The sequence below is a fragment of the Clostridium brassicae genome (assembly GCF_026738875.1).
Lineage (GTDB): Bacteria > Bacillota > Clostridia > Clostridiales > Clostridiaceae > Clostridium_H > Clostridium_H brassicae.
The window spans coordinates 57,672-171,679 of record NZ_JAPQFJ010000008.1 but is presented as its reverse complement, the minus strand read 5'-3'; the positions used below and the strand labels follow the sequence as shown (position 1 = coordinate 171,679).

The window sequence follows — 114,008 nt, the reverse complement described above, 5'->3', positions numbered from 1 at the left end:
AGATACTTTTCAATAACTTCTATCTTTTCTGATCCTGATATTTTTGCTTTGTGAGACATAAAAAAACTCCTCCTTACAGTAAACAGTTTTTATTATTTAAACTGTCTACCATAAGGGGAGCATATCAAAATTCTAAGGCTTTCTTAGTATTCAACTCTATTTTTGCATTTATATAGCTTGTATACGTAATTAGTATCCCGTGGCACCAATTTGTAAGCAAAATAATTACCCTAAATTAATACAGTGCTCTTATACAGCTATAGTGTTGTAAGACATACTTGAGGATAATCCCAAAACTATTACATCTCTACTAAATTACATAAGATATCTTTGGTTAACGCCTCATATAAAATTTACTTACAACCTCCGCATGGATCTGGGTCTGGATCTGGGTCTGGATTTATATTTGGATCTATACTTACTTGTTGATTTTGTAATACTTTTAATCTTAAATAAATAACCATTTTTTCAATAATCTTATTGTAAGGAGCACCTGGAATTTTATCAAATCTATCCTTATGGATATCTGCTTCATAAATTCTTGCTTCTTCTAATTCACAATAAGGTTTTTCTGTATAACAAATAGTATCTATAAAATTTTGTTCACATGGTAATGCTCCTAATGTTTCTTCTCCACATTTACAGCCACATCCGCCTCCACAGCCTTTATTGCAAATTAATTCTATTGACTGTGCAGGTGTTCTAGTACAGAATACTGGTGGTGTACTGTATACAACTTCAGTTGCACATCTAAAAGGAACATCTACTGTTGTATGCTGCACTCTTCCACTAACTACATCACAGTCTACACAATCAGCTGTTGTGTATTCAATGTTCTTTCTAACATATCCTTCTAAAAATAGTTTTCCTGTATTAGTACCTTCTGTTGTTAATATTAATTTACATTGAGTTAAAAATACATCTTTTTTGATTCTTTTTATATCATAGAAAGGATATTGTAAGCATATATCAGCTTCTACATCTATTTGAATAGTCCTCTCAGCTAAAACAACAGGTATTTTAGCTACTACATCACTCGTTCCACTTGGTACTATATTAGTTCCTGAACATAATGTCAATGTCTCAGCATCTACATTACCACAAAATGGTTTATTAGATCTGTGTTCCATTATATATTCCCCCTTAAAATTCAGGCTTCTTAAGATATATTATTCTAAGTAGGTATGGCTATATTTATCTCATACCTACTACATACTATGCATAATTTATATCCACGGTGATTATATTTGTCTCTATCTTGTAAAAACCTTATTTCTCAATAAAGTTTATCAATTATTCATTAAATTTATCTTGCTAATCATAGAGCGATTCGTGTCCACTATATTTAAATGAAGGATAATACACAAAAATTATGTATTAACTTTCTTTACAAAAATAATCTCTAATACAACTAGTGAATAATCTCTGAAACTTTGTCAATAATTTAGATAACCTACTAAAGATTAAAAAATTATTTGCAAATGATGCTAATTTATATACGCCCGAATTATGCAATTATTTTAAAGGGGGAATTATAATGAAGCATCTAACAGTAGGTATTTTTGCACTATCCATACTTACACTTTCTATACATTATAAAGTAATCAAAATAGATACAACAATTATTCACAAAAATGTATGGAATATTGTTGTATGGATAGTTAGTCTAACACTAGGAGTGATAATATCCTCTTGGCTTAAGTAGACTAGAGGGCAACTTCTAATAATAGGAGTTGCCTTTTGCCTTTCTGCTTTCACTGGATTTCCAAATAACACCTTATGCTTTTCAAGAAATCAATTGTACCACTAGTATATTGAATATCCTTTTTTATTGTAATCATATTTTTACCATATCCTTTTGATATATATTTCTACATTAGAGATCAATTTTCTTCTTTATGTATTTTACTTAGCTAATTATGTACTTTGTACTCCTGTGCCAATATTCTTGATACTTTTAATTCAACCAGCACCTATTAGAATAAAATAATCTAAAGCTCGGTAAAATATTTTTAAAAGCAATAATCAAAAATAAGCCTCCTAAATTAATAGGACGCTTATTTTAAAGGTTCTGAAAATTTTTATAAAAAAATAGTGATTTAACTATGTGTTTTTAATTAGACAACCCAAAGGCAACCAAAACACTAACATCACTAATAAAAAAATACATTATAAAAGCCTGTGAATTATTCATTTCACAGGCTTTACATCTGGCAGGGGCACCAGGACTCGAACCCGGAACCAATGGTTTTGGAGGTCTATTTAATACGTTTATAATTGTCTTTTATTTTTTGAAAACATAGATATAACGCCATGTAAAGCGATTATATACACTCATATTTTCAATATATTTATATATCTTTATAAAATTTAGACAACCAAAAGACAACCAAAATAATTAATCCTTTAAGGAACTAATTAGTGTATTTTTAATTTCTTTTATTAACTTTTTTAGCTTTATATTCTCCTCTTTTAAAATTTCATTTTCTTTCCTTAATATTATCAATTTTTCTTTTGTCTCATTCATTTAAACTCCCCCATATAGTCAAAGATTTTTTATTTTTAAGTATTCTTGTAATTTACTTTACTACTAAATTATACCTCTGATAGGCCTAAATTTCAAGAACATATGTTCGAGTAAACAACGTTGTTTATATATGTATTAAAGTAAACATATCTCCCTATGTCCTTAATTATAACTCAGAAAAGTATTCCCTCCAGGAATATTTCGACATAATTTCCCATTGTAAAAAATTACTTCTTTTATTTCTTTGTAAATTATGTGAAAATTAAATTATTCTTAAAATAAACTAAGTTTGAAGGATTATAACAAATATAATGTTGAAAACTGCAAGAATTTTAAAAAGGATGTCACAAAAAACTTTAGGTGAAAGACTTGGAATAAGCCAATCCTATGTAAGTAGATTAGAAAATGAAGAAAAATATAATGAAAATATAACTGTTGACTTAATAAGAAGACTCTCTATAGAATTAGATTTAGATCCCATTGATTTGTTTTTGTATTTCTATCGCTAAAGTAAAGCTTAGCTTTACTATATGATATAATAATAAATTCTATCTTTATTTATTGCTTATGTTAAGAACTTGTATTTTAAACTTAATCTATAAAATACAAGTTTGGGGGAATAAATTTGTTTGGAGATATATTGAAAGATTTAAGAGAAGATAGAGAAATGACACAGGAAGAGCTTGGAAAATTATTATGTGTAACAAAACAGGCTGTCTATACATATGAAAAAGGTGAAAACGAGCCCACTATGGATGCATTAATTAAAATTGCTGATATATTTGATGTAAGTTTAGATTATTTATTGGGAAGAACTAAACAGAAGGAAAATTTTCATATTAATAATGAGTTATTTTTGCGAGTATTAAATGATAGACATAAGAAAAAATTCTTATTAGATATATGTAAAAATTTAAATGACTATAACTTAACTACAAAGTAGAAAGAGTATGTTGCATTAATAGCAGCATACCCTTTTATCTATTACCTTAATCTCCAATAAACTTATTTAATTCCTCTAATTCATTTAATTCTAACTCACTTTCAGATTCTTGTTGTAATTTGTCTTCACTGTTACTCACTTTATTATCTATACTATTACTATAGTTGCTCACTTGTGGTGACTTTGTGTAACTTTGAGGTATTTTAATATTACTTATTTGTGGTAACTGTATTTCACAGTTACTCACTATATAGTTAAAAATTATTTCCTTAATAGCTGCTTTAGGATCAACGCAGCCATTAAGAAATTTTATAATTTCTCTCTCTTTATCTTTAGAACTATTGAGAGTAAATTGCACTCTTGTACTATCCTTACTTATTGCCAATATTCCACACCTTCTTACTAGCCTCTAGTGCTCCATTTACATTACTGGCTAATGCATTTGGATGTATTCTAAACTTAGTTAATGGAAGCTTAGATATATAATCTTTTAACATTAAACTTGTACCACCTGTGAATATTGTATTATATGTTTTTAAATTCACATATGGCTTAACCGCATTTAATATATCTCCTAAGAATTCTATATATTGTTTAGGTTCTACTTTAATTAATCCATTATGTATTAGCCTTTGTACATCTTCCTCAGTAAAATCTTCACCTTTAGCATTTTCTAAACTCTTTATTTTAGAATAAAAATCAAATGAACCTAATTTAATTGTATTAGTTTTTACTATCTTAGCATTTTCTAATACACATATATTAACAGTTCTAGAGCCTAAATCTAATATACAAATGTCACCTTTCCTATCTTTTATATCTAAACTATAGTAACTAGCATAAGCTTCTGGAAGTACCAATAGATCATTTATCTTTATCTCTCTATCCATACCATTAAATTTAAAATTAAATATTTTTCCTTTAAGATTTTCCACTAACTTCTTTTTATTTTTCATCTGTATTATAGGTAGTAATAATGTAAGATTAGTTTCCTTCGTTCCTTCATTATTAGCCTTTCCTAACGCATATAATAATTGAGCCATATAATCCCTATTAGCTTTATTAAATTCTCTAGAAAGTTCCCCTACACCTATATATGTTTTTATACCATTATATTCTACTCTTTGAAATCCTTCCTCATAACTTTGATAATCATTAGTTATTTTGCTGCTAAAAATTCCTTCATTATCCCCAATATATTTAATATTAATATTCCCCAAATCAACCACTGTTATTTTACTCATTATTAATTCTCTCCTTCTATAATTTTAAATGTATAAAAATAATTTGAGTCATAAAACACTAATTTGCTATCCTTAAAATCAAATATAAAATCTTTAGCAATCAATTCGCCTAAATGATTGCGTATAGATATGGCAACTTTTTCTTTATTAGTTATTTTAGATTTAGAATATTCTAAATCTATTGAACCCACATTTAATATTATAAATCCACCATCTACACTCATTACTTCATTGTATCGTTCATCAAGTTTTATAGTATGTTTTATCATATCTTTAGTAAAAGTATATATTGGATTTTCCCCCATAAAATCAACCTCCTTTATATTGGCAACTCATATGATTCTCCGTAGAGCAGTGCCATTTCTAATTTTTCATAGTCGTAGATTCTTTGATGATAATTATTAAAGCTGTCTACTTTTGGTCCATTTATATTTGGTCCACTGCTTATACTAAGTACATTATTATTTTTAATTATCCATCTACTATAAGCATATATATTCTTTATACCCTTTTTATGAATTGTGTATTTATAAGCTTTTATTACTTTAGTAACATCATTTCTAGCCACCTTTAAAAGTTCTTTAGCTTGTACATCATTAAATTCTGTTTCTTGTACTACTTTTTTAACATCTTCATGTGTTACAATCATATCTTCTTCCTTGTTTTGTAAAACATCATCTACGCTCATTTGCCCCTTTAATGGAACATTGCCATCATTATCAACATGTTCTTTTACTGTAGCTGCTATTTTTTCTATTTTTGGATTAATACTCTCTAGGCTTTTATTCTTTAAAGTGTACTCATATTGAAATTTTCCATTAACACTCTTTTTCTTTTGTATTAATATCTTGTTTTCCTTAAGTTCCTTCCATGCTCTATTGAATCTAATTTCACCTAATCCAGTAACGGATTTAACATGCATTTTATTTATTTTGAAGTTTGGTATTGAAATAAATCTAGCTAAAGTCATATAAACTCCTTTCGCTTCAAAAGATAAACTTTCACTTTCTATTATTTCATTATCTATTTTAGTAAATCCGTTACTCATACATTTACTACCTCCTTTTACCATAAACTTATTTAAGTTTACTTAAGTTATGTATTAATAATATCATCTTAATTAAACTTACGCAAGTATTTTTTTAATTAAACTTATATAAGTTTTAATAAGCTTATGATATAATAAAAATATAAATTAATTTGGAGGTAATTATGAATACTCAAAAAGACAAAGATTTGAGAACTAGAGAAAGATATACAAATTCATTCGACATAGATTTACTAGCAGCTTTAAAGAAGTTGTCTAAAGAAACTATGATTCCTGTTTCTAGATTATTAGATAAATCAATTGAACTTTTATTAAAAGAATATGATAAAAGATAACCAATATTAAAATCGGTTATCTTTTTTATTTAAAACTTATCCTTGTCAAACTAACTACTAACCATTATTTTATAATATATCTTTAGATATATGTTTATATAGTTAGTTGTTTATATAATATTATTTATAAATTCTTGTTTATAAAATCTTTTTTAATATAGTCTTGTTATAGGTGGGTGATTTCTGCCCTGTGGTAAACTGTACTATTATTTATAGGGTATCCGTTTTCTATATGTTTATTTTTCAAAATATAAAAACACCCCAAGCTTTATGCTTAGGGATAAATATATTATTTTCTACACATATTAATAAAAACTTGATATACTACACTCTTGCTAAACACTTAATTAATTCAAGAAAGATAACTCTTATTGTTATAACTAAAAAGTAATTTTGATTAATTTCAGAGTTATTTTTAATTTTTATATAATAACATATGAATTACCTATTTTTTTTATAGTTTAAGCTTGCCATATCTATATATTTATCATGTTGTAATCTAGCAACTAGTATTCCAGGCAATATTCTGTTTTTAGCCGAAAATAACTCTATAGATTTACTTGAAAAATCCCCCTTTTCTATAAATTCATTGTAACTTTTTTTAGATATAAAAAATTCTCTAGCAAACTCATTAGCTTCCATTTCTTTGTTATTAATTTGTTCTTCCTCTAATGATATTAATACTTCATTAATATTATAATGTTTAAGTAAATGTCCTAATTCATGCGCTATAGCAAACCAAACATGGTCATGAGATTTAAACCTACGACTAATGAAAATAGCAGGATGATCATTATATGTTAGTAAGGCTCCTCTTACCTTACTGTTTGAAATAGCCTCTAATTCTACAAAATAAATTCCTAGTTGATTACATAACTTTCTACAACTTATTAAGGTACTATTTAAATTAGTATTATATGCAATATTTTTAAATAATCCTAACTTTTGTTGTAATTTTTCATGTGAATACTCTATTCCATTTATATCCTCTGTTTGCAACTCCGCTTCCTCTTTACATAAATTTAACCAAATTGCAATAGCTTCTTTTTCGCCACCATCTTCAAAAAAATCTACTTGTAAATTTGAATAAACATCATTAAAATCATCAAAACTGTTAAGTTTCAATATTTTAAGCATTTCATTAGCCTGCTTTAATAAATCCCAATTTAATCCCTTAAATACTTCTTTGAATTTAAACTTCTTTGCTATTTCTTCGAGATTAAACTTTTCTAAATTATTTTTATCACATTCATTAGCCAAATATTCTCTATACTTATTTTCAAGATTTAACCAATAAGAAGCGGGAATTTCAGGCAGCACTTTTTCTAAATTAACTGCTATATCTTCAGTTAATTTATTCTTTCCACTTAGCAATTCTGATATATATAGTTTACTGACACCTAATATTTTTGATAGCTCTTCTTCATTAATATTTTTTTCTTCAAGATATTCTTTTATTATGACTCCTGTTGCTACCCTATAATTAATACCCATAGCTTTCACTCCTTTCTCTAATGTTAATGATAGTCTTCTAACGTTAGAATTTTTATTTCCGTGATTGTAGTTAAATCAGTAATATCGTATGTTCCATAAGGTTGTATAACTATTCTAAAATTAGGTGAATAATCTATTCCCCAACAGTCTTTAAAATCACCATTTAATTTATGTCGTCTTGGAGGAGGAACTTGTGGAATTTCACCTAAATTATTTGCACTTTGTAGCTCCGTTAATCTAGATTTAATACGTGTCGCATGTGCCTTGTTATAATGTCTATTAAGTAATCTTTCATTACATAAAACTTTTTTATCCTTTGAAGAATTAAAATGTAATATCATTATTGACCCCCTTCCCAGCATTGTTAAATTATAACAAAACTTCCCTTAGAGGTCAATTTTTTCTTCTTTATACATATAAGCTTTGTATATAATCTTTATATTGATATAATATAAGTATGTAAGGAGGTGATAATTGTGAATATAAATAATCAAAATACCGCTTATTTTAACTTTGCAAAGAAATTATTTTCTAATTATAATATTTTACAAATACCTAATGAACTATCAAACAATTTTTTTAAATTATCACTTGAATATGGTTTGGAAATTCCAATTAATAAAGATATTAGAACTCTGTATAATGAAGTAATTAATAAATATTATCATAATGAAATAACAATAAAATCGAACTTTATAAATAATGTTCTATTAAAATCGAAAAATCATATAACAATTTTTGAATTTAACTTAGAAACTAGTCGCGCTGATTTATGTAAAATTAATGGGAAAAGTATTGCATTTGAAATTAAGACAGATTTAGATAATTTATCAAGATTAGAAAAACAAATTAATGACTATTCTAAAGTTTTCGAAGAAGTGTATGTTATATGTTCAAAACCTAATATAAGTAATGTACTTAATATAATACCTTACTTCTGCGGAATCTATAGTTATAGTATTTCCAAAAATGGTGATTATATATTTAAAAAAGAAAAAAAATCTATTCCTTGTAATAATATAAATTCATTAAACCAATTAAAATTATTAACAAAAAAGGAATTGAAAGATATTTTCACAAAATTTAATTACATTAGTGGTAAAGAACTTATGATTGAAACTATAAGTAATACTTATTCATCTTCATATATTAATTCTAAATTCAAAAAAATAATTAAGCAAAGATATTGTTCACAATGGGAGTTTTTAAAAGATCATCATAATGAAATTTATGAAATTGATTATCAATGGTTTTTTAAAAATAATATTAGTCCTAATATTATATATCAATAATAAAAAAAGAATCTTAAAGATTCTTTTTTTAATTCTTAGTTTTTAAATAAATTTGATGAATATACCTAGTCAAAGCAATATTATTCCATGTAGCCCAATTTCCGGTCTTACCATGTGAATCCATAGATTTTATTTTTATATACGCAACACAATTATTATCTTGATCTAATATATTTTCATAATTTAAAATATTAGTAATAACATCCTTATATCCTCTTAACCCTAAAGAAGTATCTGAGTTACAAAATGAGTAGAACGAATTATCTTTGTAATTGTATAACAATGCTAGGGCAGCACCTTTACCATTACTTCCACTATCTTTAACAGGCAACTGATCCTTTAATCCGCCATAATCTCCAAATCCATCTAGATCATATAGCATATATTCATTAGCAGTAGCATTATCAATCAAACTGGTTTTACAACAATTTTCATAATCCTTATTTGCACCTTTTAATCGCCTTGGAGAATTTAAAAGTATCTTTTTTGCCCTCGTTTTACATAATCTTAAATCCTCAAGCTCCATTATTTTTGAATAAAAATTTTGTTCATTAATATCATATAATAAATAATCACTTTCTCTTAGATATTTCTCAATAATATTCTTATAAGCTTCATAAATGTCGTCTTCTATACGAAATGCAATAGATAAATTTAAACTTTGAAGTTCATTTATAATTTCTATAGTCTGTCTTTTAGAGAAAGTAAATGTCTTTTTTAAAGATAACACAGGAATCATATTTTTATATTTTGTAATCCCCTTTAGTTTTTTAATATATTCATCGCTATTATTATTTAACATATATGCTAAAGTCATTTTCCCTATATCTAATTGTCTATCATATTTGTCTACATCAAATCTAAAATAATCAATAAAAACCTTTGATTCATTCACTACTTCATTTATCTTATCTAGAGTTATTATGTCATCAGGCGTTTTTGCTTTTAATATAGGCGTTTTTCTTTTATTCCCTGGCTTTAATTCCATTAAGTGTTTCCCATTATCATCAACTTCATACTTTTTCTCATATACTTCATTTAAAATTTCGAAAAGAGGAATAATTTTATCTGAAAAACAATAATTCAACTTCTTTGATACTTGTAGTTCTTCTCGTCTTGTTTTCATCATAGGAATATACATTAATCCACCCCCAGCTATTATAAATATATCATTTTATACTATATTTAACATATCAAATTTATTTTACCAATTATATCTTAATGTGTAAACAACTTATCTGGTTACATTATATATTATTTAACTTATCTCTACGCTAAAAAGTAAAACATCATTTACTTGTAGCAATATTCACATAATCTTAATTAAATAATTAATTTATGATATTTACAAGTAGCTAGACAATATTTTCAAAAAATAAAAAAGCACCCTGGAATATCTTCCAGGGTTAAATTAAAACTCTCTTATTATATTAGCAATTGTTTGAAGTGCCTTTTCTGTAGCTGATCCGTAAATATTATCTTCTCTTAACGGTGCTTTAGTTTGAGTTATGTTGTTATACCACTTTTGAAATTCAAGACAGTAATCTACTGTATATTTATCTTTACTATTTGGTTTTGTAGCTTTAATGGTAGAGGTAGAAAGAGCTTGCCCTACTATTCCTTTAGCTATTGCACTAGCTAAGTCTTCTGAATTATATCTATTCATGTCTTCACTACTATCTATAAAGCTACATTCTATTAGCATTGCTTTTGCTTTACTGTGTCTTATTACACATAAGTTACTCCCATTTTTTATACCTCTATTTCTATATCCTAATGAACATATACTATTTAACACCTCTTTTGCTTCTTTAAATTCTTTTCCGCTCCATGTAAATACTTCTGTTCCATGTCCTCCACCAGAATTAAAATGTATAGAAACAAATAGATCTAGATGTTGGGCATTGGCTAGCTTTATTCTATCTTTAAGTCCTTGCGCTTGTGTTTCTGCATAATCTGTAGTACAGTTTATAACTGTATGTCCTGCTGCTTGTAACTTAGCAATAACCTTTTTACCAACTTCTCTATTACAATCAGTTTCTTTTCTAATACCTACTGCTCCAGTACCTCCACCTCTTAGTGGATGTCCCATATCTATACCTATAATCATATTAACTACCTCCATTTTTTATAAAAATTAAAGAGCAGCAATTACTGCTGCTCTTTCTTAATCTCTTTCTTATTTCCTTCTTTTAGTTGTGCAAGAGTATCTGTAATTTGCTTTGGTACAGGAACTCCTAAACATGCACAATTCTCTAAAATAGAAATACCCTCATTTGCTATGTAAAAATAACAAACAAGGGTACGAAAAACCCAACTTCCTGTATTAAGTAACTTATCTAAACTAACGGCCACTATAAGAACTGCAAATATAACAGACTTTTTAAGAAGCCCTTTAAATCCTGTTTTACTAGATAATTTCTTGTTAAGCCATGCTATTACTACACCCATTACATAATCTAACATCATAAATATTATTAAAATCTGTAATGCTAAATCCCAACTTCCAAACAATCCTGTAAATACTGTACCTACTCCTGCAATAATTGTATTAAATATATTTTGTTTATCCATTTTACACCTCCAAGTATAAAAATTTAAAATCTAGTTAAACTATTTGTATAACTTCTTGAGCTTGAATTTAAATAAGAGTAATTGACCACGCAGGGATTACTCTTATTTTTTTACAATAAAAAAAGACCTTATTGGTCTTAATATTTTTAATTTGTAAAACCAAAAGAGCTTGAACTAATCCAAGCTCTTTTAATATTTATATTACATTTAAAAAATTATCTATATATTGTTTCTATACCTAAGAGATCATCATCAGCGTACAAATATACGTGAGCTTGTGTCCAATCTGTATAACTAGAAAACCAATGTCTATATGCTACGCATCTTGTTGTATCTTCAATTCTATCTAGCCTTCTATTATTATTATCACAAAAGCGGATATCAGCTCTATAAGAGTGGCTTTCGTAATCCTCTGGGTATATAGTTACACCTAAACTATCATACCCATCTTTAGTTACATTGAAGTCATAACCCTTATTACTAATGTAATTACTTCTAACTTTTTGTGACAAATTAGTTGTATTAGTGGTTTGTACGCCATTTTTTATAGTAGTTGCTTTAGCAGTTCCACCAAATATTAAACTACTTGTCCCCACAATTGATAATGCCATCAAGCATGATATTATTTTTTTAGATTTCATAATACTACCTCTTTTCTGTATTTTATTTATAATGCTCTATATATAGTCTTCTACACAAATTGTAATTTTCCTTCCATATTTTCAAAATATTTGAAATAATCTTTTTAATTTTTTTATTAGAATACATAAACTAAAATTTTACTGTCATCATGCTTGTATAAAAATAGGCAAAATAAAAAGACTACATATTATAATAGTCATTACTTTGCCTTTAATAATTATTTAGTTTCTTTTACTATATATTTATAGTATTTATTTATTTAAAATTACCGTTTTTTATAAGCTCAAATCCCTCTTTTAAAACTAATTCTCCATTAATGTCTATTTCTCCAACTAAAAATTCTCTTCCTTGAAAATCCTTAGCAAAGTATTCTTCTGTTCTTTTAAATAAATTTGCAACATATTCCCCACTTTCTACATCAGCAAAAAGCTCTTTTCCTCCATTAGTATACAACTTGAATCCCTCTATACATTTAACTTTTATACTATTTTTCATTATATATCCTCCTAAATATATTTCGTGTATAAACCAACAAAAGACTGTTTTTTATTTGTTTTATATATATTGTTATTAAATTCACTTACTACACCATTTGCAAATCGTTTTTAAATAAAAAAACCAACTGTATAGTTGGCTTTTTTATTTCTATTTTTTACTGTATAACATATCATCTAGCTCTTCGTCTCTTAAGATATATTGTCCTAATTTTGATTTTCGTTTAATCTCATCCCTATATTCTACTATTAACTCAATATTATCAATAGTATAATCCCTTGCATAATCTTTACTTGGTGTATCACCAATGTCCCTTTCCCTAACAACTTTTTTTGATGGTTTATCTATTATTATTTCCCCATCCTTATTAGTTCTATGGACTGCCAATGACGTATCATATACCTATAACCAAAAATATCCATAAACAGGTATTTATAAGTATTTATTTACACTTATAATTATTTATAGATATAAAAAAGGCACTCAATAGAGTGTCCTTAGATTAGCTTTCAGTATATGTTTGCTTAAGTCTATAATAAGCGTATATCGTTGATAAATAGTAATGAAACATCCATTCATACCAAATAGATTTATCATATTCTTTGTTTTGATTTTTATTAGGCTTGTCTTCATGCCTTATTTCAAAATTATTTACTATATTAAAAATTAATTTATCATGCTTATTCTTATTGAAATTCCATTCACTATTAAATATTTCTTTCATATCTTCCCTTAGTGGTTCCATAACATCAGCAAGCACAGCTATAGCTTTTTGCTTTTCTACTAATGTTGAAGAAAAACTAAAATACATTTTTATTGCACTTCTTATTTTTTCAACAATGTTATCTGTTATATTCTTAGGACATTCTTTTTGTATTAAATCTAATAGACCATCATTTGGCAAAACTATTACATGTCCCTTATTATCTAAAAAATATCCATCTTCATAAAACCTAAGAAAACTATTTATATGTTCTCTAAATTCTTTTTGTGCTTCATCCTTTATTAAGTCATCATATTCATAAGGACTTAATGCGTCAGAATCTATTTTACCAATATGTTCATACAATATTTCTATAACTGAAAATAAGTCTCCTTTACTATATCTATTGTAATGTTCATCTATTGGATAAACTTTATTGTTATGAAGATGTTTTAACAAATATATTTCTGGGCTTGGTTTCATAGTTGGGGCTAGTACTAATTTATTATTTTTATATAATCCTCTAAATGCAATTTCGAAGTAGTCCTTCTTTAAAAAATAAATATATGTTTGTATAAAATATTCTTTTAAATCACTAAGGCTAATTTTAAAATTTTTATTCCAAAGACCTTGTCTTTCAGTATAAAATGTCATAGGCTCCCTCCATTGTAAATTTATCTTAGATAAATTTCTTATTTGTTGTGTTTGTTTAATTCCTCCTCTTGGTCTACAAAATTTTTAAGTTGTAAATTAATCCAAGTAGAAAATTTAATACCTTTTTTTTCTGCAATTGCTATAAACTTTTCATAGACCTTTTCATCTACTGTTATATTCTTTTTTATTGTAGCCATGTACCATCTCCCCCTTTTAGGAAGATTATACAATACATACTAAAATTTATAAATACACACTAGTGGTTATTAATAACTACAAATATACATAATCTATACCTATTGTGCAGCTGTTTCTTCTTTAACCTCTTCTGTTTTATTTTCCTCTAATCTTGGATTTACTTTTTGCATAAGCTCTGTATATTCTTCTAAAGTAATTTGATTAAAAGTATAAAATACATTTAACTTCTTTGTCATATCTTCCTTTTCAAATCTTTTATGATCGATTAAATTTTTTAATATATCATATAGTTTCATCTTTTAATCCTCCTACTAATTCTTTATATTTTTGATTTATTATAATTTCTTGTGTATCTAATAATTGTTTTTCTAATTCTTTATTTACATCTGGATATAATTCATCAAAAACTATTTTTCCATTCTCAACATGCATTTTTTTAACTCTGTCAAACTTGTACTTATACTGTTCATAGTCTAAATCTAAATACTTCAATTCTATATTTTCTAATTTATCTGCAATTTCTATGCAAATAATTTCTGTTTCTCTTGTTAATTTATTTTCTTTATAGATTATTCTTCTTTTCATGTTATCACCTCTAATAGTTCTACTTCTTTTAAATTAAGTGTAAATGAAATTGCTTTAATCCTTTCAGTACTATATCCTAAAAATTTTTTCATTTGTATACTTATAATATCATTTTTATTTAATGTTATGTCTCTATCAAAAGTATATATAACTCCATTACTAGTTGTCACAGGATAAGATACTGCAACTACAGCATTATTATTTTTAAATAATATTAGAGATAATGCTCTTTCATTAGCAGTATTTGTTGTCATATCAACTTTTAATAAAATATTAAAAGTTCCGTCTACAGAAACTTTTAATTTATAAAATGTCTCATAATTACTAGATATAGTTTTAATTGTATTGTCATCCAAAATCGTAGCAGTATTTACACCTTTATTTAAAACAATCGCGTTCCCCTGAACTCCAAAAACACTAGTTCCATTTCTAATGTTTTCTGGTTTCAAATTAGAATCCCCATTTACTTTAATAAGATCATAATAACCATTCCTAAAAGTTTGAGTATAAGTTGTGGGAGTTATTATTTTACTTCCCATATTAGGCATAGTTCCAACTAAGTCAGTACCATCATTACTGCTAAATGTTTTGTCTTGTAATACTTCATTAGTCTTTGCATTGCCACTTCTACCAATAGGAATTAAATCTCCTACATTCATACAGCCACCACCTTCAAATATGGTCTACCATTTTTTACAACTAATTCATACTTTGCGGTTATAGTTTCATCTTTTAATATTTTATCTTGCTTATTTGTCGCCATATCAGACAATGATGACTCAACAGATTTCTTAAAATCATTCAAATTATTGCTCAAAAGTTGTATGTCTTTTTGAGTAGCTAATATAACTGTAGGATCTATTTTAAGAGTTACCGAAGATGTATTGCTTACTTCTAAAATCATTTTTATAACTAAATCTTTTGTACTTCCATCTTGGGCTTGAGGCTTATATGTTTCTGGATATTTTCCTATGGCTATCATGTTATTTTCATCATCAAAAATTCCAGCTTCACGTATCATAAACCCGCCAATGGAACTTGGTATTATAACTTCTATAACTACCCAGTTAGGATTATCCTCATCTACCCTAATAGAATTTATATTCCCCTGCCATACTTCATTAACTAAATCTTCTTGTTCTTCTGTTGGATTATAATATTTCCCTTTACCATCTCCAACTTTAAGAGTTGCAAAATTAACTTTGTTTCCTAATGCAGTTGCATTAGCTATTTTCGCTTTACCTATTTTAGTTAGTAGTGTGTAAAATTGCTCTGCCATTAATTAAGCCTCCTTCCTAGGATATACTGTTATATTTTCTACTCCTATATTACCGCCCATAGCTATATTAACTTTACCTCTAGATGTTATATCTTTAGGCATCCATGGATATACAGTTATTTCTTCACCACTTGTTATTACACTAACGTAATAAATATTAGAATTTATTTTTTGTACTAATGAAGAATTAAGCAGCATATTACAAGGTATAATATTTCTAAAGTTATCCACTATCTCATTAAACATACTCCAATCAAAAGTGTTTATTTCTACTTTTAATACATATTCATCATTAAGTACTTCAACTTTGTAATTACCTTCACCAAATAAGTTTTTTAACTTTAATTCAAGCGCTTTCTGTGTTATAGGCATCTTATCCATTTTTCTATTTTTAATTCTTAGCTTTCTAAATTCTAATGTATCATTTACTAAATCAGCTTTAATTTTAAATAACTTTTCCTGATGTTTTATACCGTATTCTGTTGCAGTATCTATAAAATTTTCTTTTAGAATTCTTTGTTGTACTTTTTCAATTAATTCTATCTCTATATTTTCAGTATCCATTATTTCTTTAAAATCTCTTATATTAGCAATCTCTGGTGGTAAAAAATCAATTAATTTCTTTTTCATTTAATATCACCTCTTTTAGAGAAGGAACTTCTACACTTTCTAAAGATAAATTCTCTTCTTTACCATTTATCTTAGTATTAAATAGATCTGCAACACCCTCTACATTTAAAATTCTTGCTTCAATCTGACTTATTCTAACTATTGTGTTATCCTCTTCATGCCATTGTTTTCTAAGTTGTTTCAAATATTCATTTATAATTTTTTTAATATCTTCTTGAACTTGGCCAATAGTAAGTCCTCTCTTTAAAAGAAGCTTTGTTTCTATAGTTATTTCTATATTTTTAGAACCTAATACAGTAACCACATGTCCTACTGGAGCAATTCCTAATCCTTTACCTTGGTTTGATACTGGATCTAAAGTAGTTTGCACCTTATCTATTAATTCTTTGGTAGGAACACTATAATCACTATCTAAAAATACTATTTTTATAGTTCCTCCACCATTCCATATAGGAAATACCTTTACAGTTCCAACCCCTTCAATGGCTCTAGTATTAATTTTATAATCCGCTATGTTACCACCATAAGGTTTCTCATTAAGATGCTCTATATATCTATTAAATAAACTTAAATTATTCTCTTCATCTTCTCCAGGTATTAATAATTCTCCTAATGTAGCAATAGATAAACCTTCTATATATTCTATTGGTATTAGTTGGCCTGTTATAGAATTAGATTCTACTCCTAAGGATTCACACTTCATTTTAAAAACTCCAGTTGAAATTTTTTCTGTAACTATAAAGTCAAAGTCTTCAATAGAAAACCTACTTCCGATAGGTACATCTATAGACTCATTTTCCTGTCCATAAAAATAAGCTTTCTTTATAGAAGATGTAGCCATCTCTCTTTTAAGCCCTTCTTCTGCAACTCTTAGATCCAAATATTCTTCTGGCATATCAGGGCTTACAAAAGTACATTTTAAAAAATAGTCCATATCTGAATACATCTTTGCAACTTCTTGTGCTGCAGGTGCTAATGCATTATAAATTATAGACCCTTCTCTTTTATCTAGGGTATCAGGTACTCTGTTCATCATTCTTTTAAGGATAGCTTCTTCAGTGTTTTGCTCAAACATCACTTAAACCTCCTTTCTATAGGAAATTCTCCATAAATAGAAAAGATAGTGAACTCTGCAAGAACACTATCTTCTTCATACTCAAATATAAAATTATCTACATTTTTTATTCTATCATCTTGACTTAAAGCTTCCTTAACCCTTCTCTTAAATTCACTCTCTGCTATGCCTTTATCTATAGTTATAAGCCCTTTTAATTCACTTCCATAGTTCCAGCTATATATTAAGTACTCATATCTTTCAATGCATAAAATAAGTTCTATGGATTGTTTTAATGCTTCAAGTTCATCTATGAAGCCTTGTATCCTTCCATCTTTTATTTTATATGTTTTGCTAGGTTGTATTACTGCCTGTTCTATACTTAAATTTGTTCCTAAAGTAGCTCCTTGTGGTAATATACTAACCTCACTCATATTACACCACCTTATCTAAAATAACGTATTGCTGTCCACCTTGGACTCTAAGCAATAAAACTTTATCCCCTTGTTTTAAACCTTCTCTAATTACCAACTTATCTAAAGATGTGTTTAAATTAGTAACAGAATTGTCTTTATAATCATGAGTATGTTTTAAATCTACTTCATACCTAGTTAAGCTTTCAGGAATAATAAAAAAGTCTTTATCTAGCACAAGCTTTTGGTCCACTTTTATTTTAAAATCATCTGTACTTAATACTTTTCCAAATAAAATACTTACTGGATTACTAGCACCTACTGCCCCCATACTTGCTTCTTTTATAATATCTAACATCCCCATCATCACACCGCCTTTAAATCAAAATCCATAACTAAATTACCTTTTTCAAATTTATGCGTAGCTTCTTCAATGACAAAATAATGGCTAACACCTATATCTATAATTTCTACATAAACACCAGATCCACCACGTAGTTTTAAATCTTCAGCTATATCTGTACTCACTACATCCTTAAGGTTCAAAGTCCTAGTTTCTCTGTTTTTAAGTTCTAAAGTAGAATTTACTATTTCTTGTACCTGTGCCTTATTTAATTTTTCATCTACTTTCTTATAGTATTGAAGCCTTCCCCATTTAGCAATATTCTTACTATCTTGTGCAATGTATACATCTCTGCCTTTAGTATCTTTATTATCTCTAACAATTTTAACCCTGTTATAAGTGTCGCTATCTATACTCTTTTTCCAATCATAATCACCAAGATTATTTTCATCAGAAATCATTACTTCCTGCCTCATATTATTTATATTTCTTAAGTTTAAATATCCAAAATCATCATATAAAACATAGCTTTTTTTAGTTGCCATTAGTGTTTTATCTAATGAGCTATAGATTATATCTAAGAGTTTTTTATCATCTTCTAATAGACTTGAAATTGTATATGTTGTATCTTCTATAGTTCCTATTCTTAATCCAACATCTTTAGCAATCTGGCTAATTATTTGGCTCGCTTTTTTATTTTTAAACACATAAGTGTCATTGCTTAACAAATACCTAAGTTGGTCATAAGCTATTATTTTTATATCATGGTTTTTGCTGCCGCCATTTTCAAAAATATATCCATAGAACACTTTATTGTTATCTACTTTGAAGCTTATTACATCACCATTATTTATAGAGATTGATTCATCTTTCAAAACTTTAAATTCTAGGCTAGATGGCTTACCTTTTCTTTGTGTTTTCCAAGTAACTTCACTTACTAATTCAGATATGTCAAATATCTCTCCTTTTTTATTATCCAACAATAGTTGTATTTGCATTTATTTAAACACCTCTCTACGGAAGCCTTAAAACTTGTCCTGTATATATTAAGTTAGGATTCTTAATCTTATCTTTATTCAAATTATAAATTTCTTTCCATCTAGCTCCATTTCCTAAATACCTTTTAGCAATGTGCCACAATGTATCATTGCCGCTAACTGTGTGTGTTTTAGGATAACTTTTAGTATTAGGTCTTGTAGGCTTAGAACTTGCTATCACACTTTTCTTTTTAACTTGAGACTGATTAGCTAAAACAGTTTTCTGTGTTGCTATAACTACTTTTTTAGCAGCATAATTTTTATATCTCTTAAGTTCTATAGAATAGTGTATATCCCCAACCTCTCCACCTTCCTCATAAGGTTTAAAATTTTCTATTGTAAATAAGTCATTAACCTCAAGCGGACTTCCTACAAATATAAATCTTATCTTTTTTTGTTTTTCTCTCCATTCCCTAATTTTATTAATATAAAAACTCGGAGAGAATAACTTCTCCGAGCTTACATAAGGTCCTTTATGTTTAGGAAAGAAACTTTCAAAACTTATTTCCATCAACTTAGGTTTATTGATTATATTTATCTCTCCTAAATTAATAATGTCATATGTTTTGTTGTCTCCATCTTCATTAAATTCGATTTTTTCTGGTAGTACAGGAAGGGTAAATCCCTCTTCACCATCATTAATTCCTAAATATATTTTATAAGCCATTAATTATATACCCCCTCTGCACTATTAACTAATTCATTTTTCATGTAAGTTTCTATTTTAGTTATTATTTTATTTATGTCAGCTTCTTCTTTAATATCTCCAGTTGTAACTTGTACTGTTGGAGTTAAAGTTACAAAGTTTTGTACACTTTCCATTTCTGCAAGATCTCGCATCATTTCTAAATGTTCGTTAGAAATATCTATTTTATCATCTATATTTTTCAAATGCTTATTTGCATTCTTTAACCCTTTATTTTTATTTTTTTTATCTTTTTCTCCAGGCATTGTAAGTTCCCCTGGACCTTGTGCTTTATTCCAAGCTGCTAAATCGGGCATCTTTGAAGCTGTGGGCTTTTTAATATTATTAAATATCTTATTTATATCGAATTTTTCTTCAATATTTTTCCCAACTTTATAACCTGAATTATAGGCTTTCCCATATTCAAATCTATCGAAATGTTGTGCAGCAGCGTCGATTCGTTGAATTTTTATTTTAGGCTCCCCAACTAAATTGTCCACCGCACCCTGTAAGCTGCCTCTCCATCCATTTACTGCATTCGCCAAATTCGAACCAAAGATAGTATCTATCGCAGATGCTATCCCTTGCAAAATTTCTAAAACTGTATCTGCCATTCCTGCAAATAATCTAACTATCGACCCTATAGGATCCACAAATACATTAGCTAAAAACTCTGCAAAATTTGCAAATGTATTATAAGCTAGAGCCACAATATCTAATATTAAGTTGCCAAGTGCTACAAATAAGTTACCTATAAAAGCAAGCCCTGCCATAAATGCTCCACAAATTAAGCCTGTGGCACTTACACTTGTCCCTGCAAAATGGTTTACTGCTGCTACGGCCGCATAAAATAAAGCTATTAATATAATTATTGCAATAATAATCCAAGTAATGGGACATATCGCTAAGGCTGCGTTTAAACCTTCTTGGGCTAATGTTAAAGCAATTACTGCTGCAGTTTGTGACCATGAAGCAATAGTATGCATAATTTTAGCGGTGACATCTTTTATGGTTGTTAACCAGGCAATTCCCATTGTTGCGTTATAAACTATTAAGGACCCTATAATCCCCCAAATAATAGGACTAATTATACTCCAATTGCTTTCTACTACATTTCCAATCCATTGGAATCCATCTATAACATTCATCGTTAGACCAACAATCAGGCTTAATCCTGCCCCTATACCTCCAAAAAAGGTATTAAAACTTCCGTTTTTAAATCCCTGGTTTATTTTAGCAAGCAATGGTTTTACTATTTCTAACCCACTATTGGCAGCTTGTGAAAATGCAGTTTCTACATTAGACTTAAAGTTATTCATTTGTGCTACTGCTGATTGGTTAAATTCCTGGAGGGCTTTATCAGTTGCACCTTTTTTAGCAAGCAATTTATTAAACTTATTTATGAATTCATCCATACTTTTAGAAGCTTTAAGAATTTCTGCATCAACCTTACCAAATCCAAATCTGCTTCGTAAAGACATAAAATCTCCACTCATGGCTTCTTTAAGTGCAAATCCTGCACCTTCTAATCCTTGAGTTGGATCTAAGAAAGCTAATTTTTCAGCAGTTTTATTTAGTTTCATAAGACTATCTGTATTTTTGGTAAATTGTATAAATGACCTTGTTATAGCATTAAATTCTTTTAATCCATAAACACTTATATTAGCATATTTATTTAATTCTTCAAAAAAAGCTCGCCCTACATCCTTATTTCCCAACATACCACTTATAACAATAAGTTGCTGTTCTAGTCTGGCAGCGCCACCTATAGTTAAATCTATTCCTTTCTTAACAGCTTGGAATCCTAAATAAGCACCTACAAGTCCCTTTACTTTACCTATTAACACATTAGACTCATTTGAACCTCTATTAAATGCATTATTTAGCTGATTTTGACTATTTGTTGCACTGTTCTGCGCAGTTGATAATCTTTGTAATTCAGCAGCAGCTCTTTGTGTAGCTGTCTGAGCAGCATTTAAGCTATTAGTTAATCGTATGTCTCTATTGCCCGCCGCATTCATATCATTCATTGCTCTTATTGTTAGATTTAATGCATTCGTAACCTGTTGCAAAGGTCTTGTCATTTGGTCAAACATTTGCAAACTAGTTGATACTGTTGTCACGCCCTCACCTCTCTTCCAAGGCATAATAAAAAGCACCTACATAAGTAAGTGCTTAATTCTATTTATTTAATATTTTATTTTTCTCATTAGCAAATTCTTCTTGCGTTAATAATCCATCTTCTACTAACTTACTTAACTTTCTAATTTCATCTGCTACAGATATAGTGTCTTCTTGTTTATGTAATTTCACTTTCTCATTTTTAGTTATTACTGACAACATTGAAAGAATTTCTTGAGCTTGAGAGTATGCTATCTTATATAAAGTTGAGTTTGATTTTGTTTTCGTTTTTATCAATTCTACATAAATAGCTGGATTACTAGTATAATTAACAGTTATTTTAATTCTTAAACTGTTAATTATAGATTTAGTCTTCTTTTTGCCAGTTACTCCACCAACTACTGCCCCAACTCCTCCCAATAACACACCGCCAGCAACTGCTCTTCCAAGTCCACCTTTTGTTATACTTTCACCATCTTCTAAAAGCTCAAATTCTAAAATATCTTCAAATTTATATACTTTAGGATTGAGTTTTTTACCTAAAACTCCATCAGGTATAAGCCATAATTTATTCTGTTTATCAAATTCTATATATGGCTTTATTTTTTTTGTTGCTGTAAACTGACTTAACAATTTTTTATTGTTTTTATTATCCTCTATTTCATTTAATATCACTTCTTTTGTCATATTTTTATTTATTTTTACTTGGAAAGGAATACTACATAAATGTAAACAATCTTTACAAATAAATCCGTTAGCTATTTTCTTTTTCCCTTCTTCATTACCACAAATACAACAATTTTCTTTATTTTTAAAAAATAATCCCATTTTGTATACCCCCAATATTTGCTACCATTTAGTTAATTAAATAGTAACAAATATTGGATTTCAATTCAATGTTATCTTTTTCTTTTAGCTTTATCCATTTGTTTCTTTTCATTCTCTATATGCAAATCTATGCTCGCATATATAAAAGCTTTTTCTCTCCTATCTATTGGGGCTAATGGAGATTTTCCAGCTAATACTCCTGGTCTGATTTTTAATCTGTGGAGGGCATAGTGAGCGTAATTAGCTTCACCGTCACCCTCCTTTATTAGTTTTTTGCTTCTTCTACTAGCTCCTGTATACCTTTATCATATCCGTTTATTTCTATAACAGTACTTGACCAGTCTGCATACTCACCATCAGTCATTCTTGACTTCATTGCACTTAAAAGCTCCTCTGCTCCCATTACTCCCCAAGCCTTTTGTAGTTCTGCATTTTTTAAATCAGGATATGTTGTAGTCTCTATTATCTGATTAGCTATAAACTTGTCTTGGTCAGTTTCAATCATTTTCTGACCCTTAACTAATGTTACCTTTTTACATTTCTTTCTAAGTTCGTCCCCTTTGTCAGCGTTTATAGGCTTAAACTTCATCTTTCTTTTCCTTCCGCCCATTACTATCTCTCTTTCTATTTCTTCCACTTCCTCAAAGCTATCCATTAAAAAATCTTCAAAATTATTCATTATATTATTCTCCTTTCATTTTATCCCAATACTGGTTTATTAAATTTATCTAATAGATCCACATCATCGTATGTGAATGGTATGTCTTCTTCTAATGAATCTGAATCCACATCAAGTAATGCCATTGGACACTCATCTAAGTTACAGTCTTTAAGTACTATTGTTTGTTTTCCGATAGTACTTGTAGGATCCTCATTTACTACAGTAAGATCAAAATAAGTATCTATACCCTCTTTCATGTATTTAATCATCATTTCTCTAAATAAAGAAGTTACATAATAAATTGTTAATGTACCTGTTCCCTTATATCCTTTTGCTTTACTTTGTGTTCCTCTTTTACCTAAAGTTTTGCCCTCACTTTTTTCTTTTTCAACCTTTGACTCGATTTTTTTAGCATAAAATAATTCTTCATTTCGACCATTTATTGTCGCGTATGCTCTCCCTTCTTGTCCACTTATCGTATCTTTAAACTTTAAAAAAGACATATACTATTCCACCTCCACATCCATATAAAGTTTTTCCATAGCATCTATAGGTTGTACACCTACTCTTGCTAATACAGAATCTTTATCATTCCCTTTTCTAATCTCAACATCTTCGGGAACTACATTTTCTAAAGCCCCAATTCCTTGTAACCCCTCTAAGAACTTAATTACATCTTTCTTAAATAAATTTCTGCCATCTTCACTATTGTCACCTTTGCCAATATAATTGACTTCCCAGAGTAGCCTACTTCCATTGTTCACTTCAAAAAGTGTCCTAATAACTCTATTCTTTCTATAATCTTTCCCTTTATCTTTAGTAAAACTTTTAAATGTGTTAATATCCTGTTCTATAACTACTCTTCTATTGCTAATAGTAAATACTATTTCTCCATTTAATAGAGCTTCTTGTATTTCCCTATCTGTATATTTAACATCTACATCAATAGCACCAGGATATTCTAAATATGTGTTTGATTGATTCACACTTGCTCCTGCTGTAGCTCCAGTTACAAATGCGACCGCCTTATCAGATTTTATTATTGTGCCATCATTTAAAATAACACCATTTTTAACGCTAATAACATTTTCACTATCTGCTTCTGGATAATTTTCTAATACTAATTGAACTTGTCTACCTTCTTCTTTTAATCTTTTAATAAATGTGGTCGCAACTGTTTTTATGCTAAGGTCCTTCGTTGGAATACCTATGGTATGAAACTCATAGGGCTCAATTGTAGCTAGGTAATCGGTGTAACTTTGATTAGTAACAGTTCCATCTTCACCACCCTTAAGAGTAAGACCTGCAGTAGCTTTTAATTCTCCAGTACCTTTAAACTCAACATAATTGTTAGGTTTTAATTCTTCAATGTTCTTAACTAATTGCTTATCTACTTTATTTCCTTCAAACATAGTTATAACTTCAAAACTTCCTATATTATCAATATTGTTTTGAATTACTAGGGTAATACCATTCCCTTTAGTTCCACTATATTTAGCATTGCAAGTCAAAGTATCTAATGTAGCAGTAGCCCTAGTACCTTCGTTTAATCTATACAATAGTAATGTCTTTGCCTTTTTAAAGACTTCTCTAATAAGTAATGCACTTTCATCAGCTATATTAATGCCTAAAGTCTTAGATAAATCATCATCTGCCTGTATAGTAATAACTTCTTTTTCAGGTCCCCATGGCAACACTAAAGGCATTGTAGCAATACCTCGTTCTCCTATTGGTGTTTGCTCATTTTTCTTGGATCCAAAATTTATATAAGCACCTGGTCTAATCTTATTTTCTTTGGTCCATGTTCCTCCTGCCATCTATTTCACCTCTTTCTTATTAAAATCAACTATAATTTTTTTAACTTCTTTCAAACTATAGTCCTTATCTTCTAGTAATGCTTTTAATATGTCTTTTTCTATAACTGTAAATTGCTTAGAAGATACTATTTGTTCTTTAGTAAATTTAACTTCTTGTTCTTTATCTAGCATTTAAATACACCTCCTGTTTCAATTTATTCATTTTAGGAGCTTTTTCAATTTCCTTAATAACTTTATAGTTAAATTGTAGGAAGAAATGTAGAACCCCATCTATAACCTCATGTGTCATGTTAGTAGCTCTATATAAATTGTCATTTACCTGTACATATTCAAGCAGGTCATAGAACTTATCAGCCATGTTTAAACAATCTGAATTAATATCTTCCTTGTCTGAAAAATAATGAATATCAAAGAATACATTCTTTTTATATCTAATATTTAATTCTTTATCCTGTTCTGAACTCAAAATCTTAACAAAAAAACAAGGCTCCTCAAAGTCTTGTTCTATCTTTTCATTGTATATAGTTATGTTAGGAAATTCTTTATCTAAAACATTATTAATTCCTATTCTTAAATCATTTATAGTAGCTATATTATCACCTTCTTATTTAATGTTATATTAACAGAATATGATATTGATTATATTAGCGATAATTAATACCTCAATTTTCTCTTTGCTTTTCTAATTATTATTTCCATCAGATAACGTATTCTTCCAAAAATATTAGGTCGGGTGGAAATAACTTTTATTTCTTTTTCTCCGCCACCCATAGAACCTTTTTCGCCTTCTGCATATTCTATATCCTTAATATTTCCAATCAAATCAGTCTTAAAACTTATTATATGTTGCTTTCCATCAGTTTCAAAAATTATATATTGTATTCCAAAATCAATTCCAAAGAACTTCATATTATCACATCCTTTATATAGCTTAAGTGTATACGCCCTGTATATTTTCAAGTTCTTTTGATAAATATGATTCAATCTGAGAAATAATTTTCTCAATGTCTACTGGTTATGTTTGATTGGAACTTATTGAAACCTGTGGAGTTAAAGTAATAACATTTTGTACTGGCTGGACTTTTCCTTCAAGCTCAGTCACTCTTTTCTTTAAATCATTAATTTCTTTTTTTAACTCTTCCACCCTTATCACCTACCATTCAGTATTTGATTCAACAACTCTACTTGTTTTCGTTCTAAAAATCGTGGGAGCTCTCTTTCTATTTCATTCATAGATATTTCAACCATAAAGCGCCCTTCAACCCATTCTTCGTGGTTTCGTGTTCTATGTCCATTATTGACATATGAAGCATATTCAACATTGTTAAATATCTCTATTACATAGCTATCTCCATGTTTCTCTATACTTCCTACTTGCCAGTTACGTCTTAAATGCCCACTATCTACTGGAGTTCTTTTTTTAATCTTTCTTTCAGCTCTAAAAGCCATTTCAAGTAAAAATTCTTTTATCCATCTTTCAATTACTCTTTCATCTAAAGCTTTCTGGAAATTTTTAGCCATATTCCTAAACTCAGAGTAATCAAAGCTTCCTAACCTAGCCATTAAGCTTTACCTTCTTTACTTAATATAACTTCTTGGTGTGTATTATAGGAGAATCCTTCTCCAGCTTTATACTTAGTTATTATTCCAAATTGGTTAGTAACTTCTATTTCATCACCTTGATTTATTGCTAACTCAGGAGATATAAAAAGCTTAAGTTCATAAACAATCTGATTAACTGTATCAGTTTGATTATTTTTACTTAAGCTTTGTTTAGATACTTTACAAGGCTTATTTTCATATTTTATTTTTGGTACTATTTTAGTTTCTTTAGTTTTAGGATCTTTAATCTTTTCTTTACCTCCACTTATATTACAAGTACAATCATATAAACTTTCAATAGCTTTTCGTGCTTGTTTAAATGCTTTACTTAGCATCACCACACCAACTCCTAATACATTTTTATATAAGGTTGAGGGAGCAATGCCTTAATTTCACAATCAACAATTAAATTATCTATTGTATCATCATAGCTAATAGATGTATCTCCCTCCACAATAGACTTTATTCCAGTAGGTTTAGCCTCTTGAGTTTCTTTAGCTTTACAAATCATTCTTTTAACTGCTAACCCATAATTCTTTTTAATATAATCATTAGACATATCCTTGTTTAAATAATTTCTTATAGATGTACAAGCGATTTCCTCATATTCTTCATCTGTAAATTTATTTTCAGAATTTAAATCCATAATTTCAACTCCAATACTAAGCTAATGTTATAGTACCAATTCCAACCTCTAAGCCATGTGGCATAGATGGTAATGCAGTAGCAGCCGCTTTAGTATATTCTCCTACTGGATCTATGGATGTGTAAGTTCCCACAAATATATTACCTACCATCGAAGCCATATCCATTTTACCATCCCCTATAAGTTTTATTTCTTCAGCAGTTAAACCGTATATAGTTTCACCTAAAGTTTCATCCCCAAACATACTTATAACATTATCAGGGAAATATCTCTTAGTATCAAAACCTGTAGAAGTTTCTATTTTATATTTTCCTTCATATACTGCTATTTGTGGCAAATCCATTTGAGATAACAAATCGTTAAGTTGTGCTAAAGTAACAACTTTATCTGAATTTACTCCAAAAACAGCCTTTCTTACACTTGTATTATTGCATATAGCCTTCATAATCTTTCTCGATGTCAAAGCTCTCGTTGGCCTAGCACCACTTGAAGTTTCTATTGCAGTAGCTAAAGTATCTAAATCATCAAGTGGTTTAGACTTAGCGGTATCACTCCAATCAAATGATTTTTTATTTTCATCAGGTACACCATAATCTAAAGTTACCTTGACACCATTCTCTTCAATTTTAAGCTTACCTGAAGAAAGAACCTCCATCCTCATAGCTTCAACTCTTACTTTAACTGATTCAACCATTTTTTCAGAATCATTATAAAGTTGCCCCAGTACAAAAGCTAACTCTGCATCAGTACGTGGATTTTGAACTTTAATTATATCTTTTTCAGTAAGCTTAATTTGCCTCTTAATTAAAGCAAGCTCAGCAGCTCCCTTCTCAATAGCTTGTCTAGAAGCTAATTGAGTTTTTGTATCTAGAGCATGAACCGAAGCACTTACAGGCAATCCTCCAGCACCTAAGATCATATCAAATTCAATATCTTGAATCTTTCTTTCTGGGAATAAAGCTTCACCTAGCATTGGCTTAGCTGTTCTTTCCTTAAAATAATTAATTAATTCTTTAGTATTAAAAACTTCTTCTATTCTTGGCATGTATAACATCTCCTATCTAAATTTTATATTTGGTAAAGCTGTTTTAATTGCTGTTATAGCTTTATTTGCAAATCCATTTAAAACCCTATCAACTCTTAAATATCCTTCTACCACTAAACTACATGGCATATCTCCATTAGTTACATCCACAGTCTTATAAAGAACACCTACAGGAGTAGTAGTTAATGTTTCTGAACCACTGGCTCCAGTTTGCTTAACCACATTGCCATCAGCATCTATTAAGCTACCAGCTAATACATATTTCCTACCACGTTCGTCTACAGTTGCTCCAGATGCCAATACTGTGCCACTAAAAGTTACTAAATTAGATGGAGTTACTAAAATCTCCATATCTGAATTATAAATTTCTCTTTTAAAATACATAATATTCCCTCCTTATTTATCATTGCCCCATGGATTAGGAGCACCTTCTACTTTATTTCCATTTGCTTGTGCTGCTATTGCTGCACCTATTGATATTGGTTTTCCATCAGAACCTTTACCTGGTATATAACTATTAGATTTCATTTTTTCTGTAGTAAGTGATTCTAAACCTTTAGACCAATCTTCAGCTATTGAATCAATAACTTCTTTAGTTTTATCAAAGTCCTCATCTAAGCATTTTTCAACTATACTAGATGGTAACTTTTTATCAGCAGCATATTTAATAGCTTCAGCTAATAAATCTTTTCTAGCATTAGCAGCTCTTTCAGCTTCTAATTGTTTTTCTAATTCTAACAATTTCTTTTGAGTAGGATCAGTAACTAAATCAGGATATTTTTCTTTGATGAATGGTTCTAGCTCCTTTTCTAAGTTGTTTTTCTTCCAAGTATCTAATGCTTTATCAAAGTGTTTGTCGTTTTCACTTTCTAAAAAAGCCTTAAAATCCTTATCAGTTTTAATTTTGTTCTTTACCGCGTCTAAAGTTAAACCAGAAGTTTTAAATTCTTCCTCAACATCAGTTCCAGCTAATAAAGAATTTATATCCTCATCATCTTTCGCATCTTTAATTTTTTCTAACAAATCTTTCTTTAACATATTTCCTCCTATCCCCTAAACCTCTTTGTGGGCCTTAGGACATCCTTAAAATTTTGATTACACCTTCGCACACTTATATAAGCATATAAGACGTTTAAAGCAGTTTGAGCTATACTTTAGGGTAAAATAAAAAAGCCTTATTTCTAAGACTTAATTTTTCTTTCATTCATACGATTAACTTCTTTTGTAATATCCATAATAAGTGAAACTTTAGCAGGATCTATAAATATCATTCTTGGTTTTTCATATGAGTTATCTTCAATAAGTGTGTTTCTTACGCTATGATTATTCACAATAAACTCTTGTATCGATTCTTCTGTATCTTTTGAAGCAATACAAACTTCTTTACCATCACACACAATACAAATATAATTCATTCTAACTCCTCCTATTCGTAAACGCCTTTAACATCTCTAATCAATTCTCCCCGCATGTAGTTTTCAATTTTTTTAATTATTTCACCAGCATCTATGTTTACTGAAGTAGTTAATTTATTAGAAATAGTTGCATCTTTAGTAAATATATCTGGATTATCTTTTATAAATCCATGAAGTGCATTGCTTAATCTAATGACAATTGCTTCATCTTGTTCAAAACCAATATATTCAAACAGCCCATGAATAACTTCATGCAAAAAGATATTCTTTTTATATTCTTCAGACATATCATTTTTAAGTCTTATTTCTTGTTTATGATATAATATTTGCCCATCTACTTGAGGACCTTCTTCTGATGGATTATTGTATTCAATAACACTATAAGTGACTCCACCAATCTTAACTTTATTTGGTATATTCATTTAACATCACCTCGCTTTCAAATCAGATAATAATAAACATAATTAAAACCCATATTAGCTCATAAATAGCATTTAACGTGTTGCCTTTTCCCTTTTCTTTCATAGCTTTATTCATTTTATATACAGCGAAAATGTGTGCTAAGATTAGAAAAATAATCTTCATATAAATCATTTGAAAAACCTCACTTTTAGACATAATAAAAGCACTTACTATTTTTACTTAGTAAGTGCTTAATTAATTTGTTTGCCTATAGATTTCATCATAAATTGCTTGAAGATTACGTCCATCTTCATTTAAATAATTTTCATTTATAAAACCAATTTCTACTTGTTTATCTTCTACATATTCCATTAAATCTAATTTAGTATCTATATCTAAATCAAAATAAGTAATACTATGTTGTCTATATTTATTTCCTAAAATTTTATTTTTTAGCTTCTTATCATCCAATACTTTAATTAAATAATCAAACAATGAGTTATTCAATTCTATTCTATACACCCTTTAACCTCCTTACTAAATCACTATCTGTAGGATTACATTGGATTAAATTACCTGTCTTTGGATTAATAGAAACTGTTACTTTTTCTCCTATAATCTTATGACTTTCTTTTCTAGGTTCTTCTTTTATTTTTAATGGTTTTTCTAATGCATTTTTAATACCTTCAACTTCTACTCCATCTCTTGGTGCATTAGTCTTAGGATCATTGCTTGTGCCTAATACTCTATCAATAAAATGTTTTGAGTAACTTTCAATCTTAACTCCATTAGGAGTTGTTATTCCTATTAAATTATTTTGTATCTTATTCTTACACAACTTATAATCTCCCAAAGTTGAAAATGCTGAAATATCTCCTTCAACTCTAGATTTATAATAATCCTTCATTGTATCCCATTCATTAACATTATTATACTTGAATTCTTGGAATTTATCAAAAGATGTAGGCATTTCTTTTTCTAAAACCTCTTTATATTTCCAAAACTGCTGCTTATCACTAGATTTATTTTGTATTTTCTTTTCTTCTACAAATGCTTTACGATTATTAGTAACATTTTCTTTGTACCAATCTTCGTATTTCATATTACCAGGTACATATTTATTCTTACTTGTCACAGGATCTCTAGCGATTCTTTCTTCGTCTACTGCATCTGGGAAATATGCAATAGTAGTGGTTCTACAATTAGGATGAAATGGTGGAGCATTAATTCCTATTTCTTTTTCATCCACTTTAAATATTTTTCCATCCATGAACCTACATATTTTACTAGTACGCAAGTCTAACGTAGCAAGTATTTCATATTGTTTAACAACTCCACTTTTACTATAACTATCAAAAGTGGCTTTACTAGCTATGTAGGCACTCTCTGTATTAACTAGTCTTCTAGCTCTGCCAATTCCTACGTTCATTTTATTAGCTATTATTTTAGATGTTTTGTCTATACTAATTCCAAGCGTAAAAGCTTTAAGAAGATTAGCTTGCAATTCCTTAATTAATATTTCTTTATTATTCCATATTCTACTACTGTAATTCCCTTTATACCAAGGTTCTCTAATTGCCTTACTTATTGTATTAGTGTCTAGTTTTACAAAATTAATATTAATACCCACTCCTTTGTACATTTCAAAGATATTTCTATAATAATTATCTTCATGTATTTCACTTAAAAGGCCTGTGGTATTATTTTGCTGTTTTGTATACAAACTCTCTATTTGATTTCTTATCTGTGTTTGTAGGGCTTGTAACCGTGTTACTCTAACCTTGTAAGATACATTATTAAGTTCTTTTTCCCACTGTAGATTCTTATTGTCTTTAGCTTTTTTAGTAAACTCCCTTAAATCCATTTTAAACTCTCTTAATTCATTTGAATTTAATAATTTTTTAGCTTCTATTAATGATATCTCATTATTTTTTGCAAACTTTCTATAAAAATTTTCGACATCATCCTGAATACTTTTGAAAGTTTGTCTATATTCTCTTTCCATCTTCAATTTATAATTATCAACCTTTTGAAATTCATAATCTGAGATATTTTCAGCTCTTTTTTTCCAATAAGCCTTACTTTTCATTATTCAACTCCAACTCTAGATATATCATCATAACCATTTCCTAAGTCAATTTCTTCCTCTAATTCTTTTTTAACTTTTTCTGCTTCAGCAACTTTATTATTTACAAAACTGAATAAGCTTCTTGCAGTATCTTTGGATATAGTTCCTTCTGGAACCTGTGAAAGCATTTGAGCAGTTGCTAAATCATCTGAAGGAATATTTGGTGTATAAAGAGCTTTAATATCTTTATAATCATAAAACTTATTTTTCTTTAAATCTAAATATTTAAATAAAAATCTAAGTCTATTTTTTACGATGTTCTTATGAGATTTAATCTCTAAATTACATTTATTCCCTAGCACTATTAATCTAGATTGTAATGTTACTCCACTTAAATTACTTTGTAATTTTTCATTATGATTTATATGACAAGCTAATTGATACATTGTATCCTCATATCTATCTAGAGTATTTTGAATAAATGTATCATTTATATCTTTAATCAACCATGCGGCATCTCCACCACTCTGCGGAAATTGAATAACACCTAATTTTTTCATATTTGGTATGTCTTTTTCATCAACTTGTGCATTCTTAAATAATAAATAAGCATTTCTAAAATCACTTATTTCATTTCCAACATCACTAAGATTAGTTTCAAAAGCATCCTGAAGTCCCTTAATATCTTTATATAAACTATCATCTGTTCCCTCTTCTGTTAACTTTCCTATAGTAACAGGTACTTCTCCAAAAATATTGTTCGTTGGTAATGCTATTTGATTAAATTTATTGTCAAAATGATATATTTTATCAGCTGTATAAACATCGATATAACTATTTGTAGTTTCAAAGTCATTTTTAAAAGAATGTATAAAAAATAAAACCTTACCTGAAGCATTATCCATATAGGCATAACCATCAGTAGGTTTTATAATTTTACTGCAAAAGTCAGCATTATCATCTATATAATATAACTCATACACTTGAGTAAAAATAAGCAAATATTTCATTAAATCAGTATCATGCAACTCATCCCAATGTGCTGTATAATACTCAATATCCTTTATAATATTAGAATCATTATTTCTAGACTCATAAGTTATATCATTTCCAAGCGTATAAGCGACTTCTTCCTTAATAAATTTTTTAATATAATTAGCACTTATTTTTAAATTAGATCTTTCAGTAACAAATAAGTATTTTCTTATTGCATCTGTATCACCTTTGTAGTACCTATACATTTTGTCATAAATATTTTTGAAAATATAGTAGCTACCATAAGCCTTTTTAACTAAATTTAAATGTTCAGGGTTTTTTAAGTCTAACCCTATTTCTTTTCTAAATAATTTCTTCACTAAATCGCTTAAATTCAAATTCTCACCTTCTACAATCCAAATGATTTCTTATCTAATAGCTTTATTTTATTAACTACTTGTATATTTTCAACTCTTATAGAAAATTCAGCAGTTATATCTGGAGCATCATCATGTACACTAAATTTTTGGCTTCTAAAATCTAAAATTTGGTTTATAAATTCTTCATCCTCTTCAGCGAAAATAATTTGACCTTTATTTATATAAGGTATTAAAGTACTTATTTTATCATCTTTATTTTTCTTTTGATGCTCATTAATTATAGTTATATTTCTATTCCTTAATATTGGATCATCTTTAATTTTATTTTCAATACTAAAAGCATCAGCTCCGTTGAATGTATTCTTTTCAATATAAAGATGTGTTATATCTGGATATTTTTTCAATAATTCAATTGCATGATCTACATACTTATCAAAATCAGTTCTGGCGTTAATTTTTGCAAGTTCCGCAAGTCTACAATATTTAAGGTTATTATCTGCTAATGAACCAACTAAAAAGGCGCTATAGTCGTTTTGTTTTCCTCCACCAGAAGCGGGGTCCATACAAAGCATTGTCTTTACAAAAATATGAGTTTCAATTTCAGCACGTTTTTCAGTACGTACTCCTTTAAACCACTTTTCACCGATTGCATTAACATCCCCTTGAACTTCTTGCTTAAAAGATGATGGATTTTCATAATAACTAAGAGCCATATCCAAACAATCCCAAAATTCATTCCAAAGCATATTAAACTTCATTTTTCCTTGATGATTCCAATAAAATTCTTTAGCATCTTCTAATCTACTATCATTTTTGAAATCAAAAAGGATGTCTTTGAATTGCTTCCATAAACCAGTGTTAAAATACTCGTCTATATCATCAATCAAGACACCCTTTTTATGCTTAAATTTCCATGTAGGTAAATTTTTCAACCTGCTATAGAAACATTCTTTATGCTGCAATGTTCCAAGAGCAATAAAAGTTGTTCCTTTCTTTATTACTTTACCATTTCTAACAACTGCTTTTTGTGCTGCATACTTAACATCATCACTATATCTTTTCCATTTATTTTCCCTGGCCTGTTCAGTTCTAGTATCATCTTCACTTTGATAATCATCTAAAACGATCAAATCAGGTCTACAGTTATCATATTTTCTACCTCTCATGGGGGAAGCTGAAGAAATAGCTTCTATAAAAGTTTTATTCGTAAATTCTAATTGAGTACTATTACATTTATACCTTTTATCTTTATCATTTAAGATAACTCCAAAAGCATTTTTAACATATTCATTCTCTAATAAAGTATTTCTTATATCTCCAATAAACTTTTCTGCTGTAGAACCTATATCAGAGCAAATAAGAGTATATTTTTTATGATTATAACAATGTGCCCATATAGATGTTGCAAATGTACCAAAAGCAGATTTCCCTGTTCCTCTTGGAAGTATCCTTCCTATTTGGTCCGTTCCATCACCGATAACACTTTCTTGAATATCATGCCATATCTCTTTATGTACCTCCGCTATAGGAGCAGCAGTATTGTTTTCTTTTGGGAAAAATGTATCTTGAAGAAAGTACATACAGAAAAATTCCAAATTAACTTTTCCAAGCTCCCAAGCCAAACCATGATAACCAAATAGATTTGAGGATTTACTTAACATTAATTCTTGAGCCTTATTTTCAGCTTCATTAATATCAGCTCCAGCAGCAACAAAAGTTTCAGTTAAATATTTAAAAAGCAAATATCTATTCAGTTGTTCTCCTTGCATGTACTCACCTCACTTTATTATGAATTTTCCTCATTATAAATTTTCACATATTTATAAAATGTACTTCTCCCAATACCCAACATTTTAGCAAATCCAGCAGCAGTCATTTTGCCATATTTCCCAGCCTCAAAATTTTCATATTCTTTTTTAAAATTATCTGGCAATTCTGCTTTTGGTCTACCTAATTTCGTACCGTTAGCTTTAGCAACTGCAAGCCCTTGATTTATTCTAGAAACTGTTTTTTCTCTTTCTTGTTGAGCCATATGAGCTTTAATTGTAATTACAATATCAATAACCATTTCATAAATACTATTATCATTGGCTTTATTCCAATCACTCATGTAAGGCATGTCAAGAGCAACAACTCTTATTCCTTTTGCCTTTAACTTTTTAAGTTCCATAATAACATCATCAGCATTTCTTCCTAATCTATCTAAATCAGTTATTACTAATACATCATCTTTTCTCAATTTATCTTTAAGATTAGAATATTCTTCTCTATTCTCAGCCTTAATAGTTCCTGAGATTCTTTCTTCAACTATTTCATCAAATTCAAAACTGTTTTCTTTAGCATAATTCTTAAGGGTTAACTTTTGTCTATCAGTAGTTTGACTTTCTTTTTTAGTTGAAATTCTCATGTATCCAAATATCATAACAAGCACTCCTTGACTTTTTAAAATTTCATAGAAAATGTGGAATCGACAAACACTTAATTTAAAACCTTCTTATTTAGAAGGTAGTGGGTATCTTTTCCTTACACTTAAATTATATATGTCTACGAAATCATATTCAAATATCATAAACACTTTTTAAAGTTAATTATGCTTGTTTTGATATATTATCCTTTAGTTTTCTAATGTTTTTATATGTCTATTAAATCAAATGATTTGTAGACACTATTATTTTACAGCTTTCAAACCTTTAAACTTATTTATTTCAGCTTGTAGTGTATCGTTGTCTACATTATTATTATTGTTTTCAGCGTTATCTTCCACTACATTAGTAGGATTACCATAAATTCTATTGATTAAGTATTGGTTAGCAGCCAAACATACACGCTTATCACTATTGTCATTGGCTAATTCTTTTATATTTCCAATATAAGTAGTCAAGTCTTTAAGTATCATTTGATTTCCTTGGTTAGCCAACTCTCGTTTACGCCTGTCAAGCTCAGCCTTAACATTATCCTTACTCATCCAACTATAAACAGTATTTCTAGTAACACTTAATTTCTTAGCTATATCCGTTATATTCTCGCCCTCTATAAGCATAGTAACCATATCACTTTGTTTTACTGTCAATACATCATAAGCCATCTAATCACCTCCTACACACATACACATAAAAAAGACACCTATCCTATTTAATAGATGTCTTAATTGATTCTTCATTGTTTATATAATATCACATACTTACTTTACTTGTGTTAAGTTAAAGCTAAGTATTTTCAAAGTCTTTATAAAGTTATTATTAAGTTATTTCTTTGTAGTATTCTTTTACACATATTAAAGGTATCATCTTTTCTATAGATTTCCTTTTAAGCTCACAAGCATAGTCTTTATTTATACTTAGTTTTTGTTCAATATATTTGTACTGGAGTCCTTCAAAACATTTTAGTTCTATAACCTTTTTTTCTGTTTCATTAAGAACATTATTTATAGCATTGTCCACTTTTTTAACTATTGATTCTTTTTTATTTAATTCTCTTTTTAGTTTTGATATTATATATTCTTTCTCAGTGACTTCATTTTCTACACTTGAGTTAAATTTATTTGTAGGACCTGTTTTTTCTTCATAACTTATACCACTGACTCCTTCATACTGTGATTCAATATCTTTTATTTCAATTTTTATGCTTTCAATTTCTGCTTTCATTTTTTTATAATTGTATAATATACCTTCTACTTTTTTATGTAAGTTCATATTATCACCTACTTTCTATTATTTGTGTATCTTCTATTTTTATAAACCCATGTTTAGTTATGAAAAAACTATCATTTTTTTCTATAACAGAGAAAACTTTTCCTATTTTTTTAGAGTACCAACTATCTTTTTCAGCTTTCATAACTATTATTTTCATAAAAACCTCCTAAATTTCACTTAAAATTTGCTCTAATTTCTTTTTTTCTGCCTTCACTTCATAGTATTTTGACCATTTTTTCTTTAAAATTAGTTGTTTTTGCTGTTTTTCTATTTCTTCTATACGTTCTTTATAAACCCTTAATATATCTATCTTAGGCATGTTTTTATCTCCTTTGGGTTACATTTTAGGTTACATCTATTTGTAACCCCTCAACCTTTGATTTTTCTAAGGCTAAGAGGTTTTTTGTTACGGTTACATTTTTGTAAAAACTATATGTGTATATAATATATATTTATAAAACATTATAATTCTCTCATGTACGTAGATTATATTTATATTAATGTAACTTTGTAACCTATATATATATAAGTAAGTAATATCAATACTTTCAGTGGTTACAAAACAGGTTACAAGTGGTTACATTTTTCATTTTTTTGTAACCTCTAATTATTAAATGGAATTACATTGTCCTCATCTGTCACATCCATAATCTCTGGTGGTATTATCGCATTAACTTTTAATTCTCTGAGCATGTCTCTGTTGTAAGTATCAAACCTAACTGTCTTACTATTAATTTTTATGGTCTTGTTGGATAATCCCTCTAAATATCCGGCCTTTTGTGCCTGTTTCCTAAAATCTTTTAACTTTAATGGAATCAAATCTGCTCCTACACGATTTACATGCTCATGGATCTGGTTAATCATTTCAGATGTTTTTATAAATATTCCATCTCCTCTATATTTAACTACATTTTCATTTCCAAAGGCTCGGCCATCTTCAATCATGTCGTTATAAAGAATTAACATTCTTTCAACCAGTGAATAAGTTTCTCCAGCTCCATCAAGGACTTCCTCTTTTATGTTTTCTACTATTAAATCTTCATAACCATGTGGTATTTCTTTAAGGTCATGTTTGTTTAATAACAGATTGAAAATTGAAATTCCTGAACAAATATTTATTGCTGTAGTTAATGCTCTGTTATTTAATCCCTTAATATATTTTGCAGCTTCATTTCTTATGTTTTTATAATTTCCAGAAGTTAAACCCAAAACAATTTCTATTAAGCTCCTCCCAAATTTTCTCAAAATATCCTCATTTTCTATTATCCATTTCATCGATTTTGTACTTTTCCCTGTTCTTTCTTTCCTTGCTAAATAGACTATACATGAACGCTCTATCAATGCTTTTTCTTGGTTAGGATAACTTTCTTCACCTGCCATTATTAGTGGTCTAGTTAAAGTAAAATCTCTAGTCTTTAAACTCTTATTACCTTTACTGATTGTTGCTCTATCATATAAATTTCTTAAAGTTTCTGATAAACTTAATACTTTATATCTATCCAAAGAAGAGGGTTTGAACTCATCGAATAGTACTGGATAATTTCCGTCTGCTAAAGTTTTTATAAGTGCAAATGTAGTAATAAGTCCTATGGACCTAATATCACTTTTAGGATAATTGAATATCGGAGCAATAACATTCTCTAATATTGTAGATTTACCACTCCCTGATTCTCCAACAATCAACAAATGATGAAACTTTTGTTTTAGCTGTTGAGCTTGATATACTGTTAAATTATTTATTGCTGTTCCAATTATACTTAGGGATTTTTCAGAAGCCGAAAATTTAAATATATGTTTTTTTAATTCTTTAAGCTCTTCTTTGGTTATATGTTCAACATCTAAAACATTTGCATTATTTCGACCATCACTTTTTATATTGAAATCTATTTTTTCTTTGTTAATAGCTCCGTTATTTTCTATGAAGGTAAGTTTTCCATTTCTATCTGTAAATTTAACTCCTGAGTGGAGCTCCTGGGTCTCTAATGCAAAATATTTGTTTATCCATTCTTTCAATTCTGTTAAATCATCTGCTCGACCTTTAAATGCTAAGTCTAAAGTCCCTAAAAAATTCTTAAATGTTTTAGTATCATCAAAAACAGTACTTAGTCCCGATTTCTCTATTATTGCTCCAGTAGGTGATTTTAGAATTAATTTTACCCCTTCTTTATCCTCGTCAATTATTTTTATTCTAGCTGCATCTACTATTATAAAATTAGTAAGATATTTATTACGTTCTTCTATATCATCTCCTTTTTCTTTTATTATTGTTTTATAGATTCCATATTTATTTTGCTGTAGTTCAAATTTTGATTTAATGTTTAAAGATCGATCAAAGGCATTTAATAAATCTTTTTTTGTATGGCCAACTTCAATCCAATCTGTAACATCTTTGTTATCCCCCATGCTTCTTATGCCTGGAAGATTAACAAATCTAAAATCTCTACAATTTTGATTAAAATTATTATAAATTTCCCACTTATATTTCTCTCCAGCTTGTCCTGTATCTCCAAGTACAAAAACTTTTTCAGGATGAGTTTTTGTTAAAACATCTAAGTTTTTACAATTTTTTAAACTAGTTGCTACATAATCTTTATTCTTAAATATAGAATTAATTGTATTGGCATCTTTTTCACCTTCAACAACTACTAATACATAATTATTCCCTATTGCTTGTAAGGCATTGTATAGATTATAAGGAACTTCATCTGTTCCCCTTTTAGCAATAACCTTGTCACCTTCTAAATGATAATAAGATAATTGTTTTTTACCATCTGGTAGTTTAAATTTTGCCTTGAAATAAACTATCTCATTTTTATCATTTACAAATTTAAATATTCCTAAAAGTTCTTGGACTTGCCTAAACTTGTCTAGTTCCCAATCTATATATTTTTTTATTTTTTCTTCTTGGAGCTCAGCCTCTGTATATTCAACTTCAAGTCCTAAATATTTTCTAGCTTCTTTATAGCCTAAATTTTTATATTTCATTATAAAGTCGATAGCATCTCCACATTCGCCACATCCAAAACATTTAAAGAAATCCTTATTTGTGTCTGGATTGAACTTTACACTTAAAGAAGGCGTCTTTTCTAAATGAAAAGGGCACTTTATGTACCCTTGTCTATTAAATCTTTCTCCAGTTTCTCTCTCAATAAGTTGTTTTAAATCAATATCTTGTATATCCATATCCAAACAGATCACCTCCTATACAGGTCGCTGCTCCTCTATATATCCCTTATTCTTTAGTATTTCTCTTATATGATAATATAAGGTTTGGTATATCTTAAATCCACTATATTGCTTGTCTATAAATTGTAGATTTAACCCATACCTCGCTATAAATGTTTCCATTGTTCCAATAGCACTTACTGGTCTATATTGACTCCTATATTTACCTTTAAGAATTTTTTCATAACCATTTTTATCTTCTATTAGGAATATGGTTTTAGTTTCATATTTATCTAACCTCAAAAATTCATTTTCTAGTCTATCTCTATCAACAAAATTCCCTATAATTTCATCAACAGATGCTTTCCTTTCAACTACAATTTGGTCTGAAAAATACCAGTTTCTACTTACCCCTAAAGGTTTTGTTTCTTCATTACTTTCTATATAAGCTGAATAATCTCCCTGATCTAACTTTTGAACAATATATTTCTTCTTTTTGTCATCAAAATAATCTAGTATGTGTTGATTGATCTGTTCTCTAGTATCAACAACTATTACTATATTTTTCAGTATTTTTTTAAGTTCTGAATCTGTAAATCTATATTTCATTTTTTCACCTCTCAATTGACTGTCATTTGATAATGAAAGATTACAACAAAGACCAAATAACTCCTTGTTTCTATTTATTTAAGAAATTTTCTTATATTCATGTAGCACATTTTCTTTACTTACTTGAGAATAAATCTCCGTAGTAGCTGGCGTTTCATGTCCCATAAGATACTGCACTATATGGAGCGGCATCCCATTATTTAGTTTATGAGTTGCAAAACTGTGGCGGAATAGGTGAGGAAATACTGACTTTTGAAATCCTGCTTGTAAAGAAATCTTTTTTATTTCTCTTTGTATGCTTCTGCCTCCTAACCTGCTATGAGGTTTCTTTGAAGTGACAAACAATGCTGGGTTATTATCTTTTCTTGTAAGTAAGTACTTTTTTAGAAGTACTTTTGCCTTTGTGCTGAAACATACTTCCCTTTCCTTATTACCTTTTCCGATTACACATAGTGTCATTTCATGCCAGTTTATAGAATTTTTATTTATATTAACTACTTCTGATAATCTGCACCCAGTGCTATATATAAACTCTAATAATGCTTGCTCTCTTTCTGTTATACATGCTTGTCTCAACAACTCAACTTCTTCTTCTGTAAGCGGATGTCTCAACCTTTTAGGCTCTTTAGTCTGTTTTAGCTTTTGAGCTGGATTTTTAGGGATATATTCCTCCATATGAAGCCACCCGAAAAAACTTTTCAAGATAGATATTTGACCATTTGTACTAGTTTGTTTCATGTTCTTACATCTAGCTGTTAAAAACATCCTTAAATCCATAGAATTGATAGAACTCAAAGGTTTTCTTAAGTAATCCGCAAATTTTAAAAGATTGTATTGATAATTTTTTAGCGTTTGAGAACTAAGTCCATCTAGCTTTTTACTTGCTAAATAGATAGCTAATTTTTCTTCTATATCACTTGCTACTAAAGCTGTCTCTTGTGGCAATACATCATATTTGTAAAGCACTTCCTCTGCTATAGTTCTAACTTTCAACTGATCTATCTCTGGGAACTCCAAAGATAACTTACCTACTAGTTTTATTACTACTTCATCTTTACTATTTGTACTGTACATATTTTCCTCCTGTATTGCCACTGAGACACTTTTAATGCTATAATGTCTCTAGTAGTATTTTTCAAGAGAGCTGAGGGTTGTCCAAACTAACAGCTCTCTTTTTATTTACTAATCCTTAGTTTATCCTTTAGTCATATTGCTTTTATATTGTGACTTATTAGATACACATTTTAATTTGATGTTCTTCCCACCAAATCTCCTTATTAAATCTTTCTTCTAATTGCTCTAATGTGTAATCTAACCTAAATTTATTCCAGCTTTGCTTATCCATATCCTTTAACTGTTCCCATAAAGGCCTGTGATACTTGTATAAACTCTTTAATTCCCTTAAGCTTTGTAATGGACAACACCAACAACTAACTCTTTTAAATTGCTTATATAACCCATTCCAATTAAGTCCTTTAAAATAACAATAACTTAGGCAATCCTTCTCGATTAACCCCCACTCTATAAGAGGGTATTTAACATTCTTCTCTTTGTTCTTCTCAGCTCTATGTGCTTCATCTAAAGCTATCCCATGATATTCAGTTACTTTGAAGCTTTGCTTTTCATATTGCCTTAAATATCTCCTGACAACATCTTTCTTTAGATAACTAGTGCACCATCTATTCATCATGCTCGGCCATGCGTAACCTATTTTTCCATTTCTTTTCTTATGTTCTAACATCATGTGTTCAAAGCTTTTTTCAGCCTTTAAAATTGTAATTTTTCTGTTTATCATTTTGCTGACTTTATCCACATGTTCATACATTTCTGGGAACTCCATTCCTGTATCACACATAATTATTTCATCTATTTGCATATTTTTTTCAATCATTTTTAGTAATAAACAAGTTGAATCTTTGCCACCACTAAAACTAACTATATGTTTTTCTTTCACTCATACCCCTTCTAACGTATTGCATTTACGCTAGAAAGGTAATTCCCCATGCTTCCCAAGCTTTGGTTTTAGCATACCTCCACGCAACCTAGGGAAATTTTACATCAATATTTCACACATTTACGGTGCTACTTTCTGTAGGATTGCTAATCTATTGGACCGTATATCCTCACACCTTCTAACCTGCTAAGCAGGAATACGAGTAATTATAATCCTAATCAATATTTTCACTCCTTTTGATGTTGCATAATCTACAAATTTTACGAATTAACATACCAACATTTTTTATTTAGTTTATTTATAATCTGCTCTTCGAAATATTCTTCAGTAAGTATGTTTAAAATTTCTTGTACAGTATGAAAGCTTCCTATATCATCAAATCTAATTTTTTTACCACTATTAACCGCATCTATAAAAAATGTAGGTTCTTGACACTGTGTCCACGTCTCATTTATGTCTAAAGATTCAAATGTACCTTCAAATGTAACTACAACCTTACCTTTTACATTTTCTATAATTCTATTTTTGCTATCCTTATATTTGCTTTTAGGATGTTCTTCTAATAACTTTATAATTTCATAAGTTTTAAACCTATTCATTTTTTCTCACTCCTTTTTTTAAATTACTACTGCAGCTCCACATTTAAAATCGGAAAATTTAAAACTTGTTTTGTAATGTTCCCCTTGTAATACTACAAAGTGCTTGGTTAAGATAACTATCTTGCCCTTAAAGGTTTTAATTCCTTTTCCATTACCAAGCTTAAACCTTATTTTTAATTGCATACCTCTTTTAAACATTCTTTATTTCTCCTTTTTAAAATGGAATATCCCCATCATCAATTTCTGTAATTCCCTCATCATATTCTACAGATGATCCATTGTTAGTGGTCGCAACGCCTCCAGTTTTATCTTGCATAAATTCAAAGTCAGAAATTAATATTTCAGTACTCCATCGATTATTTCCATCTTTATCTACATATTTATTAATTCTTAATGCTCCTTCAACTCCAAACCTATGTCCTTTAAAGACATAGTTTGCTATAGCTTCCGCCCTTTTACCAAAACATGTGCAGTTAATAAAATCAGCTTCTTGCGGTTTACTTTTATCAAATTGTGGTCTATTTACCGCTAATGTAAATTTACATACTGCATTACCGTTTCCGGGTAAAAAATTAAGTTCAGGATCTCTTGTTAGTCTTCCTACAAATACACATCTATTCATTATCTCGCCCCTCTTAATTTAGTTTGATTTTTATTTTCTCCAGGTTCAAAATGCTCCTCTAGGATATAACTAGATTCTAAATCTGCAGTATGAAGTGCCACAGCTGCATTACACATATTCCAAGATAAACTAATATTATTTAAGTTTTCTTTTGGTTCAAATCCACCCATATGCCATCTAATTATAAATATTTCATATTTAGTTAAATTTATAAACTGCAATAATCTTATTACTGATTTTTCACCATGACCTATAGGTAAATCATCTTTAACTCCATAAGCTGGTTGTTTTACCCATTTAGGTTTTTCTCCTGCTCCTGCTATATTCACATTTTTATCATATACGGTATAAAAATTAACTTTACATATATCATGTAGTAATGAACCAATTTTTACAGTATCTTCACTTAATCCAAAGTCATATCTTTCATTTTTTTCTTTAAATAACTCATAAACATTTAGGCTATGCTCTGCTAATCCACCCTGATAATTTCCATGAAATCTAGTAGAGGCAGGAGCGACAAAGAAGTCACTTTCCTCCAGATATTTAATAACTCTATCTATTCCTTTTCTTTCTACACTAGTTAAAAGATTAATTATTTTTTCTTTAACTTCCTTTATATCTCTCATGCTTAAAACCTCCTAACTTATTTCTAACCCTGGCTCTGCAACATAAGTTGGTATACCAGTTAACGATTCTATTTCTTTTTTAAACTCTGCGGGATTCCCATTGTTTTCTGACAAGTGAATCAATGTAATTGTTTTGGTATTAGATAAATCCCAACTTTTTAATGTATCTTTTAATGTTTCTAAACTCATATGTGATTTAAAGGTTCTTATTTGGTATGGCTCCAAGTCCTCCATATATTTTTCTGAATAGTTACATTCAACCAATGCATGGTCCACATTTTTGAATTTATACTTTAAATAATAAGTATCTGTCGCAAATAATATCTTGCCTAGCTGTGGGTGCTGTATTAAATATCCTAGATTTTCACATTCTGCCCCATCTGAATCTGTATGTTGACAATTAAAAGCTAGAATTGTGAAATTACCTATTAAAAATTTATCTTTATTTTGAACTATCCTTACTTTTCTATTTGCTTTACAATTGTATTTCTCTGCTACTTCTAATGGCGCATATATCTTTGTTATACTATCTAAAACTTTTCTAAAGCTTCTGCAATGATCTGAATGTTTATGACTTATCAAACACCCTTTAACTCCTTTAATATTGTAATTTAAACCTTTGAGTATATTTCTCCAATCAATTCCACACTCAAGCAAAAGCTTTTCTTCCCCTGCCTGAATGATGTAACAGTTTCCTTTACTTCCTGAGGCTAATACTTTAATCATTTTAATAAGGCGCCTCCTCTTCATCATCCTTTCCCTCAACAACTTCAACATCTACTGCTTCAATTTCCTCTTGTTCTTCTTTTTTCTCTTCTACTGGAGCTGTATCATCTATATCTATTACTTCTTGATTGGCTTCTTCTTTGATTTCTTCTTTAACCTCATGTTGCACATTAACTATTTTTGTTTCATCAACTCCCAATTCTTCATTACTATACATTGCTCCTATATCACTTGGAAAAGCTTCTCTTAATGCTTGTACTAAAGCTACCTTTCTAATCATTGTGGATGGCATTGCCCTCCATGTGCTTTGTCCTTTGTTATATTCATCAAGACTTACTTTTGCAACTACTGGGTGAGATTTACCTTCAACAAAAACTTCAGCCCAACCACCAAGTAAAATATCTGTCTTAAGTTTGAAGCACCCTTCTAATTCAGTTATTTGTTTTTCTCTCATTACAATTATTCCAGCTCTATGTCCTTTATAGTTTGGACTCTCTTCTGCTTTTCGCATAAAAGCTTCTTTACCAGTAACAATCTGTGCTTCATCTTTAAACTTAACTAAGTAAGCTTCATTCAAGAAAGGATTTAATTTTCTATATTTACATAAATTCATAAATACAACTACTTCTCTATTGGTTATTTGTTTGTTGCCTTTTGCTAAGTAATTTTTAACAATATTTCCTGTTAACCTAACTTCTTCCTCTCCAACGTTATATACCATTTCTTTTTCTAATAATGCTAAAGCACTATTTTTATTTTCTACCATTTACATATCCTCCAATTCTAATATTTTTAATATTTCATCTGAATTACCATTTAAAATACTAATTGCTTGTCTATCAGTAAGATTAAATTTATCTCTTATTTCCCTACCTAATTTTTTAAAATCTTTAGCTTTAAATCCATTAGCTCGTACAATATTTATCCTGTCTTGATATTCTCTAATATCTTTAATTGTTAATTTAGGCATTTTGCATTACCTCCATTTTTAATTTTTTATCTTTACTTACAATAAGATTAATAATTTGAGAATTAGTTTCTATAAGCTGATTAACTGATTCTCTATTATCTATAAAAATGGGAGCTTGTACACCATAATGACTACATAAAGTATTTATAATGTCTAATCCAGCGTTAATTTTAGCAGCTGTATTCAAATTGCTTGTAAATGGCACACCATTAATGCAAGGCTCACAACATTCCTCTAATCCCCCGTTAATTTGATTATTGAACATTTTAAATTTCACATATTTAAACTTACTATTAACTTTTTCTTCTAACAACTCAACTTTAGTTCTAATAAACTCTTCACTTAACATTTCTAACCCTTCTAATTCAGCTATTTTCTCACTTAGTCTGTTTTCTTCTTCTTCAAGTTCTTTAATCCTAGACTTAGCCTTTTCATTTAACTCCTTATAAGTTAATTGTTTATCTAATTGCTGAAGCTGTAATTGCAATTCTTGCTTCTTTTGTTTTAACTCAGATACATCTTCAGCTTTAAAATTTTCAATTTGAGTAATCAAAGATTTGATTTCATTTTTTATTATTTTGATTTCTTTAGGTTCCTCAACTTGTATTGGATTAAATTTATTTAATTTTTCTTTAAGTGCTATAAGTGATTTTTTAGTAGCTTCAAATATTTCTTTTTTATCAGCTATTTTTTTCGCTATTTTTTCGACTAAAGCAGATTTCACTTTTAATTGATTAGCTGTAGCTCTGCCTTCTTCAATATTCTCTTTTAACCTATTCGCTTTATCTTGATTAAAATTGCTTTCTAATTCTGTTCTTTTCACTTCTATATCATTAGCTTCAAATTTTCTTTTACATGTAGGGCATATGCAGCTTTCTTCATCAAATTCAAAAGAAGAATTTTTTATTTTTTTATATTTTTCTAATAATATTTCTCTTCTATCTTTAAGCATTTTAATTAAATTATTTTCTCTTGTTTCTTCTTCTATTAAATTTTCTAAGTCACTTTCTAAATGCCTTATATTTACTTCCACACTTCTAACTTTTGCTTCAAATTCCATTTTAGGTTTATTAACATTAGATTTAATTTCATATTCTAGTTCTGTTAATTTACTTTTTTTCTCCATTAAATCTGTTTTTAATTTAAATAAACCTTCATTAACCTTACTTTTATCCTGAAGCTTATCATCTATATTTTTTATTGCTCCAGAAACTTCTCTTACTTTGAAGTCTATTGCATCAAAATCAAATTCTTGAATACTATTATTTACCTCATCAATCCTACTTGGTATTTGTGCCCTGTCTTTCTTTAATTCATTTATTTTAGATCTATTAGCTTTCATAAAGTCATTCAAAGATTTATCATCTAAATGGCTTCTTAGTGGTTCTAAATTCTTTTTAGAATCAAGAACAACATTATTGTCCAAGTCTCCAACAATCTCCGTTATAATTGCTCTCCTGTCTTTCCATGCCAAGTTTGCAAAATACATTGGATTAGTAATTAATTTGAATAATTGTTCATCCATTAATTGTGATATGAATTCTTTATATTCTGTTACTTTCTTCGGAACTTCATTTACATAGTATTTGCTTTCATATCCCTTAAATTCCGTCTTAGCTGTTCCTCTTACCTTGCTATATTTTTCTTTATATACTCTCTTTAAAACTACTTCTCTGCTATCAATATCCATTGTTGCTTGTATAATCGTTTCTAAATTGTGAATTGGATTATTGTCCTGATCTAATGGCTGAACATCAAATTTTGTGCTATCTTTAGAATCCTTATCGAATAATAAGAAATTGAAAGCATCTTGTATTGTGGTTTTTCCTACTCCATTTTCTCCATATATATTAGTAACTTGTCCAAAATCTATTTCTAAATCTTTTATACCTTTAAAGTTTTTTATTTTTAAAGAACTTAAAACTATTTCTTTTGCCATTTATTTTTCCTCCTTAAGTATCTCACTAATTATTTTTATAGAATCATTGATATAACTATCTCCTGGATTAGGCGAGTCTATTGATCTAAGATTAATTAATACTTCTTCTAATACTTCCTTGTATTTATCTTCCACCTTTACAATCTTCCCACTTTCCTTTAAAATTTAATTGGACTTTAAATTTATTTGGCTGCTTTGGCAGCTCTTTTTTTATCTATTGGATCTTTATCAAAATAACAACTCTGATTTGTTCTATTACAGGCATTTAAACATTCTTTTCTTTTTAAACAATATAAACAACAAATTGTTCTACCTTCTGAACAATTACCAATAGGACATAATATCAAATTACCTTTTCTCCTTTCATCTTTTTTACTATTAGCTTGTCTAACTCTTGACTTACTTCTACTGTCCTTGAATCTAAATTTCCATATAGCTCCATGTATTTATAAAGTTTTTCTTTTAACTGTTCCATTTTTATTACCTCCTAGCTTGTACTACATTAGTACATGACTTGTGCTATGAATGTAACTAAAGCTTAAGTTTGCCCTCTAAATATAGCTTAGCCATATACTGGGTTAACTCTTTATTTAAATCTCTTCCACTCTTATTTATTATTCTTACTTTAATTTCTTGTTTTTTTATTTTTTTACCCATTTAATATTCATACCTCCTAGTGCTTATCACTAGATTAGTATTAGTAATTAAATAATTTTTATCCTATGTTGCAATACAACTTTTGTTGATAGAATAACTAATTTATAATATCTAAATTCTGCGACCTCTTTCTTATGAATTTTAGCAATATCTTTAACTATCATTGTCTTTTTATCCAATTTTTAAGTTAAGTACATAATTTTTAAATTGTTCTATCACCGTTCTAAGTCTTTCATTTTCTCTAATAACTTTTAGATATTCATCCTTGCTTACATGATCACTATTTTTAAATTTGTCCAATTCTTTTGGTGGAATTTTGAAATGTCCACCTTCTGTCTCTAAAGCATTAATCTCTTTAGTTTTACACATTTGCAAAACTTGGTTGTAAGACAATCCACATTCCTTGGCAAATTTCTGTGGAGAAAACATTTAGCACACCCCTTTCATACTTGTATTTCCGTCAAACTTGTTAAAAAATTAAGATCCATGCCTAAAAAATCAACAAGTTTAATGAGCGTATTTACACTTGGCATATATCTTCCATTTTCAATATCTGATATATAATTTCTTGACAAATCTGTTTTTTCAGCTACTTCTAACTGTGTCAGCTTCATTTTTCTTCTTTTGTCTTTTATTGTTTTCCCTATTATTTTTTGTTTATCAAATTTTGTCATATTGTGCCCTCCTTTCATGTTGATTGTATTGTATTTCCGTCAAAAAGTAAAAAAGTATTTAAGAGCATTCTAGAGCATTTAATTAAAACACCTTGTAATTACTTGTTATTCCGTCATATTGCATTTTATTACTTGTATTTCCGTCTTTTAATGTATTGTATTTCCGTACCTGTAACATTATAATAATATATAGTCGGTGAATACGACATTTTGAAAGGAGAATTAAAAAATGTCTATAGGTGAAAATATTAAAACAGTTAGAAAAGATCAAGGGTTAACTCAAAAGGAATTGGCTCAAAAGGCCAACATTTCTCGTTCATATTTAGCTGACATTGAAAATGGAAGATACAATCCAAGTATAGAAGTCTTACAATCAATTGCATCTTCACTAGGTATTTCAGCACAAAAGTTTTTTAAAGATAATTTAACAGAAAATGATAATATTGACCAACTTGAAGATGACCTTAAACTTATACTTAGTAAAATAAAAAAAATTTCTAAAAGTGATAGAGAAAAACTTCTAAAAATGATTGATATTTTTGAAGAAGAAACTCATAAGTAAGAACGAACAATAGACTTGTATATAGACTATTGTATCCCTTGAAAAAAACCAAGAAGAAATCTTGATAGTATATTACTGATGGTATTTCTTCACCTGTTCACCGAACATAAGTTCAATAAGGAGGTAATATTTTGAAAGGCACTGTAAGAAAAGAAGGTTCAACATGGAGTTACTTTGTTTATGTAGGTATTGACGAAAACAACAAGAAAAAATATAAAAGGAAAAGAGGGTTCAAAACTAAAAAGGAATGTGAAGCAGCTCTAGCAGAAACTATCACACAAATTGAAAAAGGCACTATACTAGCAAATGATAAAATGACTACTAAAGAATATATGCAATACTGGATGGAAACTTACCCCAAAAATAATTGTTCGCCAAGTACATATAAAAGATATGAATTTTTTATAAGGGATATAACCAAGTACATTGGGAAATACAAATTATCAAAGTTGAATCCTATGATAATTCAAAAATTTTATGAGAAACTAATATCTGATAGAAAAATTTCTAATAATACAGTAATTAAAACTCATAGAATGTTACATCTATCATTAAAGCATGCACAACAATGGCAATTAATACACACTAATCCTTGCGATTTAGTTACTCCTCCTAAATCAACTAAAAAAGAGATGAAATATTGGCAACCAGATGAAATAAACTTTTATTTGGAAACTATAGATAAAACAGAATTTTTATATGCTCCTATTTTGTTAGCTATTCATACTGGATTGAGAGTTGGAGAATTATGTGCTTTAAAATGGGAAGATATAGACTTTATAAATGGTACTATGAGAGTTAACAAAACATTACAAAGGATAAATGGGAAATTGTCTTTAAAGGAACCTAAAACAAAAAATTCAAGTAGAATAGTAACCCTTTTAAATACTACTATCACTTTTTTAAATGGATTAAAAAAAGAAGCCTTGCAAAGAAAATTAAAATATGGAATAAATTTAGATTATGTTTTATGTTGGGCGGATGGAAGGCCTATAGATCCTCATTATATAAGTCAGCATTTCCCCAAACTTTTAGAAAAATATAATCTTCCTAAAATAAGATTTCATGATTTAAGACATACTCATGCAACTTTATTATTAAAGTTAGGAACTAATCCAAAAGTAATTTCAGAAAGATTAGGTCATAGTACTGTAAGTTTTACCTTAGATACGTATAGTCACGTTAATACAGATATGCAAAGAAATGAAGTTTCTAAAGCCGAAAATTTTTTATAAAAAAATAGTGATTTAATTATGTGTTTTAATTTAGACAACCAAAAGACAACCAAAACACTAAAATCACTAAGAAAAAAATATATTACAAAAGCCTGTGAACCGTTGAATTCACAGGCTTTACATCTGGCAGGGGCACCAGGACTCGAACCCGGAACCAATGGTTTTGGAGACCACTACTCTACCAATTGAGCCATACCCCTTCGACACGAAAATTATTATAGCATGATTCTCCAATATATGCAATAGTTTTTTTTATTTTCTTTAATTATGGCTTTGGAATTCTATTTTTAAATCCCAAAACCATAATTCTAAAACCTTAATTCTAAAATCTTAATTAAATTTCAACATTAAATCCAGCTTCTTTTAATTTTCTTAATATTATATCAAAATTTTCTTCCTCAATTCTCACAACAATTTCTCTTAAATTAAAGGCACTTTTAGGATTAAAAACTACAATACTTATAACATCACCTTTATTCTGTGCTATTATTTTTGTAATTTTTGAAAGCTGTCCTTTGTATTCGTGAGTTATTATGGACATTCTTCTGCCTTGATTTACACCTAATATTTCTGTAAACTCATGAAATATTGCTTTATATGTTATTATACCATGAAACTTATTGTATTTATCAACTACTCCTACAAATGGTATATTACGTTTTGCAAGCAACGGAGTTACATCTTCTAATTCTTCATTAGGTCTTACAATTGGTATGTCTTTTTTCATTAACTCTTTTACTTGCGTATTTAACAGTAACTTTTCTCTATCTTCTAACTTTTCTAATAAAAATTCATATATATTTACTTTTGCTATATAACCATAAAATTTATCTCCAATACATACCGGAATAGACAAAGTCTTATTTTTATTAATTAATTCAAGGGCCTTTTTTGTACACTCATAAGGTGATATAGTAGTTAATTTTTCCTTACTTAATAGCAAATTACTCACTAACATAATAAAACCCCCTCTATCATCTTTAATAATGATATATTTTTATTTCTATATTAATATGTATATATCCTTCTATTTAAAAATATTTTTAAATAGACTATTTATTAGTTACAAAAACTAAATAATTAGAAATTCTAAATGCTACATGCAAGTTTTGGAATTATGTAATTTTCTCAGTTAGCATTATTTTATAATTTAAGATAATGTGTTAGAATTATTTTGGAATAATATGCTTATAATTTCAAAGGAGTATAGAATATGAAAGTAAATTTAGATAAAACAATATTAGCTATGTCTATAGCACTTGATCTTGCAGAAATAAATTCTATAGAAGATACTTATGTTATAGAAAATATATCAAAAATAAATTATTCAGAACATGAATTTTTCCATCACTCTAAAAGAACAGCCTATATCGCTATTAAAATAGCTACCGAACTAAATTTGGATAAAAAAGCTATGCAATGTGTATATATATCTTCTCTTTTACATGATATAGGTGTTACATCTTCAGTTAGTTTAACCAAAAACCATACTTCTGAAAAATTTATAAAACAACACTGTGTTGATGGCGCAAATATATTAAATCCATTTCCTATATTTAACGATATTTCAGATATTATTTTGTATCACCATGAAAATTATAACGGTACAGGGGCTATGGGACTAAAAAAAGATGAAATTCCTATTATAAGCCAAGTTATAAGAATAGCTGACCTTATAGAGTTATCTTATAAAGAAAAAGTTCCTTCTTTTAAACAAAGAGATTATATTACAGAATGGATAAAATCAAAGGAAAATATAATATTCTCAACACAGATAGTAAATGCATTCCTTAATTTATCAAAAAAAGATAGCTTTTGGTTTGATATTGAAAATGTTGCTTTTATAGATTACATCCTTCTATATAATGCCCCTCAATTAGATATTTACTTGAATCTACAGGAATTCGAAAAAATAGCTGAGATTTTTTCACGAATAATAGATTCTAAAAGTAAATTTACTGCTACACACTCAAAAGGAATTGCAGATTTAGCTTACAAAATCTCAAAACATATAGGATACTCAGATGAAAAATGCATAAAAATGAAGATCGCTGGTCTTCTTCATGACATTGGTAAATTAGCTATTCCTTCAAAAATTTTAGATAAAAATGGTCCCTTAACTATGGATGAATTTTCTATAATAAAGAGCCATGTATACTATACAGCAATAATATTAAATAAAATTGAAGATATACCTGAAATAAGTGGGTGGGCTTCTAATCATCATGAAAAATTAGATGGCACTGGATATCCTAATAGGCTTAATGCACATGAACTGTCAGAAGAATCCAGAATTATAGCTATATGTGATATATATCAAGCATTAACTGAAGATAGACCCTATAGGGAAGGATTGAATATAGATAAAACTATATCTATAATGGATGAAATGTCACAAAATAACTATATCTGTAAAAATGCGTTAAAATATTTAAAAGACATTGTGTTAGAATAAGAATATATTTAAAATATTAATAGTAGTAGACATAAAATAAATATTTTAATGGGAGTGAATACTTATGGAATTCATAGTCAATAGCTTAGAAGAAACTATGTCTCTCGGCGTTCAAATAGGCGAAAAAGTAAATAAGGGAGATATAATATGTCTTATTGGTGACTTAGGAACAGGTAAAACTCACATAACTAAAGGCATAGCACAAGGTCTTCAAGTACAAGATTATATAACAAGTCCAACTTTTAATATAGTAAATGAACATAATGGTAGAATTAAACTATATCATTTTGATGTATATAGAGTTAATGATCCAGATGAAATTGAAGCTATAGGATTTGATGAATATATTTTTGGTGATGGGGTAAGTATCATTGAATGGGCAAACTATATAGAAGAATTAATACCTTCTGAGCACCTAAGAATAACTATAGAAAAACTTCCTGATAAGGGAATAAACTGTAGAAAAATTATTCTTAATTATAATGGTGATAGATATAATTATGTAAAGGAGATTAAAATATGAGAATTCTCAGTTTAGATTCATCTACAACAAGTGCCACTTGTGCAATATTAGAAAATAATAACCTACTTGGAGAAATAACTCTTAATGATAAAAAGCAACATTCCATTATTTTAATGCCACAAATAGATTATTTATTGAAAAATTTAAATTTAACCATAAAAGATATAGATGGTTTTGTTGTATCCAAAGGACCTGGTTCTTTTACAGGCTTAAGAATTGGAATTGCTACAATAAAAGGATTGGCTCAAGGAACCAAAAAACCTTTTGTGGGCATCTCAACCTTAGATGCCCTTGCATATAATTTAGCATATACTTCTGGGATTATATGTCCTATAATGGATGCATTAAGAGACAATGTATATACGGCTTTATATAAATTTAATGGAGAAAAATTAGAAAGACTAACAGATTACATGGCCATACATATAGATGAATTAATTTCAATCATTAAAAAATATGAACCATCTAACATTACTTTCATTGGAGATGCCCTTCCAAAATTTAGCGCAAAATTAAGAGAAAGCTTTGAAAAAGTAAATTTAGCTCCTATTCATTTAAATGTTGCAAAGGCATCTTCTTTAGGAGAACTCGGTTTATTATCGCTATTAAATGGTCATAGTGATAACATATTAAGTTTTTCACCTATTTATATCAGAAAACCTCAAGCAGAAAGAGAATACGAAAATAGAACAGGAATGAGTGTAGATGAATGATTTTGAAATATCCTTTATTGAAGAAAAAGATACTTCTGAGGTTTTAAATATAAATAACCTTTGTTTTAATCCTCCATGGAGTTTAGAATCACTTCAAAATGAAATAAAAAATAAATTTTCAAAGTACATAGTGTTGAAGAAAAAAAATAAAGTTATAGGATATGTAGGAATATGGCTTATTATAGATGAAGCACACATAACTAATATAGCTGTACATCCAGATTATAGAAATATTGGTTGTGGAAATATATTAATGAATGAAATAATACACCTATGTAAACAACGTAATGTACCATCTATAACATTAGAAGTACGCTTTAATAATACTCCGGCCATAAATTTATATAAAAAATTTGGATTTATAGAAGAGGGTTTAAGAAAAAATTACTATGAGAACAATATAGATGCAGTAGTTATGTGGAAAAGAAATGTATTGCTAAGTAATGAATAATAATCCTTACATATATCTGTGTAATTTTAAAATTGTGAGCTCTTGTTAACTAGACCATTTTAAATAAAAAAGATTTGGTACAGAAACATAATCAACTTCTGTACCAAATCTTTTTATTTCATTTAATTTTAATAATATTATTTCTCATTAGTTATTCCATGCACTTTTTCCATTATCTTTTAATATTTCCTCGTTATGAAGCATTGGGGAAACATTCTTATATATTGGGAAAGTTATTAATGACACTATAATACCTTTTAATAAGTTAAATGGTAATATTGACAATAACACTAAATCCTTAACGCTTCTTATATTCGAATTTATTGCTGCTCCCATCCCTACAAAAGCTTCTATTGGAGCTTTAAACGCTTTTGCATACAAAGGTAATAAAACTGCATAGTTAAGTACTGATGCACATAATGACATAATAACTGTTCCTGTAAGTAATCCTAAAACAGCTGTTTTTCTAGATTTTTTAATTCTATATAATATACCTGCTGTTACCACAAAGATTGATCCAACTAAAAAGTTTGCGAATTCTCCTACAAATCCAGTCTGTGTTCCTTTAAAAACTATGTGAAGTACATTTTTAAATAATTCAATAAACACACCAGCTACCGGACCCAACGCAAAAGTACCTAAGAGTGCAGGAAGATCACTTAAATCAATCTGTAGGAAGCTTGGAAAAATCGGTAGTGGGAACTCTAAAAACATGAGTATAAATGCCATTACAGATAAAAGCGAAATCTTAATCATTTTGTTTAAATTTGTTTGTTTCATATTATTTCCCCCTTATTATGAATAATCTCCAAGGGTTTGGTAGATATAAATAAAAAACCCTGACAAGATTCGTCAGGGCAAAAAATCACATATATCAAAACCAATATCTTCTACCATCCAGACTATATACTGTCGGTTCTGGAATTTAACCAGATCAACTACATCAACGTAGCTCGCGGACTATACCGCCGGTCGGGAATCACACCCTGCCCTGAAGATACAAACTTATATTATTAAATTTATAACTTTATTATACATAAATATATTTTAAAATACAACTAAATAAATAATTATTCTCTCATAGAAAGAGATATTCTACCTCTTTTTTCATCAATCTCTAATACTCTAACCTCTACTATATCCCCAACCTTTACAACATCTAATGGGTGTTTTACAAAACTATCCGATAATTGACTTATATGAACTAGTCCATCTTGATGAACACCTATATCTACAAAAGCTCCAAAATCAGCTACATTTCTTACAGTCCCAGTTAGAGACATCCCTGGCTTTAATTGATTTATATCAACTATTCCTTTTTTAAATATTGGTTTTGGAAGTTCTTCTCTAGGATCACGTCCTGGTTTTTTAATCTCTTTTATTATGTCCATAAGAGTTGGTACACCTATTTCTAGTTCTGAAGCTAAATTTTCAATTCCTATTGTACTAACTTTAGCATCAATATCGTTTATCTTCCCTGATCTTACTTCTTCATCAGTATATCCTATTTTACTTAAAAGTTTTTTTGCCGCTTTATATGACTCCGGATGAACTGATGTATTATCTAAAACCTCTTCACCTTCTGGCACTCTCAAGAAACCTGCACATTGTTCAAAAGCTTTTGGTCCTAATCTCTTAACTTTTAAAAGTTCTTTTCTACTTTTAAACTTACCATTTTCTTCTCTATAGCTCACTACATTCTGTGCTATAGATGCATTAATTCCTGATACATAGGCTAAAAGGGAAGGTGTTGCAATATTAAGATCTACTCCTACACTATTAACTGAATCTTCTACAACACCTGCTAAAGATTCATCTAATCTTTTTGCCGTTACATCATGTTGGTATTGTCCTACCCCTATTGATTTAGGATCTATCTTTACAAGCTCCGCCATTGGATCTTGTAATCTACGTCCGATAGATATTGCTCCTCTTATAGAAACATTTATATCTGGATACTCTTTAGATGCAAGTTCTGACGCTGAATAAACAGAAGCTCCCGCCTCCGATACAACAACATAGAATAATTCCTTACCCTTTTCCTTTTTGACTTCATCTATAAGTTGTGCTAGTACATCTTCTGATTCACGACTAGCAGTCCCATTTCCAAGAGCGACAACTTCAACATTATGCTTATACACTAATTCCTTAAGTATTTTTATTGAACCTTCTACATCATTTTGTGGAGCTGTAGCATATACTGTAGCTGTATCAAGAAGTTTACCAGTATCATCTAATACAGCTATTTTACATCCTGTTCTAAATCCAGGATCATATCCAAGAACGACTTTACCTTTTATAGGAGACTGCATCAAAAGTGCTTTTAAATTTGCTTTGAAAACTTCTATAGCACCTTCTTCTGCTTTATCTGTAAGCTCTGACCTAATTTCTCTTTCTATAGAAGGATATATTAGTCTCTTTAATGAATCCTCTGTAGCTTGCTTTATGTATTTATCTGTAATGTCATTATTTTTCAAACAAGTTCTATTTAAAAACTCTACTATTTTATCCATATCACAGGTAACTTTAACAGATAAAACTTTCTCTTTTTCTCCTCTATTTATTGCAAGAATTCTATGCGAAGGTATATTTCTTACTGGCTCAGAATATTTGTAATACATTTCATAAGGAGTTGCTTCTTCACTTTCTCCACTACATTCAATAGATCCTTGTCTGCGTACATACTCCCTTATCCATTTTCTAAATTCTGCTTCATCTGAAATTATTTCTGCAATAATATCTTTTGCTCCATTAATAGCATCCTCTATTGAATTTACCCCTTTTTCTTCGTCTATATACTTTTGTGCAAATTCTTCAATACTCTCTTTAAAATTTCCTTCCCATATAGTTTCAGCTAAAGGTTTTAATCCTCTCTCTTCCGCAATAATAGCTCTTGTTCTTTTTTTAGGTTTATATGGTCTATACATATCTTCAACTTCAGTTAAAGTTTCACATTTTTCTATAGCTTTCTTTAATTCATCCGTAAGCTTATCTTGTTCCCCTATTATTCTTATAACATCTGCTTTTCTATCTTCTAGGTTTCTTAAATATGTAAGTCTTTCTGCAAAATTTCTTAAAATTATATCATCTAACCCACCTGTCTTTTCTTTTCTATACCTTGCGATAAACGGCACAGTATTTCCGTCATCTAAAAGCTCAATCACACTATTAACTTGTTTTATACTTATATTAAATTCCTTAACTAATTTTTCATTAATATTACTTGTCATAATATCCTCCATTCCTGAATGTTAAACACTTATAAATTAAATTTGTCTCATAGCTACCATCCGTTATTTTACAATATTACAGACTAAAAGTCCAATATTCCATCATATAACATTTTATCCTTTCATAACTATATATATACTAATTTTTAAGGAGTAGTTTATGAAAAAAGCTCTAAACCAATTTGTCTTATGTTTTTTATTAATAATATTCTGCATTTGTTTTAAAACCTATACTACTGTACATAAGTTTAATGTAAAAAATGTTATGAATAATATTTCATTCTTGTCTTCTGAAGATTTTAAAGGTAGACTTACAGGAAGTCTTGAAAATAAACAAGTAGAAGAATATATAAAGCTTGAATTTATAAACAATAATCTCAAACCATTCATGGGAGATTATGAACAAATTTTTCAGATAGTATATCCTCATAAAATAAAAAAAGATCCCTCTCTAAATATAACCGATAATTCTCAGAATATTGTAAAGGAATTCTCATATGGTAAGGATTATAAAGAAGATATGTTAAATTTTAAAAATAACACTTTTAGCTTTAACAATAAGAATCCATTAATCGTAGAAAATAATTCATCTATACAACTAAAACAAAATTCTGACCATTTTTTATTCTACACACCTAATAACTCTAATCTTGAATTTAGAAGTTCATTTATTAGTACTGACCCTTGGAGTATGTGTATAATGGTGTCTCAACAAACTCTGTTAGACATAAAAAAATATTTATCAAAAGGATACAATATAAATTGTTTTATTCCATTTATAAACAAAAATACTACAGCTAAAAACATAATGGGATATATAGAAGGTAAAGATAAAGATTCTAATCCAATAATAATCTCATCCCATTTTGATCATTTGGGAGCAGATTTGAAAGATACTGTATATAAAGGAGCTCTTGATAATGCTTCCGGAACTGCTTTTATGCTAGAAATGATGAAATACATCAAATCTCTCGGTACACCAGAAAAAAATATATTGTTTGTAGGCTTTAACGCTGAAGAATTTGGATGTCTAGGTTCTGATAACTTTGTGAAAAAATATAAAAATTATATAAAGAATAGTAAAGTTTTCAATTTTGACATGATTGGCAGTGACAAAGGGGTTCCATTATGTATAATGGGTGGTAAAAATGACTCTGTGAAAAACGATTTTATAAGCTCTATTTCTAATACTTGTTCAAGTAAAAAAATATACTTCAACTATCTTTTTCAAGATTCTAGTGACCATAAACCTTTTAGAGATAATAGTATAGATGCAATAACTTTTTGTGATAATGATGTATCTAAAATTCATACTCCTAAAGACACAATAGAATTTATATCTCCTTCTGCTATAAAGCGCTGTTATAATGTTTCATCAAAAGAAATCATCAAATATGCTTTTAACAATAACCCTATTGTTGTTTATCACCAAGAAGGACTAATAGTATCTGCCTTAGGCATAATTTTAATTTTAATTACTAGGCTAAAGGGACTAGGTTCTAGAAAATGTTGATTTTCTCATTGAAAAAATAGAAACTCAAATAAAAAAACTTAATTTTAATACAAAATATTTAGTAGCAGATGCCGGTTACTCTACTAATCCTCTTTGTAAAAAAGTTTCAGATAAGAATTATCAGGGCGTTTTTGGGTTCCATTTAGGCCCTTATATTAAAGGTAAGTATACTAAATATAGATTTCAATATGTTAAAGAGTTAGATGGATGTGTTTGCATCAATAATTGCTTTTTAAAATATAGAACTACTACAAGAGAAGGTTACAAAGAATACGTAAGTAATGCGCTACAATGTGCTTCATGTAAATACAAAAATAATTACTTAACATCTGATAAGATGACTAACAGAACTATATGTCGCCATGTTTGGGAAGACTATAAAGACCAAATTTAAAACTTTACTAAAACTAAAAAAGTAAAAGCCTCTATACAATTGGAGGCTTTTTGAACACTCTGATTGATTTTTCTATAAAAATCAACTTTTTTAATCCGTTTCAACACTTTCAACTTAAAATGAAAAAATAAAATTTTAGTCTATAAAAAGCTTATTATTACTATGAAAAAAAATTAAAATACTCTCTACCTATAAGCAGTATAAGTAGGGATAAGAGTTTTATATTTATACTAAACATAGTTAATTACAAAGATATATTTTTTTCTTCTTCCAAATCAAAAATATGACAATATTCCATATGAATCATAAACTTTTCTATATTACCAACTTTTAATTCTTTTGAATCTTTCATATCAATTTTTGCAATAAATGTATTCCCCCAAAAATCAAAATATACACAAGATTCGTTTCCCATATGTTCAATAACATCAATTGTTGCATCTATAGCAGCTATATTATTTTCTTTTTTTAAATTGATATGTTCCGGCCTAATTCCCAACCAAACTTTTTCTCCTAAATGATTTTTTACTTTAGAAGCTTTATCCCTTGGAAGTGTTAATTCTATTTCTCCTACCTTCATTACTATAGAATCATTATTATTAATTAACTTTCCTTGAAGAAAATTCATAGAAGGCGAACCAATAAAATCTGCTACAAACTTATTTCTAGGATAACTATATAAGTTAAGTGGAGTATCTACTTGCATGATTTTCCCAAAATTCATAACGCATATTCTATCACCCATAGTCATCGCTTCTACCTGATCATGGGTAACATATAGCATAGTAGATTTAAGTCTCTTATGAAGTTTGGAAATTTCCACCCTCATATGTACTCTCAATTTAGCATCTAAATTGGATAATGGTTCATCAAATAGAAATACTTCTGGATCACGAACAATCGCTCGTCCAACTGCTACTCTCTGTCTTTGCCCTCCTGATAATTCCTTGGGTTTTCTATTTAATCCAGCTTCCAGATCTAAAATTTTTGCAGCTTCATGAATTTTCTTACTAATTAGGTCCTTTGGTGTTTTCTTTATTTTCAAAGAAAAAGCCATATTTTCATAAACTGTCATATGAGGATACAATGCATAATTCTGAAAAACCATTGCAATTCCTCTGTCCTTAGGAGGAATACTGTTTACTAACTTATCTCCTATGTAAATCTCCCCCGCTGTAATTTCTTCTAGTCCAGCTACCATTCTTAAAGTAGTAGATTTTGCACAACCTGACGGTCCTACCAATACCATAAATTCTCCATCATTTATTTCTAAATTAATTCCATGAACAGCTTTAAATCCATTTTCATAAATCTTTTGTAATTCTTTTAAAATTATCTTAGCCATTATTCCTCATCTCCCATATCACTTTACAATCTTTTGATAACTTTTCACACACCCCTTGTATTATCAGTAACCCCGTAGTACTGATAGTGTCATCTAAGCTTTTGATTAATTTTCTTAATCCATTCTTTCATTATCTTCACTTTATTTCTATAATTTTCATTGAAAATAGAAATTTATAATTTTTAAATAAGTAACGCATAAATATTCAAAAATACATATCCTTAGTTAATTTGAAAATCAACTACTATTTCTTCACCATTTATTCCCTTAACATTATCCCCTTTTCTTTTTCAATTTTATATCCTACCCCCCAAACAGTATGAATTATCTTTTCTCCATTGAGATAGCATTCAATTTTATCTCTAATATTACTTATGTGAACCGTTACTGTATTATTTGACTGGAAATATTTTTCCTTCCACACATTTTTAAATATTTCTTCCGCACTAAAAACTCTTCCTGGATTATTAGCAAGAAGAAATAGTATCTCAAATTCTCTTGCTGTCAATATAATTGGATTATCATTCACCAAAACTGAATGGGTAGATTTCTTTATAGTCAAAGCTCCTAATTTCAATGTATCAGCATCTTTTTTAGTTTGTGGTATTTTATCAAACAAATATGTTCTTCTAAGCAAAGACTTTACTCTCACAGTAAATTCAAGTTCATCAAAAGGCTTGGTTATATAGTCGTCTGCACCTGTTAAAAGTCCTGTTATTTTATCAGCATTTTGTACCTTTGCACTAAGAATTATAATAGGAATATTCATAGTTCTACGAATTTGTCTACAAACTTCCAAGCCATTTAATCCAGGCATCATAATATCTAAAATCACCAATTTAAAATTACCATTTTTAATAATTTCCAAAGCACTCTTTCCATCAAATGCTTTTGTAACTTCATATCCTTCATTACTTAAATATATTTCTATTAAATTGACAATTTCTCTATCATCATCAACAACTAAAATTTTTTCATCCATTTTATCACCCTCAAGCAAATTTATACATAATTTAGAAATTACAGTTTATAATATCTTAAAAAACATAGCCTTCTCCATTATTCTCTAATTTTATATTTAGTACTTTTCTTAACTATAATTTCTAATATAAAACAATCTCCATCTAAACATAGGAATTACTTGATATTTTAACAAGGAAGAATTACTTTAAATATTGTTTTATTTATATTACTTTCTACATCTATTTTTCCATTATGTAATTCTATAATATTCTTTGTTATAGCCAGTCCCAAGCCCGAACCTCCTGTTTCTTCTGATCGAGACTTGTCTACCCTATAAAACTTGTTAAAAATATAAGGTATATCTAAAGGACATATTGCCTCTCCATAATTTATAAACTCAATAATTGCTTTGTCACCTTCTTTATCTACTAATATGTCCATAAATTCACTAGTTTTGGAATACTTTATGCAATTAAAAATTAAATTTTCAAAAGCTCTAACCAATTTCATACTATCTCCTAAAATGCATATTTTTTCATCTTTAAAATGTAATCTACATTTAATATTTGCCTTACGAAAATTCACCCTATGTTCAATGACAAGTTGATTTATAAGTTCCACAATATCTAACCTTTGCTTAGAAATTTTAAACCCATAATTGTTTAGAGTTGTCACTTCAAAAAGATCATCTATTAAAACTTTTAACCGCTTCGTTTTATTAAGTACAATATTTACATAGCTTCGCAACACAAATTCATCTTTATATTCATCATTATCTATTAATTGTAAATATCCTAGAATAGAAGTCAGAGGTGTACGTAAATCATGAGAAATACTAGTTATAAGATCTATTTTTGTTTGTTCTGCTTTTCTTTCTTTAATAATTGAATTTTTAAACTTATCTACCATACTATTTATATTCTGAGCTAGCTTACTTAACTCATCACTTGAATATACTGGAATAATTATATTAGTATCTCCTTGTAATATTTTCTCCAATCCTTTATTTATATTTACGAAATATCTAATTTTTTTGTGCATTATCAAGTGAAAATATGCAAAAAACAATAATGCTTGAAAAAAATTATTACTACTTAATATACTATGTGGTTCATTTACGCCCATTCTTAATTGTATAGAATGCTCTATAAATTTAATTATTTCAATGGTTGGTTCTTGAAGAACTACTATACATATAAGTACAAACATAATTTTAATTTCTATTTTATAAACATCTTTATCTCTCATAATTCCCCCTCTTCCCATACACTATCGTGTAAACTTTTTCAATGTCAATACTCTTAAATTTCTTTGTCTCTGTTTTTTTGTAGCTCACTTTACGCTATCTATACACTAATACCACATCTTTATTCATTACATCATCACACTTTTATAGAATTATTATAATAATTTTTTTAAAAAATTCCTATCGTTATATTATATATTAAAGATGTTTATCTTTCTATAAACAGAATTCTTGGCTTTAGAGGGCGTTTTTACTCTAACTAAAGCTTAGAGGGACATATCCGCTATTTATTTTTATAATAATTTAATGTAAAATCTAATAAAACAACCTTTCTGCTCCTTAGAAAAATTGTTTCGTTAGATCTCCTTATGGTTTTATATAACAAATATATTGTATTTCTAATTATAAAGTTTTAATTATGCTTAAACACAACTACCTTTTTGGCAATAATAACATCTTCTTTACTTTCTCCCCATACAATAACTATTCCTTTAGTTTTAATATTATTAATTGTTCCTTTGCTGTCCTTTGATTCATTGCCACTATTATAAGTATTTCTCAATATAATATCAGTATCTTTAGTAATCTTAAATTTCTCTACTTTTTGTGCTGGTTTACTTGTATCCCCATTATCATTTTTAATTACTATTAATTTATCAACTGATATTGTTTCTCCACTTATCTCTTTGACATAACCATATAAATCTCCATATTCTTTTGGCATATCCTTTTTATGAGAACTATATCCAATAAACACCGCAAGACAAATCAGAAATACTGCTAATATTGATTTTTTAAAACCACTTTTAGATTTCATTATGATACCCCCAGTTTTTTATTCTCCCTAAATTTTATAAATTATTCTATATTATACAAACAAAAATGAATAACAAAGCTATCTTCTATCTAAAATACTAAAGTAAAACATAAAAAGGTACTTATAATATGTTTACTCATTTATATATAGCTTTACCTTATTCTCTAATACTTTAATGGCACTCTCATAAGAAGATTTATCTTGAAAATATGGCTTTAAACATTCCATCATCAAATCTTCTAGTGTGTTATCTGTAACTTCTGTTTTTTCTATATTTTTTGTTATTTTATTATAATACCTTTCCATACCTTCACTTGGCTTTTCAAAAACTATCTCACTACCTTTATTACTGAATGTAGCCTTTTTTCCCACAAACATTTCTATATATTGTTTTTTTATATCTTCTCTAGCTTTTTTATTTGTTGGGATATAACTAACTGGAACATACTCTATATCGGCATCCTTCACTTCTAATTTAGAATATAGAGCAGTTTTTATAAAAGCATATGCTGCAGATTTGTTCTTTGTACTTGCATTTATTGCCATACATTCCTTTGCTACAGCAATAATCTTGTCTCCTCCAGTATATGTCGGCAAATTGCCTACAATTTCTGTTTCCTTTGACTCCCCTTTTATCCTAGATTCAGACTGAAACATTTCCCTCAATTCGATAAATTCATCATTTGAAAAAAGTGTACTTCCTTCTTTGATTGCTGCATATCCCTCTTCACCAGAAGAACTTTGTCTATCTTCTTTTTTTATAGATGTGTTATAAATTTTCTTATAGTTTTCTATTACTTCTCTAAATTCAGGTTTATCAAAATAAATTTTTTTATTTTCATAATCAACAAATTTAATTCCACTACTTGCTATAAAATTAGTAATACTAACTGGCGAAGCAAAAAGTGTTTTTTTAGTATCTCCTTTTACAGAATTTATATATGCATCTATGGATTTCATAAATTCCTTCTGTGACATATTATCTTTCAATGAAATATTATTATTTTTTAACAATTCTTTTGTTGTTATATAACTATTAACATAGTAGCTCAATGGTATGAATGTAATCTTTCCATTAAATAATCCTGCATTCATTACATTTTTATTATAATCTTCTCCTGTAAGATCTTTATCTTTTTCAATAAAAGGTTTTAAATCTGCGAGCATTCCTGATTTTTGTAGTTTTCTTATATTAACATTTTCTGGATTAAAATATATTATATCAGGTCCATCTCCTGCTAAAGTATCTGATAATAATTTTTTAGCATAAGCATTGCCATCCACACTAATAGGTATCTCTTTAATATTTATTTTAGGATACTTTTTTTTAAATTCATTTATAGTACCTTGAAATATTGGAGAACTTTCGCCACTTACCTGCATAGTATAAATTTTTAAAGTACCTGAATTGCTTCCGAGTTCAACAGTTCTTAAACTTTTCTTACTAAACATTGGATATATGCCAAGTCCAATTAAAGCTATTATAATTATTGCAATAATTATAATTTTATTCTTTTTCAATTCCATTATTCTTTCCTTCTTTCATATTTCTATATAAGGCATCCGAAGTAAAATAACACTATTATGCAAACTGCCTTAATTTCTTAATCTATTCATTTATAACTTTTAATATAATTTTAAAACAAATTGCTTAAGATGCTTTTAATAAAACCTTAAGGAATATAAAGTTTTATTAAAAAAATTAAGACATACTGAAAATCACTTTTCAATATGTCTTAACATTTTTCTTGCCTTAATATTTACAAGAAGTACTATAAAAGTAACTACCTCCATAAAAAGAAGTAGATACTGTATGCTGCTAACATTACTTAAATATCTATTATACACATTACTTACTCCACATTCGTTTGCATTTGCAATCTGAATATCTTTTATTATGGCTTTCCTATAAAACTCAATATCAAACACATTTTCATTAGGTAAATATTTATCTACAAAAACTATATTAAATTTTATTAAATTAAATATGACAATCACAGCAATTAAACAAAAAAGTATCCTTCCTAAAATAACCTTAACTTCCACAGGTTTCTCTTTTATTATCTCCTTTAAGTATTTATCTTTCATACTTTTTTTAAAAAATGCTATCATCTTTTTAATATGTCTTATCATAATCACACCAAGGAAAACAATAGCAACTATACCCATAATAAAATATAATATTCGTATTTGTTCATATATTACTTTCTTTGACACTGTATAATTATATACAGAATACATCCCTAATTTATCACCTACAACCTTAGTTAATTTATTATAAATGCTCTTTTCACCATTAGTACTAGTTTCCTTTGTTGATATTATATCTAAATAATTTTTTCCATCTTTAGTAATACTTTTATAGGATGTATATGGTACATATACTCTTTCATATATATCTTGTGATGCACTGTATAATAACGAATTATTTTTTTTATATACTCCAACAATTTTATACTTTTCATTATTAATATTAATATTATTTCCAATTACATCTATATTTTTAAAAAAAGAAGTTGCTAAAACATCACTTATTATAGCAATATTACTCCCATTTTTTACTGATAAATAGTCAATTTTTCCGCCTCTTATAATTTCATTTGGATATAAAATAAAGTGGTTTTCATCTGTAAGTACCATCTTAGTTTTAATTTCTCTATCTGGTAAAACTCCATATATATTTTGCGTATTTGCAGTAACTTCTTTTAAACCCGTTAATTTAAAATCTTTATTATTTTTTTTTGCCTTTTGAAGCTCCTCAAATGTGATACCATTATCACTTACTTTATTTTTATATTCTATTATATTAGAAACATTTTCACTTACCTTTAAGTTTAGATAATTACTTATTATAATCATAATAAGTAAAATAGTACTACTTACTATAAGTCTGATTGTTGTAAGCTTTTTTACATTCACAATATCACCTCTACTTACCCGTTAACTGAAGCTTAACCTCTGTATTTTCAGTAAGAGGCTTTGATGTATTACTTACAATTCCGTAACTATCTTTTATAGCATCATTACCTGCATATGGCTTAATTGAGCAGTTTTGATCATCATAAGCAACTAACTGAACAAAAACTTTTTCTACATAGAATTCAGACCCTAACGCTCCACCTCTTTGCTTTACTAAAAATATATAGGATTTCCCCTGATCTTCATTTAAACAGCTTTTAGGAATAACATTATTATATCTTTTAGTACTTTCTGCTGTAGTTATTGTAACCTTGTCTCCTTGGTTTATATATACCTTATCCTTGATATCTGCTGAAAATTCATATTCTTCTTTTTGGTCAATGTATTTTTTTTGGTTTATACTAGAACTTAATTTTTTTTCTTTTATATTTCCACTAGAGTCTTTCTTTCCACTAGGTACAAAAGCATTTATTTTGTCTCCTATAGAATATTTTTCCCCTTCTTTAGATGCAACTGTCCATCTAACTGAAAAATTAGTTTTACTGCTTGCAATTTCAAATAATGAAGTTCCCCCTGCACTTACAGCAGCTGATACATCATCATTTTCTAGTAATCTCCCTATACTTACTATTTTTCCATCTATATCTGATAAAATATTTCCATCTTTAGTTAGCCCTTTACGAATTTCTTTGTACTGCATATTTTCGGTTTCTAACTCAAATTGAACTTCTTTAATCCTATTATCATTGCTTTTGGGGTTATCTTTTTTACCTAAGCTAGTTTTTGATTCATCTCCTTCTTTACTTTTACTTGGTTTAGGTGAATTTTTCAAATTTTTAAGTTCATTTTCTAATTTCATTATTTTTACTTTTTGTATTTTTTCGTTTAAAGTAATTTCATCGTTATCTACTGATGCTAATACATCCCCTTTTTTTACATCTTGATTTACTTTTACTTTTATCTCTTTAATACTCCAATTAGGTTTTGAGACAATCTTATGAGTATTCTCATATTGTACTATACCTTTAAATTCAACACCTTCACCTATTGTTCCTGGCTTAATGTAAACTGTATTAACTTCTGGAAGAAGCATATTTTTTATAGTTTTTGAAAAATATGTGCAAAACACCATAATACTAATAAAGACTACAATAAGTATTGTTATAATTTTATTTTTTTTATCCTTTTTAATGTGATTTTCCATATATATCTCTCCACTTCTACACATAAAATTTTCACTTAAGGATTTTAAAATTACTATTTTTCAGTAACTTGCTTAACACGCTAAATATTCTAGTATAATTCTACTTTGCATCCAAGTGCTGTATACCTTCAAGCAGTCTTTTCTCTCCTTTAAGAAATACAAATATAGCGGGAATCATAAACATTACTCCACAAGCAAAAGCTAAGCCTATATCTTGAGAATTAATTTGTGATAAAAAAGTCGAAAGAGGCTGCTTTTTATCTCCAAGCAAAATCAAAGGCTGTTCTATCATGTTCCAATTATCAACGAAACATAATATAGCAAGTGAAACTACAGCACCCTTACACTGAGGAATGATAATTCTAAACAGAATTTGTAAATTGTTTGCTCCATCTATTTTTGCTGCTTCACATTGTTCATCTGGTATAGATTTTAAAAATTGTGTCATCAGGAAAACTCCAAAAGTTGAAAATATTCCTGGTAATATTACTGATGAAAATGACCCTACTAAATTTAATTTTTTCATTATTATATAGATTGGTACAAGAGTTACTTGATATGGCATTATCATTAATAAAATGAACATAAAAAATATATACTGTTTAAAAGGAAATTTCATTTTTGCAAAAGCATATGCTCCTAAAATAGATACCACTATTTGTCCAATAACTATTGGTACAACTAATATTACAGAATTCCAAAACTTGATTAAAAAATCAGGCTTTTTAAGTAAAATGTCATAATACTGAATTAATGTAAAGCAATCTGGTATAATATGAAATTTATAATTTTCAATAGCATCGCTTACTTCACTTATACCCATAAAAGAACTTGATACCATATATACTACAGGCATTATGGCAGTTACTGCAAAAATAGTTAAAACTGCATATTTAATTACTACTGATACTTTATTTTTTTCTTCCACAACTAAAATCCTCCTATGCCTCATATTTCTTTTGAAGCTTAAATAAAGAGTAAACTAGAACTGCCACAAGAATGAATACTATAACTGACGCTGTAGACAATCTTTGATAGTTTAAATTAGTAAAATTATTGTTCATAAAATGCTGAAGCATATATATACTTGGGTCTGGATATTGTCCTGAAAGTAAATAAGCTTCTCTGTATACTCTTAATGAATTTATTATTGAAATTATAAAAACAAAGAATATTGTAGGCAAAATTAAGGGTAAAGTTATTTTAAAAAACATACTTATTTTTCCACATCCATCTATAGAAGCTGCTTCATAGCATTCCTTTGGTACATTGTTTAATCCTGCAAGAAATATTATCATGTTGTATCCACAATTTTTCCATACATATAACAAAAGAAGTATATAAAAAGACCATTTTGTTTTAAGCCAATCCGGACCCATTATACCAAACTTTAAAAGCACACCATTAACTACACCAGTTTGTCTAAAAAATATCTGCCATACTAATACTACTGATGCTAATGGTATTATTAAAGGAAATGTAAGCACTGTCCTAAAAAAAGACCCTTTTTTTATCTTACTATTTAAAATAAGGGTAATGCCTAAAGATATTACCATAACTAATGGTACACTTACTGCATTAAAGATTAATGTGTTTTTAAATGCTAATATAAATGCATCGTTTTGAAATAAATCTACAAAATTCTGAAATCCTACATATTCTATATCTCCTATCCCCTGTGTGAAACAATAAACTAAGCTTATTATAAAAGGAATACAGAAAAATAGAAGAAATCCTATTATAGAAGGCAGTGCAAAAATATATGCTGTTATACTTTCTCTTTTCTTTAGATTCATAAATTTCCTCCTTTTTTTCCTGTTGTGGATTTAAAAAAATAGCGAGTCAAAGATGCGAAGAATATTTTTTACCAAACAATAACATAGGTTCTATTAATAATTATTCTATCAATAGTTTCTGTGGGCGAAGTATGATTATAAATATTCTAGTACCTATTATAAGACACCATAGGAATTATTTGTTTAAGACTTTCTAATTAAATCTTAAGAATTATAAAGTTCTTCTTAGCTTCAAGTGAAATAAATCTTTTAGCCCGTTAGGGCTCCTACGGAGGAAAAATGCTTACTTATAACGATAGAAAACGAAATCAAAAAAATCAAGGCAGAGGAATTTAATTCCTCTGCCTTGATTGATTATGTCAGACTTTTTTTCTATAACTAATTAAACAAATTCAATACTTATCTTTTCAAATCCCATATTTTTAAGAAGTCCTTCTAATAAAATTTTAGTGTTTTCATTAGCTTTGTCTAGAAATCCTTCTTTTACTAACTTATCTACTACTTGTCCTTTATTGTTATTAATCTCATCAAATATTTCTTTTGTTTGTACCTTACTAAAAATAGAGGTAGTTTCATCTAAAACTGTTACACTATTTGTATCTATAACATTATCTAGTATTTTAGATTTTTTTAGCTTTACAGTAATTTTTTTTTCTGACTCATCTAAGTCTATTTGAGCACTTTGTAAATCTACTCCTGCTTTTATATACCCACTATACTTTATTAGTATTGAATTTGTTGTAAATGGTATTGTGAACTCCTTAATCTTTTTACTATCTTTTATAAATAATACATCTGTATATGAATTTTTATATGTTGCAAGTTCAGAAATATTTTTAAATTCATTAGTAACATTAGATCTATCTACTACTTTATCTTGCTTAGTTGAAAAACCAGCTAAAATCCAAGTCAAACCAATGATTATTACTGCTAAAAAAACAAATTTAATATATTTATACCATTTTTTCATTATTCATCCTCCCCCTTATTATGTATACTTTTCATAAGTATTAGCTATGTTGTAAATAAAAAATTATATGAGATCAAAGTTTTCTTAAATATAAGCTAAAATAAAAATGTTTTCTACAAATATTCCTATAAAATTACATATTATAATTATATATTATCATACCTTTATATGAAAATGTAATCATAGACAATAATAAAAAATGTGTTATCATAAAATTAATACTTTATTTTTACTATTTATTTGGAGGTTATATATGTTTGAAATAGATGATTGTGTTAGCTTTGTAACAAGCAAAGCTTCAAAAGAAATTGCTGATGCTTTTAATGAAAAATTAAGTTCTTATAATATAACTAGAGTACAATGGATTGCACTTTATTTTCTAGGAAAATATGAATGTATTAATCAAAGTGAACTTGCAGAAAAAATGAACATAAAAACTTCTACAATGGTTAGACTAATTGATAGGATGGAAAATGAGGGTTATGTATTGAGAACTAAAGATACTAATGACAGAAGAATAACTAACTTATCTTTAACAGAATTAGGTCTAAAAAGAAGAGAAGAAATAATGGAAATAGGGCAACGTTTTAGTGATTTTATAATTAAAGATATCTCTGATGAAGATCTATTAGTTTTTAAAAATGTAATGAATAAAATAGTCGAAAACTCAAAATCAAACTTTTAATTTTCAGAAAATTATTGAAAGGTCACTTCTTTTATGTTATTATTATAACATAAAAGTTGCTATGCTAATTATTAGCTTAGCAATTAATTTAAGGAGGTTTTATTATGGCAAAAAAAGATCCAAGAGAAATGTTAAATGCTTTTACTGGCGGTTTAGAAGAATTAAGTGGTACTAATGAGACTCATGTTGGTGCTTTCATGAATTTATTAGGCTCAGCCTATGAACCAGGTAAACTTGATAGTAAAGTTAAAGAATTAATTAGCGTTGCAATTGCTGTATATAACCGTTGTGAATATTGCATAGTGTTCCATACATATAAAGCTTTAGAAGCAGGTGCTTCTCGTGAAGAAATGCTTGAAGCTGCAATGGTAGCTGTAGCATTTGGCGGAGGTCCTACTATGGCTTACAGTGTTACTTTATTAAAAGATTCTATTGATGAATTTGAAAAGGACTTTAAATAACAATTATCTTAGGCTACTAATGTACAATTTTAAATAAATTATAAATACTATTTTGTAAAAGGCAGACAATATACTGCCTTTTATTTCTTTAAACAGGAGGTAATAATATGTTTGAACTAAAACTAGAAAAATTATCTGGGCACAATACAAGTGGTAAAGTTGGTAAAATTAATGTTAAAAATGGAGATGTAATAAAGCCTGGAGATATACTAATACAAATAGAATCAAAAAAAGGTAATTCATCTGTAAAATCTGATGTAGATGGTAAAATTGAAGAGGTACTAGTAGAAGAAGGACAAAATATAAAAATAGGTGATACTTTATTTAAAATAGAAGGAGAAAAAATACAAACTAGAACTTCTAAACCGTCTGGTGGATTCAATTATTTTAGTACTGTAATGAAACCTATAAAAAAAGAAATTGAAGCAGATATAACTATAATCGGAGGAGGTCCTGGAGGTTACGTTGCTGCCATTCACGCTGCTAAAAAAGGTGCAAAAACTGTTCTAGTAGAAAAAGAGGCTGTTGGTGGAACATGCCTAAACTGGGGATGCATACCTACAAAGGCTTTAGTTCGTTCATCTGAAGTATATAAAAACATAAAAGAGGCTGAAGAGTTTGGTCTTTTTGCTGAAAATTGTTCTGTAAATATGGAAAAAGTAATTAGTCGAAAAGATAAAATAAAAGAGCAATTAGTAGGTGGTATAGACTACCTACTAGACAAAAATAATGTTGAGAAAATTCAAGGGCCTGGAGAAATTTTAGATAATAATACTGTATTTGTAAAATCAAACAAAGCACACACAACAATAAAAACTAAAAATATAATAATTGCTACTGGTTCAAAAACTTCTACTATTCCTATTAAGGGTATAGATTCTAAAAATGTACTAACAAGCAAAGAAGCTCTCGATTTAAAATCGCTTCCAAAAAAATTAGTCGTAATTGGCGGTGGCGTAATTGGAATGGAATTTGCATTTATTTTTGCAAACTTTGGTGTTGAGGTTTTTGTTGTTGAATTTGCAGATAAGATATTAGCTTCTTTAGATGATGATGTATGTGAAGAAATAACAACTATTGCAAAAGATAAAGGAATTAAAATATACACAGATTCTAAAGTAGAATGTATAGAAGAAGATGAAAGTGGCCAATGCATAGTTACCTTTACAAAAAATAACGAAAAAAAATATATAGCTACTGATAATATTTTATCTGCAGTAGGAAGAAAACCTTTTTTTGAAGGTATAGATATAGAAAAATTAAATATAGAAATGAATGAAAATAATAAAGGTATAAAAGTTAATGATAAAATGCAAACAAATATACCAAATATATATGCTATTGGGGATGTGACTAATATTATTCAATTAGCTCATGTTGCTTCTCATCAAGGAATTACCGCAGTAGATAATATTTTAGGTATAGATAAAACTATGGATTATACTTCAGTTCCAAGCGCTATATTTACAGACCCAGAAATAGCTTCAGTAGGAATTTCAGAGAAATTTGCTGAAACTAATAAAATAGCTATAGAAGTTGGAAAATTCCCATTTTCAGCTAATGGTAAAGCTCTTACTTATGGCGAAAGTAGAGGTTTTGTTAAAATCATAAAAGATAAGTCTACTGGTAAAATAGTTGGAAGTACTATAATCGGTCCTCATGCTACTGATTTACTTGCTACAGTAACTTTAGGAATAAAGAATGGCTTAACCACTAAAGAAATAGCTGAAACAATATTTGCCCATCCTACTACATCTGAATCAATACATGAAGCCTCATTAGAAGTTGAAGGCGGTGCAATACATTTTGCCAAATAATACTTTTGACACTAAAATAATTTGTTCTTCATCTAATGATCCGTGGTATAACTTATCTTTAGAAGAACACCTTTTTTCTAATGTAAATAAAAATCAGTTTATTTTATATTTATGGCAAAATGACAATACAATTGTACTGGGAAGAAATCAGAATCCTTGGAAAGAATGTAAGTGTAAATCCTTTGAAAAAGATAATGGTAAAATAGCCCGAAGATTATCTGGAGGTGGAGCAGTATTTCATGATTTAGGAAACTTAAATTTCACATTTATAATGGATAAAAATTTACATAACCTTAATACTCAACTAAAGGTTGTACTAAATGCTGTAAGATATTTAGGAATTGAAACCGAATTTTCTGGAAGAAATGATATACTTGCAAACAATAAAAAATTTTCAGGAAATGCTTTTTACGAAGATGATTTTTCATATTATCATCATGGAACAATACTTATAAATTCTAATATAGACAAATTAACTAAATATTTAAAAGTATCCAAGGAAAAAATATCTTCCAAGGGCATTAATTCTGTGAGTTCACGGGTAATAAATTTAAAAACTCTAAACCCTGATATCTCAGTTCATAGTATGAAAATCAGCTTAATAAAATCTTTTATAGAAATTTATGGAGGTGGAGGTAATCCATCTGTTGAATATGTAAATGAAAAAATATTGCCTTTAGAAAAACTATATAAAAAATATTCTTCTTGGGAATGGATTTATGGTGAAACACCAAGATTTGATATAAACTTTGTAAACAGATTTACTTGGGGTGAAATAGATTTAAATCTTAAATTAAATAATGGCTTAATAGATTCTGCTGTAATATATTCTGATGCTATAGATTCTAAGCTAATTAAAAATATAGCATCTAATCTATCCGCTCTTCCATTTAAAATTATAGAAATTGAAAAAAATTTAAATTCTATAAAAGATGAAAAGAACATTGAAATTATTGATGACATTATTAACTTTTTAAAAACAAAACTTAGCTTTTAAATAAATGAATTCACAAAAAATCTAGTGAAAATGCATACTTCCACTAGATTTTTTTAATTTACATTTAACTAATAGTCACTATCTTTATTCCATTTTAGGAATTCTATTATAAATAAATCTATATCTCCATCCATAACAGAATCTACATTTCCCATTTCTGTATTTGTTCTATGGTCTTTTACCATAGTATACGGCTGAAACACATAAGATCTTATTTGGCTTCCCCATCCATTATCTTTTAATTCTCCACTTAATTCTTCTATTTTCTCTTTATGTGCTCTTTCTTTAAGTTCCGCAAGCTTTGATTTTAACATTTGCATAGCAGTATCTTTGTTTTGAAATTGGCTTCTTTCACTTTGGCACTGAACAACTATACCAGTAGGTATATGTGTTATTCTAATAGCAGAATCTGTTTTATTTACATGTTGGCCTCCTGCTCCACTTGCACGGAAAGTATCAATTTTTAAGTCATCATCTTTTATTTCTATATCTTGGCTTTCTGTAAGTTCAGGAAGAACTTCTATTGCTGCAAAGGAAGTTTGCCTTTTTCCATTAGCATTGAAAGGTGATATCCTTACTAATCTATGTATTCCCTTTTCTGCTTTTAGATATCCATAAGCATATTCTCCTATTATTTTTAAATCCACACTTTTAATTCCAGCTTCATCTCCGGGAAGTAAATTTAAAGTTTCTACTTTGTATCCTTTTTTCTCTGCCCATCTTGTATACATTCTTAAAAGCATCTGAGTCCAATCTTGAGCATCTGTTCCACCTGCTCCAGAGTGCAATGAAACTATAGCATTGTTTTTATCATATTCTCCTGAAAGCAGAATTTGTACTTTAAATTCCTCAATAGTATTCTCTATCTCTTTTATTTCAACTTTTATGTCCTCTATAGAAGTCATATCATCTTCTTCTATACTCATATCTATTAATATTTCCAAATCTTCTAAACTATTTTTTGTTTTATAATATTTATCGAGTTTATCCTTTAAATTTTTTGCTTCTTGTGTAACTTCTTGGGCTTTATTAACATTATCCCAAAAATCTACTTCCTGCATCATATTTTCAAGTTCTGATAATCTTTTTTCTATACCTGAAATGTCAAAGTGAAACCCTCACTTCATCTAAATTTTCACATAATGCAGCTATATTGCTTTTAAATTCCTCTAACTGAATTATCATAAAATCACCCTTTCTTAATCTTATTAAGTAGTTATCATCATTTAGTAACAATTTTAATTTAACATTACTAGTGATAACTTCACTAGTATAAATAGCAATTTAATAATTAAAAAACCCAGCATAGCTGGATTTTTTAATCTATTTCCTTAAAGTTCTTTTCCACAACAATTTTTATATTTCTTTCCGCTACCGCATGGGCAAAGATCATTTCTTCCCACTTTTTCTTCTTTTCTTCTTATTGGTTCTTTCTTTAAAGAAACATCTCCAGGTTGATTTGTTGAAGTTTCTTTAACTACTCTTTCTCTTTCTGGAGCCCTCTCTATTTGTACATGGAATAGATATTTTATTGTATCTATTTTTATATTTTCAATCATAGCATCAAACATATCACTACCCTCAAATTGATAAGCTTGAGTAGGATCTTGCTGTCTATACGCTCTAAGTCCAATACCCTGTTTTAAATGCTCCATATCATCTATATGAGCCATCCACTTAGTATCAACAACTCTTAAAAGAACAACTCTTTCGATTTCTCTAATTTGTTCTGAACCAAAGTGTTCTTCTTTTTCAGCATACATATCTTTAGCTATTTTTACAAGTTTTTCTTTTATTTCATCATCTGATAAAAGTTTTAATTCTTCAACAGTAGTTAATCCTTTTGGAAGATATATTTCTTCTAAATAAGCGATAAGTTTTTGTATATCTTTTTCTAAGTCATCTTCTAATCCTGTCATATGAGCATCTACTGCTGATACTATTACATCTTCTATCATATCTTGAACATACTCTTGTAAGGACTCTCCTTCAAGAACTTGTGCTCTTTGCTTATAAATTACTTCTCTTTGTTGATTCATAACATCGTCATATTTTAATACAGTTTTACGAACGTCAAAGTTATTTCCTTCAACCTTTCTTTGAGCATTTTCTATCGCGCCTGTAACCATCTTACTTTCTATTGCATCTTCATCACTTAAACCTAATTTTTCTACTATCCCTTGAAGTCTCTCTGAACCGAAAATTCTCATTAAATCATCTTCAAGTGAAACATAGAATCTAGAATTTCCTGGGTCTCCTTGACGTCCTGAACGTCCTCTTAGCTGGTTATCTATACGTCTTGATTCGTGTCTTTCTGTACCTATTACTTTAAGTCCACCAACATCTGAAACTCCTTCTCCTAATTTAATATCTGTACCACGACCTGCCATATTTGTAGCAATAGTTACTCTTCCTTTTTCTCCAGCACCAGATACAATTTCAGCTTCTTTTTCATGGTATTTCGCATTAAGTACTTGGTGTGGAACTCCTCTTCTCTTTAACATATCTGAAAGAAGTTCTGATTTTTCTATACTTACAGTACCTACAAGCACTGGTTGACCTTTTTTATTTGTTTCTTCAATTTCATTAACTATAGCTTTAAACTTAGCCTTCTCAGATTTATAGATTAAATCTGAAGAATCTATCCTTGCTATAGGTTTATGAGTAGGAAGAACTATTACATCTAACCCATATATTTCCCTAAATTCATTTTCCTCTGTTTGAGCAGTTCCTGTCATACCAGAAAGTTTAGTATACATTCTAAAATAATTTTGGAATGTAATAGTTGCAAGAGTTTTTGATTCTTTTTGAATCTCAACTCCTTCTTTAGCTTCTATTGCTTGGTGAAGTCCATCACTGTATCTTCTACCTTCCATAAGTCTTCCTGTAAATTCATCAACTATTATAACTTCATTATCCTTTACCATATAGTCCTTATCTCTTTTCATTGTATAATTAGCCTTTAAAGCTTGAACTACATGGTGTTGTACTTGCATATTATCTGCATCAGCATAGTTCTCTATATGGAAAAACTTTTCTGCCTTCTGCACACCTACATCTGTTAATATAACAGAATTAGTTTTTTCATCTACTGTATAGTCATCTTCACTTAAAGATTTTGCAAAGAAATCTGCGACCTTATAAAAATCAGTTGATTTGTCTCCTTCTCCTGAAATAATAAGAGGTGTCCTCGCTTCATCTATTAAAATAGAGTCAACCTCATCAACTATACAGAAATGTAAATCTCTTTGAACTCTCTCTTCTCTATATATAACCATATTGTCTCTTAAATAATCAAACCCGAACTCATTATTTGTTCCATAAGTTATATCAGAATTATATGCTTCACGTCTTTGATCATTATCTAAATCGTGAACTATAACCCCTGTAGTTAACCCCAAAAATCCATATAGTTCTGACATTTGATCTCTATCTCTCTTTGCAAGATAATCATTAACAGTAACTACATGAACTCCATTTCCTTCTAAAGCATTTAAATATGCTGGTAATGTAGCAACAAGAGTCTTTCCTTCACCAGTCTTCATTTCTGCAATTCTTCCTTGGTGAAGAACTATACCTCCCATTAACTGCTCTCTAAAATGTTTCATTCCAAGAACTCTCCATGAAGCTTCTCTACAAACTGCAAAAGCCTCTGGAAGTATGTCATCTAAAGCCTTCCCTTCTTTAATTAATTCTTTAAACTCAAAAGTTTTATTTTTTAATTCCTCATCTGATAAATTCTTAAATTTTTCATCATATGATTCAATTTTATCTACCATAGGAATTATTTTTTTTAGCTCTCTGTCACTATATGTCCCAAATATCTTTTCAAAAAATCCCATTAAAATTCATCCTCGCTAACTTTTATATTTTAATTTTATAATATTTTCAAAATCTGATAATACTTATTGTATTATATCATTTAATTAAAAACCATTCAATAAGTATCATTTTTTAATAGTTTACTCATCTTTTTTAGCGATTTATTAATTTTTCAGTTTACCCAAATTGTATTTATATATATTTTTTTATATACTGTTATTATGAATAAACTAGAATGGACGTGCTAAAGTTATGCTTCCACAACAACCATGTTTTGTGTTTTTTATAGAATCTTTAATAACTCAGACCAATACCTTAGATCCTTATGCATTAAAATTTATCAGTACTCTTCAAAAAAATAATTGCTATTTTCTAACTCATAATTCTAATACAAATAGAGAAACTTTCTATAATGACTTAGTTTCAAAAAATATTCCTTGCATATTTAATAATGTAGTTACTCCCAATGATATACCTTACTCATACAATGCTTTAAGCTTGTTTAAATTTATAAATATATCTCCTAAAAGAATAGTAGTTATAACAAATGTATTAACAGATGATTACTGTGAATATCAAAGGCTTGGTGGAAAACTTATTCTTATTCTAAATAATGGGACTACTTATGATGATTATTTAAAATCACATCATGATCCTGATTTAGTATTAGGTAACTTTCATAATTTAGCAATATTTTTAAATAAAAAAAGGAGGTAATCCTCCTTTTTAATTTTCTGGTTCTATAAGACCATATTGTCCATCTTTTCTTCTATATACAACATTAACCTCATTTGTTTCTCCATTAGTATATACAAAGAAGTTATGTCCTAAAAGTTCCATTTGAAGTAAAGCTTCTTCATTGCTCATAGGCTTTATTGGAAATCTTTTAGTTTTAACTATTTTAGATTCACCCTTTTCATCATTTTTAGGAACGTATTCAGGTATAAATTGAAATTTTAAAGCATCTCCATGCTTTCTTTTTTCAAGCTTAGTTTTTTGTTTTCTAATTTGTCTTTCTAACTTTTCAACAACTAGATCTATGGCTGCATACATATCTTCATTAGATTCTTCGCCTCTTAAAATAACTCCATTAAATGGTATTGTAACTTCTACTATCTGGCTATTTTTCTGTACACTTAGAGTAGTACTTGCCTTTACATGTGGACTGAAGTATTTGTCTAATTTTGACAATTTGTTTTCTACTGCATTTCTTAACCCTTCTGTCACTGGTATGTTTTTACCAACTACTGTTATATTCATAAAGTCAGCCCCTTCCTGGATATATTACATATGTCTTTTAATATTTAATTATCTTTATTACATTTTATAATTTATTTAAATAAATAACAAGACCAATAAGCTGAATTAACAAAATTTTTAAACAATTTATCTCATCATACTATTATTTATCTAGCTATTTTTCTTTCTTATAACCTAATTTATTAGAAGAAATTTTATTAAATTTATGTTAAAATATAAGTTAGTGGGATTTTATATACTACTCTTAGCGGCAGATAAAATCACTACATTTTTCGCTCCATTTTTAATTAAAGTCTTAGCACAATAAAATCCTGTAGCTCCTGTAGTAATAACATCATCAACTATTAAAATATTCTTATTTTGAAAATATTTTAAATTAATAAACTGAAAAGAACCCTTAAGATTATTCCATCTCTCTTCTTTACTTAAACCTATTTGATCTTTTGTTTGTTTACATTTTTTTAATATTCTATAAACTTTTTTATTTGTTTTATCTCCTATAAATTTAGCTAAGTACCTTCCTTGATTATATCCTCTTTTTTTAATAGATTGTTTTGTTAAAGGTACATAAGTTATAATGTCAAATTTCATTTTATTGTTTTCTATAGTTTCTAACATATATTTAGCTAAAACTTCTCCTGCCTTAAAATCTGATTTATATTTTAAATTTAAAATCAATCTCTTTATTATATATGAATAGTATGTAGCACTATAGCACTTAATATTTAAATTTTCTTTATGTATTTCAAAACATCCTCTGCATTTTTTTATTTTCCCTAAGCATACAGTACATAAAATCTTATTTTCACTTACATATTCATTACAAACCACACAACCCCTGTTGTCACTATAAATAACCTCTAATAAACAATTAAATAAATATTTTATATTCTTAATAAATTCATTTCCCATGCTTCTTTGTTGAAATTTCTAGTTATATTTTTTGCCTTATCTATATCTTCAGTTTCACAATTTCCTAAAAATATAACTTCACCCTTAGGTTTTTTTTCACTTTTACCTACCTTTCCACTAATATAAACTAATTTTTTATAATCAAATACTTTATCATCAGCAAAAAATACCATGACACTGCTATTGCTTATATCTGAATACAGATCGTTAGTGATTAATAATCCTTCTTTCATCTTTAAAAAATTGTTTAATATCTTCTTATTACTCTTATTTTTTACAAAAGACAAAATATTCTTATTCATCCTATCACAGTATAGAGCTAGGTATTTATATACTTTATATAGTTTATCTTCACAAGGCACATAAACAACGACCTTCTGTGAATTGATTTTTAAAGACCATTCTAAATATTCATAAATAACATAAGGAATATCTTTATTTATATCTACTCTAGTACTAATAAATTTAGGTTCTATTAAAGGGTATACGTTGTTTCTTACAGGTAAAACTATTTCTCTTTTATTTTGAAAAATTTTTTCTATAAAACAAGTTATTAACTTAGTATCATCATGAGCTCTACGATTCATTATGTCTATAATGTCATATATCTTATATTCTGAGAAATTTTTTATTTCGTCATAAATAATTAAATCAAATTTACAATTAAGCTTATCTGCCATTTCATGTCTAGCTATAATTAACAAGGATTCTTGAAACTTACTATTTTCTTTTAAATAAGTATATCTTCTAAACTTGCTTTCTTTTTTGATTTTTTCAACAATCTCTATCTCTGAATCATTTTCATTAGTAATATATAAAATTTTCTTATTTTGCCTTATAAAACTTAAAATAATTTCAACAAATATATCTGTTGAAATATATGGAGGTGATACAACATTTAAATATCTCTCTTTACTAAAACCCCATTCTAATATCTGGTGACTTATCTTTTTACTCTCCAATCTAAAAATGGAATGCTTCAAACCTCCACTCATCTTTATCCTCTCCAATTAGTTTATTTATTAATCCTATATTTTATATGCAAATTAATCATTGCCTAATATATTAAGTATTCTCCACTTCAATGCTGAATATCTGTCAAAACTTCTATTATTACTTATCATAAAATGAATAGCTTTTGGAAATCCTACTAACGTAACCATTTGTTTAGCTCTAGTAATACCTGTGTAAAATAAATTTTTATTCATAAGAAGAGGTGGTCCCATAAACATAGGCATAATAACTACTGGGAATTCACTTCCCTGACTTTTATGAACTGTCATAGCATAAGCTAGTTCCAATTCGTCTAAATAAACATTATCATATATAATTTTTCTCTCATCATCAAATATTACTGATATTTTATCATCTTCAACTTCTGAAATATATCCTATATCACCATTAAAAACGCCAAGTCCCTCTTCTTCACCATATCCATCTATTTTAGTCCATTTTAAGTTATAGTTATTTTTAGTTTGCATAACCTTATCACCAGTTCTAAAAACTATATCTTTAAATTGTATTTCTTGTTTCTCATTTGTAGGAGGATTTAAAACCTTTTGAAGGCAATTATTTAAATTAACCACACCTAAAGTTCCTTTTCTCATTGGAGAGAGTATCTGAATATCCTTAATTTTATTCCAATTTTTATTAAAGTTAGGCAATCTTTTATTAATAAGTCCGATTAATGTTTCAAGTATTTTATCTGATTCTTTACAATTTATAAAATAAAAATCCTTATCTTTCTTATTTAAAATTGGCATCTCTCCATTATTAATTTTATGAGCATTTACTACTATCATACTCTCTTCTGCCTGCCTAAATATTTCTTTTAGCCTTACAACTTTAACACATTTACTTTCAATTAAATCTCTAAGAACATTTCCTGGGCCTACAGATGGAAGTTGATCTGAATCTCCAACCATTATAAGTCTTGTCCCCATAGGTATAGCCTTTAAAAGATTATTCATTAATAGTATATCAATCATAGAGGCCTCATCTATTATTACTACATCACATTGGAGTGGAGATTCTTCTCCCTTAAAAAAACCCATATCCTCTTCTTCATTTATTCCCATCTCTAGAAGCCTATGTATTGTCTTAGATTCCCTTCCAGTAGCTTCACTCATTCTTTTGGCTGCACGTCCTGTTGGTGCTGCCATAAATACCGTCATTGATGCTTCTTCAAAAATTTCTGTTATACATTTAATGATAGTTGTTTTCCCTGTTCCTGGTCCACCTGTAATAATCTCTATTCCATTTTGAAAAGCTCCCTTGATTGCTTCTTCTTGTATAGGTGCAAATTTTATTTTATTTTCCTGTTCAAAGCATCGTACCTTTTCATCTACATTAATATTAATTTTATCATAGTTACTAGTTGTAAGGGTTAATATTTTACTCGTTACTGATAACTCACAATAATAATAAGGCATAGTAAAAACACATTCTTCCCCTTCAATTAATTCTACTTTAAGTGTACCATTTAATGCTGATTCCTGAAGGTTCTTATTTAGACTCTCCTCATCTACACCAAGGACACTTTTCCCCTCTTTTATAAAATTTCCTAAAGGCATATATGTATTTCCCATTCCGCAAAATTGGTTTACTATATATCTTATTCCAGACTGTATTCTAAAAGGAGAATCCTTATCTATTCCTAAGCTTCTTGCAATTTTATCTGCTGTTTTAAATCCTATTCCTGATATTTCATCAGTAAGTGTATACGGATTTTCTTTTACTACATTTATTGAATTTTCACCAAATCTCTTGTGTATTTTTATACATTGCTTTACTGTAACTCCGTAAGTTTGTAAAAAAACCATTATATTTCTAAGTTCTCTATGTTTAGAGTACGAATTGGCTATAGTCTCTATCTTCTTTTCTCCAATTCCATCTATCTCTTTTAATCTTTCCATATTATTATCCAGCACATCTAAAGTATCCATTCCAAAATGCGCTACTATTTTTTGGGCTGTAACAGGCCCTATTCCAGATATCATGCCAGAAGATAAATATTTTTCTATTCCTTCTAATGAATTTGGCACAAGTTCCTCACAAGCCTTTACATTGAATTGTTGCCCAAATTGTGGATGAGTAACCCATTCACCTAATAGTTTTAGATTTTGACCTTCACTAATATATGGTATACATCCTGTAATAGTTACTCTATCTTTTTTATTCTTTATATGTGCAACTACATATCCATTTTCATCATTTTGAAAAATAATATCTTCTACCAATCCCTGAATCTCATTCATAAAATCTCTCCTAAAATTCATTTACTTCTTTTAATTATAATGTAAACAGTATACATTTCTCAACTATGGGTCTGTATTTTATTTTTGACATAATAATATGTTAATAAACAAAGGCTAGTATCCATTAGTGAATACTAGCCTTTAATTAATAACTATTTATAAAAGATTTTTAATTTGTTCAACTTTATCTAATTTTTCCCATGGAAGTTCTACATCAACTCTTCCAAAATGGCCATACGCTGCTGTCTGTCTATATATAGGCCTTCTTAAATCTAATTCCTTGATAATAGCTGCTGGTCTTAAATCAAATACTTTATTAACGATTTCAATTATCTTATCATCACTAATTTTTCCTGTATCAAAAGTATTAACTAATAAAGATACTGGTTGCGCTACTCCTATTGCATAAGCAAGCCCTATTTCTAACTTATCTGCAACACCTGCAGCTATCAAGTTTTTAGCAACCCATCTAGCAGCATAAGCAGCTGATCTATCTACTTTTGTTGGATCCTTCCCTGAAAAAGCTCCACCACCATGTCTACCTGTTCCTCCATAAGTATCAACAATTATCTTTCTTCCAGTAAGCCCTGAATCTCCTTGTGGTCCTCCTATTACAAATCTTCCAGTAGGATTTATATAGTACTTAGTTTTTTCATCTAACCATTCATTTGGTATAACTTCTCTTATTACATATTTCATTAAATCTTCCCTGATTTGCTCTTGAGTAACATCTGGACCATGTTGAGTAGAAATTACTACAGCATCAATTCTAACAGGTCTTCCATCTTCATATTCAACTGTAACCTGTGTTTTGCCATCTGGTCTTAAATAATCTAAAGTTCCATCTTTTCTTACATCAGTTAATCTTTTTGAAAGTTTATGAGCCATATTTATTGCAAGAGGCATATATTCTGGAGTTTCATTTGTTGCATATCCAAACATAAGCCCTTGATCTCCAGCACCTATTGCTTCAAGTTCGTCTTTTTCACCCATTCTTGATTCTAAAGCTTCATTTACACCCATAGCTATATCTACTGATTGCTCATCTATAGCTGTTAGAACTGAGCAAGTGTCTGCATCAAATCCAAATTTAGCTCTTGTGTATCCTATTTCTTTAATTGTATTTCTAACAACTTTAGGAATATCTACATAACAATTAGTTGTTATTTCTCCCATTACCATTACCATGCCTGTTGTTACAGCAGTTTCACAAGCAACTCTTCCCATTGGATCTTGCTCTAAAATAGCATCTAAAATAGCATCTGATATTTGGTCACATATTTTATCTGGATGTCCTTCTGTAACTGATTCTGAAGTAAACAATCTTTTCATTTATAACCTCTCCCTCCACAAAATATAAAAACCCCTTCTTATTAAGAAGAGGTTTTTCCGCGTTTAAATAGTATCCTTATCTCGCAGATATAATCTGCAGGAATTAGCACCTTTGTACAATTTGTACAGGTTGCTGGGTTTCACAGGGCCAGTCCCTCCACCTCTCTTGATAAGATTATCTTATCCAATATTCTATTGTTTAAAACAAAATAATCTTAACATAGTAAAATTAAGGTGTCAATAAAAAACTACCTAAGCTTTGCTGGATTTTTTTAGAATTTACACTTTGTTCACAAAATAAAAAGACACCTAAAATAGATGTCTTATGGTGGAGGAAGATGGATTCGAACCATCGAAGCGAAACGCAACAGATTTACAGTCTGCCCCCTTTGGCCACTCGGGAACTCCTCCCTAATATATAATAATTTTAACCAATTTTTCACATAAATGGTGGGCACAACAGGGCTCGAACCTGTGACCCCCTGCTTGTAAGGCAGATGCTCTCCCAGCTGAGCTATGCGCCCATTTATATGGTGGAGGAAGATGGATTCGAACCATCGAAGCGAAACGCAACAGATTTACAGTCTGCCCCCTTTGGCCACTCGGGAACTCCTCCTTAATTGGTGCTGGCACCAGGACTTGAACCCGGAACCTACTGATTACAAGTCAGTTGCTCTACCAGTTGAGCCATGCCAGCTTATTCATTATTTCGTTTTGTTAATGTTTTTTACCGCGTCAACGAATATTAGTATACTAACATATAAACTTATTTTCAAGTACATAATTGTTCATTATATAAAATTTTATTTATATTTCTCTTTTTTTCTTCGTATAACTTCTTTTTTCTAATTATTTCATTTTGATTTTTCTTTTTAAACACAGTTTTTCAATATATACTTCAGAACAGTTTTTCTTTTATATTGTTGTAAAACCTAGTTTTAAAATTACTCTTTATTTAATAATTTAGCTATATTATAATATATAAAGTTAAAACTTTAATTTTTAATAACTACTATTAATTATAAAATAATCTAAAGTTAAACTATAGTTGGAGGATAATTATGCAAAAACTATTAAGCAGATTACGTAAAGCAGTAACTGATTATAATCTTATAGAACCAGGAGATAAGATAGCCGTTGGGTTATCTGGTGGTAAAGATAGTATAACTCTACTTAAGCTTCTAAACGCTTATCAAAAGTTTTCTCCTGAGCCATTTGAATTATTAGCAATAACTATTGATCCAGGTGCTGGTTCTAATTTTTCTCCCTTAACGGAGATGTGTCAAGAATTACAAGTACCTTATTATTTATTCAAAACCCACATTCAAGAAATTGTCTTTGACATTAGAAAAGAAAAAAATCCATGTTCATTATGTGCTAATATAAGAAGAGGTGCTTTAAATGATAACGCTAAAAAATTAGGCTGTACTAAAGTAGCTTTAGGCCATCATAAAAATGATGCAATTGAAACACTTTTGCTATCTATGTTTTATGAAGGAAGAATAAATACTTTCTTACCTAAGACTTACTTAAGCAGAGCTGATATAACTGTAATTCGTCCAATGATTTATATTGATGAACAGCAAGTAATATCTCTTGCAAAAAAAGAACATTTCCCTATAGTTTCTAATCCATGTCCTGCTAATGGATTTACTAAAAGAGAATACATAAAAAATCTTACTTATGATTTAGAAAAAGATATCCCTGGTTTAAAAAATAACTTACTTAATGCACTATCAAATACTGAACAGTTAAATATATGGACTAAAGAAGAAAAAGAAAGCTAACCTTCCTTAGCTTTCTTTTTCTATTAATTCTATATTTATAAATTTTTCTAAAATATTCCTTATATTTTGATAATCCTCATGTGATAATCTTTGCCTAGCTAATATAATAGCATCTCTAACTCCTTGTTCTTCATCTTCACAATGTAAATCCATCCTTATTCTACTATAATCAAAAGGTGAAAGTTTTCTTGCCAATAAGATAAGCTTTTGCTTATCTCTTAATGTCAAATTATCTCTTATATCCTTCGTAGGCACTTTAAAAAATGGTTGTTTCTTTTTATGTTCTTGTACTTTAAGATCAGATCTGCTATTTTCAACATTTACTTGCTCATCTCTTGGTGTATTCATATTATCATTTACTTCATTATTATCATTTACTTTATTATTGTTTTCCTGTTGTTCCAACTTTTTTTTGTTACTTTCATTATTTTTTACTATACTTTTTTGATTTTCCTTAATGATTTCTTTATTTTCCTCAATTCCTTTATTTTTGCTACTGCTCTTGTCATTTTTATATTTATTTATATCTTGTTTTTCTAGTTTTCTCTTATTCTGATTTATTGTTTTATTTGAAGTGTAATTATCGTCTATATTATTATTTATATAAACTTTATGTTCATATCTTTTAATACTTAATTGAATCATAACATAGCTAAAAGTTACTGTACAAAAAATAATAAGAACTGATAAAATCCTTTTATTCATAATATACCTCCTTATTCCTCATTTACTAATTCTTTCATATATATATTTTTTTATTCTAACTTTTCATATTGTTAACTTAAATTTCATATAAATTAACAAGGAGGTGTGATTTATTGAATAAAATAAAAGTTGACTATAAAGACAATTTATCATATTACCAAGTTGCTTATTTCTTAAAAGATTATATAGATATGAACACTTTGATAGTATGTATAGGAACTGATAGATGCATAGGAGACTGTCTAGGTCCTTTAGTTGGAACACTATTACAATATCAAAACTTTCCCTTAAAGGTTTATGGAACCATATCCGCTCCCATACATGCTCTAAATATAGATGATAAACTAAAAGAAATAAAATCTTTACATCCTACCTCCAATATAATAGGTGTAGATGCTTGTCTAGGAGATAATAATAATATAGGTGAGATACAGGCTAGAAACTATCCAATACATCCAGGTAAAGGTGTAGGAAAGTTGCTACCAGATGTAGGTGAATCTTCTATAATAGGTATCGTAGATTCTAGTGATAATAATGAGTTATTTACAAATAGAAATATTAGATTAGATTTAGTATTAAATATGGCAAAAGTTATATCTCATTCTTTAATACATTCTTATTATATGTCTTGTTTAAAAACACAAAAATTTTAATTCTCATTTATATATAAACTTGTGTAAATCAAATGATTAAATTATTTACTAGAAAGGAATTTATTCATGATATAATTTAAAATTTGTAACAAAATAAGTTGTTGAACAACTCATTTTAATCATAAATTATACAACTCAATAAATATAAAAACCATTATCAACTCCATCTATACTAGTTAATTTGATAATGGTTTTTTAACTATAATATAGGCCAGTATAAATCACCTCTTGAAACACACTGGTTATTTTTTAATTACTCCATTAAAGTAATGTCTTGTCCTTTATAAGAGTCAGCGATTTTATCTATAAAATTTAATACTTCTCCAGTTCCAAGAGCAACAGAAGAAACAGCTTCTTTTGCAATATAAACAGGAACTTTTGTAACTTCTTCTATAAGTTTGTCTAATCCACTTAACAACGCTCCGCCACCAGTCATAACTATTCCTTTATCAGCTATATCTGCTGCAAGTTCTGGTGGAGTTTTTTCTAATACTGAGTGAGTACATTCAGCAATAGCATTTACTGCCTCACTTAAAGCTTCCCTCATTTCTTCTGAGGAAACATTTATATTTTTAGGAAGACCAGTTATTAAATCTCGTCCTCTTATTTCCATACTTATATCTTCTTCTCTTCTATATGCACAACCTATATTTATCTTTAATTCTTCAGCCGTTCTTTCTCCAATCATAAGCTTATGTTTTTTTCTTATATACTTGATTATGTCTTCGTCAAAGTTATCCCCAGCAACTTTAATTGAACTTCTAACAACTAAACCACCTAAAGAAATAACAGCAATATCAGTAGTTCCACCACCAATATCAATAACCATATTACCGCTAGCTTTTGTTATATCCAATCCAGCACCTATAGCTGCTGCCAAAGGCTCTTCTATTAAAAATACTTTCTTTGACCCAGCATTAACCGCAGCATCCTTTACTGCCCTTTTTTCAACCTCTGTGGCTTGGCAAGGAACACATATAACCACATTAGGAGCTCCTACTCTTTTATTTCCACAAGCCTTCCTTATGAAATGTTTCAACATTTTTTCAGTAATATCGTAATCAGATATCACCCCATCCCTTAATGGGCGAATTGCTACTATATTTCCAGGCGTTCTTCCTATCATTTGTCTAGCTTCTTCCCCTACTGCTAAAACCTTATTTAAATTCTTATCTATAGCAACAACTGAAGGTTCTTGCAGAACAATCCCTTTCCCTTTAATATAAACTAGTACTGTGGCTGTACCTAAATCTATCCCCATATCCGTATTTATTCTGAAAAACATTCCTATTTTCACTCCTGCTCTTTTGTATATTTTACAAATTAATCTATCTTTTATTATAAACGTTTATTGACTTTTATGCTATAGTATTAATAAAATCCTTTTCTATAAAATAGGAATATTTTAACCTTCTAAAGTTTTATATTTCATTTTAGTTGCTTTACCACCTCTAATATGCCTTTCTGACTTATTTAAGTCTAAAACATCTTTGGCTGCTTTAGCTACCTGTGGATTTATTTTAGGCAACCTCTCCGTCATGTCTTTGTGTATAGTACTTTTACTTACTCCAAAAACCTTGGCGGTTTTTCTTATAGTGGCTTTTGATTCTATAATATAATTAGCAACTTCCATAACTCTTTCTTCAATGTAATCTTTCAAGTTGCAACCTCCTTAACCTTATATACTTATAAATATGCGCTTATATTCCATTAAATTACTATTCTGTTATTTAGCCATTTCCTGATTTATATTAGGAAATGGCTAAAATGAAAAATTTAGTATTTTACATATTTTTCAGGATTTTCACTTGTAGATTGAGCATCACCTTTTGAACCTTTAAGTACTTCAAAATGTAAGAATTCTTTTCCGTACTTTTCATTAGATCCTCTTATTGCTGTTGTTCCTATCTTCCCTATTTCTTTTCCTTGGCTAACCTTATCTCCTACTTTAACTTTTACATTTTTATCTAAGTTAGCATATACAGTTCTTTTACTGTATTCTGGATGATAGATTGTTACAGTCATTCCAAAAGATCCTTCTTCAACAGACTTAACTTCTCCATCACTTACAGCTTTTACAGGAGTTCCTGCTTTAGCTTTTATGTTTATTCCAAAGTGTGGTCTATCTGTTCCTGAAGTTTCCCAATGAATAGGAACTAATGAATATTTCATAACTACTTCACCTTCTACAGGTTTTATGAAATTAGGATCCTTAGACTTAGAAACTGCTAAACCTTTACTTCCATTTTTTACAGGTTCTATCTTAGCTTCATTTGATATTGTTTTGCTATTAGTTCCTTTCTTAACTTCCATTGCATTGTTATAAGTCTTTTTTTGAGTTTCTTCTTTCAATGCTTTTGCAACATCATTTTCCTCTTTTACATCAACCTTTTGAACCTGTGCTGTTTGAGGTTTATTCTGAACTCTTTTGTTATTCTTTGTTGTTAAAGCTGCCACAACTGCAACTATGCATAAGCATACAAAAAGAATTATATAGAAGCCCTCTCTTTCAAAAAATGATGTTTTTTTATTTTTGTCTTTGTTTTCCATAAAAACACCTCCTTTTTGTAGTTTGTCCTTTACACTATAAAAAATACATAATTTTTGAAATTTTTTTTACTTTTTTTTCTTATTTTTTTGACAAAATAAAACAATAATTATTTAATTTCCTTATTTAAATTGCTTATAAATAAAAAACGGACCTATAAAAGTCCGTTTTTACAAATTTATCTTCTTATATTAAGTTTTACAACATCTACTCCATTATAGTAATGCTTTAATATGTCTTTATATTTTTTCCCTTGCTTTGCCATAGAGTATGCTCCCCACTGGCTCATTCCTACACCATGACCATACCCATTACAGTTGATACAAATGCTACTTTCTTCAAATTCTATAGAAAAGTTTGAAGAAGATAAACCAAATAAACTTCTAAACTTAACACCACTAATATCCTTATCTACTATTCTTATTTTTTTTACACTTCCCCCCTTACTTCTTTCTAATACTTTAACTTGCTCTTTCAATGTATTAGGTACTAATTTGTCTTTAGGTACTATACTGCTTAAATTATTAATAAAATCATTATAAGTATATCTAAATTGAGATTTATATTTACTAGCCTCTTCTTCTCCTGGACTATCCACACTTTTTAAATATGGAATCTCTTTACCAAAAACATCCACAGCATCTTCTGTCTTTCCACTACTTGTAGAAAAATAATAAGGTGCCATAACTAATTTATTATCATAAGCTAAGACTTCTCCTTCTGTTTCTTCCACTGCAGTTTTTAACTTATTCCAATATTCCTCTGCATGTTTTTCAGGCCATGAATCCATTCTATCTTGTTTATTCATATATACTTGAAAGGCAATAGTATCATTAACATCCCCCTCAGTAGATTTTGCCTTTTTTGATGCTCCAAATTTTTCTAGGTGAGCAAGTCCATACGTCCTAGCCGCTACAGCTTGAGCTTTTAATGCTTGAGGATGAAAATTAGCAGGCATTTCACCAGCCACAACTCCCATAACATATTCCTCTATATTCATTGTTTTTACTTTTTTATCTTTTGTAATATACACATCTATATCTAAATCTTTTATATTATAGTTATCTAGTATAGTATTTTTTTCTTGCAATGTTTTTGTTTGATTGTTTTTACTATTTTTCTGTTTTATTTGAGTTTTATTATCAATGCCAACAATCAATATTGATAAAATTAATGTAAAACATATAAATATACCAATACTCAAAAAAATTTTTTTCATATAGTTGTCCCCTAACCTTTTTAAATCAAAAATAAATTTATCCAATGGTGTATTCATTCTAATACCCTCTCTTCCTTAAAGTGAGAGTAAACGATGATATAACTCTAGATAAAAACTTAATGGAAAATCGTCTTCACATATTGAGATGAGTAAGCGCTCCACACAAAATCTAAATTTCAATTCACTTCTTACCTTTTAAATTGAGTAAAATCTGTAAATAAAATCAAGAATCTTTTTTACTCTACTAGTACATTATATTTGTATTATCTTTGCCATTAAAAAATACCCAATAAATAAATTAAATATTTTAAGTAACATTAACTTCATTGAAATTTAGACTAATAAATAAAACAAGCTACATAGACTTTTTATTCATTCTACATAGCTTGATTATACATATTTAAATTACTGCTTTTTCATTATTATTAACAATTTCTATATTTTATTCAACTTCAACCCTCTCAATATTGGCACCTAATTTTCTAAACTTCCCATCTATATCAACATATCCTCTTTCTATATGATATATGTTTCCCACTTTAGTATATCCTTCCCCAGCAAGTGCAGCAATTATAAGAGCTGCTCCAGCTCTCAAGTCTGTTGCTTTAACATCACATCCGGTAAGCACATCTACTCCTTCAATTACAGCACATCTTCCATCTATTTTTATATTTGCTCCCATTCTTTTAAGCTCTCCTACATGCATAAACCTATTTTCAAAAATGGTTTCAGTTATTAAACTAGTTCCTTTTATAGTACATAATAGGCTCATCATTTGAGCTTGCATATCTGTAGGAAATCCTGGATAAGGCATAGTTTTAATATCAATAGGGTTAAATTCTCTATCACCATCTACTATTATACTATCTCCTAAGCTTTCTATATACACCCCTAGTTCTCGCAACTTTGCGATAATAGGCTTCAGATGTTCTTCTTTAATACCGTTTATCCTTATTTTACCTTTTGTTATTGCAGCTCCCACCATATAAGTACCTGCTTCTATTCTATCAGGTATAGGGGTATATTCTATTCCTCTTAATTTTTTTACTCCTTGTATTTTAATATTATCTGTACCTGCTCCACTTATTTTTGCTCCCATAGAATTCAAAAAATTTGCTAAATCTTGAATTTCAGGTTCTCCTGCAGCATTTTCTATTGTAGTTTCTCCTTCAGCTAAAATAGCTGCCATCATTATATTTTCTGTAGCACCTACAGAAGGAAAATCTAAATATATTCTATTTCCTATTAACTTATTAGCACAAACCTCTACATAACCATGCCCTAGCTTTATTTCTGCCCCCAATGCGCTAAACCCCTTCAAATGCAAATCAATGGGTCTAGTGCCTATGTTACAACCACCCGGTAAAGATATTCTAAATTTACCAAATCTAGAAATCATAGGTCCCATCACTAAAAAAGATGCTCTCATTTTTTTTACTAGCTCACTATCAGGTTCAATATTTTTTAAATTTGAATTGTCAATAACTATACGATCTTTTTCAATAGTTATATTCGAATTAACAGATCTCAAAACATCACATATAACAAAAACATCTTTAAGCAATGGCGCTTTATTTATTACACAAGTCTCTTCACACAACATACTGCACGCAATAATAGGAAGTACAGCATTTTTAGCAGAGCTTATATCTATTTCTCCATTTAATCTTCTACCACCCTTAACTAATATTTCTTTCATAACATCCTCTCCATTCCACTGTTCTTTGGCTAATATGGTACAAATATTTCTGGGGTTCCAATAATAATATAATTTCCTGATGAATATTTACATACTGCAAAATTAAAATCAATTAATTTATCTCCATTTTTTATAGCTTTGTATTTTCCAGTATATGCTGATGAACTATACCCATTTTCAATTTTAATTGTAGAAACATCTGTTATTCCTTCATTTTTAAGATTACTAACTATTTTTCCATTAATATCGCTTATATTATCTTTATCATTTAGCTTAGCCTTTAAATATGTCTTGCATAGTGTTTTTTCTTTTGTCATAGGAGTAATTGTTTTTTCAATTTTATCTTTTAGATTCTGTAAATTATTCTTATGGTTTTTTTGTATAATTTGTAATGATACATTTTTTCCTTCACTACCAATATTAAATTCTATATGCCCTTTGCTGTGTTCATCTTGAAATCTTATTATAAAATTACTTTTATCTCTGGAAACTTCTCCACTATAACTTTTATATTCTTTACTTATTTGAGTAATAAAATCATTGTAAAGTTCTTGTCCATTTTTGTAAGTTTTAAAATGAGTTTTTACTCCATATTCTTCTACATAACCTTTAGATTCATCAAGTATAGAATTAAATAAATCCAAATTTTTACATCCATAAGAAACTTTATAGTTTAATATAATTGATAAAAAAATGAACATTATTATAGATACTTTAACCTTTTTTGACATTATTACCCACCTACCTTTATCCTTAGATTATTAACTTTAAATCTGTAAATTATACTTTAAATATATTATTAATATATAAAAATTGGCACTAAAGTGTGATAAAGTAAAAGATGGTTCGAACAATAAATTTATTATTCGAACCATCTTTTACTTTATATTTATATTTCTTTTATTTTAATTCTCATAAGTGATCTCAAAAGAGAAAGCTTAGCTCTATCTATATCAATATCACTTTTTTCACTTAACCTTTTTTCTGCTCTTGCTTTAGACTTTTCAGCTCTGTCTGCATCAATATCTTCTGGCCATTCACATGCATCTAAAAGCATTATAATTTCATTCTCTAATACCTTTAAAATACCTGAAGATGAAAAAAATTTTTTTCTTTCTCCTTTTTCATCTATAATCTCAGAAATAGTAGGTTTCAATATAGCTACTAAAGGTAAATGTTTCGGCAAAATCCCTATCTTTCCTTCTAAACTTTCTGTATTTAATTCCATTACTTCTCCTTTATAAAATTCTTTACTTGGAGTAATAATCGATAGTTTAATAATTTCTGCCATTATATCAATCTCCTAATCTTATGATATAGATTTAGCTTTCTCTATAGCTTCATCTATAGTTCCCACAAATAAAAATGCAGATTCAGGCAAGCTATCATGTTTACCTTCTATTATTTCTCTGAAACCTCGTACTGTTTCATTTACAGGTACAAATTTCCCCTTCATACCAGTAAATTGTTCTGCTACTGTAAATGGTTGTGATAAAAATCTTTGAACTTTTCTTGCTCTAGATACTATTAATTTATCATCTTCTGATAATTCATCTATACCTAATATAGCTATTATATCTTGAAGTTCTTTATATCTTTCAAGTATATGCTTAACCTTCATAGCCGTTTCATAGTGCTCTTCTCCAATTATCCTCGCATCTAATATTCTTGAAGTAGAATCTAGAGGATCTACAGCCGGATATATTCCAAGTTCAGTAATGCTTCTTGAAAGAACTGTAGTAGCATCAAGGTGAGAAAATGTGGTTGCAGGAGCAGGATCTGTTAAGTCATCTGCTGGAACATATACAGCTTGAACTGATGTTATTGATCCATGTTTTGTAGATGTTATTCTTTCTTGAAGAGCTCCCATTTCTGTTGCAAGGGTAGGTTGATATCCAACAGCACTTGGTATTCTTCCAAGTAAAGCAGATACTTCAGAACCCGCTTGTGTAAATCTAAATATATTATCTATAAATAAAAGTACATCCTGTCCTTGGTCTCTAAAGTGTTCTGCCATAGTAAGTCCTGTTAGCGCTACTCTCATTCTAGCTCCAGGCGGCTCATTCATCTGGCCAAATACTAATGCTGTTTTATCAATAACACCAGATTCTTTCATTTCATAATAAAGGTCATTTCCTTCTCTAGTTCTCTCTCCAACTCCAGTAAAAATTGATAATCCACCATGTTCTTTGGCTATATTATTAATTAACTCTTGTATAAGAACGGTCTTCCCAACACCAGCACCGCCAAACAACCCTATTTTTCCACCTTTTTGATAAGGTGCTATTAAATCTATTACCTTAATACCTGTTTCAAACATTTCAGGCTCAACAGATTGTTCTGCAAAACTTGGTGCTGCTCTGTGTATAGGTTGATATTCAGTTGCTTCAAATCCGCCTACCTCATCGATTGTCCTTCCTAATACATTAAATAGTCTGCCAAGAGTTTGGTTACCAACAGGTACCGATATAGGATTGCCTGTATCTATAGCTTCTCTACCTCTTTTTAAACCCTCTGTTGGTTCCATAGCTATAGCTCTTACTATATCATCTCCTATATGTTGCTCGATTTCTGCAATAAGTTCTCTATCGTCCATTTGTATTTTCACTGCATTATATATATTAGGAAGATTATCTGAATCAAATTTTATATCTATAACTGGTCCTATGACCTGTACGACTTTGCCAATATTATTTGCCATAATGCACCTCCCTTTTTACTTATTTTTGTGCCTCTGCACCACCAACTATTTCTGATATTTCTTGAGTTATTGCACTTTGTCTAATTCTATTGTATTTTAAATTAAGCTTTTCTAATATGTCATCTGCATTTTTAGTAGCTCCGTCCATAGCAGTCATTCTTGAGTTTTGCTCACTTACCTTAGAATTTAACATAATATTTAACATGGTCTGCATTAAAAAAATACTAGAAATATTATTTAGGAATTTATAATTTTCTGGCTCATATTCTATATAAGTATCATAATTTTCTTCATCATCAGGCAAAGTTCCTTCAAATGGAAGTATTTTTCTTATAACCACTTCTTGCTTAACAGAAGAAATAAATTCTGTATAAACTACATTTATTTCTCCAATCTCTTTATTTTTATATAAACTAAATGCTTTATCTATAATAATTTTAGCTTCTTTAGTAGTAGGGATATCTGGAATTTCAACATATTCAGCTAAAGCTTCATATCCTATTTTCTTAAAATGCGTTCTTCCTTTTTCACCTACTACAATTAAGGATGAATTGTCTTTATCTTTTAATATTGCTTCCACAGTTTTTTGAACTACTCCTACATTAAATCCTCCACATAACCCTGAATCAGATGTAAGGGCAATATATATTTTTTTATTACTACCATTACCATTAATATATATATTTTCTTCCCTTTCTCTGTCTTTTAATACGCGAGACATAATTTTCTTTAAATGATTATAATAATTATTGTTTATATCTAAATTTTGTTTCGCTCTTCTAAGTTTAGAGGTGGCAACAAGACTCACAGCTTTCGTTATTTTTTTAGTATTATTAACTGATTTTATTCTTCGTTTTATAGCAACTAACCCTGCTCCTGCCATACTTCACCTCCTAAAGATAAAATCTCTTTAAGCTAAAAATATTTTTTTAAATTCTTCTATAGCATTATTAAGTTCTTCTTTAATGCTATCTGTTAATTGCTTTTCTTTTAAAATTTCTTTACCTAAATTTCTATGATGGGTATCAACATATTCTAAAAATTCTTTTTCGAATTTTTTAATTTCCGATACTTTCACATCAGCTAAATAATTATTAACAGCAGCATATAAAATAATTATCTGTTTTTCTACTGACATAGGATTATATTGATCCTGTTTTAATATCTCAACTAATCTCTTACCTTTTTCAAGTCTTGATTTTGATTCTTTATCAAGATCTGAACCAAACTGTGCAAATGCAGCCAACTCTCTATACTGTGCAAGTTCTAACCTTAAAGTCCCTGATACTTGCTTCATTGCTTTTATTTGAGCATTTCCTCCAACACGTGAAACTGATATACCTGCATTTACTGCTGGCTTTTGTCCTGAATAGAACAGTTCTGTTTCTAAAAATATTTGACCATCTGTAATAGATATAACATTAGTTGGTATATATGCTGTAACATCTCCTGCAAGAGTTTCTATTATAGGCAAAGCTGTTAAAGATCCCCCTCCTAGTTTATCAGAAAGTCTAGCAGCTCTTTCTAATAATCTAGAATGAATGTAAAATACGTCTCCAGGATAAGCTTCTCTTCCAGGCGGTCTCCTTAGTAATAATGACATTGTTCTATAAGATACTGCATGCTTTGATAAGTCATCATATACAATAAGAACATCCTCACCTTTATTCATAAAATATTCACCCATACTGCATCCTGCATATGGAGATAAAAATTGAAGAGGGGCAGAATCTGAAGCTGTAGATGATACTACTATTGTATAATCCATAGCCCCCATTTCAGTTAACGTATTTACAATGTGTGCTACAGTAGATTGCTTTTGTCCTATAGCAACATATATACATTTAACATTATTGTTTTTTTGATTTAATATAGTATCTATGGCAATTGCTGTTTTACCAACTTGTCTGTCTCCTATAATAAGTTCTCTTTGACCTCTTCCTATAGGAACCATAGAGTCTATTGATTTAATACCTGTTTGAAGCGGTTCTTTAACTGATTGCCTCTGAATAACTCCAGGAGCTTCCACTTCAATAGGCCTTGTTTCTGTAGTTTTTATAGGACCTTTTCCGTCAAGAGGATTTCCTAAAGAGTCAACCACTCTACCAACTAATGCTTCTCCCACAGGTACTTCAACTACTTTCCCTGTACTTTTAACTATGTCTCCTTCTTTAATTCCTTTTTCTGATCCTAATAAAACACATCCAACATTATCTTGCTCAAGGTTAAGAGCCATACCATATATATTGTTAGGGAATATTAAAAGTTCCCCTTCCATACAATCTTCTAATCCATAAACTCTAGCTACGCCATCACCTATTTGAATAATGGTACCAGAATCTACTGTTTCTATTTTCTTCTCATACTTTTGTATTTCCTTTTTTATTATTGAAGTAATTTCATCAGGTCTAATATTCATAGGCTCACCTCTTTTCCAATCTAAGTCTATCTACTTATTACTAAATTTTTAATTTCTTCAAACTTTGATTTTATACTTCCATCAATTACATCATCCCCAACTCTAACATACATTCCTCCAATTAGCTCTTTATCTATTTCTTCTTTTAGTATTATCACTTTGTTATATTTGTTTTCTAACTTTATAGTCAAATCTTTTCTTTCTTGTTCATTTAGAGGAATTACTGTTTTAACATGGGCAACAACTTTATTTTCGTATTGAAGATGAATTTTTTCCATCTCTTTAATTTTTTGTTTCATATAAAGAATTCTATCTTTTTCTATTAACAAAAGTATAAAACTTAATAAATCATCATATATTTTGCCTTTAAATATCTCTATAAATAATTCTTTTTTTCTAGATGTACTTATTTCTGGATGTTTAATAATTTTTTGTATTTCTTCGTTACCTTCTAATAATTCTACAATTTCTTTTCCTTCTTGTATATATTCGTCTACCTTATCTTTTTCCTTAGCCACCTCATATAATGCTAGAGCATATCTTCTATCAAGATATTCATACATAACTAATTACCTACCTTAGCAATAAAATCCTGTATAAGTTGTCTATGTTTTTCCTCATCTATAGTTTCTTCTAAAACTTTAGAAGATAACTCTATAGCTAAACTTATAGTATTTTGCTTAATATCATCTTCTGCTTTTTCTTTTTGTCTTTCAATTTCCTTATTTGATCTCTCCATAATTTTCTCTGCTTCTATATGAGCTTCGGACATTATTTCTTCAGATACTTTTTCCGCCTTTAATTTGTATTGCTGAACTATTTCTTTTCCTTGAGTTTTTGCGTCTCTTATTTCTTTTTCACTCTCTACTTTGAAAATTTCTGCCTTTTTTTTATCTTCTTCTGCTTTCTTTATATTGCTTTCTATCTCATTTTTCCTTGAATCTATAGTATCATTAACAGGTTTAAATAAAAAATGTCTTAGTATAAAATATAAAATTCCAAAATTTATTAAAGTGTATATAATTATTCGTATATCTATTATTTTCATTCCTTGTAAAAGCCTCCCTTCAAGCTTATAACTTTGGGGATTATCTCTATAATGTTACTTTAAATACTAATAATAATCCTATAAGGAAAGCGTAAATAGCAGTTGCTTCCGATAGAGCACCACCAATTACTAACGTACTCATAATTTTTCCGCTTGCCTCTGGTTGTCTTGAAACACCTTCAACAGCTTTAGCTGTAGCATTTCCTGTTCCTACTCCTCCACCTATACATCCTAAAGCAGCTAACCCTGCTCCTATAGCTGACATTCCAGCTACAAATGCTTCTGAACTAATATTCATATTTCTTTCCTCCTATGTCTTTGGTTTTAATTTATATACATCACAATTATTGTGACTGAATCAATGTTCTGATATTACTTTGATATTTATCATAGTCAACATAACAAAAATTAACATTTGAATAGCACCATCAAACACATCAAAGTAAAAATGAAGTGGTACTGGAATTCCTAATTGAGCTATTCCAAAGGGTGCTTTTCCCAGTGTTTCATAAACTAATTCCATAATTACTACAGCTGCGGTCATGTTCCCAAACAATCTTAAAGTTAAAGATATTGGTAACATTATTCTTTCCATTATATTTATAGGAAGTAATGGTATTATAGGTTTAGCATATCCAATGAAATAGTGCTTAATACCTTGCTTTTTAATGGCATATGCTTGAACAACTATAAATGTAATTAAGGCTATTCCAAGTACTACACTAAAATCTTTAGTCGGTGGTTCGATTCCTATAAGTCCAACCATATTCATTATTAATAAAAAAATAATTAACGTACCTATATAAGGTATAAAATTTTTACATTCTTCTCCCATATTATCAGTTACAAACTTATTTATGAAACTTACAAATACTTCAACTGCACTTTGTTTCTTATCTGGAATTTTTTTTAAATTTCTTGTCACACTTATGGCTATTATTGAAATTATAGCTATTATTATCCATTGAATCACAATAGCTTCAGTAACTCCAAAATTTTGTCCTAAAAAATTATTTAATGGTTTGGATCCCATATCCATAAGCTCACATCCTCTCATCCTTATTTTGTAGTGAATATATTAAAATAGATATATAATGAGCATTGTAACCTAAAATATAAGGTATTACATTAAGTTTATTATGTTTAAATATTAGTGTTCCTATTATTGCTGCTAAAATTATTCTAAAAAAATAACTTAAAGAAACTAAATAAGTACGATTTATATTTTTCCCTAAAAATACATAATTTATTGTATAAGTATTTATATAAAAATTTATAATAGCTAATATATAACCTAAGAGAAAAAAAAGTATATATTTGTTATTACTTGTAAAAAAAGCAATGAGTATTATTGTCATCATAAGTATATCTATGTAAGTTATTTTTCTAATCATGTAAGATAGCTCTTCTGCCTTTTTCATTTTTCCTCCAACATTAAGTATAATATACTTTATTATAGTACCTATATTTTCATATTCAAACCTCATTTATATCCAAATTTCTTAATATTTCTTTAAATTTCATCAAATTATAGATATTATGTATGTTTCTTCTTATAATCTCTCTTTTATTAGTATTTTTTATGTTTTTGAATTTTTATCTTAACATTATTTCCTTTTTCATAATTTTTAAGTGTTTTTTAAATTATTATGAAAACATTTTAATTTGCATAGTTTATGACCAATCGTCGATTTTTATTTATTAATACCTTAATTCAACTAATTTCAATTATTGAGTTATATGTATACTTATTATTCACTTTTTTTGTTTAATTTAATGTAATTTTTCTTATTTAAATTAAAATATTATAAAAACATTATGTAAATTAACCATAAATCCTTATTAGAGCCCCTTTTAATAAGTTAGTTATTACTAGTAAAAAAAGTTTTAGACACTAGTAAATATATAGCTTTTATATTTTTAAATAGATATATTTAAAATTTTAATAATTGTTTTAAAACATTTTTATATAGTAGCTATTAACTATTAATCAGTTATGACTCATGAGTAGCTAAAATAAGCTTTTATCATATAACTTGTTAAAATAAAAATGGACCTTAATGAAAATTTAATTTTTCATTAAGGTCTACTTTCCATCACATAATGGTGTATAGTTACTATTAATTAGGATAAAATTGCGTAATGGCAATTTTATCCTAATGTATGTTATTTTATTTTTCAACAATAAGGCTAGTTCCCATTCCTCCACCTATGCAAAGAGTAGCTAAGCCTTTCTTAGCTTCTTCTCTCTTTTGCATTTCATATAATAATGTAACAAGAATTCTAGCTCCTGAGCATCCTATTGGGTGTCCAATTGCTATTGCTCCTCCATTTACATTTACTCTATCCATAAATTTATTAAAACCTAACTCTCTTGATACTGCTATACTTTGTGCAGCAAAAGCTTCATTAGCTTCTATTAAATCCATATCTTCTATTTTTAGTCCTGCTTTTTCTAATGCTTTTTCTGTTGCTCCTATTGGTCCTACTCCCATTATTGAAGGATCTACTCCCTTTGAACCATAAGATACTATTTTAGCTAATGGTTTTATTCCTAATTCATTAGCTTTTTCTTCACTCATTATTACTAAAGCTGCTGCTCCGTCATTTATTCCTGAAGCATTTCCTGCTGTAACTGATCCATCTTTTTTGAAGGCTGGTCTTAGTTTTGCTAATTTCTCTCCAGTTGTTCCGAATTTTGGATATTCATCTGTGTCAACTACAACTTCACCTTTTCTTGTTTTTACAACTACTGGAACTATTTCATCTTTAAATCTTCCTTCTTTTATGGCTCTTTCAGCATTTTGTTGAGATCTTAATGAAAATGCATCTTGTTCTTCTCTTGTTATACCATATTTTTCATTAACATTTTCAGCTGTCATTCCCATATGATATTGATTAAAGGCATCCCATAGTCCATCTTTAATCATTTCGTCTACCATTTTTCCGTCACCCATTCTTTGTCCCCATCTTCCTCCTTCGAAGATATAAGGTGCTCTTGACATGTTTTCTGTTCCACCAGCAACAATTATATCTGCATCACCAGCTTTAATTATTTGTGCTGCTAATGATACTGCTCTTAATCCTGATCCACATACTTTATTAATTGCAAAAGTTGGAACTTCTACTGGAATACCTGCATTTACAGATGATTGTCTTGATGTATTTTGTCCTAATCCAGCTTGAAGAACATTTCCCATTATTACTTCATTAACCTGTTCTGGTTTTACACCAGCTCTATTTAATGCTTCTTTAATAACTATACTTCCTAACTCTACAGCTGTTACATCTTTTAATTTTCCCCCAAATGATCCTACAGGTGTTCTAACTGCACTTGCTATAACTACATTTTTCATAATTATCCCCTCCAAATTTAATAGACACTTTGTTAATAATTTATCTATATTATACTCCTTTATTTTGGATTAATCAAGAAACTTTGTTTATTTTTTATCAATTTTTCTAACTATTTTTTCCTATAGGAAATTTTGTAAAATTTCGTTGACTATTTTTATTGATGAATTTCCATCTCCATAAGGATTTATTGCCCTACTCATTTTGAAATATTCCTCACCATTACTTAATAATATATTAGCTTCTTTCACTATAGTATCCTTACATACACCCACTATCTTCACAGTACCTGCCTCTTTAGCTTCTATTCTTTCTGTAACATCTCTTAATACCAAAACAGGTTTTCCTAAATGAGGTGCCTCTTCTTGTATGCCTCCCGAATCAGTCATAACCATATAACATTTTTTCATAAGATTATGTGTATCTTTTGTATCTAATGGAGGTAATAAATGAATTCTATCTATATTTCCTAAAACTTCTTGTGTAGTTTTTTTAACAATTGGGTTTGGATGCACAAGGTATACCACTTCTATGTTTTTATTTAAATTAACAATTTCAATAAGCGATTCACAAATATTTCTAATACCTTCTCCCCAATTTTCCCTCCTATGAGCCGTCACCATTATAATCTTCTTATCATAATCTATATTGTTTAGTTCATTATTTTCAAATACATAATTATTTTTTATAGTATACTTCATTGCATCTATAACTGTATTCCCTGTTACAAATATATTCTTTTCGTCTATTCCCTCTTTAAGTAAATTAGCTTTAGCTCTTTGTGTTGGTGCAAAATGAAAATCAGCTAAAGCTCCAGTAAGTTTTCTATTCATTTCCTCGGGAAAAGGGAAATACTTATTATTAGTTCTGAGTCCCGCTTCTACATGCCCTATCTTTATTTTTTTATAAAAAGCCGCAAGAGATGCTGCAAAAGTTGTTGTAGTATCACCGTGTACAAGTACAATATGTGGATTTTCCTTTTCAAAAACTGCTTCTAAATTTACAAGAACTCTTGTAGTAATACCATTCAAACTCTGATTTTCCTTCATTATATCTAAGTCATAATCAGGCCTAATATGAAAAAGTTCTAAAACTTGATCTAACATTTGTCTATGTTGTGCTGTAACGCACACTTTTGATTCTATATTTTTTTGATTTTCTAATTCTTTAATAAGAGGCGCCATTTTTATTGCTTCGGGTCTAGTTCCAAAAATACTCATAACTTTTATCTTACTCATAAATTCAACCCCAATCTATAATTTTCTTTATTCTCTATGTTTAAAAAAGCCACATTTCCATGCTAATAAAACTATTACTAATATAACAAAAGTAAGTAAAAAATATGATCTTTGTGTACTCATCTGCATAGCTATTATAGATATCCCCCCTAAAACAGCACTTATAAGATACATTATTATAACTACTTGTTTTTGATTAAGACCCATATCTAAAAGCCTGTGATGAAGATGTCCTCTATCAGCTTGCATAATAGGTTTACCATTTATTTTTCTCCTTATCATGGCAAAAAGCGTATCGTATATAGGAATTCCAAAAGCTAAAATAGGAACTGCTATAGCAAAAGCAGTAGCTGATTTTATGGCACCCTTTAGAGATATAGTAGCAAGTAAAAATCCTAACAACTGTGCCCCAGTGTCTCCCATAAATATGGAGGCTGGATTAAAATTATAAGGTAAAAACCCTAAAATAGCTCCACTTAAAATTATTGTTAATATAGCCGCTTCTTGTCTACCATTAAGCATAGCTATAATAAATATGGTAATAGAAGAGATAAATGCTACTCCTGCAGCAAGACCATCTACTCCATCAATTAAGTTTATAGCATTTGTAATACCTACAATCCAAAAAATAGTTATAGGTATAGATATCCACCATTCTAAACGTATAAATAGTCTATTAGTTAGGAAAGGATTTGTAATAATGGATATTTTAACTTCAAACAATATAAGTATCACTGCTGCAGAGACTTGAAATGCAAGTTTTTGCCAAGGTTTAATTTCTCTTATATCATCTATTAACCCGCCTATTACAATGACTGTAGCACCTATTATTATACCAATTTCTTGTTTAGTAAGACTTCCCTCTTTTAAAAACATAGTAATTAAAAAAGATAAATATATTGCCACACCACCTAATAAAGGAATAGGCTTTTTATGAATTCTTCTCTCATCCTTAGGTATATCAATAGCTTTTATGTAAATAGCAAATTTCTTTATAAAAGGAGTTAATATAAGGGATATTGCTGTAGAAACTATCATCAAACTCTTCATGTTATCCATAATTAAATTCTAACCTTCCTTTTGCTAACTTTAATAAGTGCCTTTTCCTATTAAAGAATCATCATTATCTATCCATTCTTGAACATTAATAATTCTAAATTCTTTTTGAGTATCCCTAACAATAACCTTACTTATTCCTGAATTAATGATAAATCTTTTACACAGCAAGCAAGGTTCTGCTTTTTTCACTAGCTCACCTGTATTCATCTCTTTTCCAACAAGATACATAGATCCTCCTATCATGTCCTGCCTTCTTGCTGATATTATTGCATTCTGCTCAGCATGAACAGACCTGCAAAGTTCATATCTTGTTCCTCTTTCAACATTAAGTTCTTGTCTTCTACAATATCCTAAATCCGAACAATTTTTTCTTCCTCTTGGTGCTCCCGAATATCCTGAAGACATTATTTCGTCATTTTTAACTATTATAGCCCCAAAATTTCTTCTAAGACATGTTCCTCTTTCTAATATTGTTTGACAAATATCTAAATAATAATTATGTTTATCTATTCTTTCCATAATATACCCTCTCGAACTTATTCGTAATCTAAATAAAAATGCACAATTACTTATATTTTATACTATAAACGACATAATTTAAAGTGCCATGATAGAATAATGTTACATTGTAACATTATTCTAGGTTTCAGCTACTAGGTGCTAGGGATTAAAAGATAATCTCTAGTTTCCAGTTACTAATGGCTAAAATAAGAACTTTCAAAATTGAATAGCTTGAGAGTTTAATAATATTTGAACTTAAAAGTTATATTTTACTATATCCTTGTTTAGGACAAAAAGAACTCAATAAAAAATTAAATTTTTATTGAGTTCCTTTTTCTTTAATTGAAAGATTTTCTCACACTAAAAAAACTGTTATTTCATATTACTTAGTCATTTTAGCCTCTAGTACTTTAATAAGAGTTATTTAAATCTTTATTATTTTGTTCCAAAAAGTCTATCCCCTGCATCCCCAAGACCTGGTACTATATATCCGTGATCATTTAATTTCTCATCAATACCTGCAACATATATATCAACATCAGGATGTGAATCCATAACTGCCTTTATTCCTTCTGGAGATGAAACAAGGCACATTAATCTTATATTTTGCGCTCCCCTCTTTTTAAGTGCTTCTATTGCATCTATTGCTGATCCTCCTGTAGCAAGCATAGGGTCAGTTACTATTATTTCTCTTTCTTGAATATCCTGAGGTAATTTACAGAAATATTCTACTGGTGTTAATGTTTCTTCATCTCTATACATTCCTATATGTCCAACCTTAGCTGCTGGTATAAGCTTTAACATTCCATCAACCATTCCAAGTCCAGCTCTTAATATAGGAACTATAGCAACTTTTTTCCCAGAAAGCATTTTACATTTTGTTTTACAAATAGGTGTTTCTATTTCTACTTCCTTTAATGGGAAATCACGAGTTACTTCATAAGCCATAAGCATAGCTATTTCTTCTACAAGCTCTCTAAAATCTTTTGATCCTGTATCCTTATCTCTTATTATAGCTAATTTATGCAAAATTAGCGGATGTGCTATTTGAGTTACTTTACTCATAAAAAATTCCTCCTAATTTTTTAAAATATATAATTTTATTTTAAGGTACATTTAAAATGAAATGTTGCTTTTCACAATATTTATTTTAAACTACCTTTATTATCTCTATAGCTATTCTTTAATTATTCATTTTGTTATAAATCAAAATTCTTATTTTGAATATTTCTTTTCAATTTCTGTAATTTTATTAATTCTCTTTTCATGTCTTCCACCTTCAAATTTTGAATTTAAAAATGTATCTACAATATCAAGTGCAAGACCTTCACCTACAACTCTTTGACCCATAGCAAGTATATTTGCATTATTATGTTCTCTTGTTGCATGAGCACTAAAAGTATCACTACATAGCGCTGCTCTTATTCCTGGAACTTTATTAGCAGCTATACTTATGCCTATACCTGTACCACATATTAATATTCCAAATTCATAACTTTTAGTTGCTACTTCTTCGGCAACTTTCAAGCTATAATCTGGATAATCGCAAGACTCTTCACTTAATGTTCCAAAATCTTTAACTTCTACACCTTTTTCTTCTAAATGCTTTATAATCGCATTTTTTAATTGAAATCCACCATGGTCAGAACCAATCGCTATTCTCATATTTAAATCCTCCTCAAATATTTTATCACAAAAAAAGAAGATACTAGTATTTCAAATACCATTATCTTCCTTTATTTTGTTCAATAATAAGCATATAGCTTCTTTAAGTATATCAAAAGTATCCCTATATACCTCTAAATCCCCACCATAAGGGTCTATTATGTCTTCTTTAAAATTAACATATTCACTTAGAGTATATATTTTTTCTTTATGCTGTTGAAATCTTTCTACTAATATATCTTTTATATAGCTTGTCATAGTTAATATTAAATCACATTCTTTTAACATTTCTTCTTTCAATTGAACAGAATACCTATCACTTAAATCAATTGAAAAATTTTCCTTTATTAATAAAGACGTATTTTTTGAGGTTTTACTTCCAGGAACAACAGCAATACCAGCAGAAATAGCTTTAACATTATCTAAATTTGATACTGAATTAAAAATTGATTCCGCCATACAACTTCTACATGTATTACCTGTACAAACGAATAAAACCTGCATAATATACCTCCTCAAACTTTTATTATATCGAATCCAGCTGCCTTTTTTAATCTATTCATAACAGCTATTCCCATCTCTTTTTCTTCAAATGACTCAGATAATATTATATCCACATTCTCATCATCAAATTCTCTTAATACTTTAAATAAGTTCTTTCCTATGCTATATAAATCTTTTCTACTTCCTAAAGACTTAACTAAAGCATTAGAATACTCACTTAAAGTCTCATTTGTTGCCATAACTCCAACTTTCATATTATTGTCTATATAATTTTGCACCATTTCTTTTATTTTTGCAATACTTTTATTCAAATCTCCATCAATAATTTTAACAGGAGCTTTAGGTGCATAATGTCTATATTTCATTCCTGGTGCCTTAGGCTTAAGATTTTTATCAGGCTTTTTCATTATGGCAGGATCTATGTATACCCTATCATCTACTTCTCTTAACATTTCTAAAGTAATTCCACCTGGCCTTAAAACACAAGGTGGATCTACAGTACAATCTACGATTGTGGACTCAAGTCCAACATTACATCTTTCTCCACCAATTATATATTCAATTTTACCATTCAAATCTTCAACACAAGTTTCTATATCTGTTGGACTAGGTCTTCCTGATATATTTGCAGAAGGAGCTGCTATAGGAACTCCTGCTTCTCTTATAAGTTCTCTAGCCACACTATTTGAAGGCATCCTTATCCCTACACTGTCAAGACCAGCACTAGTTACATAAGGAATAACTTCAGCTTTATTCATTATTATAGTTAATGGTCCCGGCCAAAACTTTTTCATGAATTTTTTAGCTATATCAGGTATTTCTAACACAAATTTTTCAATATTAAAATCAGCTACATGAATAATAAGTGGATTATCTTGTGGTCTCCCTTTAGCTATAAATATCTTTTTTACAGCTTCTGGATCTAGTGCATTAGCTCCAAGTCCATATACCGTCTCTGTAGGAAATGCAACAAGCCCACCATTTAATATCGTCGCCCCAGCTTTCTTCAATATTTCAATATTAGGATTTTCTTTGTCTAATAATTCGATTTTTGTATTCATTCTATTTACCTTCTTTACATAAATACTCTATAAATTCATTACTTTGTATTTTATTATAATAAAATAGTAATTACAAGCCCCAATATTATTCCTATAAAAATACTAAATGTTATGCCTCTTCCTTTTTGTAAATTTAATGCTTCTGGAAGCATTTCACCAAAAATTACATAAAGCATTATTCCTGAAGCTATACTAAGACATGCACCTAAAAGTTGAGAGGATACATTACCTATAAGAACGCCAATCCATCCACCTATAACCGTTGGAAGGGCTGTTATAAATGCATAACCTAATATTTTAAAGCGTTTTACTCTTGCTACCATTAATGGTGCAGATACAGCTATTCCCTCTGGAATATCATGAATTGCTATAAGTAAACTCATCTTAATCCCAAGATCTCCACTAGCAACAAAACCCGCTCCCATTATAATTCCTTCAGGAAAATTATGAATCATAAGGCCTACTGCCGCCATAAAAGCAACTTTACTATGAGTGGTGTGAAATTTTCCCTTTGAAGAGCTTATGACATCAATAAATACAATTATTAACACACCAATAAAAGAAAAAATAATTGCACTAAAAAAATTAATTTTTGTAAATGCTTCAGGTACCAGATCAAACATAACTATTGATAACATAAGCCCTGATGCAAAAGCATTTATATTTCCTAACATCCTTTGTGATGGATTTTTACTAATTATGCCTATAGAAGCCCCTATCATAGTACCAGATAAAGAAAATAATCCTGCTATAGTTGCTATAATAATAAACTTATCAAACAAATTAATACCCCCATTTCTAGTTTATTAATATTTTAGAAAGTGGGAGTTTATTCTTCATTTTGTTATCTATTTGCTTCTATATTCTTTTATTTTTTCTATAGCTTCACCTGTAAAGCGGGCTTTAACACAATACCTATATATAGTATCTATAAGCTCATACTTTTTATATCCGCCTCTATTTATAATTATATAATAATATTTTTTCTCTAAATTATTTAGAGTAGCACTAATTCTTAGCCCTTTTGAAATAGCATATTTTTCAAAAAATTTTGAATCTAACATTTTGATGTTTTTATTTCTAAGTCTAGATCTTAGAATAATAAGTATCTTAAAATCTTCTTCCCCTATGCAATGAACAAAAACAACTTTCTCGCAATCTATATAGTATTTTCCCCTAAATAATCCATTTTGAATTCTTAACTTATTATCATATTTAAATTTTAGTGTATCCTTATGAGTACGTACTATAAGCGCAACAATTATCAAAATTTCAATTATAAACAAATATAATATTATAAAAAAAGAAAACGTTCTATTTAACAAGACTGTAGTAGGCAAAATGAAAAAAATAAAGCCCATAGATAGCCAAAACCTTTTAATAGATTTTTTTTGCTTCCTAAGTGCTTTACTTATATCCATATCTACCCCTCTAATTAATTATATTTATATTTCTTCACTATTTCCCATAGCTTTCATTTTTTCTGCTTGTTCTGCCGTTATTAAACCATCTATAATTTCATCCATATCTCCATCCAAGAACGAATCTAGTTTATATAAAGTAATACCTATTCTATGTTCTGTTACCCTTCCTTGTGGATAATTGTATGTTCTTATTCTTTCACTTCTGTCTCCTGTACCAACTTGACTCTTTCTATCTGCAGCTATTCCTGCATGCCTTTCTGCTTCTGCTCTTTCATACAACCTTGCTTTTAAAACTTTCATCGCTTTTTCTTTATTCTTAAGCTGGGACTTCTCATCCTGGCATGATACAACTAATCCTGTTGGAAGGTGAGTAATTCTAACCGCAGAGTCCGTAGTATTTACACATTGTCCTCCATGTCCAGATGCTCTAAATACATCTATTCTTATATCATTTGCATCTATTTCTACTTCAACATCATCAACTTCTGGAAGTACAGCAACTGTTGCAGTAGAAGTATGTATTCTTCCGCTCGATTCAGTATCTGGCACTCTCTGAACTCTATGTACACCACTTTCAAATTTCATCTTACTATATGCAGCATCGCCTCTAAGCATAAATACCACTTCTTTGAATCCACCAATATCAGTTTCATTAGAACTCATAAATTCACTTTTCCATCCATGACGTTCAGCGTATCTTGTGTACATTCTGAAAAGATTTGATGCAAATAAAGCTGCTTCTTCTCCACCAGCACCTGCTCTTATTTCAATGAAAACATTCTTGTCATCATTAGGATCCTTAGGAAGCATTAATATTTTTAACTCTTCCTCATATTTCATTTGTGCTTCTTCAAGTTCTTTTATTTCTTCACGAATCATTTCTTTTAATTCTGGATCACTTTCTTCCTGAATCATTTCCTTATTAACTTCTAAATCATCTAACGCTTTTTTATATTCTCTATATTTATTAACTATGACCTCTAACTCAGCATGCTCTTTACATAATTTTCTCCATTCATTTTGATTAGCCATAACTGATGGGTCACTAATTTTTATAGATAATTCTTCGTATTTATTTTCTATAAACTCTAGTTTATCTAACATCACTATATCACTCCGTATTCATATTTTCACATTTAAGTATTATAACATAAAAATATAGTTGTTGACAAT

The 114,008-nt window shown here is 28.8% G+C and carries 136 protein-coding genes, 5 tRNA genes, 1 pseudogene and 2 riboswitches; of the genes and pseudogenes, 20 read left to right on the top strand and 122 right to left on the bottom strand.

Translation table 11 applies throughout. The features are described 5' to 3' along the window. Positions 1 to 353 precede the first annotated feature (353 nt). The gene (locus OW729_RS09830) at positions 354 to 1,130 is read right to left on the bottom strand and encodes a CsxC family protein (RefSeq protein WP_268061318.1); all 777 of its coding nucleotides are present in this window, start codon (positions 1,128 to 1,130) and stop codon (positions 354 to 356) included. Between the two features lie 407 nt (positions 1,131 to 1,537). Between OW729_RS09830 and OW729_RS09825 the strand changes: the two genes are divergently transcribed. Then, on the top strand, positions 1,538 to 1,705 hold the full coding sequence (locus OW729_RS09825; protein WP_268061317.1) for a hypothetical protein: 168 nt from the start codon (positions 1,538 to 1,540) through the stop codon (positions 1,703 to 1,705). Between the two features lie 693 nt (positions 1,706 to 2,398). Here OW729_RS09825 and OW729_RS09820 read toward each other — a convergent pair. Next, on the bottom strand, positions 2,399 to 2,527 hold the full coding sequence (locus OW729_RS09820; RefSeq protein ID WP_268061316.1) for a hypothetical protein: 129 nt from the start codon (positions 2,525 to 2,527) through the stop codon (positions 2,399 to 2,401). A 311-nt stretch (positions 2,528 to 2,838) separates the two neighbouring features. Between OW729_RS09820 and OW729_RS09815 the strand changes: the two genes are divergently transcribed. After that, positions 2,839 to 3,036, top strand: a complete 198-nt coding sequence (locus OW729_RS09815; protein WP_268061315.1) for a helix-turn-helix domain-containing protein — start codon at positions 2,839 to 2,841, stop codon at positions 3,034 to 3,036. Between the two features lie 116 nt (positions 3,037 to 3,152). After that, entirely contained in the window at positions 3,153 to 3,470 is a 318-nt protein-coding gene (locus tag OW729_RS09810) for a helix-turn-helix domain-containing protein (protein ID WP_268061313.1), read from the top strand. A gap of 46 nt (positions 3,471 to 3,516) precedes the next feature. Here the strand turns inward: OW729_RS09810 and OW729_RS09805 are convergent, their stop codons facing one another. The 4 genes from OW729_RS09805 to OW729_RS09790 are packed head-to-tail and all read right to left on the bottom strand — an operon-like array spanning position 3,517 to position 5,762. Beyond that, a complete protein-coding gene (locus tag OW729_RS09805) occupies positions 3,517 to 3,855 on the bottom strand; it encodes a hypothetical protein (RefSeq protein WP_268061312.1) in 339 nt (112 codons plus the stop codon). Beyond that, positions 3,842 to 4,714, bottom strand: a complete 873-nt coding sequence (locus OW729_RS09800; RefSeq protein WP_268061311.1) for a ParM/StbA family protein — start codon at positions 4,712 to 4,714, stop codon at positions 3,842 to 3,844. Before OW729_RS09800 ends, OW729_RS09805 begins: the two co-directional genes overlap by 14 nt. Positions 4,715 to 4,716: 2 nt before the next feature. Beyond that, positions 4,717 to 5,019 carry a hypothetical protein gene (locus OW729_RS09795; protein WP_268061310.1) on the bottom strand — a complete coding sequence of 101 codons (303 nt, stop codon included), beginning with the start codon at positions 5,017 to 5,019 and terminating at the stop codon, positions 4,717 to 4,719. A gap of 14 nt (positions 5,020 to 5,033) precedes the next feature. Further along, positions 5,034 to 5,762, bottom strand: a complete 729-nt coding sequence (locus OW729_RS09790; RefSeq protein ID WP_268061309.1) for a hypothetical protein — start codon at positions 5,760 to 5,762, stop codon at positions 5,034 to 5,036. Between the two features lie 164 nt (positions 5,763 to 5,926). On the opposite strand from OW729_RS09790, the gene OW729_RS09785 reads away from it, so the two are divergent. Then, positions 5,927 to 6,097 (top strand): ribbon-helix-helix domain-containing protein, encoded by a 171-nt coding sequence (locus OW729_RS09785; RefSeq protein ID WP_268061308.1) that lies wholly within the window; start codon positions 5,927 to 5,929, stop codon positions 6,095 to 6,097. Positions 6,098 to 6,538: 441 nt separating this feature from the next. On the opposite strand, the gene OW729_RS09780 is transcribed toward OW729_RS09785, so the two are convergent. Both OW729_RS09780 and OW729_RS09775 read right to left on the bottom strand, forming a co-directional pair. Then, entirely contained in the window at positions 6,539 to 7,591 is a 1,053-nt protein-coding gene (locus tag OW729_RS09780) for an ImmA/IrrE family metallo-endopeptidase (RefSeq protein WP_268061307.1), read from the bottom strand. A gap of 23 nt (positions 7,592 to 7,614) precedes the next feature. Continuing rightward, positions 7,615 to 7,932: a plasmid maintenance system killer protein gene (locus tag OW729_RS09775; RefSeq protein ID WP_268061306.1), complete on the bottom strand. Its 318-nt coding sequence runs from the start codon at positions 7,930 to 7,932 to the stop codon at positions 7,615 to 7,617. Positions 7,933 to 8,067: 135 nt separating this feature from the next. Between OW729_RS09775 and OW729_RS09770 the strand changes: the two genes are divergently transcribed. Beyond that, a complete protein-coding gene (locus OW729_RS09770; RefSeq protein WP_268061305.1) occupies positions 8,068 to 8,883 on the top strand; it encodes a sce7726 family protein in 816 nt (271 codons plus the stop codon). A gap of 28 nt (positions 8,884 to 8,911) precedes the next feature. Here the strand turns inward: OW729_RS09770 and OW729_RS09765 are convergent, their stop codons facing one another. From OW729_RS09765 to OW729_RS09460, 62 genes are all read right to left on the bottom strand, one after another. Then, positions 8,912 to 10,024, bottom strand: a complete 1,113-nt coding sequence (locus OW729_RS09765; RefSeq protein WP_268061304.1) for a beta family protein — start codon at positions 10,022 to 10,024, stop codon at positions 8,912 to 8,914. Positions 10,025 to 10,294: 270 nt separating this feature from the next. Further along, positions 10,295 to 10,993, bottom strand: coding sequence for an N-acetylmuramoyl-L-alanine amidase (locus OW729_RS09760; protein ID WP_268061303.1), 699 nt, complete (start codon positions 10,991 to 10,993; stop codon positions 10,295 to 10,297). A 41-nt stretch (positions 10,994 to 11,034) separates the two neighbouring features. After that, the gene (locus OW729_RS09755; protein WP_268061302.1) at positions 11,035 to 11,457 is read right to left on the bottom strand and encodes a phage holin family protein; all 423 of its coding nucleotides are present in this window, start codon (positions 11,455 to 11,457) and stop codon (positions 11,035 to 11,037) included. Between the two features lie 215 nt (positions 11,458 to 11,672). Beyond that, positions 11,673 to 12,098: a hypothetical protein gene (locus tag OW729_RS09750; protein WP_268061301.1), complete on the bottom strand. Its 426-nt coding sequence runs from the start codon at positions 12,096 to 12,098 to the stop codon at positions 11,673 to 11,675. Positions 12,099 to 12,354: 256 nt separating this feature from the next. Beyond that, positions 12,355 to 12,594, bottom strand: coding sequence for a hypothetical protein (locus OW729_RS09745; RefSeq protein WP_268061300.1), 240 nt, complete (start codon positions 12,592 to 12,594; stop codon positions 12,355 to 12,357). Positions 12,595 to 12,744: 150 nt separating this feature from the next. Continuing rightward, entirely contained in the window at positions 12,745 to 12,981 is a 237-nt protein-coding gene (locus tag OW729_RS09740) for a hypothetical protein (protein WP_268061299.1), read from the bottom strand. Positions 12,982 to 13,096: 115 nt separating this feature from the next. After that, a complete protein-coding gene (locus tag OW729_RS09735) occupies positions 13,097 to 13,951 on the bottom strand; it encodes a hypothetical protein (protein ID WP_268061298.1) in 855 nt (284 codons plus the stop codon). 38 nt (positions 13,952 to 13,989) lie between these two features. Beyond that, on the bottom strand, positions 13,990 to 14,148 hold the full coding sequence (locus OW729_RS09730; protein WP_268061297.1) for a hypothetical protein: 159 nt from the start codon (positions 14,146 to 14,148) through the stop codon (positions 13,990 to 13,992). A gap of 99 nt (positions 14,149 to 14,247) precedes the next feature. Further along, the gene (locus OW729_RS09725) at positions 14,248 to 14,445 is read right to left on the bottom strand and encodes a hypothetical protein (protein ID WP_268061296.1); all 198 of its coding nucleotides are present in this window, start codon (positions 14,443 to 14,445) and stop codon (positions 14,248 to 14,250) included. Further along, positions 14,432 to 14,734, bottom strand: coding sequence for a hypothetical protein (locus OW729_RS09720; protein ID WP_268061295.1), 303 nt, complete (start codon positions 14,732 to 14,734; stop codon positions 14,432 to 14,434). The genes OW729_RS09725 and OW729_RS09720 overlap by 14 nt, the downstream gene beginning before the upstream one ends. Beyond that, positions 14,731 to 15,393: a hypothetical protein gene (locus OW729_RS09715; protein ID WP_268061294.1), complete on the bottom strand. Its 663-nt coding sequence runs from the start codon at positions 15,391 to 15,393 to the stop codon at positions 14,731 to 14,733. Before OW729_RS09715 ends, OW729_RS09720 begins: the two co-directional genes overlap by 4 nt. Then, on the bottom strand, positions 15,390 to 16,013 hold the full coding sequence (locus OW729_RS09710; RefSeq protein WP_268061293.1) for a phage tail protein: 624 nt from the start codon (positions 16,011 to 16,013) through the stop codon (positions 15,390 to 15,392). Before OW729_RS09710 ends, OW729_RS09715 begins: the two co-directional genes overlap by 4 nt. 3 nt (positions 16,014 to 16,016) lie before the next feature. Beyond that, complete coding sequence (locus OW729_RS09705; RefSeq protein WP_268061292.1) at positions 16,017 to 16,643, bottom strand: putative phage tail protein; 627 nt, start codon at positions 16,641 to 16,643, stop codon at positions 16,017 to 16,019. Further along, entirely contained in the window at positions 16,624 to 17,718 is a 1,095-nt protein-coding gene (locus OW729_RS09700) for a baseplate J/gp47 family protein (protein ID WP_268061291.1), read from the bottom strand. The genes OW729_RS09705 and OW729_RS09700 overlap by 20 nt, the downstream gene beginning before the upstream one ends. Next, positions 17,718 to 18,131 carry a DUF2634 domain-containing protein gene (locus OW729_RS09695; protein ID WP_268061290.1) on the bottom strand — a complete coding sequence of 138 codons (414 nt, stop codon included), beginning with the start codon at positions 18,129 to 18,131 and terminating at the stop codon, positions 17,718 to 17,720. The genes OW729_RS09700 and OW729_RS09695 overlap by 1 nt, the downstream gene beginning before the upstream one ends. Before the next feature lies 1 nt (position 18,132). Continuing rightward, positions 18,133 to 18,474 (bottom strand): DUF2577 domain-containing protein, encoded by a 342-nt coding sequence (locus tag OW729_RS09690; protein ID WP_268061289.1) that lies wholly within the window; start codon positions 18,472 to 18,474, stop codon positions 18,133 to 18,135. Between the two features lie 2 nt (positions 18,475 to 18,476). Next, positions 18,477 to 19,451, bottom strand: coding sequence for an XkdQ/YqbQ family protein (locus OW729_RS09685; protein WP_268061288.1), 975 nt, complete (start codon positions 19,449 to 19,451; stop codon positions 18,477 to 18,479). A gap of 16 nt (positions 19,452 to 19,467) precedes the next feature. Next, entirely contained in the window at positions 19,468 to 20,157 is a 690-nt protein-coding gene (locus OW729_RS09680; RefSeq protein WP_268061287.1) for a LysM peptidoglycan-binding domain-containing protein, read from the bottom strand. Then, entirely contained in the window at positions 20,157 to 22,298 is a 2,142-nt protein-coding gene (locus OW729_RS09675) for a hypothetical protein (protein WP_407647660.1), read from the bottom strand. Before OW729_RS09675 ends, OW729_RS09680 begins: the two co-directional genes overlap by 1 nt. A 58-nt stretch (positions 22,299 to 22,356) precedes the next feature. Then, entirely contained in the window at positions 22,357 to 23,124 is a 768-nt protein-coding gene (locus OW729_RS09670) for an SHOCT domain-containing protein (protein ID WP_268061285.1), read from the bottom strand. Positions 23,125 to 23,389: 265 nt separating this feature from the next. Then, on the bottom strand, positions 23,390 to 23,803 hold the full coding sequence (locus tag OW729_RS09665; RefSeq protein WP_268061284.1) for a phage tail assembly chaperone: 414 nt from the start codon (positions 23,801 to 23,803) through the stop codon (positions 23,390 to 23,392). Between the two features lie 20 nt (positions 23,804 to 23,823). Next, a complete protein-coding gene (locus tag OW729_RS09660) occupies positions 23,824 to 24,288 on the bottom strand; it encodes a phage tail tube protein (protein WP_268061283.1) in 465 nt (154 codons plus the stop codon). A gap of 3 nt (positions 24,289 to 24,291) precedes the next feature. Next, positions 24,292 to 25,602, bottom strand: a complete 1,311-nt coding sequence (locus OW729_RS09655) for a phage tail sheath family protein (RefSeq protein WP_268061282.1) — start codon at positions 25,600 to 25,602, stop codon at positions 24,292 to 24,294. Further along, entirely contained in the window at positions 25,603 to 25,773 is a 171-nt protein-coding gene (locus OW729_RS09650) for a hypothetical protein (protein WP_268061281.1), read from the bottom strand. It lies immediately after the preceding gene. Continuing rightward, positions 25,763 to 26,194, bottom strand: a complete 432-nt coding sequence (locus OW729_RS09645) for a phage tail terminator family protein (protein ID WP_407647659.1) — start codon at positions 26,192 to 26,194, stop codon at positions 25,763 to 25,765. Before OW729_RS09645 ends, OW729_RS09650 begins: the two co-directional genes overlap by 11 nt. 62 nt (positions 26,195 to 26,256) lie before the next feature. Then, positions 26,257 to 26,511: a hypothetical protein gene (locus OW729_RS09640; protein WP_268061279.1), complete on the bottom strand. Its 255-nt coding sequence runs from the start codon at positions 26,509 to 26,511 to the stop codon at positions 26,257 to 26,259. Between the two features lie 106 nt (positions 26,512 to 26,617). Further along, positions 26,618 to 26,746 carry a hypothetical protein gene (locus tag OW729_RS09635; protein WP_268061278.1) on the bottom strand — a complete coding sequence of 43 codons (129 nt, stop codon included), beginning with the start codon at positions 26,744 to 26,746 and terminating at the stop codon, positions 26,618 to 26,620. A gap of 5 nt (positions 26,747 to 26,751) precedes the next feature. Beyond that, positions 26,752 to 27,165 carry an HK97 gp10 family phage protein gene (locus OW729_RS09630; RefSeq protein WP_268061277.1) on the bottom strand — a complete coding sequence of 138 codons (414 nt, stop codon included), beginning with the start codon at positions 27,163 to 27,165 and terminating at the stop codon, positions 26,752 to 26,754. Beyond that, the gene (locus OW729_RS09625) at positions 27,165 to 27,539 is read right to left on the bottom strand and encodes a hypothetical protein (RefSeq protein WP_268061326.1); all 375 of its coding nucleotides are present in this window, start codon (positions 27,537 to 27,539) and stop codon (positions 27,165 to 27,167) included. Before OW729_RS09625 ends, OW729_RS09630 begins: the two co-directional genes overlap by 1 nt. 14 nt (positions 27,540 to 27,553) lie before the next feature. Beyond that, positions 27,554 to 27,850 carry a hypothetical protein gene (locus OW729_RS09620; RefSeq protein ID WP_268061276.1) on the bottom strand — a complete coding sequence of 99 codons (297 nt, stop codon included), beginning with the start codon at positions 27,848 to 27,850 and terminating at the stop codon, positions 27,554 to 27,556. A 16-nt stretch (positions 27,851 to 27,866) separates the two neighbouring features. Continuing rightward, positions 27,867 to 28,895 (bottom strand): major capsid protein, encoded by a 1,029-nt coding sequence (locus OW729_RS09615; RefSeq protein ID WP_268061275.1) that lies wholly within the window; start codon positions 28,893 to 28,895, stop codon positions 27,867 to 27,869. Positions 28,896 to 28,907: 12 nt separating this feature from the next. Further along, positions 28,908 to 29,279 (bottom strand): hypothetical protein, encoded by a 372-nt coding sequence (locus tag OW729_RS09610; protein WP_268061274.1) that lies wholly within the window; start codon positions 29,277 to 29,279, stop codon positions 28,908 to 28,910. Positions 29,280 to 29,291: 12 nt separating this feature from the next. Further along, on the bottom strand, positions 29,292 to 29,933 hold the full coding sequence (locus tag OW729_RS09605; RefSeq protein WP_268061273.1) for a DUF4355 domain-containing protein: 642 nt from the start codon (positions 29,931 to 29,933) through the stop codon (positions 29,292 to 29,294). Positions 29,934 to 30,076: 143 nt separating this feature from the next. After that, the gene (locus tag OW729_RS09600; protein ID WP_268061272.1) at positions 30,077 to 30,310 is read right to left on the bottom strand and encodes a hypothetical protein; all 234 of its coding nucleotides are present in this window, start codon (positions 30,308 to 30,310) and stop codon (positions 30,077 to 30,079) included. A gap of 11 nt (positions 30,311 to 30,321) precedes the next feature. After that, on the bottom strand, positions 30,322 to 30,732 hold the full coding sequence (locus OW729_RS09595) for a hypothetical protein (RefSeq protein WP_268061271.1): 411 nt from the start codon (positions 30,730 to 30,732) through the stop codon (positions 30,322 to 30,324). A 235-nt stretch (positions 30,733 to 30,967) separates the two neighbouring features. Continuing rightward, the gene (locus OW729_RS09590; protein WP_268061270.1) at positions 30,968 to 31,234 is read right to left on the bottom strand and encodes a hypothetical protein; all 267 of its coding nucleotides are present in this window, start codon (positions 31,232 to 31,234) and stop codon (positions 30,968 to 30,970) included. After that, a complete protein-coding gene (locus OW729_RS09585) occupies positions 31,227 to 32,801 on the bottom strand; it encodes a minor capsid protein (protein ID WP_268061269.1) in 1,575 nt (524 codons plus the stop codon). The genes OW729_RS09590 and OW729_RS09585 overlap by 8 nt, the downstream gene beginning before the upstream one ends. Then, a complete protein-coding gene (locus OW729_RS09580; protein WP_268061268.1) occupies positions 32,801 to 34,153 on the bottom strand; it encodes a phage portal protein in 1,353 nt (450 codons plus the stop codon). Before OW729_RS09580 ends, OW729_RS09585 begins: the two co-directional genes overlap by 1 nt. 11 nt (positions 34,154 to 34,164) lie before the next feature. Beyond that, a complete protein-coding gene (locus tag OW729_RS09575) occupies positions 34,165 to 35,904 on the bottom strand; it encodes a hypothetical protein (protein ID WP_268061267.1) in 1,740 nt (579 codons plus the stop codon). A 17-nt stretch (positions 35,905 to 35,921) separates the two neighbouring features. Beyond that, complete coding sequence (locus OW729_RS09570; RefSeq protein WP_268061266.1) at positions 35,922 to 36,557, bottom strand: recombinase family protein; 636 nt, start codon at positions 36,555 to 36,557, stop codon at positions 35,922 to 35,924. A gap of 246 nt (positions 36,558 to 36,803) precedes the next feature. After that, positions 36,804 to 37,220, bottom strand: a complete 417-nt coding sequence (locus OW729_RS09565; RefSeq protein WP_268061265.1) for a helix-turn-helix domain-containing protein — start codon at positions 37,218 to 37,220, stop codon at positions 36,804 to 36,806. Between the two features lie 154 nt (positions 37,221 to 37,374). Beyond that, the gene (locus OW729_RS09560; RefSeq protein WP_268061264.1) at positions 37,375 to 37,827 is read right to left on the bottom strand and encodes a siderophore-interacting protein; all 453 of its coding nucleotides are present in this window, start codon (positions 37,825 to 37,827) and stop codon (positions 37,375 to 37,377) included. A gap of 4 nt (positions 37,828 to 37,831) precedes the next feature. After that, positions 37,832 to 37,984, bottom strand: a complete 153-nt coding sequence (locus tag OW729_RS09555) for a hypothetical protein (protein ID WP_268061263.1) — start codon at positions 37,982 to 37,984, stop codon at positions 37,832 to 37,834. 9 nt (positions 37,985 to 37,993) lie between these two features. Next, positions 37,994 to 38,146, bottom strand: coding sequence for a hypothetical protein (locus tag OW729_RS09550; protein WP_268061262.1), 153 nt, complete (start codon positions 38,144 to 38,146; stop codon positions 37,994 to 37,996). Positions 38,147 to 38,430: 284 nt separating this feature from the next. Continuing rightward, complete coding sequence (locus OW729_RS09545) at positions 38,431 to 41,010, bottom strand: CHC2 zinc finger domain-containing protein (protein WP_268061325.1); 2,580 nt, start codon at positions 41,008 to 41,010, stop codon at positions 38,431 to 38,433. An 18-nt stretch (positions 41,011 to 41,028) separates the two neighbouring features. After that, positions 41,029 to 41,601: an ERCC4 domain-containing protein gene (locus OW729_RS09540; RefSeq protein WP_268061261.1), complete on the bottom strand. Its 573-nt coding sequence runs from the start codon at positions 41,599 to 41,601 to the stop codon at positions 41,029 to 41,031. Between the two features lie 78 nt (positions 41,602 to 41,679). Further along, positions 41,680 to 42,675, bottom strand: coding sequence for a site-specific tyrosine recombinase/integron integrase (gene xerA / locus OW729_RS09535; RefSeq protein WP_268061260.1), 996 nt, complete (start codon positions 42,673 to 42,675; stop codon positions 41,680 to 41,682). A 157-nt stretch (positions 42,676 to 42,832) separates the two neighbouring features. Further along, positions 42,833 to 43,555, bottom strand: a complete 723-nt coding sequence (locus OW729_RS09530; protein ID WP_268061259.1) for a phosphoadenosine phosphosulfate reductase family protein — start codon at positions 43,553 to 43,555, stop codon at positions 42,833 to 42,835. Positions 43,556 to 43,815: 260 nt separating this feature from the next. Further along, positions 43,816 to 44,154, bottom strand: coding sequence for a hypothetical protein (locus OW729_RS09525; RefSeq protein ID WP_268061258.1), 339 nt, complete (start codon positions 44,152 to 44,154; stop codon positions 43,816 to 43,818). Positions 44,155 to 44,172: 18 nt separating this feature from the next. Further along, positions 44,173 to 44,352, bottom strand: a complete 180-nt coding sequence (locus OW729_RS09520) for a hypothetical protein (RefSeq protein WP_268061257.1) — start codon at positions 44,350 to 44,352, stop codon at positions 44,173 to 44,175. 16 nt (positions 44,353 to 44,368) lie between these two features. Continuing rightward, complete coding sequence (locus tag OW729_RS09515) at positions 44,369 to 44,776, bottom strand: single-stranded DNA-binding protein (RefSeq protein ID WP_268061256.1); 408 nt, start codon at positions 44,774 to 44,776, stop codon at positions 44,369 to 44,371. After that, on the bottom strand, positions 44,776 to 45,405 hold the full coding sequence (locus tag OW729_RS09510) for an HD domain-containing protein (RefSeq protein ID WP_268061255.1): 630 nt from the start codon (positions 45,403 to 45,405) through the stop codon (positions 44,776 to 44,778). The genes OW729_RS09515 and OW729_RS09510 overlap by 1 nt, the downstream gene beginning before the upstream one ends. 12 nt (positions 45,406 to 45,417) lie before the next feature. Beyond that, complete coding sequence (locus OW729_RS09505; protein ID WP_268061254.1) at positions 45,418 to 46,131, bottom strand: MBL fold metallo-hydrolase; 714 nt, start codon at positions 46,129 to 46,131, stop codon at positions 45,418 to 45,420. 1 nt (position 46,132) lies between these two features. After that, a complete protein-coding gene (gene bet, locus OW729_RS09500) occupies positions 46,133 to 46,897 on the bottom strand; it encodes a phage recombination protein Bet (protein WP_268061253.1) in 765 nt (254 codons plus the stop codon). Then, positions 46,898 to 47,101, bottom strand: coding sequence for a hypothetical protein (locus OW729_RS09495; RefSeq protein ID WP_268061252.1), 204 nt, complete (start codon positions 47,099 to 47,101; stop codon positions 46,898 to 46,900). It lies immediately after the preceding gene. Continuing rightward, complete coding sequence (locus tag OW729_RS09490) at positions 47,094 to 49,040, bottom strand: DUF2813 domain-containing protein (RefSeq protein WP_268061251.1); 1,947 nt, start codon at positions 49,038 to 49,040, stop codon at positions 47,094 to 47,096. The genes OW729_RS09495 and OW729_RS09490 overlap by 8 nt, the downstream gene beginning before the upstream one ends. Further along, positions 49,041 to 49,175, bottom strand: a complete 135-nt coding sequence (locus tag OW729_RS09485) for a hypothetical protein (protein WP_268061250.1) — start codon at positions 49,173 to 49,175, stop codon at positions 49,041 to 49,043. Between the two features lie 47 nt (positions 49,176 to 49,222). Further along, positions 49,223 to 49,387, bottom strand: a complete 165-nt coding sequence (locus OW729_RS09480) for a hypothetical protein (RefSeq protein WP_268061249.1) — start codon at positions 49,385 to 49,387, stop codon at positions 49,223 to 49,225. Then, positions 49,384 to 49,515, bottom strand: coding sequence for an aspartyl-phosphate phosphatase Spo0E family protein (locus tag OW729_RS09475; RefSeq protein WP_268061248.1), 132 nt, complete (start codon positions 49,513 to 49,515; stop codon positions 49,384 to 49,386). Before OW729_RS09475 ends, OW729_RS09480 begins: the two co-directional genes overlap by 4 nt. Before the next feature lie 56 nt (positions 49,516 to 49,571). Continuing rightward, positions 49,572 to 49,697, bottom strand: coding sequence for a hypothetical protein (locus tag OW729_RS09470; RefSeq protein WP_268061247.1), 126 nt, complete (start codon positions 49,695 to 49,697; stop codon positions 49,572 to 49,574). 171 nt (positions 49,698 to 49,868) lie between these two features. Further along, the gene (locus OW729_RS09465) at positions 49,869 to 50,126 is read right to left on the bottom strand and encodes a DNA-binding protein (protein ID WP_268061246.1); all 258 of its coding nucleotides are present in this window, start codon (positions 50,124 to 50,126) and stop codon (positions 49,869 to 49,871) included. A 14-nt stretch (positions 50,127 to 50,140) separates the two neighbouring features. Further along, complete coding sequence (locus OW729_RS09460) at positions 50,141 to 50,371, bottom strand: helix-turn-helix domain-containing protein (RefSeq protein ID WP_268061245.1); 231 nt, start codon at positions 50,369 to 50,371, stop codon at positions 50,141 to 50,143. A gap of 229 nt (positions 50,372 to 50,600) precedes the next feature. Here OW729_RS09460 and OW729_RS09455 point away from each other — a divergent pair, with 229 nt between their 5' ends. Both OW729_RS09455 and OW729_RS09450 read left to right on the top strand, forming a co-directional pair. Next, complete coding sequence (locus OW729_RS09455) at positions 50,601 to 50,933, top strand: helix-turn-helix domain-containing protein (RefSeq protein ID WP_268061244.1); 333 nt, start codon at positions 50,601 to 50,603, stop codon at positions 50,931 to 50,933. 131 nt (positions 50,934 to 51,064) lie between these two features. Beyond that, positions 51,065 to 52,168: a tyrosine-type recombinase/integrase gene (locus OW729_RS09450; RefSeq protein WP_268061243.1), complete on the top strand. Its 1,104-nt coding sequence runs from the start codon at positions 51,065 to 51,067 to the stop codon at positions 52,166 to 52,168. A gap of 124 nt (positions 52,169 to 52,292) precedes the next feature. Here OW729_RS09450 and OW729_RS09445 read toward each other — a convergent pair. Next, positions 52,293 to 52,368, bottom strand: a tRNA-Trp gene (locus OW729_RS09445). 134 nt (positions 52,369 to 52,502) lie between these two features. Next, complete coding sequence (locus OW729_RS09440; protein WP_268061242.1) at positions 52,503 to 53,126, bottom strand: CBS domain-containing protein; 624 nt, start codon at positions 53,124 to 53,126, stop codon at positions 52,503 to 52,505. A gap of 255 nt (positions 53,127 to 53,381) precedes the next feature. On the opposite strand from OW729_RS09440, the gene OW729_RS09435 reads away from it, so the two are divergent. From OW729_RS09435 to rimI, 4 genes are all read left to right on the top strand, one after another. Continuing rightward, positions 53,382 to 54,623: an HD-GYP domain-containing protein gene (locus tag OW729_RS09435; RefSeq protein WP_268061241.1), complete on the top strand. Its 1,242-nt coding sequence runs from the start codon at positions 53,382 to 53,384 to the stop codon at positions 54,621 to 54,623. A gap of 64 nt (positions 54,624 to 54,687) precedes the next feature. Then, complete coding sequence (gene tsaE / locus OW729_RS09430) at positions 54,688 to 55,146, top strand: tRNA (adenosine(37)-N6)-threonylcarbamoyltransferase complex ATPase subunit type 1 TsaE (RefSeq protein ID WP_268061240.1); 459 nt, start codon at positions 54,688 to 54,690, stop codon at positions 55,144 to 55,146. After that, entirely contained in the window at positions 55,143 to 55,859 is a 717-nt protein-coding gene (tsaB, locus tag OW729_RS09425) for a tRNA (adenosine(37)-N6)-threonylcarbamoyltransferase complex dimerization subunit type 1 TsaB (protein WP_268061239.1), read from the top strand. Before tsaE ends, tsaB begins: the two co-directional genes overlap by 4 nt. Beyond that, a complete protein-coding gene (rimI, locus tag OW729_RS09420) occupies positions 55,852 to 56,310 on the top strand; it encodes a ribosomal protein S18-alanine N-acetyltransferase (protein ID WP_268061238.1) in 459 nt (152 codons plus the stop codon). Before tsaB ends, rimI begins: the two co-directional genes overlap by 8 nt. A gap of 147 nt (positions 56,311 to 56,457) precedes the next feature. On the opposite strand, the gene OW729_RS09415 is transcribed toward rimI, so the two are convergent. After that, a complete protein-coding gene (locus OW729_RS09415; protein ID WP_268061237.1) occupies positions 56,458 to 57,090 on the bottom strand; it encodes an ECF transporter S component in 633 nt (210 codons plus the stop codon). Between the two features lie 101 nt (positions 57,091 to 57,191). After that, positions 57,192 to 57,313: riboswitch (FMN riboswitch) on the bottom strand. A gap of 67 nt (positions 57,314 to 57,380) precedes the next feature. After that, positions 57,381 to 59,540 carry a Tex family protein gene (locus tag OW729_RS09410; protein WP_268061236.1) on the bottom strand — a complete coding sequence of 720 codons (2,160 nt, stop codon included), beginning with the start codon at positions 59,538 to 59,540 and terminating at the stop codon, positions 57,381 to 57,383. A gap of 160 nt (positions 59,541 to 59,700) precedes the next feature. Here OW729_RS09410 and OW729_RS19420 point away from each other — a divergent pair, with 160 nt between their 5' ends. Then, on the top strand, positions 59,701 to 61,053 hold the full coding sequence (locus OW729_RS19420) for a M28 family metallopeptidase (protein ID WP_326498370.1): 1,353 nt from the start codon (positions 59,701 to 59,703) through the stop codon (positions 61,051 to 61,053). A gap of 13 nt (positions 61,054 to 61,066) precedes the next feature. Next, positions 61,067 to 61,444 (top strand): annotated as a pseudogene (locus tag OW729_RS09400) (IS5/IS1182 family transposase); the annotation flags it as partial. A 247-nt stretch (positions 61,445 to 61,691) separates the two neighbouring features. On the opposite strand, the gene OW729_RS09395 reads toward OW729_RS09400, so the two are convergent. From OW729_RS09395 to OW729_RS09350, 10 genes are all read right to left on the bottom strand, one after another. Next, positions 61,692 to 62,792 (bottom strand): ABC transporter ATP-binding protein, encoded by a 1,101-nt coding sequence (locus tag OW729_RS09395; protein ID WP_268061235.1) that lies wholly within the window; start codon positions 62,790 to 62,792, stop codon positions 61,692 to 61,694. A 259-nt stretch (positions 62,793 to 63,051) separates the two neighbouring features. Further along, positions 63,052 to 63,774, bottom strand: coding sequence for a response regulator transcription factor (locus tag OW729_RS09390; RefSeq protein WP_268061234.1), 723 nt, complete (start codon positions 63,772 to 63,774; stop codon positions 63,052 to 63,054). A 167-nt stretch (positions 63,775 to 63,941) separates the two neighbouring features. Further along, complete coding sequence (locus tag OW729_RS09385) at positions 63,942 to 65,003, bottom strand: sensor histidine kinase (protein ID WP_268061233.1); 1,062 nt, start codon at positions 65,001 to 65,003, stop codon at positions 63,942 to 63,944. Positions 65,004 to 65,413: 410 nt separating this feature from the next. Continuing rightward, on the bottom strand, positions 65,414 to 65,818 hold the full coding sequence (locus tag OW729_RS09380) for a hypothetical protein (RefSeq protein ID WP_268061232.1): 405 nt from the start codon (positions 65,816 to 65,818) through the stop codon (positions 65,414 to 65,416). A 132-nt stretch (positions 65,819 to 65,950) separates the two neighbouring features. Beyond that, entirely contained in the window at positions 65,951 to 67,345 is a 1,395-nt protein-coding gene (locus OW729_RS09375) for an ABC transporter substrate-binding protein (RefSeq protein WP_268061231.1), read from the bottom strand. A 192-nt stretch (positions 67,346 to 67,537) separates the two neighbouring features. Then, positions 67,538 to 68,737: an ABC transporter permease gene (locus tag OW729_RS09370; protein ID WP_268061230.1), complete on the bottom strand. Its 1,200-nt coding sequence runs from the start codon at positions 68,735 to 68,737 to the stop codon at positions 67,538 to 67,540. Positions 68,738 to 68,747: 10 nt separating this feature from the next. Further along, the gene (locus OW729_RS09365; RefSeq protein WP_268061229.1) at positions 68,748 to 69,941 is read right to left on the bottom strand and encodes an efflux RND transporter periplasmic adaptor subunit; all 1,194 of its coding nucleotides are present in this window, start codon (positions 69,939 to 69,941) and stop codon (positions 68,748 to 68,750) included. Between the two features lie 100 nt (positions 69,942 to 70,041). Beyond that, complete coding sequence (locus OW729_RS09360; protein WP_268061228.1) at positions 70,042 to 70,869, bottom strand: carbohydrate ABC transporter permease; 828 nt, start codon at positions 70,867 to 70,869, stop codon at positions 70,042 to 70,044. A gap of 13 nt (positions 70,870 to 70,882) precedes the next feature. Next, positions 70,883 to 71,737 (bottom strand): carbohydrate ABC transporter permease, encoded by an 855-nt coding sequence (locus tag OW729_RS09355; RefSeq protein ID WP_268061227.1) that lies wholly within the window; start codon positions 71,735 to 71,737, stop codon positions 70,883 to 70,885. Positions 71,738 to 72,119: 382 nt separating this feature from the next. Continuing rightward, positions 72,120 to 72,707 (bottom strand): DUF4230 domain-containing protein, encoded by a 588-nt coding sequence (locus tag OW729_RS09350; protein ID WP_268061226.1) that lies wholly within the window; start codon positions 72,705 to 72,707, stop codon positions 72,120 to 72,122. A gap of 253 nt (positions 72,708 to 72,960) precedes the next feature. Between OW729_RS09350 and OW729_RS09345 the strand changes: the two genes are divergently transcribed. The 4 genes from OW729_RS09345 (at position 72,961) to OW729_RS09330 (ending at position 76,667) form a co-directional block, all read left to right on the top strand. Then, positions 72,961 to 73,392: a MarR family winged helix-turn-helix transcriptional regulator gene (locus tag OW729_RS09345; protein ID WP_268061225.1), complete on the top strand. Its 432-nt coding sequence runs from the start codon at positions 72,961 to 72,963 to the stop codon at positions 73,390 to 73,392. Between the two features lie 104 nt (positions 73,393 to 73,496). Continuing rightward, the gene (locus OW729_RS09340; RefSeq protein WP_268061224.1) at positions 73,497 to 73,853 is read left to right on the top strand and encodes a carboxymuconolactone decarboxylase family protein; all 357 of its coding nucleotides are present in this window, start codon (positions 73,497 to 73,499) and stop codon (positions 73,851 to 73,853) included. Between the two features lie 107 nt (positions 73,854 to 73,960). Beyond that, complete coding sequence (lpdA, locus tag OW729_RS09335) at positions 73,961 to 75,670, top strand: dihydrolipoyl dehydrogenase (RefSeq protein ID WP_268061223.1); 1,710 nt, start codon at positions 73,961 to 73,963, stop codon at positions 75,668 to 75,670. Further along, entirely contained in the window at positions 75,660 to 76,667 is a 1,008-nt protein-coding gene (locus OW729_RS09330) for a lipoate--protein ligase (protein WP_268061222.1), read from the top strand. The genes lpdA and OW729_RS09330 overlap by 11 nt, the downstream gene beginning before the upstream one ends. A gap of 68 nt (positions 76,668 to 76,735) precedes the next feature. On the opposite strand, the gene prfB is transcribed toward OW729_RS09330, so the two are convergent. Both prfB and secA read right to left on the bottom strand, forming a co-directional pair. Continuing rightward, a protein-coding gene (prfB, locus tag OW729_RS09325; protein ID WP_268061221.1) for a peptide chain release factor 2 occupies positions 76,736 to 77,852 on the bottom strand; the annotation gives its coding sequence in 2 pieces (ribosomal slippage) (positions 76,736 to 77,773 and positions 77,775 to 77,852; 1,116 coding nt in all). A gap of 146 nt (positions 77,853 to 77,998) precedes the next feature. Further along, entirely contained in the window at positions 77,999 to 80,509 is a 2,511-nt protein-coding gene (secA, locus tag OW729_RS09320) for a preprotein translocase subunit SecA (protein WP_268061220.1), read from the bottom strand. A 232-nt stretch (positions 80,510 to 80,741) separates the two neighbouring features. Here secA and OW729_RS09315 point away from each other — a divergent pair, with 232 nt between their 5' ends. Then, positions 80,742 to 81,206, top strand: a complete 465-nt coding sequence (locus OW729_RS09315; protein ID WP_268061219.1) for a hypothetical protein — start codon at positions 80,742 to 80,744, stop codon at positions 81,204 to 81,206. A gap of 9 nt (positions 81,207 to 81,215) precedes the next feature. Here OW729_RS09315 and hpf read toward each other — a convergent pair whose 3' ends face one another. The 9 genes from hpf to OW729_RS09270 form a co-directional block, all read right to left on the bottom strand. Continuing rightward, entirely contained in the window at positions 81,216 to 81,749 is a 534-nt protein-coding gene (hpf, locus tag OW729_RS09310; protein WP_268061218.1) for a ribosome hibernation-promoting factor, HPF/YfiA family, read from the bottom strand. A gap of 231 nt (positions 81,750 to 81,980) precedes the next feature. After that, positions 81,981 to 82,580, bottom strand: a complete 600-nt coding sequence (locus OW729_RS09305) for a ComF family protein (protein WP_326498369.1) — start codon at positions 82,578 to 82,580, stop codon at positions 81,981 to 81,983. A gap of 53 nt (positions 82,581 to 82,633) precedes the next feature. Continuing rightward, entirely contained in the window at positions 82,634 to 83,656 is a 1,023-nt protein-coding gene (locus tag OW729_RS09300; RefSeq protein ID WP_268061216.1) for a hypothetical protein, read from the bottom strand. A gap of 51 nt (positions 83,657 to 83,707) precedes the next feature. Then, positions 83,708 to 85,918 (bottom strand): SF1B family DNA helicase RecD2, encoded by a 2,211-nt coding sequence (gene recD2 / locus OW729_RS09295; protein WP_268061215.1) that lies wholly within the window; start codon positions 85,916 to 85,918, stop codon positions 83,708 to 83,710. 156 nt (positions 85,919 to 86,074) lie between these two features. Further along, on the bottom strand, positions 86,075 to 87,250 hold the full coding sequence (gene metK / locus OW729_RS09290; protein ID WP_268061214.1) for a methionine adenosyltransferase: 1,176 nt from the start codon (positions 87,248 to 87,250) through the stop codon (positions 86,075 to 86,077). 73 nt (positions 87,251 to 87,323) lie between these two features. After that, a riboswitch (SAM riboswitch) is annotated at positions 87,324 to 87,426 on the bottom strand. A 150-nt stretch (positions 87,427 to 87,576) separates the two neighbouring features. Next, positions 87,577 to 87,661, bottom strand: a tRNA-Tyr gene (locus tag OW729_RS09285). A gap of 37 nt (positions 87,662 to 87,698) precedes the next feature. Further along, positions 87,699 to 87,774: transfer RNA gene (locus OW729_RS09280), tRNA-Val, on the bottom strand. A gap of 7 nt (positions 87,775 to 87,781) precedes the next feature. Beyond that, positions 87,782 to 87,866: transfer RNA gene (locus OW729_RS09275), tRNA-Tyr, on the bottom strand. Between the two features lie 5 nt (positions 87,867 to 87,871). After that, positions 87,872 to 87,947: transfer RNA gene (locus tag OW729_RS09270), tRNA-Thr, on the bottom strand. A gap of 364 nt (positions 87,948 to 88,311) precedes the next feature. On the opposite strand from OW729_RS09270, the gene OW729_RS09265 reads away from it, so the two are divergent. Continuing rightward, positions 88,312 to 89,037: an ATP-binding protein gene (locus tag OW729_RS09265; protein ID WP_268061213.1), complete on the top strand. Its 726-nt coding sequence runs from the start codon at positions 88,312 to 88,314 to the stop codon at positions 89,035 to 89,037. A 6-nt stretch (positions 89,038 to 89,043) separates the two neighbouring features. Here the strand turns inward: OW729_RS09265 and OW729_RS09260 are convergent, their stop codons facing one another. Beyond that, positions 89,044 to 89,742, bottom strand: a complete 699-nt coding sequence (locus tag OW729_RS09260; RefSeq protein ID WP_268061212.1) for a hypothetical protein — start codon at positions 89,740 to 89,742, stop codon at positions 89,044 to 89,046. Between the two features lie 113 nt (positions 89,743 to 89,855). On the opposite strand from OW729_RS09260, the gene yyaC reads away from it, so the two are divergent. Beyond that, positions 89,856 to 90,395, top strand: coding sequence for a spore protease YyaC (gene yyaC, locus OW729_RS09255; protein ID WP_268061211.1), 540 nt, complete (start codon positions 89,856 to 89,858; stop codon positions 90,393 to 90,395). Positions 90,396 to 90,648: 253 nt separating this feature from the next. Here the strand turns inward: yyaC and mreB are convergent, their stop codons facing one another. The 26 genes from mreB to prfA all read right to left on the bottom strand — a co-directional run bounded on the left by mreB (position 90,649) and on the right by prfA (position 113,942). Next, positions 90,649 to 91,680: a rod shape-determining protein gene (gene mreB, locus OW729_RS09250; RefSeq protein ID WP_268061210.1), complete on the bottom strand. Its 1,032-nt coding sequence runs from the start codon at positions 91,678 to 91,680 to the stop codon at positions 90,649 to 90,651. 120 nt (positions 91,681 to 91,800) lie between these two features. After that, entirely contained in the window at positions 91,801 to 92,055 is a 255-nt protein-coding gene (spoIIID, locus tag OW729_RS09245) for a sporulation transcriptional regulator SpoIIID (RefSeq protein ID WP_268061209.1), read from the bottom strand. 116 nt (positions 92,056 to 92,171) lie between these two features. Further along, positions 92,172 to 92,945, bottom strand: coding sequence for a M23 family metallopeptidase (locus tag OW729_RS09240; protein ID WP_268061208.1), 774 nt, complete (start codon positions 92,943 to 92,945; stop codon positions 92,172 to 92,174). A gap of 176 nt (positions 92,946 to 93,121) precedes the next feature. Continuing rightward, a complete protein-coding gene (gene spoIID, locus OW729_RS09235; RefSeq protein ID WP_268061207.1) occupies positions 93,122 to 94,162 on the bottom strand; it encodes a stage II sporulation protein D in 1,041 nt (346 codons plus the stop codon). Positions 94,163 to 94,604: 442 nt separating this feature from the next. Further along, a complete protein-coding gene (gene murA / locus OW729_RS09230) occupies positions 94,605 to 95,861 on the bottom strand; it encodes a UDP-N-acetylglucosamine 1-carboxyvinyltransferase (protein ID WP_268061206.1) in 1,257 nt (418 codons plus the stop codon). Positions 95,862 to 95,890: 29 nt separating this feature from the next. Next, entirely contained in the window at positions 95,891 to 96,592 is a 702-nt protein-coding gene (locus tag OW729_RS09225) for a YwmB family TATA-box binding protein (protein ID WP_268061205.1), read from the bottom strand. Between the two features lie 158 nt (positions 96,593 to 96,750). Further along, entirely contained in the window at positions 96,751 to 97,152 is a 402-nt protein-coding gene (locus OW729_RS09220; RefSeq protein ID WP_268061204.1) for a F0F1 ATP synthase subunit epsilon, read from the bottom strand. A gap of 18 nt (positions 97,153 to 97,170) precedes the next feature. Continuing rightward, a complete protein-coding gene (gene atpD, locus OW729_RS09215) occupies positions 97,171 to 98,562 on the bottom strand; it encodes a F0F1 ATP synthase subunit beta (protein WP_268061203.1) in 1,392 nt (463 codons plus the stop codon). A gap of 19 nt (positions 98,563 to 98,581) precedes the next feature. Next, positions 98,582 to 99,445 (bottom strand): ATP synthase F1 subunit gamma, encoded by an 864-nt coding sequence (gene atpG, locus OW729_RS09210; RefSeq protein ID WP_268061202.1) that lies wholly within the window; start codon positions 99,443 to 99,445, stop codon positions 98,582 to 98,584. 27 nt (positions 99,446 to 99,472) lie between these two features. After that, the gene (gene atpA / locus OW729_RS09205) at positions 99,473 to 100,981 is read right to left on the bottom strand and encodes a F0F1 ATP synthase subunit alpha (RefSeq protein ID WP_268061201.1); all 1,509 of its coding nucleotides are present in this window, start codon (positions 100,979 to 100,981) and stop codon (positions 99,473 to 99,475) included. Between the two features lie 26 nt (positions 100,982 to 101,007). Next, entirely contained in the window at positions 101,008 to 101,544 is a 537-nt protein-coding gene (locus OW729_RS09200; protein ID WP_268061200.1) for a F0F1 ATP synthase subunit delta, read from the bottom strand. 2 nt (positions 101,545 to 101,546) lie between these two features. Continuing rightward, positions 101,547 to 102,029 carry a F0F1 ATP synthase subunit B gene (locus OW729_RS09195; RefSeq protein WP_268061199.1) on the bottom strand — a complete coding sequence of 161 codons (483 nt, stop codon included), beginning with the start codon at positions 102,027 to 102,029 and terminating at the stop codon, positions 101,547 to 101,549. A 46-nt stretch (positions 102,030 to 102,075) separates the two neighbouring features. Then, on the bottom strand, positions 102,076 to 102,327 hold the full coding sequence (atpE, locus tag OW729_RS09190) for an ATP synthase F0 subunit C (protein WP_268061198.1): 252 nt from the start codon (positions 102,325 to 102,327) through the stop codon (positions 102,076 to 102,078). Between the two features lie 60 nt (positions 102,328 to 102,387). Then, on the bottom strand, positions 102,388 to 103,062 hold the full coding sequence (locus OW729_RS09185; RefSeq protein WP_407647658.1) for a F0F1 ATP synthase subunit A: 675 nt from the start codon (positions 103,060 to 103,062) through the stop codon (positions 102,388 to 102,390). 10 nt (positions 103,063 to 103,072) lie between these two features. Further along, the gene (locus OW729_RS09180; RefSeq protein ID WP_268061196.1) at positions 103,073 to 103,450 is read right to left on the bottom strand and encodes an ATP synthase subunit I; all 378 of its coding nucleotides are present in this window, start codon (positions 103,448 to 103,450) and stop codon (positions 103,073 to 103,075) included. A gap of 750 nt (positions 103,451 to 104,200) precedes the next feature. After that, positions 104,201 to 105,385: an acetyl-CoA C-acetyltransferase gene (locus OW729_RS09175; protein WP_268061195.1), complete on the bottom strand. Its 1,185-nt coding sequence runs from the start codon at positions 105,383 to 105,385 to the stop codon at positions 104,201 to 104,203. A gap of 120 nt (positions 105,386 to 105,505) precedes the next feature. Continuing rightward, positions 105,506 to 106,621, bottom strand: coding sequence for a non-hydrolyzing UDP-N-acetylglucosamine 2-epimerase (gene wecB / locus OW729_RS09170; protein ID WP_268061194.1), 1,116 nt, complete (start codon positions 106,619 to 106,621; stop codon positions 105,506 to 105,508). A 27-nt stretch (positions 106,622 to 106,648) separates the two neighbouring features. Then, on the bottom strand, positions 106,649 to 107,680 hold the full coding sequence (locus OW729_RS09165) for an MraY family glycosyltransferase (RefSeq protein WP_268061193.1): 1,032 nt from the start codon (positions 107,678 to 107,680) through the stop codon (positions 106,649 to 106,651). Positions 107,681 to 107,710: 30 nt separating this feature from the next. Further along, a complete protein-coding gene (locus tag OW729_RS09160) occupies positions 107,711 to 108,199 on the bottom strand; it encodes a deoxycytidylate deaminase (protein WP_268061192.1) in 489 nt (162 codons plus the stop codon). Between the two features lie 417 nt (positions 108,200 to 108,616). Next, a complete protein-coding gene (gene upp / locus OW729_RS09155) occupies positions 108,617 to 109,246 on the bottom strand; it encodes a uracil phosphoribosyltransferase (protein ID WP_268061191.1) in 630 nt (209 codons plus the stop codon). 150 nt (positions 109,247 to 109,396) lie between these two features. Further along, positions 109,397 to 109,846: a ribose 5-phosphate isomerase B gene (gene rpiB / locus OW729_RS09150; RefSeq protein WP_268061190.1), complete on the bottom strand. Its 450-nt coding sequence runs from the start codon at positions 109,844 to 109,846 to the stop codon at positions 109,397 to 109,399. A gap of 51 nt (positions 109,847 to 109,897) precedes the next feature. Beyond that, positions 109,898 to 110,350, bottom strand: coding sequence for a low molecular weight protein arginine phosphatase (locus tag OW729_RS09145; protein ID WP_268061189.1), 453 nt, complete (start codon positions 110,348 to 110,350; stop codon positions 109,898 to 109,900). A gap of 11 nt (positions 110,351 to 110,361) precedes the next feature. Next, positions 110,362 to 111,411: an L-threonylcarbamoyladenylate synthase gene (locus OW729_RS09140; protein WP_268061188.1), complete on the bottom strand. Its 1,050-nt coding sequence runs from the start codon at positions 111,409 to 111,411 to the stop codon at positions 110,362 to 110,364. A 53-nt stretch (positions 111,412 to 111,464) separates the two neighbouring features. Beyond that, positions 111,465 to 112,193: a ZIP family metal transporter gene (locus OW729_RS09135; protein ID WP_268061187.1), complete on the bottom strand. Its 729-nt coding sequence runs from the start codon at positions 112,191 to 112,193 to the stop codon at positions 111,465 to 111,467. A 66-nt stretch (positions 112,194 to 112,259) separates the two neighbouring features. After that, a complete protein-coding gene (locus OW729_RS09130; RefSeq protein WP_268061186.1) occupies positions 112,260 to 112,832 on the bottom strand; it encodes a hypothetical protein in 573 nt (190 codons plus the stop codon). A 24-nt stretch (positions 112,833 to 112,856) separates the two neighbouring features. Next, the gene (gene prfA, locus OW729_RS09125; RefSeq protein WP_268061185.1) at positions 112,857 to 113,942 is read right to left on the bottom strand and encodes a peptide chain release factor 1; all 1,086 of its coding nucleotides are present in this window, start codon (positions 113,940 to 113,942) and stop codon (positions 112,857 to 112,859) included. Between the last annotated feature and the right edge of the window lie 66 nt (positions 113,943 to 114,008).

Excerpts from the sequence above, each read along its gene's own strand:
- OW729_RS09830 (WP_268061318.1), bottom strand. The coding sequence starts at position 1,130 with ATGGAACACAGATCTAATAAACCATTTTGTGGTAATGTAGATGCTGAG.
- OW729_RS09825 (WP_268061317.1), top strand. The coding sequence starts at position 1,538 with ATGAAGCATCTAACAGTAGGTATTTTTGCACTATCCATACTTACACTT.
- OW729_RS09820 (WP_268061316.1), bottom strand. The coding sequence starts at position 2,527 with ATGAATGAGACAAAAGAAAAATTGATAATATTAAGGAAAGAAAATGAA.
- OW729_RS09815 (WP_268061315.1), top strand. The coding sequence starts at position 2,839 with ATGTTGAAAACTGCAAGAATTTTAAAAAGGATGTCACAAAAAACTTTA.
- OW729_RS09800 (WP_268061311.1), bottom strand. The coding sequence starts at position 4,714 with ATGAGTAAAATAACAGTGGTTGATTTGGGGAATATTAATATTAAATAT.
- OW729_RS09795 (WP_268061310.1), bottom strand. The coding sequence starts at position 5,019 with ATGGGGGAAAATCCAATATATACTTTTACTAAAGATATGATAAAACAT.
- OW729_RS09790 (WP_268061309.1), bottom strand. The coding sequence starts at position 5,762 with ATGAGTAACGGATTTACTAAAATAGATAATGAAATAATAGAAAGTGAA.
- OW729_RS09785 (WP_268061308.1), top strand. The coding sequence starts at position 5,927 with ATGAATACTCAAAAAGACAAAGATTTGAGAACTAGAGAAAGATATACA.
- OW729_RS09780 (WP_268061307.1), bottom strand. The coding sequence starts at position 7,591 with ATGGGTATTAATTATAGGGTAGCAACAGGAGTCATAATAAAAGAATAT.
- OW729_RS09775 (WP_268061306.1), bottom strand. The coding sequence starts at position 7,932 with ATGATATTACATTTTAATTCTTCAAAGGATAAAAAAGTTTTATGTAAT.
- OW729_RS09765 (WP_268061304.1), bottom strand. The coding sequence starts at position 10,024 with ATGTATATTCCTATGATGAAAACAAGACGAGAAGAACTACAAGTATCA.
- OW729_RS09760 (WP_268061303.1), bottom strand. The coding sequence starts at position 10,993 with ATGATTATAGGTATAGATATGGGACATCCACTAAGAGGTGGAGGTACT.
- OW729_RS09755 (WP_268061302.1), bottom strand. The coding sequence starts at position 11,457 with ATGGATAAACAAAATATATTTAATACAATTATTGCAGGAGTAGGTACA.
- OW729_RS09750 (WP_268061301.1), bottom strand. The coding sequence starts at position 12,098 with ATGAAATCTAAAAAAATAATATCATGCTTGATGGCATTATCAATTGTG.
- OW729_RS09745 (WP_268061300.1), bottom strand. The coding sequence starts at position 12,594 with ATGAAAAATAGTATAAAAGTTAAATGTATAGAGGGATTCAAGTTGTAT.
- OW729_RS09735 (WP_268061298.1), bottom strand. The coding sequence starts at position 13,951 with ATGACATTTTATACTGAAAGACAAGGTCTTTGGAATAAAAATTTTAAA.
- OW729_RS09730 (WP_268061297.1), bottom strand. The coding sequence starts at position 14,148 with ATGGCTACAATAAAAAAGAATATAACAGTAGATGAAAAGGTCTATGAA.
- OW729_RS09725 (WP_268061296.1), bottom strand. The coding sequence starts at position 14,445 with ATGAAACTATATGATATATTAAAAAATTTAATCGATCATAAAAGATTT.
- OW729_RS09720 (WP_268061295.1), bottom strand. The coding sequence starts at position 14,734 with ATGAAAAGAAGAATAATCTATAAAGAAAATAAATTAACAAGAGAAACA.
- OW729_RS09715 (WP_268061294.1), bottom strand. The coding sequence starts at position 15,393 with ATGAATGTAGGAGATTTAATTCCTATTGGTAGAAGTGGCAATGCAAAG.
- OW729_RS09710 (WP_268061293.1), bottom strand. The coding sequence starts at position 16,013 with ATGGCAGAGCAATTTTACACACTACTAACTAAAATAGGTAAAGCGAAA.
- OW729_RS09705 (WP_268061292.1), bottom strand. The coding sequence starts at position 16,643 with ATGAAAAAGAAATTAATTGATTTTTTACCACCAGAGATTGCTAATATA.
- OW729_RS09700 (WP_268061291.1), bottom strand. The coding sequence starts at position 17,718 with ATGTTTGAGCAAAACACTGAAGAAGCTATCCTTAAAAGAATGATGAAC.
- OW729_RS09695 (WP_268061290.1), bottom strand. The coding sequence starts at position 18,131 with ATGAGTGAGGTTAGTATATTACCACAAGGAGCTACTTTAGGAACAAAT.
- OW729_RS09690 (WP_268061289.1), bottom strand. The coding sequence starts at position 18,474 with ATGGGGATGTTAGATATTATAAAAGAAGCAAGTATGGGGGCAGTAGGT.
- OW729_RS09685 (WP_268061288.1), bottom strand. The coding sequence starts at position 19,451 with ATGCAAATACAACTATTGTTGGATAATAAAAAAGGAGAGATATTTGAC.
- OW729_RS09680 (WP_268061287.1), bottom strand. The coding sequence starts at position 20,157 with ATGGCTTATAAAATATATTTAGGAATTAATGATGGTGAAGAGGGATTT.
- OW729_RS09670 (WP_268061285.1), bottom strand. The coding sequence starts at position 23,124 with ATGGGATTATTTTTTAAAAATAAAGAAAATTGTTGTATTTGTGGTAAT.
- OW729_RS09665 (WP_268061284.1), bottom strand. The coding sequence starts at position 23,803 with ATGAATAATTTTGAAGATTTTTTAATGGATAGCTTTGAGGAAGTGGAA.
- OW729_RS09660 (WP_268061283.1), bottom strand. The coding sequence starts at position 24,288 with ATGTCTTTTTTAAAGTTTAAAGATACGATAAGTGGACAAGAAGGGAGA.
- OW729_RS09655 (WP_268061282.1), bottom strand. The coding sequence starts at position 25,602 with ATGGCAGGAGGAACATGGACCAAAGAAAATAAGATTAGACCAGGTGCT.
- OW729_RS09650 (WP_268061281.1), bottom strand. The coding sequence starts at position 25,773 with ATGCTAGATAAAGAACAAGAAGTTAAATTTACTAAAGAACAAATAGTA.
- OW729_RS09640 (WP_268061279.1), bottom strand. The coding sequence starts at position 26,511 with ATGAAGTTCTTTGGAATTGATTTTGGAATACAATATATAATTTTTGAA.
- OW729_RS09630 (WP_268061277.1), bottom strand. The coding sequence starts at position 27,165 with ATGGCTAGGTTAGGAAGCTTTGATTACTCTGAGTTTAGGAATATGGCT.
- OW729_RS09625 (WP_268061326.1), bottom strand. The coding sequence starts at position 27,539 with ATGCTAAGTAAAGCATTTAAACAAGCACGAAAAGCTATTGAAAGTTTA.
- OW729_RS09620 (WP_268061276.1), bottom strand. The coding sequence starts at position 27,850 with ATGGATTTAAATTCTGAAAATAAATTTACAGATGAAGAATATGAGGAA.
- OW729_RS09615 (WP_268061275.1), bottom strand. The coding sequence starts at position 28,895 with ATGCCAAGAATAGAAGAAGTTTTTAATACTAAAGAATTAATTAATTAT.
- OW729_RS09610 (WP_268061274.1), bottom strand. The coding sequence starts at position 29,279 with ATGTATTTTAAAAGAGAAATTTATAATTCAGATATGGAGATTTTAGTA.
- OW729_RS09605 (WP_268061273.1), bottom strand. The coding sequence starts at position 29,933 with ATGTTAAAGAAAGATTTGTTAGAAAAAATTAAAGATGCGAAAGATGAT.
- OW729_RS09600 (WP_268061272.1), bottom strand. The coding sequence starts at position 30,310 with ATGAATTATATTTGTATTGTGTGTGATGGTAAAGAAGTTTGTATTGCT.
- OW729_RS09595 (WP_268061271.1), bottom strand. The coding sequence starts at position 30,732 with ATGAATATACCAAATAAAGTTAAGATTGGTGGAGTCACTTATAGTGTT.
- OW729_RS09585 (WP_268061269.1), bottom strand. The coding sequence starts at position 32,801 with ATGAAAAGTAAGGCTTATTGGAAAAAAAGAGCTGAAAATATCTCAGAT.
- OW729_RS09575 (WP_268061267.1), bottom strand. The coding sequence starts at position 35,904 with ATGCAAGGAGAACAACTGAATAGATATTTGCTTTTTAAATATTTAACT.
- OW729_RS09570 (WP_268061266.1), bottom strand. The coding sequence starts at position 36,557 with ATGATATTTGGATACATGAGAATTTCAACTAAAAAAGAAAGTCAAACT.
- OW729_RS09565 (WP_268061265.1), bottom strand. The coding sequence starts at position 37,220 with ATGGCTTATGATGTATTGACAGTAAAACAAAGTGATATGGTTACTATG.
- OW729_RS09560 (WP_268061264.1), bottom strand. The coding sequence starts at position 37,827 with ATGAACTTACATAAAAAAGTAGAAGGTATATTATACAATTATAAAAAA.
- OW729_RS09555 (WP_268061263.1), bottom strand. The coding sequence starts at position 37,984 with ATGAAAATAATAGTTATGAAAGCTGAAAAAGATAGTTGGTACTCTAAA.
- OW729_RS09550 (WP_268061262.1), bottom strand. The coding sequence starts at position 38,146 with ATGCCTAAGATAGATATATTAAGGGTTTATAAAGAACGTATAGAAGAA.
- OW729_RS09545 (WP_268061325.1), bottom strand. The coding sequence starts at position 41,010 with ATGGATATACAAGATATTGATTTAAAACAACTTATTGAGAGAGAAACT.
- OW729_RS09540 (WP_268061261.1), bottom strand. The coding sequence starts at position 41,601 with ATGAAATATAGATTTACAGATTCAGAACTTAAAAAAATACTGAAAAAT.
- xerA (WP_268061260.1), bottom strand. The coding sequence starts at position 42,675 with ATGTACAGTACAAATAGTAAAGATGAAGTAGTAATAAAACTAGTAGGT.
- OW729_RS09525 (WP_268061258.1), bottom strand. The coding sequence starts at position 44,154 with ATGAATAGGTTTAAAACTTATGAAATTATAAAGTTATTAGAAGAACAT.
- OW729_RS09520 (WP_268061257.1), bottom strand. The coding sequence starts at position 44,352 with ATGTTTAAAAGAGGTATGCAATTAAAAATAAGGTTTAAGCTTGGTAAT.
- OW729_RS09515 (WP_268061256.1), bottom strand. The coding sequence starts at position 44,776 with ATGAATAGATGTGTATTTGTAGGAAGACTAACAAGAGATCCTGAACTT.
- OW729_RS09510 (WP_268061255.1), bottom strand. The coding sequence starts at position 45,405 with ATGAGAGATATAAAGGAAGTTAAAGAAAAAATAATTAATCTTTTAACT.
- OW729_RS09505 (WP_268061254.1), bottom strand. The coding sequence starts at position 46,131 with ATGATTAAAGTATTAGCCTCAGGAAGTAAAGGAAACTGTTACATCATT.
- bet (WP_268061253.1), bottom strand. The coding sequence starts at position 46,897 with ATGGTAGAAAATAAAAATAGTGCTTTAGCATTATTAGAAAAAGAAATG.
- OW729_RS09495 (WP_268061252.1), bottom strand. The coding sequence starts at position 47,101 with ATGCCTAAATTAACAATTAAAGATATTAGAGAATATCAAGACAGGATA.
- OW729_RS09490 (WP_268061251.1), bottom strand. The coding sequence starts at position 49,040 with ATGGCAAAAGAAATAGTTTTAAGTTCTTTAAAAATAAAAAACTTTAAA.
- OW729_RS09475 (WP_268061248.1), bottom strand. The coding sequence starts at position 49,515 with ATGGAACAGTTAAAAGAAAAACTTTATAAATACATGGAGCTATATGGA.
- OW729_RS09470 (WP_268061247.1), bottom strand. The coding sequence starts at position 49,697 with ATGGGTAAAAAAATAAAAAAACAAGAAATTAAAGTAAGAATAATAAAT.
- OW729_RS09465 (WP_268061246.1), bottom strand. The coding sequence starts at position 50,126 with ATGTTTTCTCCACAGAAATTTGCCAAGGAATGTGGATTGTCTTACAAC.
- OW729_RS09460 (WP_268061245.1), bottom strand. The coding sequence starts at position 50,371 with ATGACAAAATTTGATAAACAAAAAATAATAGGGAAAACAATAAAAGAC.
- OW729_RS09455 (WP_268061244.1), top strand. The coding sequence starts at position 50,601 with ATGTCTATAGGTGAAAATATTAAAACAGTTAGAAAAGATCAAGGGTTA.
- OW729_RS09440 (WP_268061242.1), bottom strand. The coding sequence starts at position 53,126 with ATGTTAGTGAGTAATTTGCTATTAAGTAAGGAAAAATTAACTACTATA.
- OW729_RS09435 (WP_268061241.1), top strand. The coding sequence starts at position 53,382 with ATGAAAGTAAATTTAGATAAAACAATATTAGCTATGTCTATAGCACTT.
- tsaE (WP_268061240.1), top strand. The coding sequence starts at position 54,688 with ATGGAATTCATAGTCAATAGCTTAGAAGAAACTATGTCTCTCGGCGTT.
- tsaB (WP_268061239.1), top strand. The coding sequence starts at position 55,143 with ATGAGAATTCTCAGTTTAGATTCATCTACAACAAGTGCCACTTGTGCA.
- rimI (WP_268061238.1), top strand. The coding sequence starts at position 55,852 with ATGAATGATTTTGAAATATCCTTTATTGAAGAAAAAGATACTTCTGAG.
- OW729_RS09415 (WP_268061237.1), bottom strand. The coding sequence starts at position 57,090 with ATGAAACAAACAAATTTAAACAAAATGATTAAGATTTCGCTTTTATCT.
- OW729_RS09410 (WP_268061236.1), bottom strand. The coding sequence starts at position 59,540 with ATGACAAGTAATATTAATGAAAAATTAGTTAAGGAATTTAATATAAGT.
- OW729_RS19420 (WP_326498370.1), top strand. The coding sequence starts at position 59,701 with ATGAAAAAAGCTCTAAACCAATTTGTCTTATGTTTTTTATTAATAATA.
- OW729_RS09395 (WP_268061235.1), bottom strand. The coding sequence starts at position 62,792 with ATGGCTAAGATAATTTTAAAAGAATTACAAAAGATTTATGAAAATGGA.
- OW729_RS09390 (WP_268061234.1), bottom strand. The coding sequence starts at position 63,774 with ATGGATGAAAAAATTTTAGTTGTTGATGATGATAGAGAAATTGTCAAT.
- OW729_RS09385 (WP_268061233.1), bottom strand. The coding sequence starts at position 65,003 with ATGAGAGATAAAGATGTTTATAAAATAGAAATTAAAATTATGTTTGTA.
- OW729_RS09380 (WP_268061232.1), bottom strand. The coding sequence starts at position 65,818 with ATGAAATCTAAAAGTGGTTTTAAAAAATCAATATTAGCAGTATTTCTG.
- OW729_RS09375 (WP_268061231.1), bottom strand. The coding sequence starts at position 67,345 with ATGGAATTGAAAAAGAATAAAATTATAATTATTGCAATAATTATAATA.
- OW729_RS09365 (WP_268061229.1), bottom strand. The coding sequence starts at position 69,941 with ATGGAAAATCACATTAAAAAGGATAAAAAAAATAAAATTATAACAATA.
- OW729_RS09355 (WP_268061227.1), bottom strand. The coding sequence starts at position 71,737 with ATGAATCTAAAGAAAAGAGAAAGTATAACAGCATATATTTTTGCACTG.
- OW729_RS09350 (WP_268061226.1), bottom strand. The coding sequence starts at position 72,707 with ATGAAAAAATGGTATAAATATATTAAATTTGTTTTTTTAGCAGTAATA.
- OW729_RS09345 (WP_268061225.1), top strand. The coding sequence starts at position 72,961 with ATGTTTGAAATAGATGATTGTGTTAGCTTTGTAACAAGCAAAGCTTCA.
- OW729_RS09340 (WP_268061224.1), top strand. The coding sequence starts at position 73,497 with ATGGCAAAAAAAGATCCAAGAGAAATGTTAAATGCTTTTACTGGCGGT.
- lpdA (WP_268061223.1), top strand. The coding sequence starts at position 73,961 with ATGTTTGAACTAAAACTAGAAAAATTATCTGGGCACAATACAAGTGGT.
- secA (WP_268061220.1), bottom strand. The coding sequence starts at position 80,509 with ATGGGATTTTTTGAAAAGATATTTGGGACATATAGTGACAGAGAGCTA.
- OW729_RS09315 (WP_268061219.1), top strand. The coding sequence starts at position 80,742 with ATGCTTCCACAACAACCATGTTTTGTGTTTTTTATAGAATCTTTAATA.
- hpf (WP_268061218.1), bottom strand. The coding sequence starts at position 81,749 with ATGAATATAACAGTAGTTGGTAAAAACATACCAGTGACAGAAGGGTTA.
- OW729_RS09300 (WP_268061216.1), bottom strand. The coding sequence starts at position 83,656 with ATGAGTGGAGGTTTGAAGCATTCCATTTTTAGATTGGAGAGTAAAAAG.
- recD2 (WP_268061215.1), bottom strand. The coding sequence starts at position 85,918 with ATGAATGAGATTCAGGGATTGGTAGAAGATATTATTTTTCAAAATGAT.
- metK (WP_268061214.1), bottom strand. The coding sequence starts at position 87,250 with ATGAAAAGATTGTTTACTTCAGAATCAGTTACAGAAGGACATCCAGAT.
- OW729_RS09265 (WP_268061213.1), top strand. The coding sequence starts at position 88,312 with ATGCAAAAACTATTAAGCAGATTACGTAAAGCAGTAACTGATTATAAT.
- OW729_RS09260 (WP_268061212.1), bottom strand. The coding sequence starts at position 89,742 with ATGAATAAAAGGATTTTATCAGTTCTTATTATTTTTTGTACAGTAACT.
- mreB (WP_268061210.1), bottom strand. The coding sequence starts at position 91,680 with ATGTTTTTCAGAATAAATACGGATATGGGGATAGATTTAGGTACAGCC.
- OW729_RS09240 (WP_268061208.1), bottom strand. The coding sequence starts at position 92,945 with ATGGAAAACAAAGACAAAAATAAAAAAACATCATTTTTTGAAAGAGAG.
- spoIID (WP_268061207.1), bottom strand. The coding sequence starts at position 94,162 with ATGAAAAAAATTTTTTTGAGTATTGGTATATTTATATGTTTTACATTA.
- murA (WP_268061206.1), bottom strand. The coding sequence starts at position 95,861 with ATGAAAGAAATATTAGTTAAGGGTGGTAGAAGATTAAATGGAGAAATA.
- OW729_RS09225 (WP_268061205.1), bottom strand. The coding sequence starts at position 96,592 with ATGTCAAAAAAGGTTAAAGTATCTATAATAATGTTCATTTTTTTATCA.
- OW729_RS09220 (WP_268061204.1), bottom strand. The coding sequence starts at position 97,152 with ATGGCAGAAATTATTAAACTATCGATTATTACTCCAAGTAAAGAATTT.
- atpD (WP_268061203.1), bottom strand. The coding sequence starts at position 98,562 with ATGGCAAATAATATTGGCAAAGTCGTACAGGTCATAGGACCAGTTATA.
- atpG (WP_268061202.1), bottom strand. The coding sequence starts at position 99,445 with ATGGCAGGAGCAGGGTTAGTTGCTATAAAACGAAGAATAAAATCAGTT.
- atpA (WP_268061201.1), bottom strand. The coding sequence starts at position 100,981 with ATGAATATTAGACCTGATGAAATTACTTCAATAATAAAAAAGGAAATA.
- OW729_RS09200 (WP_268061200.1), bottom strand. The coding sequence starts at position 101,544 with ATGTATGAATATCTTGATAGAAGATATGCTCTAGCATTATATGAGGTG.
- OW729_RS09195 (WP_268061199.1), bottom strand. The coding sequence starts at position 102,029 with ATGAAAATAATAGATATACGAATAATTATATACACTTTAATAAATTTT.
- atpE (WP_268061198.1), bottom strand. The coding sequence starts at position 102,327 with ATGAATATTAGTTCAGAAGCATTTGTAGCTGGAATGTCAGCTATAGGA.
- OW729_RS09185 (WP_407647658.1), bottom strand. The coding sequence starts at position 103,062 with ATGGGATCCAAACCATTAAATAATTTTTTAGGACAAAATTTTGGAGTT.
- OW729_RS09180 (WP_268061196.1), bottom strand. The coding sequence starts at position 103,450 with ATGAAAAAGGCAGAAGAGCTATCTTACATGATTAGAAAAATAACTTAC.
- OW729_RS09175 (WP_268061195.1), bottom strand. The coding sequence starts at position 105,385 with ATGAAAAATGTAGTTATAGCAAGTGCAGTTAGAACACCTGTAGGATCA.
- wecB (WP_268061194.1), bottom strand. The coding sequence starts at position 106,621 with ATGAGTAAGATAAAAGTTATGAGTATTTTTGGAACTAGACCCGAAGCA.
- OW729_RS09165 (WP_268061193.1), bottom strand. The coding sequence starts at position 107,680 with ATGGATAACATGAAGAGTTTGATGATAGTTTCTACAGCAATATCCCTT.
- OW729_RS09160 (WP_268061192.1), bottom strand. The coding sequence starts at position 108,199 with ATGGAAAGAATAGATAAACATAATTATTATTTAGATATTTGTCAAACA.
- upp (WP_268061191.1), bottom strand. The coding sequence starts at position 109,246 with ATGAGTAAAGTAACTCAAATAGCACATCCGCTAATTTTGCATAAATTA.
- rpiB (WP_268061190.1), bottom strand. The coding sequence starts at position 109,846 with ATGAGAATAGCGATTGGTTCTGACCATGGTGGATTTCAATTAAAAAAT.
- OW729_RS09145 (WP_268061189.1), bottom strand. The coding sequence starts at position 110,350 with ATGCAGGTTTTATTCGTTTGTACAGGTAATACATGTAGAAGTTGTATG.
- OW729_RS09140 (WP_268061188.1), bottom strand. The coding sequence starts at position 111,411 with ATGAATACAAAAATCGAATTATTAGACAAAGAAAATCCTAATATTGAA.
- OW729_RS09130 (WP_268061186.1), bottom strand. The coding sequence starts at position 112,832 with ATGGATATAAGTAAAGCACTTAGGAAGCAAAAAAAATCTATTAAAAGG.